At 49.5% G+C, this 86,977-nt stretch carries 65 protein-coding genes and 1 tRNA gene; 44 read left to right on the plus strand and 22 right to left on the minus strand.

Annotation, left to right across the window (positions count from 1 at the left end; translation table 11 throughout):
- On the plus strand, positions 1-343 hold a 343-nt coding region (locus tag HMPREF9442_RS16555; RefSeq protein ID WP_216593094.1), incomplete at its 5' end, for a hypothetical protein.
- Positions 344-1,212: 869 nt separating this feature from the next.
- Here HMPREF9442_RS16555 and HMPREF9442_RS13875 read toward each other — a convergent pair.
- Positions 1,213-2,334, minus strand: coding sequence for a lipid II:glycine glycyltransferase FemX (locus HMPREF9442_RS13875; RefSeq protein WP_008629797.1), 1,122 nt, complete (start codon positions 2,332-2,334; stop codon positions 1,213-1,215).
- A gap of 509 nt (positions 2,335-2,843) precedes the next feature.
- Between HMPREF9442_RS13875 and HMPREF9442_RS13880 the strand changes: the two genes are divergently transcribed.
- The 4 genes from HMPREF9442_RS13880 to HMPREF9442_RS13895 are packed head-to-tail and all read left to right on the plus strand — an operon-like array spanning position 2,844 to position 6,454.
- Positions 2,844-4,079: a quaternary amine ABC transporter ATP-binding protein gene (locus HMPREF9442_RS13880; RefSeq protein ID WP_008629800.1), complete on the plus strand. Its 1,236-nt coding sequence runs from the start codon at positions 2,844-2,846 to the stop codon at positions 4,077-4,079.
- 20 nt (positions 4,080-4,099) lie between these two features.
- Entirely contained in the window at positions 4,100-4,915 is an 816-nt protein-coding gene (locus HMPREF9442_RS13885; protein WP_008629803.1) for an ABC transporter permease, read from the plus strand.
- 25 nt (positions 4,916-4,940) lie between these two features.
- Entirely contained in the window at positions 4,941-5,813 is an 873-nt protein-coding gene (locus HMPREF9442_RS13890) for a glycine betaine ABC transporter substrate-binding protein (protein ID WP_008629806.1), read from the plus strand.
- Positions 5,804-6,454 carry an MgtC/SapB family protein gene (locus HMPREF9442_RS13895; protein WP_008629808.1) on the plus strand — a complete coding sequence of 217 codons (651 nt, stop codon included), beginning with the start codon at positions 5,804-5,806 and terminating at the stop codon, positions 6,452-6,454. The genes HMPREF9442_RS13890 and HMPREF9442_RS13895 overlap by 10 nt, the downstream gene beginning before the upstream one ends.
- A gap of 103 nt (positions 6,455-6,557) precedes the next feature.
- On the opposite strand, the gene HMPREF9442_RS13900 is transcribed toward HMPREF9442_RS13895, so the two are convergent.
- The 4 genes from HMPREF9442_RS13900 to rsmA all read right to left on the minus strand — a co-directional run bounded on the left by HMPREF9442_RS13900 (position 6,558) and on the right by rsmA (position 11,084).
- Positions 6,558-7,133 (minus strand): site-specific integrase, encoded by a 576-nt coding sequence (locus HMPREF9442_RS13900; protein ID WP_008629809.1) that lies wholly within the window; start codon positions 7,131-7,133, stop codon positions 6,558-6,560.
- A 64-nt stretch (positions 7,134-7,197) separates the two neighbouring features.
- Complete coding sequence (locus HMPREF9442_RS13905; RefSeq protein ID WP_253271121.1) at positions 7,198-9,009, minus strand: DUF349 domain-containing protein; 1,812 nt, start codon at positions 9,007-9,009, stop codon at positions 7,198-7,200.
- 112 nt (positions 9,010-9,121) lie between these two features.
- Entirely contained in the window at positions 9,122-10,048 is a 927-nt protein-coding gene (locus tag HMPREF9442_RS13910) for a magnesium transporter CorA family protein (RefSeq protein ID WP_008629813.1), read from the minus strand.
- A gap of 184 nt (positions 10,049-10,232) precedes the next feature.
- On the minus strand, positions 10,233-11,084 hold the full coding sequence (rsmA, locus tag HMPREF9442_RS13915) for a 16S rRNA (adenine(1518)-N(6)/adenine(1519)-N(6))-dimethyltransferase RsmA (protein WP_008629815.1): 852 nt from the start codon (positions 11,082-11,084) through the stop codon (positions 10,233-10,235).
- Between the two features lie 61 nt (positions 11,085-11,145).
- On the opposite strand from rsmA, the gene HMPREF9442_RS13920 reads away from it, so the two are divergent.
- From HMPREF9442_RS13920 to meaB, 7 genes are all read left to right on the plus strand, one after another.
- Entirely contained in the window at positions 11,146-12,162 is a 1,017-nt protein-coding gene (locus HMPREF9442_RS13920; protein ID WP_008629817.1) for a lysylphosphatidylglycerol synthase transmembrane domain-containing protein, read from the plus strand.
- Between the two features lie 32 nt (positions 12,163-12,194).
- Positions 12,195-13,655 (plus strand): aminoacyl-histidine dipeptidase, encoded by a 1,461-nt coding sequence (locus HMPREF9442_RS13925; RefSeq protein ID WP_008629819.1) that lies wholly within the window; start codon positions 12,195-12,197, stop codon positions 13,653-13,655.
- A 467-nt stretch (positions 13,656-14,122) separates the two neighbouring features.
- Positions 14,123-19,903, plus strand: a complete 5,781-nt coding sequence (locus tag HMPREF9442_RS13930; RefSeq protein ID WP_008629826.1) for an alpha-2-macroglobulin family protein — start codon at positions 14,123-14,125, stop codon at positions 19,901-19,903.
- The gene (locus tag HMPREF9442_RS13935) at positions 19,900-20,961 is read left to right on the plus strand and encodes an esterase-like activity of phytase family protein (RefSeq protein WP_008629828.1); all 1,062 of its coding nucleotides are present in this window, start codon (positions 19,900-19,902) and stop codon (positions 20,959-20,961) included. Before HMPREF9442_RS13930 ends, HMPREF9442_RS13935 begins: the two co-directional genes overlap by 4 nt.
- 2 nt (positions 20,962-20,963) lie before the next feature.
- A complete protein-coding gene (locus tag HMPREF9442_RS13940; protein WP_232038468.1) occupies positions 20,964-21,980 on the plus strand; it encodes a DUF4837 family protein in 1,017 nt (338 codons plus the stop codon).
- A gap of 69 nt (positions 21,981-22,049) precedes the next feature.
- Positions 22,050-23,123, plus strand: coding sequence for a DUF1573 domain-containing protein (locus HMPREF9442_RS13945; RefSeq protein ID WP_040603201.1), 1,074 nt, complete (start codon positions 22,050-22,052; stop codon positions 23,121-23,123).
- Between the two features lie 11 nt (positions 23,124-23,134).
- On the plus strand, positions 23,135-24,232 hold the full coding sequence (meaB, locus tag HMPREF9442_RS13950; RefSeq protein ID WP_172634413.1) for a methylmalonyl Co-A mutase-associated GTPase MeaB: 1,098 nt from the start codon (positions 23,135-23,137) through the stop codon (positions 24,230-24,232).
- Positions 24,233-24,323: 91 nt separating this feature from the next.
- Here the strand turns inward: meaB and HMPREF9442_RS13955 are convergent, their stop codons facing one another.
- The 3 genes from HMPREF9442_RS13955 to porQ all read right to left on the minus strand — a co-directional run bounded on the left by HMPREF9442_RS13955 (position 24,324) and on the right by porQ (position 27,123).
- On the minus strand, positions 24,324-25,190 hold the full coding sequence (locus HMPREF9442_RS13955) for a 4-hydroxy-3-methylbut-2-enyl diphosphate reductase (protein ID WP_008629836.1): 867 nt from the start codon (positions 25,188-25,190) through the stop codon (positions 24,324-24,326).
- Positions 25,191-25,402: 212 nt separating this feature from the next.
- Positions 25,403-26,095, minus strand: coding sequence for a (d)CMP kinase (gene cmk, locus HMPREF9442_RS13960; protein WP_008629837.1), 693 nt, complete (start codon positions 26,093-26,095; stop codon positions 25,403-25,405).
- Between the two features lie 53 nt (positions 26,096-26,148).
- Positions 26,149-27,123 (minus strand): type IX secretion system protein PorQ, encoded by a 975-nt coding sequence (gene porQ / locus HMPREF9442_RS13965; RefSeq protein ID WP_008629851.1) that lies wholly within the window; start codon positions 27,121-27,123, stop codon positions 26,149-26,151.
- Between the two features lie 236 nt (positions 27,124-27,359).
- Between porQ and HMPREF9442_RS13970 the strand changes: the two genes are divergently transcribed.
- The 9 genes from HMPREF9442_RS13970 to HMPREF9442_RS14010 all read left to right on the plus strand — a co-directional run bounded on the left by HMPREF9442_RS13970 (position 27,360) and on the right by HMPREF9442_RS14010 (position 33,265).
- The gene (locus HMPREF9442_RS13970; protein WP_008618667.1) at positions 27,360-28,070 is read left to right on the plus strand and encodes an energy transducer TonB; all 711 of its coding nucleotides are present in this window, start codon (positions 27,360-27,362) and stop codon (positions 28,068-28,070) included.
- A gap of 63 nt (positions 28,071-28,133) precedes the next feature.
- Positions 28,134-29,117: a polyprenyl synthetase family protein gene (locus HMPREF9442_RS13975; RefSeq protein WP_008629855.1), complete on the plus strand. Its 984-nt coding sequence runs from the start codon at positions 28,134-28,136 to the stop codon at positions 29,115-29,117.
- A 19-nt stretch (positions 29,118-29,136) separates the two neighbouring features.
- Positions 29,137-29,919 carry a TatD family hydrolase gene (locus HMPREF9442_RS13980; RefSeq protein WP_008629858.1) on the plus strand — a complete coding sequence of 261 codons (783 nt, stop codon included), beginning with the start codon at positions 29,137-29,139 and terminating at the stop codon, positions 29,917-29,919.
- A 149-nt stretch (positions 29,920-30,068) separates the two neighbouring features.
- Positions 30,069-30,156, plus strand: a tRNA-Ser gene (locus tag HMPREF9442_RS13985).
- 59 nt (positions 30,157-30,215) lie between these two features.
- Positions 30,216-31,064 carry a MotA/TolQ/ExbB proton channel family protein gene (locus HMPREF9442_RS13990; RefSeq protein WP_008629860.1) on the plus strand — a complete coding sequence of 283 codons (849 nt, stop codon included), beginning with the start codon at positions 30,216-30,218 and terminating at the stop codon, positions 31,062-31,064.
- A gap of 8 nt (positions 31,065-31,072) precedes the next feature.
- A complete protein-coding gene (locus HMPREF9442_RS13995) occupies positions 31,073-31,558 on the plus strand; it encodes a hypothetical protein (protein WP_008629862.1) in 486 nt (161 codons plus the stop codon).
- Positions 31,559-31,582: 24 nt separating this feature from the next.
- On the plus strand, positions 31,583-32,173 hold the full coding sequence (locus HMPREF9442_RS14000; protein ID WP_008629863.1) for an ExbD/TolR family protein: 591 nt from the start codon (positions 31,583-31,585) through the stop codon (positions 32,171-32,173).
- On the plus strand, positions 32,173-32,631 hold the full coding sequence (locus HMPREF9442_RS14005; RefSeq protein ID WP_008629864.1) for an ExbD/TolR family protein: 459 nt from the start codon (positions 32,173-32,175) through the stop codon (positions 32,629-32,631). The genes HMPREF9442_RS14000 and HMPREF9442_RS14005 overlap by 1 nt, the downstream gene beginning before the upstream one ends.
- Before the next feature lie 115 nt (positions 32,632-32,746).
- Entirely contained in the window at positions 32,747-33,265 is a 519-nt protein-coding gene (locus HMPREF9442_RS14010) for an Lrp/AsnC family transcriptional regulator (protein WP_008629865.1), read from the plus strand.
- 114 nt (positions 33,266-33,379) lie between these two features.
- Here the strand turns inward: HMPREF9442_RS14010 and HMPREF9442_RS14015 are convergent, their stop codons facing one another.
- From HMPREF9442_RS14015 to HMPREF9442_RS14025, 3 genes are read right to left on the minus strand one after another with little or no spacing between them, the layout of a single operon-like run.
- Positions 33,380-33,877 carry a dihydrofolate reductase gene (locus HMPREF9442_RS14015; protein WP_008629866.1) on the minus strand — a complete coding sequence of 166 codons (498 nt, stop codon included), beginning with the start codon at positions 33,875-33,877 and terminating at the stop codon, positions 33,380-33,382.
- Between the two features lie 18 nt (positions 33,878-33,895).
- Positions 33,896-34,690 (minus strand): thymidylate synthase, encoded by a 795-nt coding sequence (locus HMPREF9442_RS14020; RefSeq protein ID WP_008629867.1) that lies wholly within the window; start codon positions 34,688-34,690, stop codon positions 33,896-33,898.
- Between the two features lie 13 nt (positions 34,691-34,703).
- Positions 34,704-35,279, minus strand: coding sequence for a DUF6249 domain-containing protein (locus HMPREF9442_RS14025; RefSeq protein WP_008629868.1), 576 nt, complete (start codon positions 35,277-35,279; stop codon positions 34,704-34,706).
- Positions 35,280-35,495: 216 nt separating this feature from the next.
- Here HMPREF9442_RS14025 and HMPREF9442_RS14030 point away from each other — a divergent pair, with 216 nt between their 5' ends.
- Both HMPREF9442_RS14030 and HMPREF9442_RS14035 read left to right on the plus strand, forming a co-directional pair.
- On the plus strand, positions 35,496-37,007 hold the full coding sequence (locus HMPREF9442_RS14030; protein WP_008629869.1) for a methyltransferase RsmF C-terminal domain-like protein: 1,512 nt from the start codon (positions 35,496-35,498) through the stop codon (positions 37,005-37,007).
- A gap of 159 nt (positions 37,008-37,166) precedes the next feature.
- Positions 37,167-37,637, plus strand: coding sequence for an arsenate reductase/protein-tyrosine-phosphatase family protein (locus tag HMPREF9442_RS14035; RefSeq protein WP_008629870.1), 471 nt, complete (start codon positions 37,167-37,169; stop codon positions 37,635-37,637).
- 437 nt (positions 37,638-38,074) lie between these two features.
- Here HMPREF9442_RS14035 and porE read toward each other — a convergent pair whose 3' ends face one another.
- From porE to HMPREF9442_RS14060, 5 genes are all read right to left on the minus strand, one after another.
- Positions 38,075-40,096, minus strand: a complete 2,022-nt coding sequence (porE, locus tag HMPREF9442_RS14040; protein ID WP_008629886.1) for a PorE family type IX secretion system protein — start codon at positions 40,094-40,096, stop codon at positions 38,075-38,077.
- Between the two features lie 123 nt (positions 40,097-40,219).
- Positions 40,220-43,879, minus strand: coding sequence for a LamG-like jellyroll fold domain-containing protein (locus tag HMPREF9442_RS14045; protein WP_147639923.1), 3,660 nt, complete (start codon positions 43,877-43,879; stop codon positions 40,220-40,222).
- Between the two features lie 227 nt (positions 43,880-44,106).
- Positions 44,107-46,584, minus strand: a complete 2,478-nt coding sequence (locus HMPREF9442_RS14050; RefSeq protein WP_008629890.1) for a family 43 glycosylhydrolase — start codon at positions 46,582-46,584, stop codon at positions 44,107-44,109.
- A gap of 380 nt (positions 46,585-46,964) precedes the next feature.
- Positions 46,965-49,580 (minus strand): UvrD-helicase domain-containing protein, encoded by a 2,616-nt coding sequence (locus HMPREF9442_RS14055; RefSeq protein ID WP_008629892.1) that lies wholly within the window; start codon positions 49,578-49,580, stop codon positions 46,965-46,967.
- Positions 49,581-50,125: 545 nt separating this feature from the next.
- Positions 50,126-52,333, minus strand: a complete 2,208-nt coding sequence (locus tag HMPREF9442_RS14060) for a DNA topoisomerase 3 (protein WP_040603203.1) — start codon at positions 52,331-52,333, stop codon at positions 50,126-50,128.
- A 210-nt stretch (positions 52,334-52,543) separates the two neighbouring features.
- Between HMPREF9442_RS14060 and HMPREF9442_RS14065 the strand changes: the two genes are divergently transcribed.
- From HMPREF9442_RS14065 to HMPREF9442_RS14095, 7 genes are all read left to right on the plus strand, one after another.
- A complete protein-coding gene (locus HMPREF9442_RS14065) occupies positions 52,544-53,734 on the plus strand; it encodes a T9SS type A sorting domain-containing protein (RefSeq protein ID WP_008629896.1) in 1,191 nt (396 codons plus the stop codon).
- A gap of 153 nt (positions 53,735-53,887) precedes the next feature.
- Entirely contained in the window at positions 53,888-57,022 is a 3,135-nt protein-coding gene (locus HMPREF9442_RS14070; protein WP_253271122.1) for a SusC/RagA family TonB-linked outer membrane protein, read from the plus strand.
- A gap of 13 nt (positions 57,023-57,035) precedes the next feature.
- A complete protein-coding gene (locus HMPREF9442_RS14075) occupies positions 57,036-58,535 on the plus strand; it encodes a RagB/SusD family nutrient uptake outer membrane protein (RefSeq protein ID WP_008629898.1) in 1,500 nt (499 codons plus the stop codon).
- 7 nt (positions 58,536-58,542) lie between these two features.
- A complete protein-coding gene (locus HMPREF9442_RS14080) occupies positions 58,543-59,361 on the plus strand; it encodes a hypothetical protein (protein WP_008629899.1) in 819 nt (272 codons plus the stop codon).
- A gap of 11 nt (positions 59,362-59,372) precedes the next feature.
- Positions 59,373-60,947: a PKD-like family lipoprotein gene (locus HMPREF9442_RS14085; protein ID WP_008629900.1), complete on the plus strand. Its 1,575-nt coding sequence runs from the start codon at positions 59,373-59,375 to the stop codon at positions 60,945-60,947.
- Positions 60,948-60,962: 15 nt separating this feature from the next.
- The gene (locus tag HMPREF9442_RS14090) at positions 60,963-62,339 is read left to right on the plus strand and encodes a TlpA family protein disulfide reductase (RefSeq protein WP_253271123.1); all 1,377 of its coding nucleotides are present in this window, start codon (positions 60,963-60,965) and stop codon (positions 62,337-62,339) included.
- Positions 62,340-62,507: 168 nt separating this feature from the next.
- Positions 62,508-63,956: a potassium/proton antiporter gene (locus HMPREF9442_RS14095; protein ID WP_008629903.1), complete on the plus strand. Its 1,449-nt coding sequence runs from the start codon at positions 62,508-62,510 to the stop codon at positions 63,954-63,956.
- Between the two features lie 254 nt (positions 63,957-64,210).
- Here HMPREF9442_RS14095 and scpA read toward each other — a convergent pair whose 3' ends face one another.
- A complete protein-coding gene (scpA, locus tag HMPREF9442_RS14100; protein WP_008629905.1) occupies positions 64,211-66,376 on the minus strand; it encodes a methylmalonyl-CoA mutase in 2,166 nt (721 codons plus the stop codon).
- Positions 66,373-68,280 (minus strand): methylmalonyl-CoA mutase small subunit, encoded by a 1,908-nt coding sequence (mutA, locus tag HMPREF9442_RS14105; protein ID WP_008629906.1) that lies wholly within the window; start codon positions 68,278-68,280, stop codon positions 66,373-66,375. Before mutA ends, scpA begins: the two co-directional genes overlap by 4 nt.
- Positions 68,281-68,448: 168 nt before the next feature.
- Here mutA and HMPREF9442_RS14110 point away from each other — a divergent pair, with 168 nt between their 5' ends.
- Positions 68,449-70,143, plus strand: a complete 1,695-nt coding sequence (locus HMPREF9442_RS14110; protein ID WP_008629907.1) for a putative transporter — start codon at positions 68,449-68,451, stop codon at positions 70,141-70,143.
- Positions 70,144-70,218: 75 nt separating this feature from the next.
- On the opposite strand, the gene HMPREF9442_RS14115 is transcribed toward HMPREF9442_RS14110, so the two are convergent.
- Genes HMPREF9442_RS14115 through HMPREF9442_RS14125 form a run of 3 tightly spaced genes read right to left on the minus strand, consistent with a single transcriptional unit; the run spans position 70,219 to position 72,708 of the window.
- Positions 70,219-70,734 carry a metallophosphoesterase family protein gene (locus HMPREF9442_RS14115; RefSeq protein ID WP_008629908.1) on the minus strand — a complete coding sequence of 172 codons (516 nt, stop codon included), beginning with the start codon at positions 70,732-70,734 and terminating at the stop codon, positions 70,219-70,221.
- Positions 70,731-71,351, minus strand: coding sequence for a cytidylate kinase-like family protein (locus HMPREF9442_RS14120; protein ID WP_008629909.1), 621 nt, complete (start codon positions 71,349-71,351; stop codon positions 70,731-70,733). The genes HMPREF9442_RS14115 and HMPREF9442_RS14120 overlap by 4 nt, the downstream gene beginning before the upstream one ends.
- Positions 71,352-71,355: 4 nt before the next feature.
- Entirely contained in the window at positions 71,356-72,708 is a 1,353-nt protein-coding gene (locus tag HMPREF9442_RS14125) for an MATE family efflux transporter (protein WP_008629910.1), read from the minus strand.
- Between the two features lie 195 nt (positions 72,709-72,903).
- Between HMPREF9442_RS14125 and HMPREF9442_RS14130 the strand changes: the two genes are divergently transcribed.
- From HMPREF9442_RS14130 to HMPREF9442_RS14190, 13 genes are all read left to right on the plus strand, one after another.
- The gene (locus HMPREF9442_RS14130; protein WP_008629911.1) at positions 72,904-74,457 is read left to right on the plus strand and encodes an acyl-CoA carboxylase subunit beta; all 1,554 of its coding nucleotides are present in this window, start codon (positions 72,904-72,906) and stop codon (positions 74,455-74,457) included.
- Positions 74,458-74,469: 12 nt separating this feature from the next.
- Positions 74,470-75,432, plus strand: coding sequence for an OadG family protein (locus HMPREF9442_RS14135; protein ID WP_008629912.1), 963 nt, complete (start codon positions 74,470-74,472; stop codon positions 75,430-75,432).
- 37 nt (positions 75,433-75,469) lie between these two features.
- Entirely contained in the window at positions 75,470-75,913 is a 444-nt protein-coding gene (locus tag HMPREF9442_RS14140; protein WP_008629913.1) for an acyl-CoA carboxylase biotin carboxyl carrier protein subunit, read from the plus strand.
- Positions 75,914-75,917: 4 nt separating this feature from the next.
- A complete protein-coding gene (locus HMPREF9442_RS14145; protein WP_008629914.1) occupies positions 75,918-77,072 on the plus strand; it encodes a sodium ion-translocating decarboxylase subunit beta in 1,155 nt (384 codons plus the stop codon).
- A 382-nt stretch (positions 77,073-77,454) separates the two neighbouring features.
- Complete coding sequence (gene mnmA, locus HMPREF9442_RS14150) at positions 77,455-78,591, plus strand: tRNA 2-thiouridine(34) synthase MnmA (protein WP_008629915.1); 1,137 nt, start codon at positions 77,455-77,457, stop codon at positions 78,589-78,591.
- Position 78,592: 1 nt separating this feature from the next.
- Entirely contained in the window at positions 78,593-79,888 is a 1,296-nt protein-coding gene (gene xseA, locus HMPREF9442_RS14155) for an exodeoxyribonuclease VII large subunit (RefSeq protein WP_008629916.1), read from the plus strand.
- 10 nt (positions 79,889-79,898) lie between these two features.
- Positions 79,899-80,105: an exodeoxyribonuclease VII small subunit gene (xseB, locus tag HMPREF9442_RS14160; protein ID WP_008629917.1), complete on the plus strand. Its 207-nt coding sequence runs from the start codon at positions 79,899-79,901 to the stop codon at positions 80,103-80,105.
- A 129-nt stretch (positions 80,106-80,234) separates the two neighbouring features.
- On the plus strand, positions 80,235-81,257 hold the full coding sequence (locus HMPREF9442_RS14165) for a branched-chain amino acid aminotransferase (RefSeq protein WP_008629918.1): 1,023 nt from the start codon (positions 80,235-80,237) through the stop codon (positions 81,255-81,257).
- Positions 81,258-81,282: 25 nt separating this feature from the next.
- Positions 81,283-81,906 (plus strand): DUF975 family protein, encoded by a 624-nt coding sequence (locus HMPREF9442_RS14170; protein WP_008629919.1) that lies wholly within the window; start codon positions 81,283-81,285, stop codon positions 81,904-81,906.
- A 119-nt stretch (positions 81,907-82,025) separates the two neighbouring features.
- Positions 82,026-82,805, plus strand: a complete 780-nt coding sequence (gene trmB / locus HMPREF9442_RS14175) for a tRNA (guanosine(46)-N7)-methyltransferase TrmB (RefSeq protein ID WP_008629921.1) — start codon at positions 82,026-82,028, stop codon at positions 82,803-82,805.
- A 25-nt stretch (positions 82,806-82,830) separates the two neighbouring features.
- Positions 82,831-83,931 carry an Mrp/NBP35 family ATP-binding protein gene (locus HMPREF9442_RS14180; RefSeq protein ID WP_008629922.1) on the plus strand — a complete coding sequence of 367 codons (1,101 nt, stop codon included), beginning with the start codon at positions 82,831-82,833 and terminating at the stop codon, positions 83,929-83,931.
- A 14-nt stretch (positions 83,932-83,945) separates the two neighbouring features.
- Positions 83,946-85,406: an MFS transporter gene (locus HMPREF9442_RS14185; protein WP_008629923.1), complete on the plus strand. Its 1,461-nt coding sequence runs from the start codon at positions 83,946-83,948 to the stop codon at positions 85,404-85,406.
- Between the two features lie 566 nt (positions 85,407-85,972).
- Positions 85,973-86,350 carry a LytTR family DNA-binding domain-containing protein gene (locus HMPREF9442_RS14190; protein ID WP_008629925.1) on the plus strand — a complete coding sequence of 126 codons (378 nt, stop codon included), beginning with the start codon at positions 85,973-85,975 and terminating at the stop codon, positions 86,348-86,350.
- A gap of 68 nt (positions 86,351-86,418) precedes the next feature.
- Here HMPREF9442_RS14190 and HMPREF9442_RS14195 read toward each other — a convergent pair.
- Positions 86,419-86,977 (minus strand): hypothetical protein (locus tag HMPREF9442_RS14195; RefSeq protein ID WP_040603187.1); only part of this gene is annotated, 559 nt, incomplete at its 5' end.

Below are 86,977 nucleotides of genomic sequence, written 5' to 3' on the forward strand. Positions count from 1 at the left end.
TCCTGTTTTTCCAGGTTCGAATCCTGGTAGTCCAACACGAGGCTTTCCTCATTTCGGGGAAAGCCTTTTTTGTGCGCGGTGGTTGGTTCCGGGGCGATGTGAAAATGGTATTCTTTTCCCTCACAGGGATTTTTCAAAAAAGCTCCTTCATCTTTCAGGTCTTATCGTAAGTCTCTTAAAAACAAGTTTGTTGTGCCCTGAAGGATGTACCGGCCATCTTTCAGCCGAAGGTGTCTGCATACCTTACGGAAGACGGGAAAGGCTCTTCCTTAAAAGGGCTTTTTTTCTGCGCCAAACGATTTTTCAATCTCAGCCAAGCGATTTTTCGTTCTGCGCCAAATGATTTTCCGCTTTCAGCCGACCGGTTTCCTGTTTTCATCCTGAAGGAAGGCTGAAAGATGGATGTTCTATCCTTCAGTTATTGTACGTGTTGGAACACAGTGTGTTATCGTTCGGGCTGAAAGATGAAGCCATTTTTCTGAAAACTCTTGGGAGAGGGGGATACAGGGGGCACGTCAAGGTGTGGGGGGGGATAGGATTTTATGGTGTGGCTATGTTCTTTTAACACTTGTTAGGTAGAAACGCCGTTTCATGTTTCGGGCTGACGGAATATGCCTGAAGGAAGCTGTTTGGGAAAAAGAAGCCTGACGCGTGGAGGCGGCAGGCTTTGAAATCAGAAGGCTTCGGTGATGGCTTTGAGGATTGTAATCAATGGGCACCAGGCTTTCTGCCCGATTTCAATCTTTATCCTTTTGGCCTTTATTCTCATGTGGCATACGGAGTAAATATTAGTTTAAGACGGGGCTTCCCCTGCCGGCCAATCTGTAAGAAGACGCTTAGTCGGCCTCGGCATCTAATATGTGGAGTAGGGTGAATCCTTTTCTTTGTTATGGAATTCACACTTTCCGTGTTTTCCCGTTGGTGCCTTGTATGACATTAAATCCTTATGTACGGGTGGGGAAGAATACAGTCATCAATGGAGAAAGTTACCTTTCTGCTGCTGAAAAAGAAAATGAACTTTATTCGTTTTTCAATCTATCGCAAACCGTATTTTTCCATCTTTTTATAAGGGTGATATTTCAGCAATGCTAAAATTCTGGTATCCATCGCTGATCTTATACCATACAAAGAACAACATATTAACGAATAATTAAATGAGGATGAACTGTAAAACATAAACCGTGACTTCTTTACCGATTATAATGAATACTTTTAAGGTTGGTAATATCCCTGCATGCTCATTTCCTTTGCCGTAAAATATTGATACTTATCCTCTTCTAGAGGATAGTCCCAACATCCCAATTGATGATAGATTTCTCCACCAAAACCATGTTTGAACTTATAAAGCCCGTACATGGGATGTGAGGCATCGGCATACGGAGCGATACCGAACATATCATACTCCAAGCAGTTGTGCTCACGCGCCAACTGTATTGCTCTCCATTGCAAGGCATAAGTGGGCATTAGGTTGCGGTGAGATGACGAAGAGGCTCCATAGAGGTAAGTAGCCCGATGGGATGAGAACACCAAGAACATCGCAGCCAACGGAGTGTTGTCATGATAGGCTATGAGTAACTTTACATTCACTTTGGGGTCGTCACATTCCATCTTTGAAGCAAATATGGAATGGAAATACTGAATATCGTTCAGGTGAAGCCCGTTACGGAAAGCAGTTTCTTGATAGAGGCTATGCCAAATCTGTAATCCTTCGATTCCTGCCGAACGCACCTCTACTCCGTGTTTCAGTGCCAAGCGGATGTTATAACGTGTCTTGGGTTTCATCCGTGCAAGTATTTTCTCTTCATCGGTGGATAAATCAAGTACAATGGTATTGGCCGGCAGAATGTTGGTGTTGGCTTTACGCAGGTTATGGCAGCAAGTGCCATAGTTGAGTTTTATTTCTTGAAACTCTTTTTGGGGAAGTCCTACCCATCGGCCTGCTTCGTCAAAATCATCAGCTTTGCACCAATGGCTTTTCCAATTGAGGTCATAACGCAGGGCTATGCAATGCTTGGGCAGGAAAGAGCGAAGTGATTCGGAAAGTTCTTCCAGAAAAGTACCTTGATTTTCTTCTGATGGTTCTATCTCGGGGCCATAGGGCAGATAAGCGATATAATCCTCACGGTTGAGATGTTGAAAGAACATAATGAAATCGGCTTGAGTGTACGCATAACCTCCCACGTGGGTGTAAAGGTCACTGTTGCGCACGCTGTAATCGAAAGCGCAGGAACTCATGCCAAGCTGTTCTTTTACTTTCGACCAAAAGGAAGTTTGCTGAACAATGGGCGTACTATAAGCATCTGTAATCTCTTTGGGTTCCAGTCGGATATTCATTTGTGAAATAGTTTTTTGTGCTCTTTCAGATGATGAAACAAACAGAGCGAATTAACAAAAATGCAAAATTAGCCTTTAAAAGTTTGACAAGCAAGGAAAAAACGACAAATACGGGTTATTTGCCATCTTTTGCCATTTGTTGAAAAATATTAAGAATTTATCCATACTACGTATGGGGCTGTAAAAGTCCCGGATGCTAGCCAATAACGTTTGTTTAACCGTATGTTTTTAGTATCTTTGCAAATACATCGTGCAACAAAAGCCTTTAGAGGGCAGAATCATCGGGACAATTCTTAGTTGAAAACAGGTCCGTTTATCTCACATGATTCAGACTTATTAGTATCGCCCCTATTGTAGTTGTTTTCTGAAACAATAAAAAAGAAATGATTGTTATTCCGTATGGAATGACAATCGAATTCCAGTGTGTCTATTTGCTTATCAAATAGACATTCAACTTGTTTTGTGTTTAAGCCGAAGAAAAGATTAACGAATGAAAGAAAGGTTTGTTTATGAATGAAAAAAAGAAAATAGAAGTGATGAAACTCTACCTTATTTTCGGTCGTGAACGGAACAAAGCGTTCAAAATGCTGATGAAAGGAAAGAGTAAACAGGAAATCAAAAAAGAAACAGGATGCACTGTCGCTGTAAATGGAGCCAACTTTACCATCAACGAAGGTGAGATATTCGTCATTATGGGGTTAAGTGGAAGCGGAAAATCCAGTTTGTTACGTTGTATCAACCGGCTTAATAAACCCACCTTTGGGGCAATTGCGGTCGATGGCAAGAACATCGTCACCATGTCCGATGAGGAACTGCGTGCCGTCCGACGCAAGGAACTGGCTATGGTATTTCAGCATTTCGGCCTGTTGCCTCACCGTACCGTGTTGCAGAATATTGCTTTTGGACTTGAGCTGCAAGGCATAGGTAAGGAAGGGCGCGAACAAAAAGCACTGGAATGCATGAAACTTGTAGGGCTTGACGGCTATGAAAATCAGATGATAAACGAGCTTTCAGGCGGTATGCAACAACGTGTCGGATTGGCACGTGCTTTGGCGAATGACCCTGAGGTGTTGTTGATGGACGAGGCTTTCTCGGCCCTGGACCCGTTGATCCGGGTGCAGATGCAGGACGAGCTGCTGGCCTTACAATCAAAAATGAAAAAGACCATCGTGTTCATTACCCACGACTTGGAAGAAGCCATCAAGTTGGGTGACCGTATCGCTATCATGCGCGACGGTGAGATTCAACAGATTGGCACCTCGGAGGAAATCCTCACGGAACCCGCCAATGGCTATGTACAGAGTTTTGTGGAGAATGTGGATCGCAGCCGTATCGTCACAGCCGCTTCGATTATGGTGGACAAGCCTCTGGTGGCACGTTTGGGTAAGGAAGGACCGGAAGTGCTCATACGCAAAATGAAGGAGCGTAAACTTACCGTACTTCCCGTAGTGGATGCGGGCGGTATTTTGCAAGGCGAGGTTCGGTTGGGAGATCTTGTGAAATTGCGTGAAGCGAAGGTGAAAGACATCGCTTCGGTCATAAAAAGCGAGGTTCATTCCATTACCGCAGACACGGTGGTGGAAGACATCCTTCCGCTGATGACCAAGACCAATTCGCCGATCTGGGTGGTGAATGAAGAACGCGAATTTGAAGGAGTGGTTCCACTTTCATCGCTCATTGTGGAAGTGACCGGCAAGGATAAGGAAGAGATAAACGACATTATCCAACAAGCAATTGATTTATAATACAAAAAACGATATATACAATGATAGATATAGGATGTTATATAGAAGCAGCCATCGAATGGCTGGCCGAGGAAGGCGCGTTTTTTTTTGATGCGTTGAATGTAGGCGTAGAAAGTTTTATTGATAGTTTCCAACTGGCATTGTACGCTATCCCGTTTTATGTTTTTATTCCACTGACCGTTTCACTGGCTTGGTGGAAAGTAGGTAAAGGCATGGGGGTTTTTACTCTTCTGGGACTGTTGTTGATATGGGGTATGGGATTTTGGGAGGAAACCATGCAAACGCTCGCCTTAGTGCTTTCCTCCACTTGCATGGCTTTGCTGATAGGAATCCCACTCGGCATTTGGGCGGGAAAAAGTGAACGCTGTAACCGGATGCTCCGTCCCGTTCTGGACTGTATGCAGACCATGCCCGCTTTCGTCTATCTGATTCCTGCGGTATTGTTTTTCGGATTGGGTACGGTTCCCGGTGCTTTCGCCACCATCATCTTTGCCATGCCTCCGGTGGTGCGGCTTACGGGATTGGGCATACGGCAAGTACCTAAAAACGTAATAGAAGCTGCCCGATCGTTCGGAGCCACTCCCCGCCAATTACTTTTCAAGGTACAGTTGCCCTTGGCTTTACCCACCATACAAACCGGCATCAACCAGACCATCATGATGGCACTTTCCATGGTAGTGGTGTCTGCCATGATTTCAGCCGGAGGCTTGGGAGAAGTGGTACTGAAAGGCATCACACAAATGAAAATCGGACTCGGCTTTGAAGGCGGCATTGCCGTTGTGATACTGGCTATTATTTTAGACCGTATTACCCAAGGTATCGCCCAAAAGAAATAATCATCATATTTAGCACAATGAATTTATGAGAATATTCAGATTTATCACAACCATTATCAGCAGTACCTTGATGACATCGTGTGTCATCAACCCCAATAAAATAAGCATCGCTTATCCTAACTGGGCGGAAGGTATCGCAGTGACCCATTTAGCCCGTGAAATTCTTGTGGAACAAGGTTTTCAAGTAGAACTGCTCAATGCGGATATCGCCCCGATATTCACCTCGCTTGCACGTGGAAAGACGGATGTGTTTCTTGACAGTTGGCTTCCCGTTACGCATAAACCCTATTTTGAAAAATATCAGGGAAAATTTGAAATATTGGGGCAGGTGTTCGACAGTGCCCGTATCGGTCTTGTGGTACCGGCTTATGTCCCCATTAACAGCATAGAGGAGCTGCCGGAGTTCACAGAACGTTTCAATGGGGAAATAGTAGGCATTGATGCAGGCACGGGTATCATGAAATGTACGGAAACGGCCATACCAACTTACGGACTGGATTACAAACTGATGATTTCAAGCGGTCCGGCCATGACTGCGCTTCTTGACAAGGCGATTAAAAAGAAAGAATGGATTGTAGTAACCGGATGGCCCCCCCATTGGATGTTCGACCGTTACGAACTTAAAGTATTGGACGACCCGAAAAATATCTATGGAGCCTCGGAATATATCCGGGCGATTGCCCGTACCGGATTCAGCAAGGAACATCCATTCGCCGCAGAACTGTTGGGGAATATTCATCTTACGGACCGGCAAATCAGTTCACTGATGAGTGCCATTGAGCAGACAAGGGGAACGGAACGCGAGGCTGTAAGGGAATGGATAAAACAAAACAGAGCTTTGGTGGACAGTTGGATACCCAAAGACAAGGAAACGAAAATATATAAACGATGGATATGATTTTAGAAATAACACTTAGATTATTTGTAGCTCTTCTTTTAGGCGGAGTCATAGGAATAGAGCGTGAATATCGTTCAAAAGAAGCCGGATTCCGTACGCATTTCTTGGTGGCATTGGGTAGTGCTCTTTTTTGTATTGTATCACAATATGGTTTTGGCTTTGGTTTAAAAGACTCATCGAGAGTAGCGGCACAAGTGGTTTCCGGTATTGGTTTCCTTGGAGCGGGAACAATTATTTTTCAAAAGAATGCAGTGCGCGGTCTGACTACAGCCACCGGATTATGGGTAACGGCAGCTATCGGGTTGGCCTGTGGAACTGGCATGTATATAGCAGCCGGCATAGCTACAGCCATGGTGCTTTTCGGACTGGAAGTTATGAATTCCTTTATTCCGACTGTCGGAACTACTACGGTGCAACTTACCTTTACAGCTACTAAGAAAGAGAGCGTGAAACGTGTGGTCAACCAGATAAAGGATGACTGCATTGAACTTTATTCTTATGAACTGCGTGACCGTCGTACCTCACAAGGTGAAATCTTCGAGGCCAACATTGAGATGAAGGTTAAACGCGGTAATCACAATGAACGACTTATCGATTATATGGATGAATTTGATGATGTTACTATTTCAAGTATAGAATAAAAGCTGATTATCACTTCCAATTGGATCATGCTTGTATTTATGTAACAAACAAGTGCCGGATATATCTATACAATATGTAAAACAGGAATAATAAACGATTTAACTATTTGTTTTTCAATAAGAAATGAGAATTTGAATGTCTTGCGCAATGCGTGGTCAGCGGTATGGACAGGCCGAGCTGTTGCCCGATTTTCTTCAAATCCGCTACGTCCGACTTTTTCAGGTAGGCCATGTCCACGAACGGCATCTCACGGGTGAAGAAACTGAACATGAAGATGTCGCGGGCGAAAGCTGCCTGCGGCAAGCCGGACAAATCCATGCGGTAGATTCGTGATATGTCCTCTTGCCGGAGTGCCCGTTTCACGGTCTTGTCCACTCCGGTGTAGACGTGCCGGAACGGATGCCGGTCGGTGGTCAGCCCTTGTTCCACAGCCAGATTGTAACAGGTGCGGAACTGCCGGACGTAGAATGATGACGTGTTGCGGCAGAGACCTTGTTCCTTCAGATGGCTTTCATAACGTTGCACGAGGTCGGAGGTAACCTCGTCGTAACCCAAATCGGCATGATTCCGGAAACGCTTGAAGCTGTTCAGGGCGGTGAGGCAAGTCTCTGCGCCGCGCGTCCGTCCTGCGCTCCGCAACATTAGGCTGTGGCGGAGCATGAATTCAAAAACTTGCATAAAAAAAGCCGCGTCCGAAGTAAAATTCCGGATGCGGCAAATTGTTTTTAAATGGTTTGTCCTTTTATTCAGCCTGGGCTGCTTTGATTTCCTTGTCGATGGCGGCAATCTTTTCGCTAATCAGGTTCAATTCGTCTTTCAACTTCTCCATCTTCTTGTTCATTTCGTTGAGGAGGCTGCTGCCCTTCTTCGAACTGCAAGTCAGGAAGCCCAGGTTGTTCTCGTACGTCTTGATTTCGCTGCGTTTGCTCTCGTAAGCCCGTACCAGGCGTTCCCGTTCGCGGGACAAGCCTTGTCCGCCTTCTTTGGCATCGTTCTTCAAGTTGTTCTTGAAGTTGTCCAGACGGCGGCGTGCGGCTGACATGTTCAGGGCCTTGAACAGTTGGTCTACCGTTTCGTGGTAAGCCTTATAGATTTTGTCTTTCTCCTTGAAAGGCACGAAACCGATTTCGTTCCATTCCTTCATCAGCTCTCTTACGGCATCCTGTTTGTTTTCTTCCTCGTTGGACTCCAACAAGGCTTTCAGCTTATCGATGACCTGTTCCTTCTTTTGCAAGTTCTCTTTTTCCTCCCCGCGTTGGGATGCCGTGTTCTTGCCCTTCTGTTCGAAAAAATAGTCGCAGGCACCGATGAAACGTTGCCAAAGAGATTCGGAATGCCTTTTAGGAACGGCACCGATGGTCTTCCATTCCTTCTGTATCTGCATGAGCTTGTTGGCCGTGGCTTTCCAGTCCGTGCTGTCTTTCAGTGCCTCGGCCTTTTCGCAGAGTTCCGTTTTCTTGGCCAAGTTTTGAGCCTGTTCCTCTTTCAGGCGTTTGAAGAATGAAGCCTTTTCCGTGAAGAAACGGTCGCATGCGCCACGGAAACGCTCGAAAATCTTCACGTTCATCTTTTGAGGGGCGAAACCAATGGTACGCCATTCCTTTTGCATCTCGATGATTTGCTGCGTCTGTGACTCCCATGCAGCCGCCGTCTTGATGGCGGTCAGGTCGATGGCTTCTATTTTCTCGCAGAGTGCGGTCTTGTGTGCCAGGTTTTCTTCTTCTTTCTGCTTCAGCTCCTCGAAATATTGTTGGTGGCGTTTGTTCACGGCGGTGGAAGCGGCTTTGAAGCGTGCCCAGATTTCTTCGCGCAATTCTTTCGCCACGGGTCCCGTTTCCTTGAATTCCTGATGCAAGGCTTGCAACTGTTGGAAAGCTGATATGACATCGGCTTCTTCGTTCAGCTTTTCCGCAGCTTCGCAAAGGCGTGTTTTGATTTCCAAGTTCTTCTTGAAATCGTATTCACGGAATTCGTTGTTGAGTTTCAGCTGGTCGTAATATTGCTCTACGTACAACTGGTAGGTTTTCCACAGCTCGTTGGCTTTTTCTGCCGGGACGAGTGTCAGTTCCTTCCATTGGTTCTGGAGTTCCTTAAACTCCTTGTAGGCTTGGTTGGCTTCCTCCGGTGTGGCGCTCAGGGTCTTGATGCGTTCCAAGATTTCCTGCTTTTTCTGCAGGTTCTCTTCTTTCTGCCGGTCCAGTTCGGCCTGCAATTCAGCTCTTTTTTGCTTGATGACGTTCATGGCCGCCTTGAATTCGTCCTCGAGCACATTCGGTGCCGGAAGGAAAGCTTCTGGCTCGCCTCCGTTTTCGATGAATTGCGCACGGGCTGCTGCCACGTTTGCCTTATGTATTTTGTAGAAGGCCTGCTTCAGGGCATCCAATTCCTGTTTCTCGGCCGGAGCGTCGGCTTCGGCCAGTTCCTTCACTCGTGCAACGACTTCTTCCTGTGTTTGCGGCACTTCTATCGTTTGATTTTCCGTTTCGTTCACTTCTGGTGTTACGTTTTCTGTTACGTTCTCTTCCGTCTGGAGAGTTTCTTGAGAGTCCATCATGTTACTTGTTTTAGTATCTGATTCGGTTTTACTATTCATTTAATCGGCACAAATTAAGTATAAAAAACGGTGGAAACCTAAAAAATCTCCTGTTTTTTTACTTTGCCCGGCTTTAAATCCATGTTTTTCGCTTGAAATACCATACGAATGCCACTGTAATGCCCACGGTAAGCATCAAAGCCACCGGGAATCCCCATGCCCAATTCTCCATGCCGTTGACCAGGTTCATGCCGAGTAAACTGGCGATGAGCGTGGGAAACATGAGGATGATGGAAATGGACGTCAGCATTTTCATCACGCCGCTCGTGTTATTGTTGATGATGTTGGCGTAAGTGTCCATCGTCGAGTCGAGGATGTTGGCATAGATGGATGTCGTCTCGCGTGCCTGGCTCATCTCGATATTGACATCCTCGATAAGGTCGGCATCCAGTTCGTCCACCGGAAGTTTGAACTTCAGCTTGGAGAGCAACGTCTCATTGCCTCGGATGGAAGTGATGAAATAAGTCAGGCTGTCTTGCAGGCGCGACAAGTTGATGAGGTCCACGTTGTCCACGTTACGATCCAAGTGTTGCTTGGCTTTCTCGATGAGCAGGTTGATTTGCTTCAGCCGTTTCAGGTACCACACGGCAGACGAAAGGAACAGGCGGAACACCATGTCTACGGAGTCGGTGAATCCCAATCCGCGTTTTTGCTGGTAGCTCACGAAGTCAATCATCATGTTCGTCTCGAAATTGCACACGGTGATGCACACCTCTTTGTTCAGGATGATACCGAGGGGTATGGTCGTATAAGGCGTGCGCGAGCGTACTTCTTTCACGTAAGGGATACGCAGGATGATGAGTATCCAACCGTCGTCGAACTCATAGCGGGCACGCTCGTCGGTATCGGCGATGTCCATTAAAAAGTAATCGGGGATGTGGAGCGTATTCTCCAGATAATCTATATCGTCCTGAGTCGGACAAGTAACTTGCACCCAACAGTTGGGTTCCCACTTTTCGAGCGTGCGCAGGCCGCGGTTTGTATTCCAGTATGTTCGCATGAATAAAAATCCTCCATAATTATAACGGAACGGAGGCAGCTCCTTGCAAACCTCTGTCCTACTTAGTTCATATTTTCCGCGTGATAATCGTCCATTTTAAATAAATACTCTGATAAATTGCGGTGCAAAGATACGATAAACCGCTTGAAGTTACAAATAAAAAAACGGCTTTGAGGCCGTTTTTTTATATCTTTTCTCCGGAGTATGCCGTTTCGGAAGTTTCCCGCGTTATGGCATTGGTCAGATTGATGAAATCGGCCACGGATAATTGTTCCGGGCGGCGGCCGAATATCTCGGCGGAGAGGAATTCGGCGTGGTCTTTAGGCAGCCGCCCTTCCTGCCGTGCCTTGTGGTCGGCATCGGCCAGCACGGGGCGGATGGAGTTGCGAAGCACTTTGCGCCGTTGGTTGAATGTGGTTTTCACTACCTGTTTGAAGAGCCGCTCGTTGCAACCTAAGTCCGTCGTGGAGTTGCGTGTCATACGGATGACCGCGCTCTTCACCTTGGGGGGAGGATTGAATACGTGTTCATGCACCGTGAACAAGTATTCCACGCTGTACCATGCCTGGATGAGTACGCTCAGGATACCGTAGGTCTTGCTGCCCGGACCGGCGGCAATGCGTTCCGCCACCTCTTTCTGTATCATGCCCGTACAGCAAGGGATGAGGTCTTTGTAGTCGAGCATCTTGAAGAATATCTGGCTAGAAATGTTATAAGGGTAGTTGCCCGTAAGCACGAACGGTTGCCCGCCGAACGTCCGTTCCAGGTGCATTTTCAGGAAATCGTCTTCTATGATGTTTTCTTCCAACTGGGGGTAATTGGCACGTAGGTAGGCCACGGATTCGAAATCAATCTCGACCACTTTGACGGGGCGGCCCTTGCCGACGAGGAACTGGGTCATGACACCCATGCCCGGCCCTACCTCGAGCACCGGGATTCCGGGGCAGGCATCTACTGTATCGGCGATGTCCTGTGCGATTTTCAGGTCTTTTAAAAAATGCTGTCCGAGAAACTTTTTGGGCTTGACTGTCTTCATTGTTGTTTTTTTGTTTTATTTTTGTGGATACAAAGGTAATCAAAAATAGACAGAGACGGCATTGGAAACTTCTAAGATCATTCGTCATGCGTTAAAAATAGCCTTCCCCTTGGCGTTGGGAGGCTTGATTTTGTGGTGGATGTACCGTGATTTCGACTGGAACGGGCTGTGGGAGGCTTTGAACGACGGGATGGATTGGACGTGGATGTGGCTTTCCATGCCTTTCGGTGTGTTGGCGCAGGTGTTGCGTGCCGTGCGTTGGAGGCAGGCATTGGCTCCGTTGGGAGAACGTCCGCGTTTGTCTTCGTGCGTGCATGCCGTGTTTCTTTCATACGCTTCCAGTCTTGTGGTGCCCCGGGTGGGGGAGGTCTTGCGTTGCGGTGTATTGAAGAAGTACGACGGCACTTCTTTTACGAAATCCTTGGGGACGGTGGTGACGGAGCGCATGGTGGATTCCCTGTTGATTTTGTTATTGGCTGCTTTGGCAGTCTTGCTGCAGGTCAAGGTGTTCATGGTGTTCTTTGCCGAGACGGGAGTAAGTTTTGAAGAACTGGCCGGACGCTTTTCTGCAGCCGGTTATTGGGTCACGGCAGCTTGTTTGTTGGTCGTGTTGGTGTTTCTTGCCGTTTTGGCCAGGCGGTTGGCGTGGTTCAACCATACCCGCAATTTGCTTCGCAATATTGTGGACGGAGTGTTTTCTTTGCGCAATGTCCGCCATATACCTATATATATAATGTATTCCTTGGGGATATGGCTTGCCTATTTCCTGCATTTCTATTTGACTTTTTATTGTTTTTCCTATACTTCGGGGTTGGGGGCTATGGCCGCCTTGATTGCTTTCGTGGTCGGCACGTTTGCCGTCTTGGTACCCACGCCGAATGGTGCCGGGCCGTGGCATTTTGCGGTGAAGACCATTTTGGTGCTCTACGGCGTATGTGAGCCGGATGCTGTCGTGTTCGTGCTCATCGTGCATACGTTGCAGACCTTGCTTGTCATGTTGTTGGGCTTCTATGCTGCCGGGGCATTGGCTTTTACCCGTCGGATAGGCCAGGAGGAAGCAGGGGGTGGAAGAAATTAAATCAGATTGTCAAACCATAATAATAGGTTGTTATGAACGAGATTAAGAACTTGGAACCGCAGGTGGTATGGAAGAATTTCCATGCATTGACACAGGTTCCGCGTCCGTCAGGACATTTGGAAAAAGTACAGCAATTCCTGTTGGATTGGGCGGCAGCCCATGGTATCGAGGCTTTCAAAGACGGTGGCGAAAACATCGTCATGCGCAAACCTGCCACACCGGGCATGGAGAACCGTAAGAAAGCCGTCATGCAGGCCCACATGGACATGGTGCCGCAGAAAACGGCAGAGAGCCGGCATAATTTTGAGACCGACCCCATTGAAACCTATATCGACGGCGAGTGGGTGAAAGCCAAGGGGACGACCTTGGGCTCGGACGACGGAATGGGCGTGGCGGCCATCATGGCCGTGATGGAAGACGAGAGCCTGGAGCACGGCCCGTTGGAGGCATTGATTACAGCCGACGAGGAAACTTGCATGTACGGGGTCAACCATCTTGCGTCCGACACGTTGACGGGCGACATCCTGCTGAACTTCGACAATGAGACGATGGGCGAATTTGTGGTAGGAAGTGCCGGAGGAGTGAACGTGACGGCATCGATTGCTTATAAAGCCGTGGAGGCAGACCCGGCAGACGTGGCGGTCAAGGTGACGGTCAAAGGGTTGCGCGGCGGACATTCCGGCTTGGAGATTTGCGAGAACCGTGCCAATGCCAACAAACTGATGGCGAGGTTCCTGAACATGGCCATCCGCGAGAACGAAGCACGGTTGGCTTCGTGGAAAGGCGGCAACATGCGTAACGCCATACCTCGTGAGAGCGAAGCTGTAGTGACGGTACCGGCGGATGATGTGGATGAGTTGCAAGGACTGGTGGATTATTGTGCGGACATGTTTGCCGAAGAATACCGTGGCGTGGAAGAGCACATCGTGATGACGATGGAGCGCGTGGATATGCCTGCGGTTCAGGTGCCGGAAGAGATTCAGGACAATGTGCTGGATGCCATTGTGGCCTGTCACGACGGTGTGCTCCGTTACATCCCGTCCATCCCGCACATCGTGGAGACTTCGTCCAACCTGGCGATTGTCAACGTGACACCGGAACGTGCGGAAGTGCTGATTTTGGCACGCAGTTCGAGCGAGAGCATGATGGACTATGTCGGGACCATGTTGGAAAGCTGCTTCAACATGGCGGGCATGAAGGTGGAATTCAGCGGTCGTTACGGGGCATGGCAGCCTAACTTCGATTCGCAGATTACGGCGCAGATGGTGGAAATCTATAAGGAGATGTTTGGCGAAGAGGCGTTGGTACAGGTCGTGCATGCCGGTTTGGAGTGCAGTCTTATCGGGGAAGTATATCCCGATATGGACTTGGTAAGTTTCGGTCCTACGCTCCGTTCGCCGCATACGCCGGATGAGCGTTGCCACATCCCGTCGGTGGCCAAGTTCTGGGATTTCCTGAAGGAGTTGCTCCGCCGGATACCGGAGAAGGCGTAAATAAGCGGAATTTTGCATAGGGAAAGGGGATGTGTCGTGCGGGCATGTTCCCTTTTTCCATGCGGCCATGATGGGCTTTGGAGATTACGGGGGCATGTTGCGGAGCGGATGTCTGCATCGCTTTGTCCGGATTTCTTGTTATTCTTACGTGTATCTGTAAACAGCTGTTTTTTAGTTGGTTGAATGCATTAAAAAGTTCTCCTTAGATTCGATAATCAATCTGCGCCAAACGAAAAATCAATCAAAGGAGACTGATTTTTCGTTTGGCGCAGAACGATTTTACCACTTCCTCACTTCTCGTTTTGTCGTGGATTTTCAGGTTTTTGGGCTTTGGGTATGGGTGAATTGGAGAACCAGTTGGTCTGTGATGTATGGTTTTTAGAATATTATAACGTTGAATAGTTTCATTTTTCAAGAAGAATGCCGTTATTTGCATGAATCAGAACTAAAAACCAAAAGAAATAACTATGAAGCAAAAAATCTTATGGAGTATATGCGTGATGTTCCTTTGTTTCGGAACGGGGTGCCCGGCTGCGGGTTTCGATGATTTATGGAAACAAGTGGAAAAATATGAAAGACAAGATTTGCCGAAATCTGCTTATAAGGTTGTGGAACAGATAGCCGCCAAGGCAGACAAAGAGAGGCAAAAAGGTCAGCAGATGGCAGCTTTGCTCTACGGTTGCAAGCTCCGTCAGGACATCGTGCCCGATAGCTTTTATTCCGACATCATGAAACTGGAGCGGCTCAAACGGCAGACCACCGACGAGGTTCAACGGGCGGTGCTGGCTTCCGTGTTGGGAGATTTGTATGAAGACAATGCAGGCCGTAACCGGAATTACAGCGACCGTACGGATGCCCATCCCGACAGCATCCGCGAGTGGTCGCGGGAGCAGTTTATGAAGGTTGCATCGGAGAATTACCAACTGTCCATGGCTCGTCCGGACTTGTTGGCAGCGGCCAAAGCCGCCGACTACATGCCTTTTGTGGAGAAAGGGAAGGATGCCGGTTACTTCGGCGGGGATTTGCTGAATGTCATCGGGAGGCGGGCAGTGGCTATGAAACGGTACAGGACCGTTGCGATAGAAGATGTGGACAAGGACGTGTATGGACAAATGCTCGCTGTCTATCGTAAGAATGGAAACCGTGAGGCGGAATTGTTGGTGATGTTAGACTCTATCGGACATGTGGCACGTGTGTCGAATGGAGGTGTGGCGGAGCATGACCCTGACGGTGTGGCAAGGCGCGAACGGGAAGTGCTGCAAACCGGAACGTATAAGGCGTACGAGCGGATGCTCGCCCATTTCGGTGATTTGCCGTTGGCGGCAGAAATTTATCTGTGCATGCTCGATTTGGAGGTCAGTCCGCGCCTGAAAGTGCAATGGATAGAAGAAGGCTATGAAAGATATAAGGCTTATCCACGTTCGAAGGAACTACTGAATCACCGGAAAAGACTGGAAGCACCGGAAATGCGTTTCCGGATGTCTGAAAGCGTGAACCCCGACATGGGTTACGAAGCACGAGTGGAACACCGCAATGTGTCCGGAGTGGAGTTAAGTTGGTACCTGTTGCCAGAGGGAGAACCTGATTGGGATAAGGTGGAAAAGAAGTATAGGAGCGACCGCTTGGCTTACTTGAAACGGTATGGACGATTGCGGAAGACAGAACGCCTGGCATGGAAGGCGTATGCTCCATACGAGGCCGTGACAGATACTTTCGATTTGCGTGTTCCCGGTGTGGGCTACTATATGATAGTCGCAAAAGCGGATGGACAAGAAACATTGCAACCCTCCCAAATCCACGGGGTGAAGTCATCACGTTTGTTATTGGTGGGCGGTTTCTTGCCGGACAGCACTAGCCTTTGCACGGTAGTGGAGGGATGTACGGGGCGGCCCGTGCCATCGGCCACGGTGGAATGGTACTATCGTGACACGCTGTTGCATACCGCTTTGACGGATGCCGAGGGAAAAGCCCGTTGGCGCGATGCCGCTTATATCCGGAACCATATAGGGCATTACGGCCTGACGATAAAGGCTCGTAAAGGGGATGACCGTTATGCCCAACCTTGGCAGGAGCGTTTCCGGATGCCTTTCCACAAAGAAGAACGGGAACAGGTGCGGGAGCGTTTGTACACAGACAGGGCGGTGTACCGCCCCGGACAGACGGTGTATGTGGGTGGACTGTGTTACAATGAGCGACAGGCTGAAAGCCATACCGTGCAAGGGCGTAAGGTGGTGTTGGAATTGCACGACCCGAATGGGAAGGCCGTGGCGGAACAAAAAGTGGAGAGCGATGCTTTCGGTACGTTTTCGGGCACTTTCACTTTGCCAACGACCGGACTTTCCGGGCGTTATTTCATACGTACAGAATGGGGACATACGGATTTCAGGGTAGAGGAATACAAGCGTCCCACCTTTGAGGTGCATTTGGACGAGGTGGGCGAACACTTCGTCCCGGGCGACACGGTAAGCCTGATGGGTATGGCCATGAACTACAATGGGGTTCCCTTGCGGCATGCACGGGTGTCGGCCACATCTTTCGTCGTTCGTGCCCTCTATCGGGTGGTCGACGGGGAAAAGGAGCTTCCGCTCGATACGGTTTATACCGGTGAAGACGGGCAGTTCATGTTGCGTGTTCCGGTGCGTGAGACTGAAGAGTCATGGGGTAGTTGGGGGCTGCGCCAGATGGTGGAAGTGTCGGTCACGTCTGCATCTGGCGAGACGCAGTCGGCCAAAATTGGATTCCCTTTGACCAAGGAGGGATTGGAACTTGCGTTGGAGGGGGCATTACCGTGCGTGAAAGACAGCCTGCCTGCTTTTACGGCAAGGGTGCGTACGGCTGCGGGTGCCCTTTATACGGGACCAGTGGAAGTGACCGCCGACCTCTTCTTGTCGGAGAAACACCGACTGACGAAGAAAGTGTTGTCGGGTATCTGTCTGCCTGCCAACCGCGAGGTGCGGATTGCGGAGTTGTCAGCTCTTCCTTCTGCGGATTACGGATGGGTGGTACGGGCCGTGGCAGAAGGTGACACGGTGGAAACCTCCTACACGTTCAAACTTTTCAGCCTGTCGGACCGTCGTCCGGGCAACGATGATAACCTTTGGTTCTATTGCGTGAACGACACCGTCCGTCCGGATAAACCTGCCCGTCTGATGGTGGGTACGGCGGCCGACAGTGTCACGCTATATTACATGTTGTTCTGTGAAGACCGTATTTTGGAGGAAAAGGTTTATTCTGTGTCCGATACCATCATGGACTTCACTTATCCGTCCGTGCCAGATGGGGCAGACGGGATGCAGGCTGTGTTTTATTTGGTGCGGGACGGACGTTGTTCGACAAGGGAAGTGCGGCTTGTCCGTCCGTGTCCTGAACGGAAGTTGCGTCTTGCGTGGACATCGTTCCGCGACCGTCTGCAGCCGGGTACGGAAGAAACATGGCGGCTCCGGGTCACATTGCCCGATGGGCGGCCTGCTCCGGCACAGCTGATGGCTACACTGTATGATACCTCCTTGGATGCCATCAAGCCGCATGGCTGGAATTTTTACCAACATTTCTTTCCCTCGTTGCCTTCTGTCAGGATGGGTATGACGAATTGGTTCGGCAGCAATTATATTGCGTATGCTGCACGTGTCCCTTACACGGTTTCTAAACCTTTGCGGTTCGACTATTTTAATCCGGCGATGTTGGCGTGGGGCGGTCTCCGTACGGTTGAAGAAGTGCTCAATATTACGGATAATACTGTAGTGGTGGGCATGTCTCCGGGTAGCGGTAGGATTGCCGGGTTGGATATGGCGTACGGGGCGCAGGCAGCCGAGGCAGAAGTTGCACTTGCGGAACCTCCTGTGCTGCACGCACCCGTGGCGATGTCAGCCATGAAAAAAACAGCGGACGGTGTTGCGGCAGACGGAGTGTCGCAAGACGTGGTAATTCGTGAGAACCTGAATGAAACAGCCTTTTTCTATCCCCGTTTGATGACAGACACGAGCGGCGTGGTGACCTTGCGCTTCACTTTGCCCGAAAGCCTGACGACGTGGAAATTCATGGCTTTGGCCCATACGAAAGACATGATGGCGGGCTTGTTGACGGACGAGGTGGTAGCCGCCAAAGAGGTGATGGCCCAACTCAGCTTGCCGCGCTTCGTGCGGATGGGCGATCGTGCCACGCTTTCGGCCACGTTGTTCAACTTGACCGGGAAAACGTTGGAAGGCAAGGCCACGATGGAAGTGTTCGACCCGGCTACGGGAGAGGGCCTTTGGAAAGAGACGGTGAAGGTGGAGATGGAGGCGGAATCGGATACGGTGGTGTCTTTTGCCTACACGCCTTCAGGCAGTGTGTCCTTGCCGGCTTGTCGCATAATCTTCGAAGCCGGGGAGCATGCAGACGGGGAACAGCGTTATCTTCCTATTTTGGAGGACAAGGAATGGCTGACGCAGACCCTGCCTTTCGTGGTGTCGCACGAGGGGGATACGGTGATACGGCTCGGCGGTTTGTTCCAAGGCAACCATCCTGAGGCGGAGCACCGCTGTCTGACGGTGGAATATACGGCCAATCCCTTGTGGTATGCCGTGCAGGCCCTGCCTTCCGTGTTGGAGCCACGGACGGATGATGTGCTCTCATTGGGTGCGGCCTATTATGCTTCCACGCTTTCCTCTACATTGGCCGCACGGTATCCACAAGTGAAAACGGCGGTGGAACTTTGGCAACGCGAGGCGGGTGAAGAGCTCAAAAGTCCTTTGTCTGGCGGGGAAGACCTGACCGGCATCGTGTTGGAAGAAACACCTTGGGTGGCTGATGCCGAGATGGAGACGCAGCGGTTGCCGGCTTTGCAACAGTTGTTTGATGCCAACCGTCAGGCTGACCTGCGTCGCCGGTTTGCCGAGGCTTTGGGCAAGTTGCAGCGCGGTGATGGTTCGTTCGGTTGGTTCAAGGGGATGTCCGGCAACGCATGGCTGACAGAGCGTGTGGCTTGTCTGTTGCTCCGGAGCGGGGCGGGCGTAAAGACAGACAGCCTCTTGGCGCAGTATGTGGACGTGAAGAAGATGATGGTTTATTTGATGGGCAAGGCACACGAAGAAATTATCAGGGACAAGGAAAGCCTGCGCGAGCATAAAATCCATGCGTACGGAGGTTCCTATTGGTTGGATTACCTCTATTTGGCAAGCCTGAGCGACGTGACTTGGTTTGATGCATCTGTCCGTAAAGATTTGGGATATATGCAAAGCCGTATACTGGATTGTGTGGAACAAAGAGAGGCTGACGGAAAACGACGGATGGCGGGGGATAGTGACAGGCTTTCTCTTACCGAAACCGCCCAGGCCGTCATCGTATTGCGCTATATGGGCAAGGCTGATGCCGCCGCCGGACTGGTACGTTCTTTGCGTGAACATTTGGTGGACGGGGCAGAAGGGTTGCACCTTGAATACCCTTCCAACGGCTTTGTGGGTTCCGACCGGAAGATTGCGGTGCATACATTGTTGATGGAAGCATTATCAGCGCCGGGAGACGCGGATGAAAAGGAACAAGAGGGAATGTGCCGCTGGTTGTTATCGCAGAAGCGTTTGCAGGCCTGGGGGACTACTACGAGCAGCATGGACGCCGTGTATGCCTTGATGCAAGGGCAAAAACGGGATTTGGTCTTGCGCTCGAATGATGTGGTCCGGTTGGAAAGCCCGAAGGGTGAAGAGCTGGCCGTATTGAAATCTTCGGAAAGCAAGTTGGCCGGTTTGGGTACGGTGACGGCTACGGTGGAAGGCCGTGAACTGTCGAAAGGTGCCGGTTTGTTGAAAGTGGAAAAGGCGGGAGACCGTCCGTCCGCTTGGGGTGCGGTGTATGCGCAATACCGTTTGCCGTTGTCCGAGGTCGGCAGTTCCGCTTCGGGTCTTCGCATCCGCCAGGAAGTGGACAATGACCGTCCCCGGGTGGGCGACCGCGTGACGCTCCGTTACGTGCTCACGTCCGACCGCGACTATGAGTACGTCCGCCTGAAAGCGGGCCGCGCGGCTTGTCTGGAACCTGTGGACTCCCGTTCGGGCTATGAATACCGCAATGGTTTGGGATATTATAAGGAGGTGAAGGACGCTTCGACGAACTATTTCTTCGAGCGTTTGCCCAAGGGGACTTACGTGATAGAGGCGGAATGCTACGTGGAGCGTGCCGGACGTTATGCCCTCGGTGCGGTGAAGCTGAACGGGGTGTATGCACCCGAGTTCAGTGCATACGGGGCAGGAACGGTATTGGAGGTAAGCGAATGAAATATGTATTGAATGTCATATTCGGTATGGTGATGCTGTGGCTCTCCGCAGGATATGCGGTGGCTCAGCAAGTGGAACTCTTGAAACCGAAAGATTTGGGACAGTGGAACATTCGGCCGGGGAATTACAGCGGGATTACGCCGATAGGAGACGGGCACTATGCCGTGGTGAGCGACAAGGAGACACGGGACGGGTTCTTTGTGTTCCGTATCGTACAGGATGAACGGACGGGACAAGTGACCGAGGTGGTGAATGAAGGATTCCGTGGAACGGATTCCGCTTTGAAAGGTGGAAGGGATGCGGAGGGTGTGGCTTTCGTGCCGGAAGATTCTTTGGTGTGGGTAAGCGGAGAAGCCGACCAACGTATTGTGGCCTATCGGACGGACGGCGCACCGGCACATCGGGAATTGGCTGTCCCTCCGGCATTGGGGCGGTCGGCCATTACGCCGAATTATGGTTTCGAAGCTTTGGGTTACGACCGTGAGTCCGAAACTTTCTGGGCCGTGACCGAGAATGCCTTGAAGGTCGATGGCAGGGTGGCTGAACCCGGTGCGGGGCATGGCGTTTACCTTCGTTTGCAGAGTTTCGGGCGTGACGGGCTGCCGCGTGCATCGTATGCTTATCCGTTGGACATGCCCGTGTCGGAGGCCAAAGGAGAACAATATGCTTTCGGGGTGGTCGCGATCTGGCCGCAGGAAGGCGGACGCTTATGGGTGATGGAGCGGGAATTCAATGTACCGGAGAGGCGGTTGAAAGCCCGTACCCTGATGAAGATTTATGAGGTCGTACCCGGTTCAGGAACGGCACTTCCGGAAAAGCCCCCGTCGGAACGGTTATCCGGTTACGCTTTGAAAAAGGAACCGGTTGCGGCTTTTTCCACCCGCATGCGCTTGGTCAGGCCGAAATTGGCCAATTACGAAGGTCTGTGCGAAGGAAGCCGTCTGGCCGACGGACGGCGTACGTGGCTGCTCGTGAGCGATTCGCAGGGTGGTTATGGAAACAGATTGTGTCATTTGCGGGATTGGATTCGCGTCTGTGTCTCGCCTAAAGTAAAATGAATATGAAGAAGAAAAGTTTTTGGAGGCAAGGGATTTTAGCACTTTGCGTGGCGTGTATGTGTTTCGCCTGTGGCGGTGGAGAAAAGAAAGCCCCGTTGGGGCCATCCAAGGGACTGCCCGGGGAGTTGTTGCTGATTGTAGATGCTTCGCTTTGGAAAACGAGTGCCCGTGATTCGTTGGAAGATGTGCTGAAAGGCAGTGTGCCCGGCTTGTCGCAGTACGAACCCATGTTCCGGATGATGCGGATATTCCCGGAAAATTATTCGGGGCAATACTCCACGATGCGTAATATCATCGAGGTGCGTGAGGACCCTCAAGCCGATGGGGTGGAAATGGGAGTGGCGTATAATGTGAAAGCCGTACCGCAGACTTATGTGAACATCAAGGCGCGGGATGCGGCTTCGCTCAACCGTTTTCTGATGACCCATCGGGAGCAGATAACCGATTTGTTCCTTGCTTCGGAAATGCAGTGGGAAGTAGCGCGTTTGAAGAAAAAGTACAGCAAGGTTGTGGATGACGCGTCGCGGGAACTTTTCGGCTATACGGTGAAGGTGCCGGCAGATATCGCCAAGGTCAAAAAAGGGGAACAGTTTATCTGGGCTTCGTCAGACCGTCAGACACAAGACATGAACTATGTGTGCTACAGTCTTCCGTTGGCAGACAGCAGCATGTTGTTGACCAAACGGTGGGTAGATCTGCGTGATTCGGTCATGAAACGGAATATTCCCGGTTCGACACCCGAGAACTGGATGACCACCACACGTGAAAACGGCGAACCGTTGGTGGTACAACGGTCTGTTCAGTTGGCCGACGGGCGTCAGGTATATGAGATGCGCGGTCTGTGGGAGATGCGCAAAGGGGCGCTCGGCGGTCCTTTCGTGTCGTTGGCATATCCCGACTCTGCGCAGGGGCGTTTGTTGGTGACGGAAGGGTTTATTTATTCGCCCGATACGAACAAACGCGACCTGGTGCGCCGTATGGAAGCCGCCTTGCGTACGTTAGCTCCGGTGAAACCTTGAAAAAAACGGTTCCTTCCTTGTGGGATGGGGCCGTTTTTCTTATCTTTGTCTCAAAATGAAAGTACGAATATGTCTGTGAAAAGAACCTTCCTGAGCGTTTGGGGAATGATACTGGCGGGAGCCGTGTGGGCACAACCCCGGCTTGCCATAGACCGCGATGTGGCCAACATGGGTGAGATTATGTTTCAACTGCCTTCTAAAGTAAACTTTACGTTGCGCAACACGGGGACTGACCCGTTGAGTATCACGGAAGTCATCCCTTCATGCGGCTGTACGGCCGTGGACTGGACGCGCGAGCTGATAGCTCCCGGAGCGGAAGGTACGATTACGGCGGTATATGACGCCAAGATGCTAGGCGTTTTCCAGAAAGACCTTGAGGTGTACACCAATGCTTCGGACGAGCCGGTTTATCTGCATATACAAGGGCGCGTGGTGTCTAAACTGTCCGACTATTCAGGCTCTTTTCCCATCGATTTGGGTAATGTGCGATTGAATATCAATAATATAGAATTTGACAACGTGAACCGAGGAGACCATCCGATGGTGGAACTGCAAATCGTCAATTTAGGCCGCAAGAGCTACAAGCCTTATCTGATGCACTTGCCGTCTTATCTCTCGGCGCAGTATTTCCCGGAGACGTTGAGCGGCGGGCGTATCGGCAAGATTATGCTTACGTTGGACAGTGAGAAGTTGCATCAGATGGGGTTGACGCAGACTTCCATCTACTTGGCCCGTAAGGTGGGTGACAAGGTGTCGGAAGACAATGAGATTACGGTTTCTTCCGTGTTGTTGCCCGACTTTTCGTCCTTGTCGGCGAAAGACAGGGAACAGGCACCTCACATGGAGCTTTCCGCCGACACATTGGACATGGGCGAACTGGGACGGAAGCGCAAGAAGTCTATGACAGTCCTTGTGAGCAATAAGGGCAAGCGTACGCTCGAAATCCGGACTTTGCAAGTCTTCAATAAGGCTTTGGCTGTGGGGTTGAGCGACCGGAATATCGAGCCGGGCGAGACGGCGAAGCTGAAAGTCACGGTGTTGGCTAAATATCTGAATAAAGTGAAGAGCAGCCCGCGCGTGTTGTTGATTACGAACGACCCGGCCCGCTCGAAAGAGATTATTACCGTAAACGTGAAGCAATAAAGATGACGGCTATGGAACATCCTGAGAACAGTGCGGAATATAAGGGGCTGACCGTGAACAGCGGCGTAGCCCAACCTTCGATTGTGAACCCCTACCTGAAGCGTGGCCGGTACCGGCATCAGCAGATGTCGGCAGGGGATTATGTGGAAGGCATCCTGAAAGGGGACGTGACGGTGCTCGGCCGGGCCGTGACGTTGGTAGAAAGTACGAACCCCGCCCATCAGGCCGTGGCGCAGGAAGTGATAGAAAAGTGCCTGCCCCATGCCGGGCATTCCATTCGCGTGGGCATCAGCGGGGTGCCCGGTGCCGGGAAAAGTACGAGTATCGACGCTTTCGGTATCCATGTGTTGCAGGAGTACGGAGGCAAATTGGCCGTGTTGGCCATCGATCCGAGCAGCGAGCGAAGCAAAGGGAGCATTTTGGGCGACAAGACCCGTATGGAGAAACTGGCCGTGCATCCTGACTCTTTTATCCGTCCCAGTCCCTCGGCCGGTTCGTTAGGTGGCGTGGCCCGCAAGACGCGTGAGACGATCATCCTGTGCGAGGCCGCCGGTTTCGACAAGATTTTCGTGGAGACGGTGGGCGTGGGACAGAGCGAAACGGCCTGTCATTCCATGGTAGACTTCTTCCTGCTCATCCAGTTGGCCGGTACGGGAGATGAGTTGCAAGGCATCAAACGCGGGATCATGGAGATGGCCGACGGCATCGTCATCAACAAATGCGACGGGAACAACGTGGACAAGTGCCAGTTGGCCGCTACGCAGTTCCGCAATGCGTTGCACCTGTTCCCGGCTCCTGAAAGCGGGTGGACACCACAAGTGCTGACCTATTCCGGCTTTTACAATTTGGGCGTGAAGGAGATTTGGGACATGGTGTACCGCTATATGGATTTTGTGAAAGGGAACGGATATTTTGAACACCGGCGCAACGAGCAGTCCAAATACTGGATGTATGAGACCATCAACGAGCAGTTGCGCAACAGTTTTTTCCAGAACGGACAAATTGTATCCCGTCTGGCCGAAGCCGAAGCCATGGTGTTGTCGGGACGGCAAACCTCTTTCGTGGCAGCCAAACAGTTGCTCGATGAATATTTCGCCTCGCTCCGGTGAGCGGAGATGGCGCGTAGAAAACAGCCGGGACAGATGTGTGGCATCCGTCCCGGCTGTTTTTATTATGGACAGGAAGCCCCGTCCTGTGTGTTTACGGTTGCATCCGCTTCCGGATGGCTTCGGCGCATTCCTCCATCAGCCACTTCGGAGTGGACGTGGCCCCGCAAATGCCTACCGAACGGCAGTCCTCCAACCAGACGAAATCAATCTCCGACGCGGCATCTACCAAATACGAGCGCGGGTTCACGCTCCGGCATTCGTCATACAAGACCTTCCCGTTGGAACTCTTTTTGCCGCACACGAAGAGAATCACATCGTGGCGTGTGGCGAAATCGCGGATGTGCGGCATGCGGTTGGCCACTTGGCGGCAGATGGTGTCGTAGTAACGGAAGGTGGCTGTGGGAGAGATGTGCGCGCCGATGTATTCCACGATTTTCCGGAAACCCTCCAACGGTTTGGTGGTTTGCGAATACAGGCAAATGTCCCGGTTGAAATCCAGTTTGTCCACTTCTTCCGGCGATTCGATGACGATGGCCTTGCCATCGGTCTGTCCCACGAGACCGAGCACTTCGGCATGGCCGTTCTTTCCGTAGATGACGATTTGTTTGCTTTCCGTGCCCCCCGCCTGGTATTCCTTTTTGATGCGTTCCTGTAAGTGAAGTACCACAGGGCAGGTCGCATCTATGATTTCAATCCCGTTGGTTTCGGCTTGCCCGTACGTGGCCGGAGGCTCGCCGTGGGCACGCAAGAGCACTTTGGCGTGGTGCAAGGTCGAGAACGTGGCGTGGTCGATGGTGATGAGGCCGAGTTTTTTCAGGCGGTCGCATTCCTTGCCGTTGTGCACGATGTCGCCCAGACAGTAGAGCGTGGCTCCCCGTGCCAACTCTTCTTCCGCCTTGTTGATGGCGCGGGTCACGCCGAAGCAGAAACCCGACCCTTGGTCTATCTCTATCTTCATTTGTAAAAATCCTTTAAGCTTTAAGCACTGTACCGTACAGTCCCTTTTCCCGTTTTGCTGAAGTTATCGTTTCGTTCTGCTCCGAATGGAAAATCAATCGAAGCAGAATGATTTTTCAATCTCAGGAGATTGATTTTTCATTCTCAGTAGATTTTTTAGCCAGATTTATCTTGTTGGTATGCAACGGTTTGCATATTTTTATAGAATACTCTTTATTCCGCTTCGGTAGCTTTTCGGAACTGGGCTGCAAGCCATTCCTTTTGTTCGGAAATCGTCATGTGGCTGTTGTCCAGTTCTATGGCGTCGTCGGCCTTACGGAGCGGACTTACGGTGCGGCTTGTGTCTATCCGGTCGCGTTCTTTCACGTTTTCCAGGATTTCCTCGTAACTGCCTTCTTCCCCTTTGGCCTGTAATTCGTCATAGCGGCGTCGGGCACGGATTTCGGGAGAGGCGGTCACGAATATTTTGAGTTCGGCATCGGGGAACACCGTCGTGCCGATGTCCCGTCCGTCCATGACGATACCTTTTTCCCGTCCCATCTGTTGTTGGAGGCTGACCATGGCCTCGCGCACGAAATCGAGTGCAGCCACGATGCTGACTTTGGACGATACGGCCAGCGTACGGATGTCGTCTTCCACCAACGCCCCGTCTAGATAGGTTTGCGGCCTTCCTGTCTCGGGATTGAGCTTAAAAGAGATGTTCAGGTGCGGAAGGGCGGTTTTCAGGTGGTCGGTGTCTACCTCGTCTCCGTGGAATAGCCCATGCCGGAGGCAGTAGAGCGTGACGGCACGGTACATGGCACCGCTGTCAATGTAAATATAGCCTATTTCGCGAGCTAAATCTTTGGCCATCGTGCTTTTCCCGCAAGAGGAAAAACCGTCTATGGCAATCGTGATTTTTTTCATGTCGTTCTGTATATTATAATAATGTATAAGCTGAAATGGGGACTTGGCTGTCCTTACAGGCGGTAGGACGCGTTGAAGACGAAAGACGGGGCGGACAGGTGGTACTGGGCGTATGCCAGTCCGAAACCGAAACGGGAAAGCAGGATGCCCGCACCGGCACAAAGACCGGCGGCGTGGGAAGAGCCTGCCGCCTTCATTTCATTGGCTTTCCGGAAGTTGTAACCTAAGGACAGGTACATGTAGTCGGTAGGCAGGAAATCCACGCCCGCTGCCAGATGGTTCATAAGCATCTTGCCTGTAGACAACTCTTCGCCCGATGCGAAATAGTAATCCTTGTCCCATCGTGTCAGGTCTACGAGGGTGACGGACACGCGGAATGGGGCGTGGTCGAATCCTTTCGTAAAACCGATTTGCATGGAAAAGGGCAGTTTTTCGTGGATTTCACCGAATGCTTTTACCTGTCCGCCCAGGTTGCGCGCTACGGCCGACAACGAGAAATCCGTATTCTCGTTGTAGTAATTTACGCCCAAGTCTACGGCCAGTGCCACGGATGAGTAGTCGCCGTATTTCGAATAGATGAACTTGCCCGTGGCACCACCGGCCCACCGGTCGTTCAGGTTGTAGGCATACATTCCGCTCAAAGCCATGTCCATGGCCGAGAAAGAGCCCACGGTGACGTTGTCGGCCGTGATTTCGTCCATGGTGCCGTAGTGGGCATATTGTGCCGTGACGCCCATTGTGGAACGTTCTCCCAATATCTTGACAAACGCCGCGCTCCCCACGTTACACCCTTGCAGGTAAGTCATGAAGTTGAGATTCAGCGTCTTGTCGCTCACGGAACTGAGCAGTGCGGGGTTGCTGAAGACGAGCGACGCGTCATCCTCTATCAGGGAGATGTTGCGCCCGCCCAAAGCCGTGGAATGTGCGGACACGGGCATTTCCAAAAAGTTGAACACGGAGTTGCTTTCTTGGGCATGTGACGCGGCGGCAAGCAGGATATATAATGCTAAAATAAGCTTTTTCGTCATCTGGAATGAATTTTGTGGCCAAAGATACGGATTTTCTGAAATATCTGATTATATTTGCGCAATAATTCCGTATGGGGATACCGTTATGCAGATATAACGTGGAAAAGTCCGATTTAGGGTGTAGAACGAAAAAAAATGTGAGATTGGAAAAAAAATGGGGTGAAGCGCATGAGTATATAAAAAAAATGTGCTACTTTTGCCCTTGCATGAAGAATACGTAAAAAGCTAAATATAATATGGAAATTAAAAAATCATTGAGCGCGGATCTCGAAGGCAAGAAAGGCACCGGATTACTGATGGGCTTTGTCTTGGCTCTTTCGGCCATGTTTGTCGCATTCGAGTGGACACAGCATGACAAGAAGGTTATTGAAACGGAACCTGTATTCACGGCGGCGATTGAGGAGGACATGATTCCCATCACGCAGCAGCCCGAAGTGGTGGCGCCCCCCCCGGCTGCGGCCCCGAAAATTGCTGAAATCATCAATATCGTGGACAACGAAACGGAATTGGTGGAGGAGGAAGTGGAAACTTCCGAGGAAGTGAACCAAGCCATTGTGACGACTCCGGGTACGGGTACAACGGCCGTGGCTACGGGACCGGTAGGCCCTGTGGTGGAAGAAGTGGACGAAAACCAGATTTATGACATCGTGGAGGAGAATCCTCGTTTCCCCGGTGGTGAAGAAGCTTGTATGAAGTGGTTGTCCGACAACATCAAGTATCCCCCTATTTGTGTGGAGCAAGGTATTCAGGGACGTGTATACGCTCAGTTCGTGGTGAACAAGGACGGTTCCATTGTGGATATCAAGATTGTGCGCAGTCCGGATCCTTATCTGTCAAAGGAAGCAGAACGCGTGTTGAAGATGATGCCGAAGTGGAGTCCTGGTAAGCAGAGAGGTAAACCGGTGCGTGTGAAATTCTCATTGCCGGTGATGTTCAGATTGCAATAATATAAGATGTATAATATTAAGGAGGCTGCTCACGGCAGCCTCCTTTTGTGAGAAACATAGCCTATGTATAATTGGAAAGAAGTTTTAGACTACATTAACGGCGAGATAGCCGGAATGTCTTTCGAGCGTCAGCCTGCAGAACTCTACGAACCGATTCGTTACGTCCTTTCGATGGGAGGAAAACGCATCCGGCCGGTATTGATGCTGATGGCTTATAACCTGTATAAGGAAAAGGTTGAGGAAATCGGTTTCCAAGCCGTGGCCATCGAAATTTATCATAATTATACGTTGCTGCACGATGATTTGATGGATAGGGCCGATATGCGGCGGGGCATGGCTACCGTGCATAAGAAATGGGATGACAATGCCGCGATATTGAGCGGGGACTCCATGTTGGTCATGGCTTACCGCTACATGCAGCAGGGGTGTCCGGCTGAACATCTGGGAGACGTTATGAGTTTGTTTACGGAAACTGCCCTCGAAATCGGAGAAGGGCAGCAATACGATATGGAATTTGAGGCTCGTGCGGATGTCAGCGAAGAGGAATATATAGAAATGATTCGCTTGAAAACGTCCGTGTTGTTGGCTTGTGCGCTGAAAATCGGTGCATGGTTGGGGGGCGCTCCCCGGCAGGATGCGGAACTCCTTTATCGTTTCGGCGAGAACCTCGGCCTGGCTTTCCAGTTGCAGGACGATTATTTGGACGTATATGGTGACCCGGCGGTTTTCGGTAAGAAAATAGGAGGGGATATCCTGTGTAACAAGAAGACCTATATGCTGATTAACGCGTTGGGACGTGCTTTGCCTGCCGACCGGGAACGGTTGGAACAGTGGCTGAAGAAAGAGGAAGGAACTTATGTCCCGGAAGAAAAGATAGCCGCAGTGACAGCATTGTATAACAAGATGGGTATCCGTGCCTTGTGTGACGAGAAAATCCGTTTTTATTATGAACGGGCCCGTGAAATTCTGGACAAGGTAAATTTACCCGAGGAGCGGAAGGAACCTTTGTGGGAGATGGCGCAAAGTTTGTTGAATCGGAAGTCTTGAAGGAGCGGGGAAGTCGGTGATGAGAATAATTGATACGCATGCCCATTTGTTTGACGAGGTTTTTGCCGGAGATTTGGAGGAGGTGGTTTCCCGTGCCTTGCAGAACGATGTGGAAAAGGTGTTTCTCCCCAACATAGACGAGTCGACGATTCCTGCCATGTTGGACTTGTGCACGGGGCATCCGGGCTTTTTTTATCCGATGTTGGGGCTTCACCCCACGGAAGTGAGGGCAGATTATCGCGAGGTGCTCGGGCGTATGGAGGCACTGCTGCAAGCCGGCCATCCTTTTATAGGTATCGGCGAAGTGGGATTGGACTATTATTGGGATAGTACTTATTATAAGGAACAACAAGAAGCATTCCGTTGTCAAGTGGAGTGGTCGTTAGCCTACGGGCTACCTTTGATGATTCATTCCCGTTCGGCACAAAAAGAACTGGTGGACGTGCTCGCTCCTTTTCGTACGAGAGGGGTTGGGGGAGTTTTCCATAGCTTTGGCGGCACGGCGGAAGAGGCGCGGGAGTTGCTTTCATTCGAAGGATTCATGATAGGTATCAATGGTGTGCTGACTTTTAAAAAATCCGCCTTGCCGGAAGTGTTGCGGCAGATACCAATAGAACGGGTGGTGTTGGAAACCGATGCTCCTTATCTGTCGCCGGTTCCTCGCCGGGGCAAAAGGAACGAAAGCGCATATATCCGGCACACGTTGGTGAAAGTGGCGGAAGTTTACGGTTTGCCGGTGGAAACGGTTGCCGGACAAACGTACGAAAATGCGTTGAAAATTTATTCAGGCGCCCGTAAATGAAGCCGTCGAAAGGTTAAAATTAAACTTTTTGTAGGATGAGACGAACTTTTTGGGCTGAGTATGGTGGTAGTCCGGAAAAAAAAGAATATTTTTGTACTCGAAAACGGAGGCATATCGTTTTTTTTTGTAACTTGCGCCCGTTTTGAGAAGGAGAGATGCTCGAGTGGCTGAAGAGGCACGCCTGGAAAGCGTGTATACGCCTAAAGCGTATCGGGGGTTCGAATCCCCCTCTCTCCGCTAAACATAAACGAGGAAATAATAATAATTAATATTAATCTTAAAAAATTAGACACACAATGAAAAAGTTATTTGCAATTATTGCGATGTTTGGAGTTTTTGCATTCGGTGCGACTCAGGCCATGATGGCACAGACTGACGAGGCCGCTGCTGCGGAATCGGATTCGGCTGCCACTATGGTAGACAGTGCGGCTGTAGACTCGGCTGCTGTAGATACGGCGGCTGTTGAGGCAATGGATGCTACGGAAGAAACCGTTGCACCGGTAGAAGAAGAAAGCTTCCACAAGGAATTGAAGACGAAGTTTATCGAAGGTGATGCTGGCTTCATGTCATTGGTTGCTATAGCCTTGGTGTTCGGTTTGGCTTTCTGCATCGAACGTATTATTTACTTGAGCTTGGCTGAAATCGATTCTAAGAAATTGATGGCTCAGATTGAGGAAAGACTGAATGCAGGTGATGTTGAAGGTGCAAAGACGATTTGCCGTAACACTCGCGGTCCTATTGCTTCTATCTGCTACCAGGGCTTAATGCGTTTCGATGACGGTGTGGAGGATGTAGAGCGTTCTATTACGGCATACGGTGCCGTGCAGGCCGGTTATTTGGAAAAAGGATGTTCTTGGATTACCTTGTTTATTGCAATGGCACCGTCACTCGGGTTCTTGGGTACTGTGATTGGTATGGTGATGGCCTTCGACCAGATTCAGGCTGCAGGTGATATTTCCCCGACAGTCGTTGCAGGTGGTATGAAAGTGGCCTTGATCACAACTATCTTCGGTATTATTGTTGCATTGGTATTGCAGGTATTCTATAACTATATCCTTTCCAAAATTGAGGAAATCACTTCTAACATGGAAGAAGCTACTATTTCTTTGCTTGACATGTGCATGAAGTATAACTTGAAAAAATAATTAGCAATATGGCAGCAAAGAAATATATGACGTCATATTATGTCCTGTATGCTTGCTTTGCAATCATCGTATTGTTTTTTGCGGCATTCTTCGGATATGGATATGATAATCCCGTAGGAGATTATAACGCTCCTGTTTGTACGGAAGGATTGATGTGGTTGATGTACGGCATGTTCGCTGTGACGTGTTTGTTAGCTCTTTGGAGTGTCATCCGCGGTGTTAAAATTTCCATGGGCTCTAAGGGTGGAGATATTAGCGGTGTGCCGGGTGCTAAAATCAGTGCTGTGTCTTTTGCGATTTTGGTACTTTCTTTGGTTATCGGTTGGGTGCTCGGAATGGGCGAAACTGAATTTACAGCGGCTGATGGAACCGTGACTTCAGCGACAATGGTAACAGTAACCGATATGTTTATGGTTTCCATTTATATCATGTTGTTATTGACTACTGTAGCTGTGGTTTTCAACATGTCCGGTATAATGAAGAGAAAGAAATAAGAAAAACGTCTAAAACGATAAGGAATGGCAAGAAAAAAAAGAAAAGTACCCGGACTGAACGCCAGTTCAACAGCGGATATTTCTTTCATATTGCTGATCTTCTTCCTCGTAACGACTTCAATGGATACGGATTCGGGATTGGCAAGACGTTTGCCGCCCCCTCCTGAAGATGAACAAGACGAGGCGCAGATAGACGTGAAAGAGAGAAATGTGTTGATGGTCAAGGTCAATGCTGCCGGGCAGTTAATGTGCGGGGGTGATTTCATTGAGATTACACAGCTGTGTGATAAAGTGAAAGAATTCGTCAAGAATGAAAACAACAGTGCGACGATGCCAGAGAAGCACGCCAAGAATATTCCTTTGTTGGGGGTATGCGCTGTGACAGACAAGCATGTGATTTCAGTGCAGACAGACCGTGGTACGAGCTATAATGTGTATTTCCAAGTGCAGAATGAATTGGTACGAGCTTATAATGAGTTGCGTGATGAGTTGAGCAAAGCTAAGTTCGGAAGAGTTTACAGTGCTTTGGATGATGAGCATCAAGCTGCAATTCGTGAGTATTATCCGCAGAAGATTTCTGAGGCAGAACCTAAAAATTATGGAGGAAATGACTGATGGGAAGATTTAGCAGAGGTGGAAGCCGTGAGATGCCAGAATTGAATACTTCATCGCTTCCAGACTTGATTTTTACAATCTTGTTCTTCTTCATGATTGTTACCACCATGCGCGAAGTGACTTTGAAAGTGAAGTTTACGGTGCCTACTGGTACGGAACTGGAGAAATTGGAAAAGAAGTCTGCTGTGTCCTTTATTTATGTAGGACCACCAACCGACCAGTTGCGCGCAGCTATGGGTTCAGGTACGCGTATCCAATTGAATGATCGTTTTGCAGAACCTGCAGAAGTCATGGATTTTATTGCGGAGGAACGTACAAGAATGACAGACCAAGCAGCCCAAGTGGTCTCCATGAAAGTGGATCAGCGTACACAGATGGGTATTATAACAGACATCAAGCAGGTGCTGAGAAAATCGTGGGCCTTAAAAATCAATTATTCTGCAGCAAAGCGAAATTGATAGAAGGATATTATTAAAAAACGGTATTTTCATTATGAAAATACCGTTTTTTTTATGGATTTATACCAAGGTCTTTGTTTTTTCTTTATTTTTGCAATAAATAAACGAATAGATTATGGGGATTGCTAATTTGGATGCTCTTGACGAGCAGATTCTAAAGTTAATTGCTGACAACGCACGTATTCCTTTTTTGGAAGTGGCCCGTGCTTGTCACGTGTCTGGTGCAGCGATTCATCAGCGCATACAGAAGTTGACTCGCTTAGGAGTCTTGAAAGGTTCACAATACGTGTTGGATCCGGAAAGGATCGGTTACGAGACTTGTGCCTATGTGGGGCTTTTTCTGAAAGATCCTTCGGATTTCGACCGGGTGGTTGCGGAATTGTGGAATATTCCGGAAGTGGTTGAATGCCATTATACGACAGGCGATTATGACATGTTTATCAAAATCTATGCCCGGAACAACCATCACATGTTGAGTATCATCCATGATAAGTTACAGCCTTTAGGCTTGCAACGTTCTGAAACCATTATTTCTTTTCATGAGGCAATTAACCGGCAGATGCCGATTCCTGAAATAAAGCACAAGAAGGGCGGCACGGAGAATATGGATGTGGAAGTAGAGGAAGAAGAATAATTGGGAGAAAAGAAAAAGAGGTGGTCTCGTCAGGAAGGCGGACAACCTCTTTTTTTCTTTTTAAGTCTTGTATTCTATACGGTTCTTCGTTTGAGACGGAATTTCTTCTGGGTATCAATGGCGGCTCTTTCTCTGATAATCTTTGAAGGAGAAAGGATATTGATGTTTCTCGTCCCTATTATGTCGAGAACTTTGTATGAGTTCCCATGGCCGGATGTCGAAAGGGGGGAAGAAAGCATCCGCTTCTTGGGGCGTGTCTTCTATTTCCGTGAGATATATTTTCTGGGCGAGTGGCAGGGCCTCTTGATACACGCTTTCACCGCCGATGATGAATATCTCTTCTTCTTCCTTACAATGTGACAGGGCCTCTTGTAAGCTACTGAATGTTTCCGCACCGGGGAAGACGGCAGCTTTGTTTCTGCTCAGCACGATATTACGCCGGTTGGGCAACGCTCCTTTGGGAAAGGATTCAAACGTCTTGCGCCCCATGATGATGGTATGTCCGGTGGTGAGTGCCTTGAATCGCTTCAGGTCGTCGGGAAGCCGGTACAGCAAGTGGTTTTCAAAACCGATGGCACGGTTGCGTGCAATAGCTACGATAATGGATATCATGTCGGGATGGTTAGAGGGTTATACGGAAACCGCACCGGCAATGTGCGGCCAAGGGTTATAGTTTTCCAATGTGAAGTCTTCAAACTTGAAGTCGAAGATGCTTTTCACGTCCGGATTGAGTCTCATGCGAGGCAGGGGACGAGGTTCCCGGGTGAGTTGCAGTTTCACTTGTTCCAGATGGTTCTTATAGATATGTGTGTCTCCTAACGTGTGTACGAAGTCGCCTGCTTTCAGTCCCGTCACCTGTGCCATCATCATCAACAACAGGGCGTATGATGCGATATTGAAGGGAACACCGAGAAACGTATCCGCACTACGTTGGTAAAGCTGAAGGCTCAATTTCCCTTTAGCTACGTAAAACTGAAAAAAAGCATGGCAGGGAGGCAGGTTCATGTTCCCGAGGTCGCCGACGTTCCATGCACTGACGATGATACGGCGTGAATCGGGATTGTGTCTGATGGTATCCACAGCCTCTTGTATCTGGTCTATGAATCCACCTTTATAGTCCGGCCACGAACGCCACTGATACCCGTAAATATGTCCCAGATCGCCGTTTTCATCTGCCCATTCATTCCATATCCTTACGCCGTGTTCCTGCAAATATTTCACGTTGGTATCGCCTTGCAGGAACCAGAGCAGTTCATGGATGATGGACTTCAGGTGTAACTTCTTTGTGGTAAGCAGCGGAAATCCTTCTTCGAGGTTGAACCGCATCTGATGGCCGAATACGCTGAGGGTGCCCGTACCTGTACGGTCGCTCTTCTCCACGCCTTCTTCCATTATCCTATGTAACAGGTCGAGATATTGTTTCATTCTTAATATTGTTTTATTTTTTTTTCTTATTGATAAGGGTGGTCAGCCAATCGTTGGCGGCTATGCAGAGCATGACTACGCCCACGACGAACAACAAGTCTGTGAAGTCGATGATCCATTCAACGACGATAAGCCCTACCCCCCAACAGGCGTTCTTTATGGCAGATTGTTTGAGCATTTGGTTTCTCGTATCTTCGTCTATCGTCCGTCTTTCAGGGTCATACGCGGCTCTTTCTATCCTCCTGTTCTTCTCGCGGTGGGAACGGTATATCAGGTAGACGGCCAAAAGCACGAGGAGGGCAGGAATGAGGAACAGGATTACGGTAAGTATTGTAAAGAGCACACCGCCAATTCCGAGAAGTCCGGATAAAAAGTCCAAAACTCCTTCGTTTCCCAAATCGTCCATGAGAGAAAATGTGTGGGAGTAAACCGATGGGGGAGAACTCCACGTGCTATCGTCGGCCACGTCTTCCAAAGCCGACACCGTATCGGAGTAGACAGTGATGCCATTTTGTGCCAAGACAATATTTTGTGCGAGACAAGCCCATAAAAGGCAAAGCCATATGACGGGAAATATAGGGCGTTTCATGTGGTAAGCGGTTTGATTTAATGTACAAAGATAGCGAAAGGCGAGTGCAGAGACAAATGAAAACAAAGTTTTCTGGTTTGGCTATGCCAAGCCGCATCCTATCTTCGTGGGAACAAAGATAGCGAAAGGCGAGCGCAGAAGCAAATTAAAATCCGTCCGATTTTGTTGTTCGCCACGTTTTTTTTGCGTACTTTTATCCTCATAAAATGATACGACATGACACGACCGGATATATCTCAGGAGTTTAAAGACTACGCCCTACGTTTGCTTGGTACGGAGCGTTATGCACGTTTTGCCCAAGCTTTGGATGAAGAACCTTCCGTGAGTGTGAGGCTGAATCCGTTCAAGTCCTTATGGGCCGGTCTTTCGACGGAATATTTGAATGGGGGAGATGGCCCGGTGCCTTGGGCTTCCGGTGAAGGAGGTTACCTAAGCGAACGTCCTCCGTTCACATTCGACCCATTATTCCATGCCGGTGCCTATTATGTACAAGAGGCTGCTTCCATGTTTCTCGGGCAGGTCTTATGCCGTTATGTAACCCGTCCGGTGATAGCGCTCGACCTTTGTGCTGCACCCGGCGGCAAGTCTACCCATATTCGTTCGTGTCTGCCGGAGGGTAGTCTGTTGGTGGCCAACGAACCCGTAAAGGCACGTGCTCAGGTTTTACTGGAGAATCTGACGAAGTGGGGACATCCTGACGTGGTAGTGACCAACAGTTATCCAAGGGATTTTGCCCGTTTGCCAGCCTTTTTCGACTTGTTGGTGACCGATGTGCCGTGCTCCGGCGAGGGGATGTTCCGAAAAGAAGAAGATGCCGTGACAGGTTGGAGTATGGAGGCTGTCCGGATGTGCCGTGACCGTCAGCGTGAGATTTTGCGTGACGTATGGCCTTCGTTGAAGCCTGGTGGGTTGTTGGTGTACAGTACTTGTACGCTGAATGCTTTAGAGGATGAGGAAAATGTGGCTTGGATAGCCGAAGAACTCGGTGCGGAAATACTTCCTCTTGATGTGGAACCGGGTTGGGGAGTCGTGGGGAACCTGCTTCCGCTCTCCTCTGTAAAAGATACGGTGAAGGCGGAAAGGCTTTTTCCCGTCGCCCATTTCATTCCCGGTTTTACTCGTGGAGAAGGCTTCTTTTTGGCCGTTTTACGAAAAAATGGTGAGGAAGGGGCTTCAGATTGTGGGATGTCCTCTGACTGGTATAAAAGTGAGCGTGTGAAGTCTAAAAAGAAACGTACTGTACAAGCTTCCGTTCCGGCTTTGCCTGCTTCCTGCCGGTCATGGTTGCTTCATGCCGATACCTTTGATTTCGTTTCCGACGGACCGGTGTGGACGGCTATACGTGCTTCATTCTCCCGTCAGATAGGCTTGTTGAGAGAATCGGTTAAAGTATGGCAGGTTGGTGTTCCGTTGGCTACGGTAAAGGGGAAGGACTATATTCCGCTTCACGCTTTAGCGATGTCCGTCGACTTGAATCGTGCGGCTTTCCCGGTTGTCCCCGTTTCCTACGACATGGCGGTGCCCTATTTACGTAAAGAAGTGCTTGTCTTGCCTCCCGACACTCCTAAAGGTTACGTGTTGCTGACGTTTCAGGACACTCCGATCGGTTTCGTGAAAAATATAGGCGGACGGGCCAATAACCTTTATCCACAGGAGTGGAAAATACGGACAAGCTATCTTTCGACTTATAGTTTAAAAGGAGATTTATGGCGTAAATCAATAGAATAAAGTGAAAAATGCTAAAAAATAATATATTTCTCTCTTGTTACTTGCTTTCTTATTCTGTAAATGCTATATTTAAAGCCTGAGAGTGTGAATGGATTGAAGCGATGAGAGTTCTACTCACACCGTAGATGTCTAATTGTCTAACTTAATCTATACAGCGCTATGAAAATTTTATTTATCGGTTCAGGGTGCGCCTGTAGGTTACCTTTTGTAGAATATCTTTTTAAGAAGAAAATACAAGAGGCAGAGGTGCCGGATATTGAAGTAGAGTCCGCCGATATGGCCATGTGGGGAGTCACTTCTCATGAAAGTGTGGTTCCGGAAAGCAGTGGTCCTGATAAAGTAGGCAACTTACTGAATCAGGCCGATTTTATCGTGGTTATGGAAGGACGGCAGCGCAACTTTCTGACACGTTTTATGGATTACAGTAGTTGGAATAAAATTCACTTATTCTTGGATTATTGTACATCTGAGAAGGAACATCTGGTAGGTTCCGTGTGTGGCGATCTCGATTATCAGACGCAGGATGAAGAGATGAGTAATGGTTGTATGAATCTGATAGCTCGCATAAAGGCTTTTTTGAAGGAGCATTTAAGCGAGAAAACGGAAATCTCCACATTGATGCCGGCTTAAACGATAAAGCATATCGGGCAGGGACATTCCATGTCGGGTATGCTTTATGATTAGAAATGAAGGAATATGTGTTTGGTGAAAACTATTGTGAGTCTCCTTGTGATGCTTATGGCGGGGTTGCAAAGTGTGCAATCGCAAAATTGGGTTATTGTGAAAGAACGGTCTGTAGGAGTGGATTCTGAAAGTTTGAGGGTTGGAGGCGTTTTGGGGAAAGCGAAAAAAGGTGTGGTATTATGCCAACGGGACGGTGTGGAAACAAGGCATGTATGGCCTTCTTATCGAAAAATATAAAGTATCCGCCAGTTTGTGTATCTGAAGAAGCGAGTGGAAGAGTATATATGCAATTTGTGGTGGAAAAAGATGGGGAAATCTGCCAAATCAGGGTGTTGTTTTCTTTACCGGTAAAGTTCGGGTTGAAATAGGCATGAGGAAAAAGATTACTGCTCTTTTGCCTCCGTGTTGTTTTTCGGGGTTTCCGGAGTATCGAACAAACCGTAAGTGGTACGGAGGACGCGGAATTCCGTCCGGCGGTTCAGGGCGTTGCAGATTTCCTGCTGTTCTTCTGGCAGTTTTTTGATGAAAGCCTCCGTCAATGTGTCGTTCTCATGCAGGAACGGGTACCGTTCCGTCAATCGTTTGCGGATGACTTTCGGGCGTGTCTCGCCATATCCGATGGGAGTCAGGCGGTCGGTAGCGACGCCGTGTGCTATCAGGTACTTCACCACTGATTCTGCCCGGCGTTGGGAGAGGCGGATATTGTATTCATCCCTTCCCCGGTAGTCGCAATGCGAGCTGAGTTCAATCGTGATGTTCGGGTTGTCTTCCATGAGCGTGACGAGGGAGTCCAGTGCAAGAGTAGAAGAGTCCGTGAGTTCCGCACTGTCGAAGGCGTAAAATACATTGTCTACCAGTACGGGAGCTGTGATGGAAGCCAGTTCGAACTGAAGTACGTATTCTTTGCTTATGCTGCTAGTGTCCACTCGCAGTTGTTCTTTATGGTTCAGGAATCCCTTGCACGTACCTAAGAATACATAGTCTACATTGGGTTGGATTTCTTGGGTAAAAGAACCGTCTCCTTTCACGCTCAGTTTCAAGTTTGTCCCGTCGTTGCCCACCATGTAAACCAGGCCTTCCGGCAGTTCATAGCCGTCTTTTTCGTAGACCCATCCTTTGACCGTAAGCAATACTTCCGGGCATTCGAAACTCATGATGTGGTCCCACCCTCGGGCATCTCCCCGGTTGGTGCTGAAAAATCCCCGGTTGTGCAGTCCGTCAAAAGTCATGGCAAAATCATCTCCTTGCGAATTCATCGGATATTTCAGGTTTTCTACGGTCCATGTACCCGCACTGTCCTGTTCGGCCTTGAATAAGTCTAATCCGCCCATGCCAACGTGTCCGTCGGAGGAAAAATACAAATCTCCGTTCGGACGGAATGAAGGGAACATTTCATTCCCCGGAGTATTGATGGGTTCGCCGAGATTATCCACTCCGCCTAATCCATGTTCTCCTATTTCTATTCGCCAGATGTCCAAGCCTCCTAATCCTCCCGGCATGTCGGATACGAAATACAGCCATCTGCCATCCGGCGATACGGTAGGATGGGCAAAGGAGGATAAAGTGTCTTTTGTGATTTCCAATAATTTGGGTGCACTCCAACTGGCATCCGTGCGTTCCGAGGTATAAATTTGTGCATATCGTGGATATTCGGGGTCATGCGTGCAACGGGTGAAATACATTGTTTTGCCGTCCGGCGAAAAGGCGCAGGCTCCTTCATCGTATTCGCTGTTTACTTCGGATTCTACCAGTTCCGGTGCCTGCCATTTCCCTTTATCGTCTTTTCTGGAGATAAAGATATCACCGGACTTGATACCCGTAATGCCGCTCAGTTCGTTGCCTGTTGCCTGTGGGCGTGTGGAAGTCAGATACAGCATGTCCATGTCATCACCTGCCAACATCGGGCAATAGTCCGAGCGTCGGGCATTGAGTAGCGGTTCTTTCCTTATCGAATACAGTGTCGGTTTCTGTTTCCAGATGGGTGCCATGGTACAGCCCTGTAGTCCGTGACGTGCCAATACGTCGTTTGGTTTGTACTGAAGGTAAATCTCATAATTCTGCAACGCCTTTTTATAATCGCCGTTTTTGCGTTGCATTTCAGCCAAATAAAAATAAACGATGCTGTCCGGGTAGTTGTATCGTGCTGCATTTTGGTATGATCCGATGGCCCGTGAAGTATAATTGATGCGCCGGTAGCAGTCCGCAGCTTTGTAGGCCCGTTCGCCCCTCTTGGCGCGTTCCTTGGGTTTGGTGCGCATATAGGCTTTACGGTATTCGGCTGCCGCTTCGAAGTATTCTCCTATGGCATAGAATTTATCTCCCTTTTTCACATTGCTTTCCGCGCTACAGCTTGCGAGCCATAACGTCACAAAAATACCCCCAAAAAGAGAAATCCATTTTTTCATATTCCATTCGGTATGCAAATATAATTTTTTTATTTCATTTACCGTTGGAACTAACGGATTTTTTTGAACCGAAATGGATTCAGGAGTATCTTTTTGAGGGTGTCTTGTTAGATAGACGGAACGCTAACGAATGACAACCTTTTCTTGTTTCATGGTGCCGTCGTTGAACAGTGTCTGTCGGATATAAATGCCTTTCTGCAAATTGGTAGTTCGTATGCCGTCTAATGTATAGTAGAGTTTACGTATGACGGTATGGTTTCCCGTTTGGGTCTCAGGTATGCTGCTGCCTTCTATGGGAATAAATTCAAAAGGATAATCGTTAGGTTCTTCTGTTGCAGCGAAATTTATGTTCCCGTTTTCGTCCACATTCCAGAATATTTTACCCGATCGTGCGGATTTCTGTATGGCCAGAGGTGTTATGCCTTTGGCTCCGCTGAGGCGGAACATCCTTGTGGATGTTGTTTTCCATGTCCCGTCATCTTTCAGATAGGCTTGGTCCAATAAAGACATGAAACCGCATGCTGTGGAAGGCGGTCTGTTGTCCACATACCATTGTTGGGCTTTGTTCTCTTCTCTTCCTTTCGGTTCAAAGGATGGAACCGTGCCGTTCCCATGGTTGGTCAGGTAAGTGTCATATCCTCTGTGTCGGATATAATAATAGCCGACCGGGATAGTTCGGTAATTGTTGTCTTTTACATAAATTTGATAGTTGAGGGTGGTGGAGTGGTTTCCTGCCGTATAAGAAAGGCTATACGTCCCGGAAGTCTGTATGTCGTTGATTACAAGTTCGTCTCCTGTCGAATCGTCGTTCCATAGGTAACTTCCGTTCACCATGAAGTCGGATGGGGTGACAGAAAGGGTCACGTTGTCCCCTTGTTCCACTATGGCCATGGAGGAGTCCGTGTAGCGTCCTCCGTTGACAGTGATGTCCGGACGGGCAATTTGCACGTTGATATGGAATGTCACCTTTTGTTTCCGTCCACCTTGTCCGATGAATAATACGGATACGTTCCGGCTAGTTGTCACGTTCGGCAAAGTGATGGACGGACCGGTGGCTCCGTTTTCCCATGTGTAATATCCCCAACCCATCTTTGCTTGGACTTCGAGGGTTACGGGGTTGCCGTATAGGATGTTGACCGTGCGGGTTTGCAATTTGTTTCCATTGGCAGTAATAAAAGGTATAATGTCGCTTTCTTCGCAATCTCCTGCTACGGCAATGGTGAACGCCTGTTCGCTTTCCACGCCTTTTTCATTGGTGTAAGTCACGCGCCATACACCGCTCTTGTTCGCCACAATCGTAATGTCCTTGGATGTCTCTCCGTTGTTCCATTTCCATTTCCCGGTGTCTGCCGTGCCAACCGGAAGTTGGGGCTTCAGCGTGACGATAGTGCCAACCGGGAGGGCGTTGGTCGGTGCTATGGCATAGGTGTTGGTAAGCCCGCCAAGTTCGTTGCGGGGTACTGTTGTTCCATTATATTCCATGACAGGGGTGAGTGGTGTGGGCACTTGGTCAGGTTGTGCGAAGTCTCGGGTGTTCATCAGCACGGAATAGCCCATGTGGTCGTATCCTCCGCTGACACTGCCCTGTCCGCCTCCGTCAATACCCATTTTTTCGTAAGCCATTTCAGAGAAAGGCATTTTCACGCCTTTGATGCCCTCGTAATGTCCGATGACGGTGCCCCAGTACGGACGAATTTGTTCTCCCAGTGCCGGTGATTTTTGTAGCCACGACCGGTTGTCCCACCAAGCTAATCCCCGGTCGGCATAATGATAGTCGGTCCAAGGCAGGTTAGGCACGCTTTGCGTCTGTGCCGCCAAATATTCGATGCCGGCGGCCAGACGGTTGTCCATGTAGGAAAACAGGTCGTCTCCTTGGTTCCATCCGATGTGTGCCACATCCACAGCCAATCCTGCAGCCATGGCAGCGTGACCGATGTCGCGACCGCTTTCCTGCATCTGTCCCAATTTTCCGTACGCACCTGTTTCCAACTCCGAATTTTGTGTCGTGACCACCAGATTGCCTATGAATTCTGTCAGTCCGTCATTCAAAATCGGGTTGGCTGTACGTGGGTCTACGAAAGTACCTACTTGGTCGTATTTGTAGAAAGAAAGGCCTTGGTTATAAAGGAACACGTCATCACAAAGGATGCCGATGCTCATTACGGCCAATACGTTGCACAATCCCCAGTTCGACCAATAATGCCCAGGGCACTTCCCCCATCCTCCGGAGTTTTCCCACGTGCCGTTTCGGCCATGTAGGAATCCTATACAAGAAGGATACCACACATTGAGCATCCATCGTTTGAACTCTGCAAAGTCTTCTGCATTCCAACCCTCGTAGTCGCGTACCAGTTCGGCTGCGTTGGCAAAAGCATAACCGTATAGTCCGGCTGCCAACGCATAATTGGAGTCTCCGCCGATGGCTTTCGTCGTGCGTGCCCAAGCCATAAGGACGTCTACGGCGTGGCGGGCGTGTTCTTCCGACCTGTCTATTTTCCAACGAAGCGCATTCTGGTAAGCGATGGTGGCACCGCGTGCGGCGTTGATATAGTTTTCCCCTACTCCTCCGCCACGGACAATGGTTTCAACGGGATAGGTGGCGGCATTGGATTGTGAATAAGCCGCGTTTTTCAGTACATTGTATGCGGCTATGACTTTTGCGTTGCCGTCCTTCAACTGTTGCCGTATGCGTTCAAAGTCCTCATCGGTGTGGAGCGCACCGGGATGTCGGAATCCTTTGTCCGTATCATAGCCTTCCACGACATCCTCGTCATCGAATTCAAATCCGTCAGTGGCTTTCAACGTGTTCTGTGCTGCGGCCAAGGCTTTGATTTGTTTGTCAATGACGTTTTGGTTCACTTTTCCTTCCTCAGCGAGGGTTTTGGCCATGTTGATTTCATCCAGGTAAATCGCCACGGCAGCTTCCGGATAAATTGCAGCATGCCCGGCCAAGAAATCTTCTGCTTCCCGGATGGCGGTTCGCAGGGCTGTGAAATCGCCGGGGGTACCATAGCGGAATTCATGCTCCAAATCTTCGGTGATTTGTGAGAGGGCGTTGATTTCCGCCGTGCCCAATACTTTGCCGTAAAGTCTGATGTCGCTCACGAGGGTTTGTTTCAAGTAATTGTCTGCGGAAAAAGGAGCACGTCCAATCCATACGTAAGGAATGGAGGCATTGAAGTTTTCCGAGTTGGCAGGCATCGAACTGTTTGACCCTTTGCGTACACCGTTAAGATAAAGCGTGCCGTTCTTTCCGTTTTGTGTATAAAGGACGTGCATCCACCGGCCTTTTTCCGATTCTCCTCCGATTTCAATACCCGTTTCGTGTTGATAACCACCTGTGGAGTTGGCAAACCGTTGTGCGTTCAAGCGGTAGGCCGAATATTTCCCCTCAGAAGCGGTGCAAGCCATGGATGTGGAGAAGGACCAAAGGAAGAATCCCGCGCCGGAAAGCGAGGCGTTTTCGTCTACCCGGTAGTACATGGAGACTGTATAGGAGTCCATTTCTTTGAATAGGGCGCCCGTTTTTTCGGTCAAATCAAGATAACCAGACTGGTTGCCCAAATTGAGCACATGGTATTTTCCCATTTCTTCCACCTTGGCACCGTTTTTCAACGAAGCTATGATGCCGGACGTAGAAGCGTCCGTGACGGAAGTACCGTTTACTTGTTCGAAGTCGAAGTGCAGCCGCAATCCGTCTTCCTGTGCATAAAGTCCGGTGCCGGTACATGCCACGAAGCAAGAAGCTAACAGCATGCAGAGTTTTTTCCTTTTGCTTTTCATGTCATTGTTCATAAGTGTAAATTAAGTAATGATAATAAATCTCTTTATGTATATACGAATAAGGACGGCGAATTACTTATTTTTTTAATATTAAAGATGGTTAAGACAATAAAAAGCCACGAATACGGACGAATGAGAAAAACCGTATTCCATGGCTTGGGTTGCGCAGGCGGTTCCGTTATGGTTTTACCTATGGAGATAGAGCCTGTGCAGGGAGGAGGATTTTTTCAGTGTTTCTGATTATTCCAGTAATCTTCGAGCCGGTCCGCCTCTTCTTTTGTCAGGTGGATGACGGCACCGTGCTTGGGCGACCGGAAGTTGGTGGTTTTCATTATGCCTTCGTTGAAGCGTCCCAAGTTCTTGAAGTGTACGAAGTCACAGGTTTCCACAAAGCCGAAGTTGTGCGGGTTGATGCCGAAGATGTCGTACATGAGTACCCATTTGTTTTCACCGATGCGTTTCCAAACGTTAGGTGCCTCACAGGCCACCGGTTCAAAGTCTATCCAACGCGGGTCGAACCGGTAGCTTCCGTCGATACGGTCGGAAACCGCCTGTTTGATGCCCGAACCGGATTCATGCGCCACGTAGAACAGGTGATATTCCATTTTTTGCCGCTCCTCGTTCCATATCGGGGTGATGTCGCCGTCGATGGCAGACGCTCCAGAGGGGTATTCAAACAAGATTTGCGGAATACTCTCGATACGGTTGAAATCTTGGTTTACGTAGACATAATAAAGCCTGTTTTGCTCGTTGCCGAACCGCATGGTGAAATAAATCATCATCCGTCCTGTGGCGGGGTCATAGACTGTTTCCGGTGCCCAAGCACAACCTATCTGTGCAAATTCCTTGGACATCTGGTCGAAACGTATGTTGGTGCGTGTCCAATGGATGAGGTCGAACGATTTCATCAGCACCAAGCCACGGTTGTTTCCCCAACCATAAGCTTTCCCGTCGCGCTCCCATTCCGTATCGCGGTAACCCTCGCGTTGTGCATAAATATGCAAGTCGGTCATGGCCAAGTAGAAGCCGCCGTCCGGGCCACGGTAGATATGCGGGTCGCGGATACCTTTCTGGTCGGCGATTGTATCGCCTGCAATAATGGGCTTGCCATCGTTCAGGGCGGTAAACGTATAACCGTCGCGGCTGATGGCTGCATGCAGGCAGTGGTCTTCGTCCTGATGGAATACCATAAGGTAGGCCGCCATGTCTTTTTCTTGCGGTGTGGCGTCACGGTAGGTGAAGTTGCGGAAAGTCGTACGTCCTTTTCCTGCGGACAGGAGTGCAGGACGGAGGGCATAGAACCCACCGTAGTTGTTGTGATGAAGTCCCGACACGTCGATATCCGTGGCCAGTTCCTTCCATGACTTTCCGTCCTTGCTGGCAGAGAGGGTCACGCGGTTGGCACGGTTGAGCAGGCGGAGGTAGAAATGCTTGTGGTAATCGGACGGCATGGTTTCGGCTTTTTCCCCGTTGCGGTATATCGTGAGCGTCTTTCCGTCCGAAGCGACACCGGCGTATGCCTTCTCGTCATAGAAAAGGAGCAAACCGCCCGTGTTCCCTTTTCCGAGGGTGATTTCCGTCGTGAGCTCATAGTTCTTGTCTGTGGCTGTGGTCAAAAGCAAACGTCCATCCGTAGGAGTCTTGCCTTTGGCTTTGACGCTCATGCCGTCCTTGCCGAATGAGAGGCTTTCGGGGGCGTATTCCTTCCAAAAGGTCCATTGCAGGCCGAGTTGCTTGCCCGTGAAGTCATCGGAGAGTTCCAGTCCGTGTTTTTCAGGGTCTTGTGCCGGGAGCGGACGGGCATCATGCCGCAGCTTGACCCATCCGTCGGCTGTCCATTCCACCGGGTCTATCAGCGTCTGGCGACCCAACGTGTGGTAACCTTGTGCGTAAGCATGGTACACCACCCACCAGTTCCCTTCGGCATCGTCGATGAGCGTACCGTGTCCTTTCGACCACCAAGGGTCGCTTGCATTGTAGGTATGCACCAAAGGGTTGTAGGGGGAGTTCTCCCACGGGCCGAACACGCTTTTGGAACGTGCCACGACTACCATGTGACTCGTGGCCGGTCCGGCGGTGCCGCCTTCTGCCGATACCATATAATAATAACCGTCCTTGTGCAGCAGTTTCGGGCCTTCGAGGAACATGTCGCCATTGCCTTCGGTTTTCCAATCCTTGGGGAACCGCCAACCTTCGTAGACGGTCTTTTTCGGTCCCGTCACTTTCAGCCCGTCGTCGCTTAGCGGGGCTATGGCACCTTTGTCCACATATAAATACCGTTTGCCGTCTTCGCCCACTACATGTCCAGGGTCGATGCCCGTCAGGTCGAGTTTCACCGGTTGGCTCCACGGGCCTCGGATATCATCGGCATAGACCACATAGTTGGCTCCGGCAGCAGGATAGTAGATATAGTAACGTCCTTTGTACTTCACCAAGTCTGGAGCGTAGACCGAACCGTCGAGTGCATGGAGTGCACGGGCTATGGGGGTCCAGTTCACCAAATCGGTAGAGTGCCAAATGAGCAGTCCCGGTGCGTAATTGAAAGATGAGTTTGTCATGTAGAAGTCTTTTCCTTCCCTGATGATGGACGGGTCGGGATAATCCCCACTCAAAAGCAGGCGAGGGAAGGTTTGTGCACGGCCTGTGGTTGCCAGGCATAAAAATAGTAAACTAAGAATCAGTTTGCTGATACGAGTACTGTTCATGGTTTAAGTGATTAAAAGTTATTGGGTTGAATTTCTCTCCAAAGTTATATAAATAGGGAGTGAAGAGTGTGCTGTTTACACGCAAATGCCTGTGTTTTTAATACAGTTTAACTATTATTTATTGTTCTTCTGCGATAACCAGGATGGGGTTGGACATGTCGTCCAATGGATAATCATTTACCGCTGTTTTCTAAAAAAACGATAGCGAAATAAAATAGATTAGAAATAAACTGCTTGTGAGTCCTTTTTCAAATAACGGGGTAATGACTTGGCAACAGTCTCAAATTTCGTGAAATGCGTTGCTTTTCTTTCTGTCAAACAACTCTTATTATGCAAAAGTAGTGCAATTTGTCTAATGAAAAGCATTATGAGCGTTTTTATTATTGCTTGCCTTCTAGTTTTCCTATTCGCATAACGATAGAGGTTTGACTTCTTCCCATTTTCTCTGCGATGTACTTTATGCTTTTTCCTTCATGGTAAAGGGTAAGTAGGAATTTGTCAGCACTGCGTGTCCATTTCTTGTTGGCATTGGGGTGTTTGGTGTAACTTTCTTCCGTGACTTTACCGGGGTGTAAGAACTCGTCAACAAAAACGGATGGGAAGTGTCTGTCGTAAAGTACGTATGTCTTTATTTTGGCTCTGGTGATAGCCACATAAAACAACCTACGTTCTTCCCCATACGGATATTGGTCGCTTTTAGTCAGAACATAATCAAGAACAGGGTCATCACTTACCATTGAAGGGAATCCATAGGTATCTTTGTTGCATTGAAGTATTATTACATAATCTGCTTCAAGTCCTTTGGATTTATGGACTGTAAGGAATTCAATCTTTCTGTTTCCAATGAAGTAGTAAAAGCGATTGCCCTCTTTTACCGATTTGTACAGAAACGACAAATAGTAGTCATCAAAGGAATACCGCCCTAACAAAAAGATGGATTTATCCGCAGGGATAGACGCAACCAATAGTCCGATAGCGTTACAATAGTCACGTCGTTCATAAGCGCAGAATTGTAATTCGGTTTTGATTTGCGGATTGAATGGGTGTATATCCTTTTTTAGCTGTGTCTTATTCCGTTGGATGAATTGCGATGACAGGCTTACCAAAGGCTCTCCAAAACGGTATGTCGTTTCGATTCTATTGATTTCTGTGGAGCCGAAATAATCAGAGAATTGATTGAAAAGAGCCATGTCACTTCCTGAAAAACGGTATATGGATTGCCAATCATCGCCCACGCAATACAATTTTGCAGGAGGATTGCCTTCTCGGAGTACTTTAAGGAAATTGTAGCGGTCAACTGATATATCCTGGAACTCGTCAACGATGATATATTCATACTTTACAGGATGGGAGGAACGGCATATTTCCGTGGCTTGCAGAATAGCATCGGTAAAGTCTATCTGATTACTGCTTTTCAATTCTTCAATATACAGTTCATAAACAGGCTGAAATATTCTCTTGATAATAAATGTGCTGCGTTCGTCCCCAACACTTTTAGCCTGTTTCAAAACCTCTTTTATAGACTTGCAACTGGACTTAATTAATGTCGCAAAAGTTACAACAAGCCGAATGAAAGCCTTTTCTTGCTTGCTGTTTGGAGGAAGAACCATATCGTATAATTCGGCATCTGTTTTTTCTTGAACAGGAACGCCTATCTTTTCCAATGAAGCTTTTAATGTATGCCGAATATCTGAATAATGGAAATCAGCACTTGAAGTTGTCAATAATATAGTCCCAAACTTCTCATGGGCTGCTTTTTTCCATGTTATTCCGTCATTGTATTTTTGGTTTGCTTCTTCATAAGTAATGCCTTTGTCTTTTGCAAACCATGTGGGAACAAGTCCATGCTCGTTCACGCCAAAATGCTCTAAATAAATACGTTTTGTATTGCCATCTTGCTCAAAGTAAATGGAAAAATCGGGTCTGTATTGTGAATGCATTTCATCAGCCAATGGATGTTCGTAAGGCTCTTCATACCTGAATTTCACACCCAAAGAAGATAATACAAAACAGATTTTCTGCTCCTGCTCACTACGAACATAAATAGTTTTCCCGTCCATGTCAGGGAATTGCGCTTTCAAGCGTGCTTCTTTTAATTCGGAGAGTTTTTGTCTACGCTCATTTTTGTGATGCTCCCAATCCTCTTCTTGCACTTGATAGTCAACAAAGTATTCTATAATACCTTTTTTGAACCACTTATCTTCTAATAGTTTATGATATATTTTCACAAACAATGCGTCTGTGTTATCGCAGATGGAGGGCTTTTGTCCTGTCGCTTTCCCGATGATGTCAATAGCAAGTTTATGAAAGGTGTATCCCCTTAGTCCTTCTATATCCATCCTTTCCGTCAACTCGGCAGCAGCTTTGTTTGTATAGCTGATAAGAAGAATCTTTTGAGGATTGATGTGCTTGATGTCTACCAGGAACCTTCCCTTTCCTACAATGGACGATGTTTTTCCACTTCCTGCACTACTAACCACCAAACAATTATCTTCCTCAGACACGATTGAACGCCTTTGCTGTGTGTCTAACGGGTATTTAAGACAATGGTCGAAAAAAACTTTGTGGGTGTCAAGAGTGTCTTGGATAACCTGCTCATTATGTCTTTTGACAATTGAGTGGATGTTTCCGAAATCATGTGTAAATTTTGAGATTGTCTCGGACGGTTTTATATGGAATGCTTCAAGACTTCTCTGCAAAGAATTGACTTTATGGAAGAACTCAGTATAATATTTTGTGAATTGTTTCTCTTCCGAAGAGGATATTATGTGTTCATTAAAACTATTCCTTAAATCGGTTTCAATATCAATGAAAAAACTTTCATTACTTTGCTTTAGTTCCTTTTCTCTGCTTTTTTGTATATCCTTATAAGGAGTTATGGTTGTAATTCGTTCCGACAGTTCATTTAATCTCTTTTTTAGCAATAACCGTATCGTTACTATGACGATACCTATTATAGTAGCGATACTTAGTCCTAAAACAAAAGATGAAAGCATAACGCTCCTTTTTTATTTCACGTGTATTGAAAAGAGTTGCCTCAATCCGAATACAAAGATAGTGGATTTTTACGATAATCTCTTATTTTCTAATGATTTTCTTTATTTCTTCAAAGAACTTAGGATAGTTGGAGATTGTTGGGATAGAAAAGGTATTTTGCCGGAGTCCATCATTTTCTGTATGTTTCCCCAAGGTTTTTTGCAAAAACATCCTTCATCTTTCAGATTGTTCGATAATCGGTTGTTATAGAATGAATTGTAGGATGAAGGATGTTTCAGTCATCTTTCAGTTCCCCTTCATGGCAGAAAGCAATGAAAAGTTCTGCGCCAAATGATTTTTCAATCTCAGCCGAACGATTTTTCGTTCTGCGCCAAGCGATTTTCCTGTCTCAGCCGAACGAAATGAAGCATGGCTGAAAGATGCCTGAAATATCCTTCAGCTTATAACATCAATGTTATGAGGATGTTAAAGTGCATCCTGAAAGATGAAGGATGTTTTCACGAAAAACTTGTGTAGGAGGCGGTATGGCATGCAAGGACGCGGCTTACGAAGAGATTTCCAACGGTGCGCGGAAAGTACATCCGTTTTTCCATTCCGAACAGCCGAAAGCGGTCTTGCCTTTGATGATGTGCCCCTTTCCGCAGAGCGGGCAGAGGTTACCCTCTTTGGGGGCAGGAGGCGTGGCCGGGATTACGGCTGTTTGGGGAGCGGCCGACTTTTTAGATAAATCGCTCTCGCCCGGCATAGTCAGGCGGGCTTGGTTCTGCTCTCGCTTGCTCGCGATTTTGCGTGCCGTTTTTGGTGCTTTAGCTGACTTTTCTTTTACGTTTCCCTTTTTCCCTTTTGGTACAGGTTTATCTTCCTGTGTTTCCGCGACGCGACGGTTGGTGTTGTCTGCCAGGACGGTATGCACGATTTCGGCTACCATTTGCTTGAGTTCTTCCAAAAAAGTTTTGGCATCGTAGGTTTTCTTTTCAATCAACCGAAGGCGGCGTTCCCAAATGCCGGTCAACTCGGCACTTTTGAGCAGTTCCTCATGGATGAGGCTGATGAGTTCCACTCCCGTGGGAGTGGCTATAAGGTTCTTTCGTTCCAACCGAATATAATGCCGCTTGAAGAGGGTCTGGATGATGGCGGCCCGGGTGGACGGACGGCCGATACCGTTCTCTTTCAAGGCATCACGCAATTCGTCGTCGTCCACCAGGCGACCCGCAGTCTCCATGGCGCGCAAGAGCGTAGCTTCTGTGTAAGGTTTGGGTGGCTGTGTCCATTTTTCGGCCAAGTCCGGAACGTGGGGGCCGCTTTCACCTTTCGTGAAAACAGGGAGCGTACGTTCTTCCTCGGCGTTTTTTCCCAAGGTTTCCACCGTCTTGGCCTCCTGTGCATACACCTCTCGCCAACCCGGCAAGAGAATCTGTTTGCCGGTGGCTTTGAACGGGATGTTGGCCGTTTCGCCGAGGATGGTGGTGGTGGCGAATTTGCAGTCGGGGTAGAACGCTGCAATGAAACGCCGCGCCACGAGGTCGAATACCCGTTGTTCGTCCGGTGTCAAGCCGTGCGGTGCTACTCCTGTGGGGATAATGGCATGGTGGTCGGTGACTTTGGAAGAGTCGAACACCTTTTTACTCTTTTTCAACGCCGCGCCACGTAAGGGTTGGAGCAAGGCGGCATATTCGCCGGCTATACCGTTGAGGATGGCGTTGCATTTCGGATAAATGTCGTCGCTCAGGAAAGTGGTGTCCACACGTGGATAAGTCGTGACTTTCTTCTCGTAGAGCGACTGGATGAGTTGCAGGGTCAGGTCGGACGAGAAAGAAAACTTGCGGTTGCATTCCACCTGTAGCGAGGTCAGGTCGTACAAACGGGGAGGGGCTTCCGTTCCGTTTTTCTTGGTGACGGACGTAATCGTGAACGGTGCGTCTTTGATTTGTTCAAGGGCTTTCCGTCCTTCTTCTTCCGAGGTGAATCCCCGGCGTGCCACATCGTTTGCCTTGCCGCTTCCGTTGCCGTTCGCACCTTTTTCCTGAGAAACCGTCGCGGTTTCCTCTTCGTCTTGTTCCAACACAGCGGTAAAGACTGTATCACGGTAGTTGGTGGTCAGTACCCAATAAGGTTCCGGCTTGAAGTTCTCGATTTCCTGTTGACGGTTGACGATGAGAGCCAGTGTGGGGGTTTGAACCCGTCCGATGCTCAGCACCTGGCGGCCCTGTGCGTACTTCAATGTATAGAGCCGCGTGGCGTTCATGCCCAAAGTCCAGTCGCCGATGGCGCGGCTCAGTCCGGCTTCGTAGAGCGACTGGTATTCGCTCTGGTCTTTCAGGTTGCTGAATCCCTCACGGATGGCTTCTTCCGTGAGTGACGAAATCCAGAGGCGTTTCACCGGGCATCGGGCACCGGCCTTCTGCATGACCCAACGTTGTATCAACTCTCCCTCCTGTCCGGCATCACCGCAGTTGATGATCATGTCAGCAGCCTGCATCAGCCGTTCAATCACCCGGAATTGTTCTTCGATGCCCTTGTCATTTTTCAGCTTGATGCCGAAGCGGGGCGGAATCATGGGTAATGAAGAAAGGCTCCACGCTTTCCAGAGCGGAGTATATTCGTGCGGTTCCTTCAGTTCGCAAAGATGACCGAAAGTCCAAGTGACCTGGTAGCCGTTGCCTTCCCAATAATTACGGTGGTCTTGCGTGGCGCCCAGTACTTTGGCAATGTCTTTACCCACACTGGGTTTCTCGGCGATACATACAATCATGCGTTTCTCTTCTTCATTATAGCGGGACAAAGATAGTGCTTTTTGCCGGAAAAATGCAGGGAAAGCCTTTCGATTTGCAAGTGGATGCAAGGATGCCATGGGAGGATTGTATTTTTTCGGTTGTTTTATAGTTAAAAAACGCCCAAAGTCTCTTCTTTTCTTTCTTTTTTATTATTTTTGCATTGTTTTAATGCAAAAAAAAGTGTGTCTATGAGAAAATCTACTTCTATTAATTTTAAGGCTGTTTTGATTGCCTTGTTTGTTGTTTCATTGGGTATAGAAATGGTTTCGGCAGCCGGTTTCCCTTCGGTTAAGGAATTGTATGGCCGCTATAAATTTAGTGGAGAATGCTCTTATGTTGACATGGTTTCTGGAGCGGCGGGCGAGGCTCCGGTTCCTGCGACAACGGGTTATAATATGGCCGTGTTGCCGGGCGAGTCAGAGAATGAATTGAAGGTGCTCGGTTTCTTCGGTTATGGCGGTGGTGTGACGCTGACCTACAATCAGGAAGATGGTACATTGAAGGGAGAAACGCCAACGGCCGTGTTTATGATGGGAATGAATTTGATGCTTGTAGCAGATGCAGCATCCACAGGAGGAACTGTCGTTTTTAACTATCAGGTGACGGAGAAGGATGGCAAAATAGAGATTACGGCGCAGAATGCATTGGAAAATGTCACCATTATGGATATGGAGGACGGTATTATGGGGATGCTTTCTTACGCTTCTGCATATACCATGACCAAGGAAGACATATCCTATAATCTTAGTGATGTGATTGGGGAGTATGATTTCGCGTCGACGAGGGTAGATAATAATTTGTTGGCTGATGCGTCTGAAAATTTTAAGCTGAAAATTACGGGAAATACCTCAGAAACGGTTCCTTCCGGTGTGAGCGTAGGGAATTGGTTCGGGATGGAAAATACGGAAGTGGCCGCAGAGTTCTATGCCGATGGTGGCATATTGGTATTGCCGCATGATGTGAAATTGGCCAATGGCATGTGCTTCGGGGCGCAACCGGAAGAGGAAGGCGGTTATAATCCCAACGAAGCTTCGTTCTTTTTTGTGGAAAAAGACAAGTTGGTGACACCGGGTTATTTGGTCTTAGACAACGGATTCGACGAGGTGATGGAAATGCCATTGCAAATGGCAGTCATAGGCGGTGAGGCCGTGAAGACAGGAAGTGGCATTAGCAGCCGTTGTATCAAGGATGTCAAAATTTATGGTTCAGACGGCTCGATTCGCGTAGAAGGGTTGGAAAGTGCCGAAATCAGTGTGTTTGACGCACAGGGTATGTTGGTGTCGTCTGTGCACGGAGCTACGGCTGCATTCGGCAGTCTGAAGTCTGGGCTGTATTTGGTAAAAGTCGGCAGTCAGACAGCGAAAGTTGTAGTGAAATAACCTGAAGATATATATGTAAAACGAGGGAACCGGGTCTTGTGGGACTTCTTTCTCTTCGTTTTATTTTTCTTTTTCCAAAGTGTTGGAGAAAGGGAATATAAAATGGTTGGCAGGAGTAATAATGTCCTGCTTTTTATATATAACGAAAGAAGTATGAAAATAAACTTGAGAATCGTATTTTTCCATTTAAAGGCTTGCGGTGCCGGGTTTGCCCTTTTCGTTTTTGTTATGGTGCTTTCATCAGTCTCTGCGCTTTATGCACAGAACGGTACAGGTGTCGGAGGGGCGGTTCGTGCTGAAACAGTCGGAAGTCCGGAGAAAATGACGGTAAAAGGAGTTGTGGTGGACAAGGAGACTGGAGAGACCATGATTGGAGTTTCCATTCGTGTGTTGGGTACGGACGTGATTACGGTGACGGATATAGACGGTGCTTATTCATTAACTTTGCCCAAAGGACGTTATAAAGTGGTTTTCACTTATATCGGCTACGAAAAGTTAGAGCGGGAATTGGACGCGTCCCATACGGAAAGTTTTAAGAAGGTAGTGATGGCCCCGGCATCGAAAACCATGAATGAAGTGGTGGTGACGGGAATATACCAACGTAAGAAGGAAAGCTTTACGGGGTCGGCTGCTACTTTCGAGGGACCGGAATTGAAAAAAATCGGGGTGCAGAATGTATTGCAGAGTTTGAAAACCCTCGATCCATCTTTCAAAATCGCGGACAACATCCAATTTGGTTCAGATCCCAACCGCATGCCGGACATCGAAATCCGCGGCAAGAGCAGCATCATGGGGTTGAAAGAGGAATATGGTACGGATCCGAATCTGCCCTTGTTCATACTGGACGGATTTGAAACCGATTTGCAGACGGTCTCGGATTTGAACATGAACCGAGTGGCTTCCGTTACGATATTGAAGGATGCGGCCTCTACGGCTATTTATGGTTCGAAAGCGGCCAATGGTGTTGTGGTCATCGAGACGGTGAAGCCGGAGAAGGGACGGTTGCGCTTGAGTTATAAAGGCGACTTCTCCCTGACAATGGCCGATTTGACGGATTATAACCTGATGAATGCCAGCGAAAAGATAAAGTTCGAAGAATTGGCCGGGTTATATACTGATTTGACGAACGACCCGTTAAACCAACTGAGGTTGGACAACCTGAGGAACGAACGCTTGAAAGAAGTGGCACGTGGAGTGGATACTTATTGGTTGAGTGAGCCATTGCGTACCGGTTTCGTGCAAAAACATAACGTTTATGCCGAGGGTGGAGAAGAGAAAATCAGGTATGGCTTAGGGCTGACTTACGGGAATACGGAAGGCGTGATGAAGGAGTCGAGCCGCCAGACCCTATCCGGTAATCTGGATTTGATTTATCGTACCGGGAAGTTTCAGTTCAGTAATAAACTGACGATTGATTATCTGGAAACGTCCGACCCTGTGGTCTCGTTCTCCGAATATGCTTTGGCTAATCCCTATTACCGCAAGTACAATGCCGATGGCGGAGTAGACAAGTATTTGTATGTTCCGGAGAATGACGACGAGGCTCCTGTTCCGAATCCGCTTTGGAATGCCCGTCTGAACAATTATGACCGTGGGGATGAATTTGGCTTTACGAATAACTTCATTGCGGAATGGTTTGCCACGACGGATTTGCGTGCCCGTGCCAAATTCGGAGTGACGAAAACTACGGCCACAGCCGAAACGCGTTTGTCTCCGTTGCATACGGATTTCGACAGTATGAGCGATACGGAGAAGGGCTCATACGAACATTCCACTACTGCTGTCACGAAGTATGAAGGGGACCTGTCCGTGACTTACGGCAAGCTGTTCCGGGAAGTCCACATGCTCAATCTTGTCGGCGGGTTTAATTTTTCCAACACGGAGTCTACCCGTAACGGTTATAAGGCAATAGGCTTCACCGAAGACCAGTTCGGTGCACCTTCTTTTGCCAATGGCTATCCGGATGGTGGAAAACCTTCATATTCAGAAAGCACCACGCGTGCGGCCAGTTTCTATTTGAATGGTGGATACGCGTATGACAACCGTTATTTGCTCGACGTTAACTATCGGCGCGACGGGGCTTCCATGTTCGGGTCGAGCCACCGTTTCCGCGATACGTGGTCGGTGGGTATAGGTTGGAACATTCACAAGGAAAAGTTTATGAGCGGCACGGACCTGTTCCAACTGCTCAAGTTGCGTGCGTCTGTCGGCAATCCCGGTAATCAGAACTTTTCCGCTTATCAGGCTTTCACGACTTATCAATTCAATGGATGGATGACCAATGTGTTCGGTGCGGGTGTTTTGATATCGGCTTTGGGAAATCCCGACCTTCAGTGGCAGAACACTTTGAATTATACGGTAGGGACGGATATAGCCATGTTCGACAATCGTTTGAATGTAACTGTGGATGTTTTCCGCAAAATTACAGACCCGCTGTTGGCTGTCATTACGACACCGGGTTCGGTAGGCGTAAAGAGCGTAGCGATGAATGCCGGCCAGCAAAATACGAACGGACTGGAGGCTACGTTGCGTGTGTCTCCTATTCATAACGTGGAAAAGGGGATACAATGGACCGTCAGCTTGAATGCGCGGACGTACAAATCGGAGTACGCTCATATAGGCAATTCTTTGAGTGCTTTGAACAAAGCCGGACAGGCTTCGGTGACGGGGACGACGCGTTATTACGATGGAGGAAGCCCGACGGCTATTTGGGCTGTCCGTTCGGCAGGTATTGACCCGGCTACGGGTAAAGAGCTTTTTATTAAGAAAGACGGTAGTTATTCGTTCGATTATGATGTGAATGACGAAGTGGTCGTCGGTGACACGCAGCCTAAATTGGAAGGGGTCTTGGGAACGACCTTTTATTACAAGGGCTTTTCGTTCGGAGCTTATTTCCGTTACCAACTCGGGGGGCAGATATTCAATTCAGATTTATATAATAAGGTGGAGAATATCGATTTGAGTGACATAAACTACAATCAGGACCGACGTGCGCTGTATGACCGTTGGTCCGTTCCAGGTCAGGAAGCGCAGTTTAAGGGTATCTCCTTAGTGCAGAAAACGGACAAGTCTTCCCGTTTCGTAATGGATGAGAATACGTTTGCCGGAGAGTCCTTCAATGTAGGATATGAATTCACGCAACCTTTCATTAAAAAGGTCGGTCTGTCGTCGTTGACCCTTCAGGCTAACATGAACGACATCTTCCGGGTGTCTACCGTAAAAGCGGAACGGGGTATTGATTATCCTTTTGCGCGAACTGTGTCATTTTCTGTTTCAGCCGTATTCTAAAGCTATAGAAATTATGAAAATATTAAAATATATCATATTGTCTTTTTCCGGCTTGTTTTTCACGGCCGGATGTAGTGACTGGCTTGAAGTGAAGCCCTACGACACCATGGCCGAAGGTGATTTGTTAAGTACCGAAGAAGGTTTCAAGAAATTGCTTAACGGAGTGTATATTGATTTGAACAAGGACGAGCTGTACGGCCAGACGCTTACCGTGGAAATGGTGGAGATTATGGGAGGGTCTTATCTGATTGGTACCGATCCATTGACTTGGGGCGATTATATTGATTTGAACAACCGGAACTTCACTACCGAGTATTGGCGTACGAGACTCGACAATACGTGGGACAAGGCGTATGCATTGATTCGTAATTGCAATACGATATTGGAACAGATGGAGAGTCGTAAGCCGGTCTTTACAGGCAACAATTATAATTTGATTCGGGGAGAAGCGTTGGCGTTAAGGGCTTTGCTGCATTTCGACATGTTCCGTCTGTTCGGTCCCGTGTATAAGCTGAACCCGACGAAGACCAGTATTCCCTATGAGACATCCACTACCTTGCAGGTGCAGGAACTGTTACCGGGGAATGAAGTGATGCGCCATGTCATAGAGGATTTGTCTGAAGCGGAAAAACTGTTGGCCGATGACCCGATTATCACGACGACGGACCATTTGGTCAATCATGCGACGACGGGGGGAAGCAATTTCTTGGAGTACCGTACGTTGAGGCTTAATTATTATGCCGTACAGGCGTTGTTGGCGCGGGCATATCACTATATATCCAGTTACAAGGATGAGCATCAGGAGGACTATAAAGCCAAGGCTAAAAGCTATGCCGAAGGGATTATTAATATTGCCCCGCAGCATTTCCCGTTTGTGAATAAAGCGGACGTGTTAGGGACACCGGAGAATGTGGATCGCATTTTTGCTACGGAAGTGATTTTCGGTCTGACGAATGTGAACCGTAATCTGATGTTCAAGAACAACAACGATCCGGATCGAAGCCCGAAGCCGGTGCTCAGGATGGATCCGGCTCTTCTGGAGATGCCTTATTTCGGCGGCGGAGCGGACTACGGCGGGTCTACTGACGACTATCGTTACATTGCCAACTGGAAAAAGAGCGGAAATGATTACTATTTCTATAAGTATGCGGACATTACCGACGTGGGGAAGATAGAGAACACCATCGTTCCGATGATACGGTTGGGAGAAATGTATCTGATTATTGCAGACCTTTACGACGAGGTGAGCGAACGCCCTCTTATGGGCAGTTGGGTGAATAAGTTACGGGAACACCGTGGAGTAGAGAAAATGGATGAATCTAAATATGCTCCGCGTTTCTTGGGATACGAGGTCGTGAGAGAGCTGTATGGGGAGGGACAAATCTTTTTCTATCATAAGCGGAACTATTCACCGGTATTGATTACTTTTGATCCTATTACGGAATTCATCCCGGCTTCGGAGAAATTTTTTGTAGTTCCTTTACCGGATACGGAATCAGACAACAGACAATAAACAGGTTATGATGAAGAATTTAAAAATATGGTTTCCGATGTGCCTTGCGCTTTGCTTGTGGAGTGCATGCGATGAACGTACGCCGGATTTGTATAGTGCTCCCGACGGAATTTACTTTAATAACCGGACTTCGGGGAGTGTGTTGGTAGATACGACGACTTTGACTTTCGTTTATGAGCCGGACGAAACGATGTATCTCGACGTACCGGTAGTCATACAGACCATTGGAAGGCAGGCTGATATCGATCGTCCGGTCAATCTCAAGGTTTGGTCGGACAATGCCGAGGAAGGAGTGGATTATGAGTTGCTGACACCGGCGGTGGTACCGGCTCATGCTTCCATGTTTTCCTATGTGGTTCGTTTGAAACGTACGGAAGCCATTAAAACGGGATTGAAGTCCATTTATCTGGAACTGTCGGCTAACGAGTATTTCACTACGTTTCTGGAGAGGGATTCTACGGGAAGCGAGGAACGTCCTTACACCGAGATGTTGAAGTTCCGGATAGATTTTTCCGACTTCTATTCTACTCCTCCGGTCGGATGGCTTCCCGAGTATGTCGGCGAGTTTTCAGAACGTAAGTTACGTCTGATGTGGAAGCTGTTCGATGATGTGGTGGATCGTGCCGACTATAATGTGAAGGGGGCTATTCCTTTCAATAAATGGGTGTACATGCAAAGGGAAATAGATACTTATATGACGAAGCAATTATATATATTGTTGGGATATGAACAAGGAACGGTGGATGTAGACGCATTGGTGGACCCGGCAGCCGAAGGGGATGATCGCCAACTGTTGGATTTTACTCCCATAACCTCTGATAACTAAAATGGAATGATATGGAAAGAATGAAATATATCCGTTTGCTATGGTTGGTGTTGCCGTTCTTATGGCAAAGCTGTGCGGAAGATAAGGGGAATTACGATTACAGGGATTTGAACGATTTGAACATTTCGTTCGATGACGCTTATTCTGCCATTTCCCGTGAACCTTTCGTCATAAAGCCGGAGGTGGCAGCAAAAGAGTTCGTACCGGATGCTTATACTTATGAATGGAAGGCGTACGACCAGGCCGGGAGCCAGGAACCGGTTGTGTTGGGTACGGCTTTGAATCTGGATGTGGAATTGACTCTTGCACAGGGCAACTATCAGTTGGTACTGACCATTAGGGAGAAGGCGTCGGGGCTGTATTATCAAAAGTCGGCCACGTTGAACGTGGATACGCCGCTTTCGTTGGGGTGGTTGGTATTGTGCTCCGACAACGGGCGTGTGCGTCTGGACATGGTGTCGCACATCAAGGAAACGGATAATGTGAATTATGATTTGTTGAAAGGGACGGAGTTGGAGGATTGGCTACAACCTTACCAGCTGGTTTGCGACCCCGGGATGCAAGAGCCTTTCTATTTGGTGGCCGGTAGTGGGACTACGCGTTTGAGCAATAACGATTTTCAGTGGAACGACTCCTATATGATAGGTTATGAGTTCGGTAACGGAATGTATACCGGTACGGTACGTTGCTTGGCTTCTCACAGGCCAGGCAAGTTGTTTGTCGATATTGCGGGACGTGTGTATTATTGTAATACTTTGTCCGGCGACGGGTTGTTCGGTTCCGTCCGAGCCAATGGTTTTTATGTAGAGCCGGCAGTCGGTTATAATGCCAAAGGGACTCCTTTTATTCCGGCTTTTATGATGTGGGACAAGAATAACCGCCGTTTTGTGGTCTGTGCTTCGGAGTTCGCGTCTATCGGATTGGATAATGTGAGAGACGTGCCGATGGATGAATTGGCCGCCGACGGTTTCCCTACAGTGAATGAAGAGCTTTTCGCATGGCCGAAAAGAGCAGACCGAATGGACTTTATCTGTATGGAGAATACCCGCTACGACCGTAATCAGGACGGTAACGGGATGACATATGCCGTTTTGGGTAAAGACAACCAACGTTTCTTGTATGGCATCATTCTCAATGAACTTTACTCTTTTGCCGAAGCCAAATACGGTTATGCCTATGAGAAAGCTTATTATGTGGATTTGTCTGCTTGTACCGACATTGCCGGGGCCACACACTTTGCGTTCAGTTCCCTGAAGACATTTATGTATTATGCCGTGGGTAGAAAGGTCTATCGCGTGAATTTTTCCAATGCGGCTCCGGCGGCAGAATTACAGTTCGAATTGCCAGAAGGAGAAGAAATCACCTGTTTGAAATTCTATCTGTGGGAACAAGAAGACACAGACAACCGTTCTTACGACCTGATTGTAGGCAGCAAGAAAAATGATACGGGCGAGGGTACATTGCGTATTTATGACGGATTCACGAATGAAGGCAATTTCCAGAATGCCGTTCCGGTGGAACGATACTCCGGTTTTGCAGATATTGTGGACGTGATTTACCGCGAGAAAGTAATTTATCAACAATAATTAATAATGAATGAGATGATGAAAAATAATATGTGGTTTAAGACAGCCTTTTTAACGTTTGTCTTTTGTGTTTTGGGGTTCGTACAGAGTCGGGCCGATATTCAGTTGACAGTCGATGTGGCAAATAAGACGGCTTCGACAGTTGTTGTGGTGTATCAGACTACGATCGTAGAGATTCCGTTAGACGACAACGGGCACGGTAGTCATACCTTTCAGCATATAGGTGCCGTACATGCCAGTCTGTTTTATGGAATGGACAGCAAAAATATTTTTTTGGAAGACGGAGATCGTATCCATATCTCCTTCGACGGGGCTGATTTCAAGGGAACCGTAAAATTTGAAGCGGATGGAGGCAAAGAGAAAATCTTTAAGTATCTGAATCAGGTGACCCTGTTGGATGTCCCGCAAGAGAAGATGGCCCTGCCATTTGATGAGTACGCCGCGTTGGTGGACAAGAAAGAAGAGTCCATGATGCGTATATTGAAGGCATGGAAGTTGGACGAAGTCAGTCCGCGTTTCGTTGCCGTCGAAACCGGCCGCATCCGTTATGCCTATGCTTCTTCGCTGATGATGTACGCTGTGGGGCATCCTTTTGTGGCTCAGGATACCACTTACCGCCCGGACGAAGCCTATTACGATACGCTTAAAAAGTATGCTGTGGCAGACGAAAACCTGGTAGAACTGAAAGAGTATCGTGAGTATATGAAGGAGATAGCCCGAATGTTCGGCTGCAAGAAAGAAGAAGCAAAGACACCATACGACCGTACTATTTGCATGATGAACTACATTGCCGACCATATCGAGGACGACAAAGTGAAACAGACGCTGCTGAACGTGTTGGCTATCGAGCAAGTAGAACAGTATGGCATCAGCAATATAGATGAATTGCTGAATCTGCACGGCACTTACGTGACCGATCCCGTACTGCAGACTGCCTTCAAAGAAAAATATGATGCTTGGGATTTGGCTCGTCCGGGTAACCCTTCTCCCGATTTCCGGGCATGGGACGTGGACGGGAAAGCTTATACCGTAGCCGATTTCAAGGGGAAATATGTGTATATCGATCTTTGGGCGACGTGGTGCGGTCCGTGCCGCCGTGAGATGCCTTTTCTCAAGCAGTTGGAGGAAGAATACAAAGGGCGCAATATCACCTTCCTGAGCCTTTCTACGGATGCACGTAAGGCCGATTGGCTGAAGATGGTGAAAAGTCAGCCGATGACGGGAATACAGTTGCATTTAGGTACCGGCAGCCGTTTCCAGACGGCATACAAGGCCGACGGTATTCCCCATTTCATCCTGCTCGATCCCGAGGGGAAGATTGTGAATGCCAATATGTTGCGTCCTTCTTCGCCCGACATTCGCAGTTACTTGGACCGTCAACCCGGTCTGTAAAGGAAGTGATATGAGGATAAAAGGAGCTTTCGGGCTCCTTTTTTTGTGGGGACAAGCCTTGTACGGTTACACTCGGAAATATCTTTTTTGTTTTTTTACGGCACGGACGGTTGACGAAGAATGTTATTTTTTTCATCTTTGTACAATTAAATTCCAAGAGCCGTAACTATGAATGTTTCCATTGAAATAGGATTGCTTGTATCCGCCTTTCTGATTTTCTGTAGTATCCTGATGAGCAAGACCGGTTACCGTTTCGGTATCCCTACCCTGTTGATGTTCTTGTTGGCCGGCATGCTGTTCGGCACAGACGGTCTGGGCATACAGTTCGACGATGTGTCGGTGGCCCAACATATCGGTATGGTGGCATTGTGTATCATTCTTTTCACGGGAGGAATGGACACGAAGATGGAGGACATCCGTCCGGTATTGTCGCCGGGGGTCATGTTGGCTACCTCCGGCGTGTTTCTGACTACGCTTTTTTGCGGATTGTTCGTCTATTGGGTTTCCGGTTGGCAACTGCATACGGGCGTCGGTTTCACCCTCATCGGTTCCTTGTTATTGGCCGCCACGATGTCGTCCACCGACTCCGCCTCCGTCTTCAACATCCTTCGTTCGCAGCAAATCAACCTGAAACATAATCTTAAACCGATGTTGGAACTCGAAAGCGGGAGCAATGACCCGATGGCCTATCTGTTGACCATCATCCTGATACAATGCCTGCAGGCCGGAGGAGTTTCAGGTTGGGAAATCCTGTGGTCTTTTCTGCTGCAGTTTGTAGTCGGCATAGCCGGGGGGTATCTGTTGGGACGTTTGTCCGTATGGCTCATCAACCGTGTGAGCCTGAAGAATGCCGAGCTTTATTCCATCATGGTGCTTTGTTTCATTTTCATCATTTATTGCTCGGTCTATTTGCTGAAAGGCAATGGGTATCTGGCGGTTTATATTGCCGGTATGGTCATCGGCAACAGCCGCCTGTTCAAGAAGAAGGAAATAGGAACTTTTCTCGATGGCATGACATGGCTGCTCCAGATTGTGATGTTCCTCATGTTGGGACTGCTGGTCAATCCCCACGAGATGCTTCCCGTCATGCTGACGGCTGTCCTGGTCAGCGTCTTTATGACCTTTGTGGCCCGTCCGCTTAGCGTATGGTTAAGCCTTCTGCCTTTTGGACGGAAAATCACGAATAAATCCAAGCTTTTTATTTCCTGGGTCGGTATCCGTGGGGCTGCTCCCATTATTTTCGCTACCTATCCGGTGATGGCGCAAGTGGACGGTGCCAGTCAGATTTTCAATATCGTGTTTTTCGTCACGTTGATATCTTTGCTTTTTCAGGGTATGTCCTTGTCATGGGTGGCACGTAAGTTGGGCCTTACGGAACCCTTGCCGGAAAAAGAGGACAACTTCGGTATCGAACTGACCGAGGATGTCGGGAGCACGTTACGCGAAGTGCTTTGTACGGAAGAGCTTCTGCAACGGGGACGTCATATTCGCGAACTGTCGCTCCCGGAAGGAACGCTGGTTATTATGATTAAGCGGGGCGACCGTTATATTGTGCCGAACGGTTCGCTGGAACTGATGTTGGGCGACCGGTTGTTATTGATGATTCATAATGTATAAATGATTGTTTATAAGTTATCTATATTTTCCTTTGAGGCTTTTTGTTCTTTTTGTGCCGGATGGTTTTCCATTTCTGCCGGACGTTTTTTGGTCTTGTATCGGGTGGTTGGCTGTTTCGTGTTTGGCTATTCATGATTTTCAGCGAGGAGTCCGACTATATGCTTTCTTCTTTTCTACCCCATGCTCCAGATATGGAAAACGGTCACCCCGACCTAAGCCGGAATGACCGCCATGAAGAAAAAATTAAGTGGTATTTATTCTTTGTCCAAAAGGATTTTCATCATTTCACAGGCTGCTTTGGCTACGGAGGTTCCGGGACCGAAGATAGCCGCTACGCCTGCTTTGTACAGGAAGTCGTAGTCCTGCGCCGGGATGACACCGCCTGCGATGACCATGATGTCCTCGCGTCCCAACCGCTTCAACTCTTCGATGACTTGCGGGATGAGGGTCTTGTGTCCGGCTGCCAGCGAACTTACGCCCATGATGTTCACGTCGTTCTCTACGGCTTGGCGTGCAGCTTCGGCCGGTGTCTGGAACAACGGTCCCATGTCGACATCGAAACCGCAGTCGGCATAACCCGTGGCACAAACCTTGGCTCCACGGTCGTGCCCGTCCTGCCCCATTTTGGCAATCATGATACGCGGCCGGCGGCCTTCCTGCCGGGCGAACTCTTCCGTCAACTCGCATGCTTCGGCGAAGTCGGCGTCTGCTTTGCTTTCTGATGAATACACTTGTGAAATAGTTCTGATTACGGCTTTATATCGGCCTACGATAGCCTCGCAAGCGTCTGAAATCTCTCCTAACGTGGCACGTACACTAGCTGCCTTTACGGCCAAGTCAAGAAGGTTGTGTTCGCTTTTCTTACCTTCGTTGAACTCGCGTACGCATTCGGTGATGGCGTCCAATGCCTTTTTCACCTCTTCCTCGTTCCGTCCGGCTTTCAGTTTCTTCAGGTTTTCTTCCTGTTGCAGGCGGACGGCAGTGTTGTCCACTTCGAGGATGTCGATAGGATCTTCGTGGTCCAAACGGTATTTGTTCACACCCACGATGGTCTGTGCGCCGGAGTCGATACGGGCCTGCGTACGGGCTGCGGCCTCTTCGATACGCATCTTGGGCAGACCGGTTTCGATGGCTTTGGCCATACCGCCCAGTTTCTCGATTTCCTGAATGTGTTCCCAAGCCTTGTGGACGAGTTCGTTCGTCAGGGTTTCCACATAGTAAGAACCGGCCCACGGGTCAATGTGCTTGCACACTTGGGTTTCGTTCTGGATGTATATCTGCGTGTTACGTGCGATACGGGCTGAGAAATCCGTCGGCAGGGCGATGGCTTCGTCCAACGAGTTGGTATGCAACGACTGGGTGTGCCCCAAAACGGCTGCCATGGCCTCGATACACGTACGTCCCACGTTGTTGAACGGGTCCTGTTCCGTAAGCGACCAACCGGAAGTCTGCGAGTGGGTACGCAACGCCATGGATTTCGGGTTTTTCGCACCAAAGCTTTTCACGATTTTTGCCCACAGCAAACGTGCCGCACGCATCTTGGCAATCTCCATGAAATGGTTCATGCCAATGGCCCAAAAGAAAGACAAACGAGGCGCGAATGCGTCGATGTCGATTCCGGCGTTCACTCCGGCGCGCAGGTAGTCCATACCGTCGGCCAATGTGTAGGCCAGCTCGATGTCCGCCGTGGCACCGGCTTCCTGCATGTGGTAACCGGAGATGGAAATGGAGTTGAACTTAGGCATCTTCTGTGAAGTGTACTCAAAGATGTCGGCAATAATCTTCATCGAGAAGGCGGGCGGATAAATATAGGTGTTGCGCACCATGAATTCTTTCAGGATGTCGTTCTGGATGGTTCCGGCCATTTCTTCCAACTGTGCGCCTTGTTCCAGTCCGGCGTTGATGTAAAAGGCCAGGATGGGGAGCACGGCACCGTTCATCGTCATGGAGACGGACATCTTGTTCAAGGGGATTCCCTCGAAAAGCACTTTCATGTTCTCCAATGAACAGATTGACACGCCGGCCTTGCCCACGTCGCCTACCACACGTTCGTTGTCTGGGTCGTAGCCACGATGTGTCGGGAGGTCGAAAGCCACGGACAAACCTTTCTGTCCGCTGGCCAAGTTGCGGCGGTAGAATGCGTTACTTTCCTCGGCGGTGGAGAATCCGGCGTACTGGCGGATGGTCCACGGGCGGAACGGGTACATCATGCTGTACGGGCCGCGCAGGAACGGAGGTATACCGGCTGCAAAGTCCAAATGCTCCATTCCTTCCAAATCCTCTTGGGTGTACACCGGCTGGATGTCGATCTGTTCGGGCGTTTTCCAGTTGGCGGTGATACCGTTTTCTTTTTGCCAGTCCTGGCCGTTCTTTTGGCCGAAACCGGAGAATATGTTTATGTCTTTAAAATTCTGTCTCATTTGATTCCCAATTTTGCGTTATACTCTTTCAGTGTCTGGAGTTGGTCTACACGGACGTGGATGAAATACTCGATACCTGCGGCTTTCAAGTCCTCCATGCAGGCCGGAGCACCGGCCACGACAAACATGGCACGGCCGTCTACGGCTTTGAAAGCCGGGATGGCATATTCGGCGTATTCGTCATCGCTGGAGCAAAGCACCACGATGTCGGCACCTGCCTTCATGGCGGCTTCCACGCCTTCTTCCACGGTTGGGAAACCTAAATTGTCTATCACCTTGTAGCCGGCGCAAGCCAGGAAGTTGCAACTGAACTGGGCGCGTGCCTGACGCATGGCCAGGTTGCCTATGGTGAGCATGAAAGCCACCGGCTGCTTTTCGGCTTGTTCTGTCTGTAGGCGCAATGTTTCGAAATCGGCAGCCAGACGGCTTGTTTCCAGTTTGGCGAACGGTTTTTCGCAACTGTCACCGTGGCTGTGGCAGCAGCATGTGGCAGCCAATGGGGCTTTTCCTTCGCTCTTTTCGTTGAAGTTGGGGAATTGGTTCGTTCCGAGCAGGAACTCCTTGCGCTTGCCTGCGTTGGCATGACGCTTGGCGTTGGTGTCGTTCACGGCCTTTTGGATGCTGCCTGCCTTGGCGGCTGCAAGGAATCCGCCCTCTTCTTCTACGGTAAGGAACAGTTTCCAAGCTTCTTCTGCCAACGAACGGGTGAGCGTTTCGATGAAATATGACCCACCGGCCACGTCTACGATTTTGTCGAAGTGGCTTTCTTCCTGCAACAACAGCTGTTGGTTGCGGGCGATACGTTCAGCAAAATCAGTCGGAGTCTCGTATGGAGTGTCGAACGGAGTCACTACGATGGCGTCTACGTTGGCCAATGCGGCACTCATCGCCTCAGTCTGCGTGCGCAGCATGTTCACGTAGCTGTCGAACACCGTCATGTTGTAAGTGGAAGTGGTGGCGTTGACATACATTTTGCAGGCACAGTTGCAGAACTTATCCTCACCCGTGTTGGTGCAGTCTTCGCGCGGACAAACCGGGTTATATTGTTTTACGATGTTGGCCCACATCATGCGTGCAGCACGGAACTTGGCGATTTCCATGAAATAGACACCGCTGATGCCGAAGTTGAATTTGATTTTCTTGGCGGCAAGGGCTGCCGGGATACCGGCCTCTACCATCAGGTTGAGGTATTCGTTCCCCCATGCCAGGGCATAGCCCAGTTCCTGATAGATATAAGCACCGGCGTTGCAGAGCGTGTCGGCATTGATACAAACGCAACGCATTTTCGGGAACGGTGCGAGGATATTGACCAGTTCCGCCAGTCTGTTCAACAGGGCGGTCGTATCCTTGCCCTTGGTCAGTATCTTCTGCATCGGGTCGAAGTCGATGCTGCCCACTAATGCGGCGCGGTCATATCCTTTTTCATCGTAGTATGCCGTCAGGAGACGGGCTAATTCTACGGTATGACCTTGACAAGTACTGAAATTCAGTTCCACCGCATCGGCCTTGATTCCTTCCAATAAAGTGGAGATGAACGTGGCGTTCAACTCTTTGGCCGGGACTTTAAACCCTAATGATGTGACTCCTTTATTCAGGAGGTCGAGTGCTTTTTCATTCGCTTCTTTTGGGGCGGTCACTCGGATGTTTTGGCGGACATACCAACGGTTGTTGTCCTTCTTGTTCCCTCTAACATAGGGGAATTCGCCGGGAAGTGCATGGGTTTGCGCCATACCTTCCAAATCTTCTTTTCGGTAAAATGGTTCTGCGCTGAACCCTTCATTGGTTCTCCAGACCATTTTTTTCTGATAATCCGCACCTTTGAGGTCGACGTTGATTTTGTCGAGCCATTCTTGTCGCGTAGGTGCAATGAAGTCAGAGAAAAGCTTTTCTTTACTATCTGCCATAGCTATACTGTTAAAAAGAATTTTATCAATCGAACAAAAGTAACAAAACTTTTGTAGAAGTACAAAAAATCAGATGGAAAAACTCAGTTGGTGTCCTTTTTTTGAGTACTTTTGCCGACGAATAGGAAGAATTAAAAAATCATTTATATATAAAATTAAAGTAAAGCGATGAATTGGTTAGAGCAATTGCTGTTTGATTCAAATTCCATTGCCCATATCGTCTTGTTGTACACGGCGGTAATTTCTTTGGGAGTCTATTTGGGAAAAATTAAATTTTTCGGCATCTCATTAGGAGTGACGTTCGTGTTGTTTGCAGGTATTTTGGCCGGACATTTCGGATTTACCGGTCCTGTCTCCACGTTGAATTTCTTGCAGGATTTCGGTTTGATACTGTTTGTGTATTGTATCGGCTTGCAGGTGGGACCGGGGTTCTTCGAGTCTTTCAAGAAAGGTGGTGTGACATTGAATCTGTTGGCTTGTGGCATCGTGGCGTTGAACATCCTGGTGATGTTGGTTTTGTATTTTTGTGTGTTTGATACGAACGACCCGCGTAACTTGCCGATGATGGTGGGGGTACTTTGCGGTGCGGTGACAAACACGCCGGGATTGGGGGCGGCCACGGAGGCGTTGACCCAGGTCTTTGCGAACGGGCAGGCCATTCCGCAGATAGCTTCAGGTTATGCTTGTGCCTATCCCCTCGGGGTGGTGGGTATTATCGCTGCTACTATTTCCATTCGTTATATTTGCGGTATCGTGTTGAAAGACGAGGAAGACCGTATATTGGCGCAACAGGCAGAAAACCCGCACGCCAAGCCTCACAAGATGACTTTGAAGGTCACGAACACGGCCCTGCATGAAAAGACGTTGCTGCAGGTGCGCGATTTCTTGGGACGCAATTATGTTTGTTCGCGTGCCTTGCATGACGGCCATGTAAGTATACCGACCAAGGATACGAAGTTTTATTTGGGCGACCACTTGTTCATTACTTGTGCCGAAGACGATGCGGAAGCTGTCCGTGCCTTTATCGGACCGGAAGAATATATCGACTGGGACATGCAGGACATGCCGATGGTGTCGAAGAGCATTGTGGTAACTCAACCGAAAATGAACGGCAAGACTTTCGGCCAGTTGCATTTCAGTTCTGTCTATGGGGTGAATGTGACGCGTATTTCCCGTTCCGGAATGAACCTTTTCGCCGACCGTAACTTGCGTATGCAGGTGGGCGACAAGATTGTCGTGGTTGGGCCGGAAGATGCAGTCGACCGTGTGGCGAGCCTGATGGGTAACTCCGTGAAGCGTTTGGATCATCCCAACTTAGTGACGATTTTTGTCGGTATTCTGGTCGGCATCATATTCGGAAGCATTCCGTTTGCTTTCCCGGGCGTGCCCACGCCTGTGAAGCTCGGTTTGGCCGGAGGGCCGCTGATTGTGGCCATTTTGATAGGCCGTTTCGGTTATAAGTTCCGTTTGGTCACGTATGTGTCTACAAGTGCCAATTTCATGTTGCGCGAGTTCGGATTAGCTTTATTCCTGGCCAGTGTGGGGATAAAAGCCGGGGAGCATTTTGTGGAGACTGTTGTTGCCGGTGACGGTCTGACGTATGTGTGGACCGGTTTCCTGATAACTGTGATACCTATATTAATAATAGGTATAATTGCCCGGATGCGTTTCAAGTTGAACTACTTCACTATCATGGGATTGATAGCCGGTAGCACGACCGACCCCCCGGCCTTGGCTTTTGCCAATCAGGCATCCAGTACGGATGCTCCTGCTGTGGGCTATTCTACTGTTTACCCGTTGACGATGTTCTTGCGCATTCTGACGGCACAGTTGATTGTACTGTTGCTTTGCGGGGCATTCTGATGCCGTGCAGGTAGATTTGTACGTATGGCGCCCGGTTTATCCAATAAACCGGGCGCCATACGTATAATGCGGATTTTATAATATGCAGGATGAACTTTCCGTTCGTGGTATTTCTATCACCTCCAAGTCTTTGAAGGTCTGCCCCTCTACGGTGAAACGTACGAGCGTACGTACTTTGTGCCAACCCATGATGCCCGCAGCTCCCGGGTTGATATGCAGCAAACCTAATTTAGGGTCGAACTGAACCTTTAGGATATGGGAATGCCCACAGATGAACAAATGAGGCGGATGACTGTACAGTTGCGTTCGTATGTCGGGAGCATATTTGCCGGGGTATCCTCCGATGTGCGTCATCAGCACCTCGGCATCTTCGCAACGCCACCGGAGCTTCTCGCCGAACATTTTACGGATGTCCTCACCGTCGCAGTTTCCATATACAGCCCTGAAAGGGCGGAATGCAGACAATTTTTGTACCACTTCCATGGAGCCGATGTCTCCAGCATGCCAAATCTCATCGCATTCTTCAAAATACTCCAGATATTTACGGTCCCAATAACGGTGGGTGTCCGAAAGCAATCCGATGCGCTTCATAGTTTCAGCTTCTGGGCTATGAAGTCTTCGACTATGTCGACAGTAGCTTCTATGCCTAAGGCAGACGAATTGATGCAAAGGTCATAGGACGCTGCGCTTCCCCAAGTCTTGGCACTGTAGTAGTTATAGTATTCGGAACGTTTCTCGTCTCCTTCTATACATTTCTTTTCTGCCTCTTTTTCCGTGATGTGGAGCATCTCGCAGACTCGTTTGATTCGGTCGGGCATGTCGGCCGTGATAAAGACATTCACGGTGTTGGGATAGTCGCGCAGGATATAGTCGGCACATCTTCCTACGAACACGCAAGAATCCTGTTCGGCCGCCTTGCGGATGGCGTCGCTTTGAAATTTGAAAAGCGATTCGTCACTGAGTTGGTTGGCGTATGGGTCGCTACTACCGAAGATGGGGGCAAAAGAGCTGAAAAGTATTTTGAGGAAACCTTTATGCTCATCATTGCGCTCGAAGAACTTTTTATTGAAGCCGCTTTCTTTTGCAGCCAGGTCCAAAAGTTCCTTGTCATAAAACTTGATGTTGAAATCTTCCGCAATGCGGTTCCCGATGATGCGTCCGCCGCTGCCTAACTGGCGTCCTACATTGATAATGATATGTTTTCTCATGACGTTATACGGCTAATTTTTTAAATTTTCTATATGCTGTGATTAACATGATTCCGGCTACTATACATGCGATGGCATCGGATATGGGCATGGCCGACCATACTCCTTTTACGCCCCAGAACTGAGGCAATGTCAGAAGCAGCGGGATGAGGAACAAAAGTTGCCGTGTCAGGGACAGGAAAATACTTTTGCTCGCCTGCCCGATGCTTTGGAAGAAGTTGGTCGTGACCATTTGCATGCCGATTAAAGGATAGAATATGACTACGATACGCATACCCTTCACGGCTATGTCGGTCAGTTCTTCGTCTGTTGTAAAGGCACGGACACACAATTCCGGAAGCAACTCCCCGATGAGGAAACCGGTTGTGGTAATCAACGTTCCCCAAAGCAGGGTGTAACGCAATACCTTGAGTACGCGATGGTAGTCCTGAGAACCGTAATTGTATCCGGCGATGGGCTGCATGCCTTGGTTTAATCCTATGACAATCATGATGAAGATGAACAAGACGCGGTTGACGATACCATACGCACCGATAGCCAAGTCACCCCCGTATTGTCCAAGTCCGCGGTTGATGAGGATTACGACGAGGCAAGCGCAACTGTTCATCAGGAAGGGAGACATGCCGATGGCGAAAGTATCCTTGACGATTTTCTTTTTCAGGCGGTAAATGCCACGTTTGAACTGGATAAGCTCCTTGGGGCGGCGGAAGACGCTCACCTGCCACAGCAACGAGACGATTTGTGCCAGAATCGTGGCCGTGGCAGCGCCGCGTATGCCCATGTTCATCCCGTAAATGAAAATAGGATTGAGGATGGTGTTTCCCACCACAGCCATGATGGTAGCGTTCATGGCCAGTTGAGGATGGCCCGTAGAACGTAGGATGGCGTTGAAAGTGAAGAAACTGTGCGTGATGACGTTACCCAACAATATAATTTCCATGTACTCTCTGGCATAAGGTAATGTGGCGGGGCTGGCACCGAAAAAGTTCAGAATCGGGTCGAGGAACACCAATGACACGATGCTGAACAAGACACCCAGAATCAGGGTCAGTGTGACGACGTTGCCGAAAATATCTTGGGCGGCTTTGTAGTCTTGTTGTCCCAATCTCACGGATATCAAGGTCGACGCTCCGATTCCGACCATGGCTCCGAACGCTGCGGACAGGTTCATGAAAGGGAACGTGAGTGCCAACCCGGAGATAGCCAAAGGCCCCACGCCGTGACCGATGAAGATACTGTCCACCATGTTATAGAGTGAAGAAGCCGTCATGGCGACGATGGCCGGGAAAGCATATTGTTTAAGTAGCTTGCTGACGGGAAGAGTTCCTAAATCTAATGGTGAAGCGTGATTCGACATATTAAGTTAATTTAAGTAAGGCAAAGGTACGAAAAAAGCCCGTAAGGCCGGTTTTCTTTTTTCGACTAATTTTTTCCGCATAAAAGGCTTGATGGAAATTCTTTTTTAGTACCTTTGTTGCAGCATGGCAATACTCAACCGCCAGAGTGAGGCGGACAGGTAGCAGATAGTGTTTCTTAAATCATATTAAGTATCATGAGTAATCAGTTAGAGAGAATCAAGGAATTAGTGGAACTCCGTGCCAAAGCGCGCATGGGAGGAGGCGAGAAGGCCATAGAAAAACAACATGCGAGAGGGAAATATACGGCTCGCGAACGCATTGACATGTTGCTGGATGAAGGCAGTTTCGAGGAAATGGACATGTTCAAGCTCCATCGTTGCACCAACTTCGGCATGGAGAAGAAACAATATTTGGGGGACGGGGTCGTGACCGGAAGCGGTACTATCGACGGGCGTTTGGTTTATGTGTTTGCACAGGACTTCACGGTGAACGGAGGCTCTTTGTCTGAGACCATGGCCGAGAAAATCTGTAAGGTGATGGACCAGGCCATGAAAATGGGGGCACCTTGTATCGGTATCAATGATTCGGGCGGAGCACGTATCCAAGAAGGTATCAACGCCTTGGGTGGTTATGCCAATATCTTCCAGCGTAACATTGAGGCATCCGGTGTGATTCCCCAGATTTCCGGTATTTTCGGGCCTTGTGCGGGCGGTGCCGTATATTCTCCGGCCCTGACGGATTTTATTTTGATGATGGAGAACACCTCTTATATGTTCCTGACCGGTCCGAAAGTCGTGAAGACGGTGACTGGCGAGGATGTGTCGCAAGAAGACTTGGGAGGCGCGAGCGTGCATGCCACGAAGTCTGGTGTGACGCACTTCACGGCCGAAACGGAAGAAGAGGCCATGCAGATGATTCGTACCCTTATCAGTTATATTCCTCAAAACAACATGGAGGAAGCACCACGGGTGGAATGTACCGACCCGATTGACCGTTTGGAGGATTTCCTCAATGAAATCATTCCGGACAATCCGAATCAGGCGTATGACATGTACGAAGTTATCGGAGCGATAGTGGACAATGGTGAGTTTTTTGAAGTGCAGCCCGATTATGCCAAGAATATCATTGTGGGCTTCGCCCGCTTCAACGGGCAGAGCGTGGGCGTGGTGGCCAACCAACCGAAGTGCTATGCAGGCGTGCTCGACTGCAATGCCAGCCGCAAGGGGGCGCGTTTCGTGCGTTTTTGCGATGCGTTCAACATTCCGTTGGTGACCTTGGTGGATGTGCCGGGCTTCCTGCCGGGTACGGGGCAAGAGTACAACGCCGTGATATTGCACGGGGCGAAGTTGCTGTATGCCTACGGGGAAGCCACCGTGCCTAAGGTGACGGTGACCTTGCGCAAGAGCTATGGCGGATCCCATATCGTGATGAGCTGTAAGCAGCTGCGTGGAGACATCAATTATGCTTGGCCGTCGGCGGAAATTGCGGTGATGGGCGCTTCCGGGGCCGTGGCCGTATTGTACGCCAAGGATGCCAAGGAAGCCGAAGACCCGAAAGCCTTCCTGGAAGAGAAGGAAGCCGAGTATAACAAACTCTTTACCAATCCTTACCAGGCTGCCAAGTACGGTTACATCGACGATGTGATAGAGCCGCGCAACACGCGCTTCCGTGTCATTCGTGCGTTGGCCCAGTTGCAGACCAAGAAATTATTGAACCCTGTGAAGAAGCATGGGAATATTCCATTGTAATCCAATATAAAGATGATGTTACACAAAAGATTTTTAGGAATCCTTGTTGGTTTGACGGTTGTGGCCGCTGCTTTCGGGCAGGGGGCCTTCAGCTTCAAAATCAATGAAGTGGTTGTAACCAACACGCACGGTCTCATTGACGAATACGGGGAGCGTTCGGGTTGGATTGAGATTGCCAACACTTCGTGGGGAACCAACAACATCCGTAGTTGTTATCTGACTACGAATCGTGAGGCTTTGAACAAAGACCTTTCCGTGCCGGAACGTGTCAAGTTGATGTCGCTCGTACCGAAAGGGGATGAACGCACGAACTTGACCGCCCAACAGCGCATCGTGTTTTTTGCCGACGGGCATACGAATCTCGGTACTTTGCACACCAACTTTACGTTAAAGGAAGGCGAGGAAAACTTCATCGCCTTGTTTGACGGAAACGGCAAGACGTTGCTCGATTCCATCACTGTACCGCCCTTGGCCGAAAACCAGTCATACGCCCGGGTGTATGATTCTGATAGTGAGGCTTACGTCTGGATGGTGCTTGATGCGGAAGAGGTGACTCCCGGGGCACCGAATGCCGGACAGGGCAAAGTGCAGGACAAAGTTGCGGAATTCAAAGAGAAAGACCCGTATGGCATTGCCATGTCCATCATGGCGATGGGGGTCGTGTTCGGGTGCCTGTTGGCCCTTTATGTCTTTTTCCGCCTGTTCGGCTATGCCGTGACACTGGTATCGAAGATGGCCCGTGTGCGGGCTATCCGTGCGGTGCGCGACCAAGCTGACAAAGCTGCCGTCATGGCCAAACAGGGTATGGAGACCAAAGGGGTGGACATGAAAGTCTATATGGCTGTCATTGCCATGGCACTCCGCGATTATGAGGAAGACGTGCATGACGTGGAGAGCAACGTCCTGACTTACCATACCGAAGAGCACTCCGAATGGAATGCGAAGGGCTACACCATGCGTGAGTGGCCGGAATAAAATCAAACGTTAAAGTCTAATCAAAAAAAGAATCATCATGAAAGAATATAAATATAAGGTAAAGGGTGCCGAATATACGGTGAAGATTAACGATGTGGAGGGGAACATGGCTCAAGTGGAAGTCAACGGGATTCCTTTCGAAGTGGAGATGGAACGTCCGATGCATTTGACCCACAAGCCGGTCATCCGTCCGGTAGCCCATGTGCATCATGGCCCTGTCACTCCGGCTGCCGCACCGGCAGCGCAGCCCGAAGTCCCGGTCGGGAACGGTACGGCCGTCCGTGCCCCGCTGCCCGGCACGGTGAATGCCGTGGCTGTCAACGTGGGACAAGCCGTGAAGAAAGGACAGACCGTGGTGGTGCTCGAAGCCATGAAGATGGAAAACAATATCAATGCCGAGTGCGACGGTACGGTAATGGCCGTGCATGTAAACAAGGGCGACTCGGTGCGTGAAGGTGCAATTCTGGTAACAATCGGTTAGGGCTATGGAAGTATTTGATTTCATCGGAACAAAATTATCCGACTTCCTCACCTATACGGGCTTTGCAAATGCCGAGTTGGGGAATTGGATCATGATACTGGTGGGTGCGTTCTTCTTGTGGTTGGCCATCAAGAAGGATTTCGAGCCTTTGCTTTTGATTCCTATCGGTTTGGGTATTATCTTGGGAAATATTCCTTTTAAAGCCGTCGGGCTTGAAGTCGGGCTGTATGAGGATAATTCCGTGTTGAACATTTTTTATCAGGGGGTGAAGACCGGATGGTATCCGCCTTTGGTATTCCTCGGTATCGGTGCCATGACGGATTTCTCGGCGTTGATAGCCAACCCGAAGCTTTTGTTGGTCGGTGCTGCCGCCCAATTCGGTATCTTCGGGGCCTACATGATAGCCTTGGCCTTGGGTTTCGAGCCTAACCAGGCGGCGGGCATCGCCATCATCGGCGGAGCCGACGGGCCGACGGCCATCTTCCTGTCTTCCAAGCTCTCGCCGAACCTGATGGGGGCCATAGCCGTGTGCGCCTATTCCTACATGGCTTTGGTGCCGGTCATCCAACCGCCTTTGATGCGCTTGCTCACCACGAAGAAGGAGCGTGTGATACGCATGAAGCCCGCACGTCAGGTTTCGCAGACCGAGAAGATCATATTTCCTATCGTGGGATTGTTGATGACGACTTTCATCGTGCCTTCCGGCCTCCCGCTTTTGGGTATGTTGTTTTTCGGTAACCTGTTGAAAGAAAGTACGAAGACGACTCGCTTGGCCAAGACGGCCGGTAGTGCGTTGAACGATGTCATCGTCATGTTGCTCGGCCTTACGGTGGGATGCTCCACGCAGGCTAGCGAGTTCTTGACGATGGACACGATAAAGATTTTTGCTTTGGGGGCCTTGGCTTTTATCATCGCTACAGCTTCGGGCGTGTTGTTCGTCAAGTTCTTCAACCTGTTCTTGCCGAAACACAAGAAAATCAATCCGCTTATCGGTAATGCGGGCGTGTCCGCCGTGCCGATGGCTGCCCGTATCTCGCAGAATCTGGGGTTGGAATACGATTCCAAGAACTACCTGTTGATGCATGCCATGGGGCCGAATGTGGCCGGTGTGATAGGCTCGGCTGTGGCTGCCGGTGTGTTGTTGGGCTTCTTGAGCTAACTTGGGCACGAGCCGTCAGACGATACTAAAGGCCGTTTTCCTCCAAGGGAAAGCGGCCTTTTCTTTGAAATAGAACAATCTTGACACCATGTCGGTATGGAATCCCGAATAGATGTTTTAGTAAGTAGTTGTTATACAGTATAATAAATTTTGATGCAGAATCGAATTTTAATCTCAGTAGATTTGAAAATCAATCTCAGGAGATTGATTTTTCGTTTGGCTGAGATTGATTTTCCGTTCTCCGCAGAATGATTCGGCTTCCTCCGGAGGCGTAAGAAATATTTATAGACGTGTCGGAAGACGCAGAAATAATTCTTGGTTTTCCCCTTACTTTATTTTTTTCTTCGTACTTTTGTGTAAAAGGACTTTCACGCTAACGGATATGGAACATGAAAGAAAGAAGGTATTGGTCGGCATGTCGGGAGGCATCGACAGTTCGGCGGTGTGCCTGATGTTGCAGGACGAAGGTTACGAGGTGGTGGGCGTGACGATGCGCGTGTGGGACTTGGCGCGCCAGTTTACCGATGCGGGGCAAGAATATCCCGATTTCATACAAGATGCCCGGGCCTTGGCCGCTCGTTTGGGCATCGTCCATTATGTGGCCGACGAGCGGACGGCCTTTAAAGATATCGTAGTCCGTGATTTCGTGGATGAATATCTTGCCGGGCGTACGCCGAATCCCTGTGTGATGTGCAATCCCGCGTTCAAGTTCCGCGTGTTGGTGGAGTGGGCGGACAAGTTGGGTTGCGATTATATTGCCACGGGGCATTATGTGAGAGTGAAAGAAGAGGACGGGCACTACGCATTATATTGCGGTGTGGACGGGAAAAAAGACCAGTCCTATTTCCTTTGGCGGTTGGGGCAAGACGTGCTGTCGCGCTGTATTTTCCCATTGGGCGCGATGAGAAAGGAAGACGTGCGGGGCTATCTGGCACGGAAGGGATTTGAGATGAAAGCCCGCAGCGGAGAATCGATGGAAATTTGTTTCATAGACAAGGACTATCGGGATTTCCTGCGTGAGCAGGTGCCGGACTTGGACCGGTGCGTGGGCGAAGGCAAGTTTGTCGACGTACAGGGGCGCGTCATCGGTACGCATTGCGGTTTCCCGTATTTCACGGTGGGGCAACGTAAGGGGTTGGGCATTGCCTTGGGCAAGCCGGCCTACGTGTTGAGGTTGAATGCCCGGAAGAACACGGTGATGCTGGGTGATGCGGACGATTTGGACGCGAGCCACATGTTGGTGTCCGGCATGCGCATGCCGGAGGACGGGACTTGGGACGACGGCAGCTTGTCGGTGCGCATCCGTTACCGAAGCCGCCCGATACCGTGCACCGTGCGACGGGTGAAGAACCTCTTTCCGGAAGAAGGAGGCAGCGAGGAATTGGGACTGGTGCGTTTCAAGGAGAAGGCTTCGGCTGTGACACCCGGCCAGTCTGCCGTGTTCTACGTCGGCGACAAGATGGTGGGCGGTGCCTACATCGGTTCGCAACGGGGGCTGCAAGCTTATTTGGAAGACTGAGATGGAGGCATTGACACTATATGAACTGAATGGGTTGGTGCGCGGCACGTTGGAACGTACGTTGCAGGCCGAATATTGGTTGCAGGCCGAACTGAGCGAGGTACGCGAGGCTTACAACGGCCATTGTTATCTGGAGTTCGTACAGAAGTCCGTGAACGGCCGTGACTTGGTGGCCAAAGCTCGCGGTGTGGTTTGGGCCGGGACGTACCGTCTGCTGAAACCCATGTTCGAGCGGGAGACAGGGCGGGCTTTATCGCCGGGACTGAAGGTTTTGGTCAAGGTCGGGGTCACCTTTCATGAACTTTATGGTTATTCGTTGACCGTGGCAGACATCGATCCGGCCTATACGTTGGGTGACATGGCGCGTCTACGCCGGGAGATTCTGGCACGCTTGGAGGCAGACGGCATCCTGAACGACAATAAGGAACTGCCTTTGCCGATGTCGGCCAACCGTATAGCCGTCATTTCGTCGGCCACAGCCGCCGGTTACGGTGATTTCTGCAACCAGTTGCTCCGCAATGACTATCGCCTGCGTTTCACCGTCCGGCTTTTCCCTGCCGTGATGCAGGGCGAACATGTGGAATCATCGGTGTTGGCGGCATTGGATGCCGTCATGGCTCGGCAAGACGAGTGGGATGCCGTGGTGATTATCCGTGGTGGAGGGGCGACCAGTGACTTGTCCGGCTTCGACACCTATTTGTTGGCAGCGGCTTGTGCACAGTTCCCTTTGCCGGTGATAACCGGCATCGGGCATGAGCGCGACGACACGGTGATAGACTTCGTGGCGCACACGCGGGTAAAGACTCCCACGGCTGCCGCCGCGTTCCTCATCCATCACCAGTTGGAGGCGGCATCGCGTCTGGAGGCTGTGGCACGCGAAATCCAACAGCAGGCCAAGGGGCGCATGGAAGGTGAGCGTTTGCGCGTGGAGCGTTTGTCCGCCCGGTTGTCGGCGGCAGCCCTGCAGGTGCGTACCCGTGGGGAGCGCAGGTTGGAGCAGATGGCCGCATGTCTGTTCCATGCCGGCCGGCAACGCCTTTCCGACGAACACCATCGCCTCGACCTGTATGCCGGGCGGTTGGGGCGCGGCATCCCCGTGCGCATGGAGCGTGAGCGGTTCCGCTTGCAGCTCCTGCAGCAGAAATGCGAGGCGGCCGACCCCGTCCTGTTGCTCAAGAGGGGCTACAGCATGACGTTTTGCGGTGGAAAGTTGGTGCGGAAGGCTTCGGAACTGAAAGGAGGAGAAGAAATCACGACCCGTTTGGCGGAAGGCGAGATACGCTCGGTCGTACAATAATATAAGGTATATGAAGAAAGAAAACTTGTCATACGAGGAGGCTATGGCGCGTCTGGAAGAATTGGTGCGCCGGATTGAGTCAAACGAGACCGGCATCGACCAGTTGGCCGGGGAATTGAAGGAAGCTCAACGCTTGGTAGCGTTCTGCCGCGAGAAGCTTTACGTGACGGACGAAGAAATCAAAAAAATACTGGAAACGGGCGAGAAAGAAGCCTGAGGCGGTTCCGGTTTCGTCCGGTGTATGGCGTTTTTCTTGTTAAATGATAAATTCTTTGCGGAAAATGCCTTTAAAATAATAAAATTCTGTAATTTTGTCTTTCAGAATGAAATTTAAAAAACGGAAAAGATGAAAGAAATCGATTGGGCGAACCTGTCTTTCGGCTATATGAAGACAGACTATAACGTACGTTGCTATTATCGCGACGGGAAGTGGGGAGAGATTGAAGTTTGTTCGGAGGAGACCCTCAATATCCACATGGCGGCTACTTGCCTGCACTACGGGCAGGAAGCTTTCGAGGGGCTGAAAGCTTACCGTTGTCCGGACGGCAAGGTGCGCGTGTTCCGCATGGACGAGAATGCCAAGCGTTTGCAGAGCACGTGCCGTGGCATACTGATGCCCGAACTGACTACGGAACGTTTCGAGGAAATGGTCAAGAAGGTGGTGCGGCTCAACGAGCGTTTCATTCCGCCATACGAGAGCGGTGCCACGTTGTACATCCGTCCGCTGCTTATCGGCACGGGTGCCCAAGTGGGCGTGCATCCGGCTAACGAATACCTCTTCGTGATTTTCGTCACGCCGGTAGGACCATACTTCAAGGGAGGCTTCGCCACCAATCCATACGTGATTATCCGCGAGTTCGACCGTTCCGCACCGTTGGGAACGGGCATTTATAAAGTAGGTGGGAACTATGCGGCGAGCTTGAAAGCGAACAAGATGGCACACGATTTGGGGTACTCCTGCGAGTTTTACCTCGATGCGAAAGAAAAGAAATACATCGACGAATGCGGGGCTGCCAATTTCTTCGGCATCAAGAACAATACGTATGTCACACCGAAGTCCACGTCCATCTTGCCTTCCATCACCAACAAGAGCCTGATGCAGTTGGCTGAAGACATGGGCATGACGGTGGAACGCCGCCAGATTCCGGAAGAAGAACTGGCCACTTTCGAAGAGGCCGGGGCATGCGGTACGGCTGCGGTTATCAGTCCCATCGAGCGTATCGACGATTTGGAGAACAAGAAGAGCTATATTATCAGCAAAGACGGCAAGCCGGGACCGGTTTGTACACAGTTATATCACCACCTGCGTAATATCCAGTACGGCATCGAACCCGATGTGCACGGATGGACTACGGTGGTGATGGACTGATTTATTCATTAAAAAATCTATTATTATGATTAGAAGTGCAAGTGAAATGCGGGCTGCAGCCCGGGCGTCGCTTTCTGGAAAATGGGGTGGCGCGGTTATGGTTACGTTGGTTTATCTGGCGGTTATGGGAGTGTTACCGGCTAGTATCGACTTAAAAGTTTATGATGGAGTAGGTTCCATTATACAGTTGGTGCTGATACCTCTTGGTTGGAGCATATCTGTGCTGTTCCTCGACAATTTGCGTAGTGGAGACGAGTATAAGGTCGGGCAGTTATTCGAGGGTTTTCGCGATTACACCCGTGTGGCCGGGACGATGATACTCACCGGTATCTATACGTTTCTTTGGACCTTGTTGCTTATCGTGCCGGGCATCATCAAGTCTTTTTCTTATGCCATGACGGCTTTTGTCTTGCGGGATAATCCCGAATTGAAATTTAATGGTGCCATTGAAAAAAGCATGAAGATGATGGAGGGGCATAAGTTCGACCTGTTTTATTTGTACTTGACCTTCATTGGTTGGGGGTTACTTTGCATCTTGACGTTGGGCATCGGCCTCTTGTGGTTGGTTCCTTACATGCAATCAGCTTCGGCGCACTTCTATGAGGATGTGAAAGCCGAGTACGAAGCGGCTCAGGCGCAAGGGGAATAAAGAGTTCTCGAATTCATGATTTTGAGCTGCCGACAAGAGGAAAAGTTTGTCGGCGGCTTTTTTATTTTTCTGATATTGCCTACCTTTGTGATAGATAAACAGATTGATATAAAAATAGAATGGGAAAAGGGAAATTAGCAAAGTTTGCCGACATGGCCAGTTATCCTCATGTGTTTGAATACCCTTATTCGGTCGTGGATGAAGTGCCTTTCGATATGAAAGGGCGTTGGCATGAAGATTTTTTCCGGAACGACCATCCTATCGTGTTGGAACTCGGGTGCGGGCGGGGTGAATATACCGTGGGGTTGGCCCGTTTGTATCCCGACAAAAACTTTATCGGGGTGGACATCAAGGGCGCCCGTATGTGGACGGGAGCCACGGAGGCGTTGCGCGAAGGCTTGCCCAACGTGGCGTTCCTGCGTACGAACATAGAGGTTATCGACCGTTTCTTTGCCGAAGGCGAAGTGGCCGAGATTTGGCTGACGTTCAGCGACCCGCAGATGAAGAAAGTGACCAAACGTCTCACGTCTACTTACTTCATGGCGCGTTACCGCCGTTTCCTGCAAGACCGTGGACGGATTCACTTGAAAACCGATTCCAATTTCCTTTTCACTTATACGGAATATATGGTGGAAAAGAACGGTTTGCCCTTGGAATTTTCCACCCGCGACTTGTATCACAGTACGTTGGCCGAGCATCCGGATACCGAAGAAGCCCGTATCCTGAACATCCGGACGTATTACGAGCAGCAATGGCTCGACCGCGGACTGGATATCAAATACATGCGTTTCCTCTTGCCGCAAGCCGGAGAACTGTCGGAGCCGGAAGTGGAGATAGAATTGGATGAATACCGGAGTTACAACCGCAGCAAGCGCAGCGGATTGTCGACGGCTAAATGAAAGAACGAATTAAAATACCGAACTTATGGAAATATATCCCAAATTGATTATGGACGCACTGGCTACCGTGCGTTATCCCGGTACGGGAAAGAACATCGTAGAGGCCGGGATGGTGGAAGACGATTTGCGTATCAGCGGGCTGCATGTCAGTTTTTCGTTGATTTTCGACAAGCCGACGAATCCTTTCCTCAAGTCGCTCGTGAAAGCTTCCGAGGCTGCCATCCATGCCTACGTGGGCAAGGAGGTGGAGGTGGAGATACACACCAAAACCTTGCAGGCTCCCCGCCCGGAGGTGGGGCAACTGTTGCCCGGCGTGAAGAACATTATCGCCGTGTCGTCCGGCAAAGGCGGTGTGGGGAAATCTACGGTAGCGGCCAACTTGGCTGTGGCTTTGGCCAAGATGGGTTATAAGGTTGGACTGCTTGATACAGACATCTTCGGGCCGAGCATGCCCAAGATGTTCCATGTGGAAGATGCGCATCCTTATGCCGAACCGGTGAATGGGCGTGATTTGATTGTGCCGGTGGAGAGTTACGGCATCAAGATGCTTTCCATCGGATTCTTTGTCAATCCCGACCAGGCCACTTTGTGGCGTGGGGCGATGGCCTGCAATGCGTTGAAGCAGTTGATAGGCGATGCAAACTGGGGCGACTTGGATTACTTCATCCTCGACACGCCTCCGGGTACGAGCGATATCCATCTCACGTTGGTGCAGACCTTACCTATTACCGGTGCTGTCATTGTCAGCACGCCGCAGAAAGTGGCGTTGGCCGATGCGCGCAAAGGCATCAACATGTACCAGAACGAGAAAGTGAATGTCCCCATCCTTGGGTTGGTGGAAAACATGGCATGGTTCACTCCGGCCGAGTTGCCGCAAAACAGATACTACCTGTTCGGGAAAGAAGGGGTGAAACGCCTTGCCGAAGAGATGCACGTGCCTTTGTTGGGACAGATTCCCATCGTGCAGAGCATTTGCGAGAATGGTGACAACGGTACGCCCGAAGTATTGAACGACGGGAGCCAGACGGGACAAGCGTTCATGGCCTTTGCCCGCCGTGTGGTGGAAGAGACCGACCGGAGGAATGCGGAACAGGCACCGACGCATATCGTAGAGGTAAAGAAGTAATTGTATATATTATAATGTATAAGCCGTTTTGCCGTGGGCAGGACGGCTTTTTTAACTTGAAAAGAGCGATGGTACAAAACGAGCGGAAAACTTCCACGGTGCACGTGGTGGGGAATATGGATTGGGACGGGCTTCACCGTCCGCAAATCTATTATGCCATGGTGGCTATTTTTTCGGGGTTGTTCCTTTCGGTCATCGATGGCACGATATGCAACGTGGCCTTGCCCACGATTGCGCGTCAGTTGCAAATCTCTTCCTCCGATTCCATCTGGATAGTCAATGCTTTCCAACTGGTGGTCGTCATGACCCTGTTGCCTTGTTCCGCGTTGGGCGAGCTGTTCGGGTTCAAACGTACCTATCTGTGGGGAATGGTCTTCTTTACCGTCGGTTCGTTGTGTTGTGCCTTGTCCGGTTCGTTTGCCCTGTTGGTTCTTTCACGCATGTTGCAAGGCGTGGGGGCGGCCATGGTGATGAGTGTGAACGGCTCTTTGGTGCGTCTGATTTATCCGAAACGCCATCTGGCCAAAGGTTTCGGGCTGAATGCCACGGTCGTGGCTTTGGCTTCCGTGGCCGGACCTACATTGTCCGGTGCTATTTTGTCCGTGTCTTCCTGGCCATGGCTGTTTGCCGTGAATTTGCCGTTCGGCGTACTGACATTCTTTTTGGCCCGTAGATACTTGCCGGGGAATCCGACTTGCGTCGAGGGGCGACGGTTCGATTTCCCTTCGGCAGTGCTGAACGCTCTTACGTTCGGTCTGTTCATCGGTTGTGTGGAAGCCTTTTCCCACGGGCTCTCCTTTCGTTGGATTGTGGTCGGAGTTGTCCTTTTGGTCGGGATAGGAGCCGTTTTCGTGCGTCGTCAGTTGCGCCAACCCTATCCGATGCTGCCTTTCGATTTGCTTCGCATACCCGTGTTTTCTTTGTCCGTGCTGACCAGTATCCTTTCTTTCACTTCGCAAATGTTAGGCATGGTGGCCTTGCCTTTTATGTTCCATCTCACGTTCGGGATGAGCGCGGCAGAGACGGGGCTGCTGATGACCGCATGGCCTTTGGTGATTGTGGTGGCCGGTCCTTTGGCCGGCACGTTGGCCACGAAAATCCATCCGGGGCTGTTGGGAGGTTTCGGGTTACTGGTGATGAGTGTCGGCTGCTTCTTGTTGGCAGATGTGTCGCCGTCGGCGGGTTATGGCGGGTTGGTGGCACGTTTGATGCTCTGCGGTTTCGGTTTTGGACTGTTCCAATCTCCCAACAACCACCTGTTGCTGAGTTCCGCACCGTCATATCGGACCGGTGGGGCAAGCGGGATGCAAGCCACGGCACGTTTGGTGGGGCAGACCATGGGGGCAGCCTTGGTAGCCTTGCTCTTTTATATCAACGGGGACCGTGCGCCCCATGCTGCCATGTTGTTGGCTGGCGGTTTCACGCTTTGCGGAAGCCTTGTGTCCTGTTCGCGTTTACGGGCACGTCGTTTTTGAACGATTTTGTTTTTTAGGTCCTGAAACATCGGTTTGTTTCCGGATGTTTCGGGTTTTATTATATTTATTCCTATCTTTGCATTTACATTCCACGCCGAGAGGGGTTTTTCATGTGGAGACACGGAAAAAAGTTGTAAGGCAATTTAGCCGTAAAACAGCGGTGGGGGTGTGCATATATTGAGAAGGCGTTTGCTTAGACGCTTTGTTCTTGACGCGTTGGAATCTCGCAAATTCGTAATATCAGTCAGGACATGGCAGCGGCAGATGCCCATGGGGTGTGTACAGGAGCGCATACCTTTATTGCCGTTGGTGCGTGTGCCACGTTTTAGTGGCACACCACATACGATGCCATAAAGGTGGGTGTTGTTCATATCGGCGTGGGACTGTGCGTTGTTGTTCTACTGATATGGGCAATGCGAGAGCCTCAATGCGTGGAACAGCAACGGGCGGGTTTTCCACGCTTTTTCGTATGTGCCCGGAATTATGTCGTTTAAAAAATTAACCGGTGCCTGAGAGGAAGACACGGGCACGAAGCCGCAGGATGACAGTGCGGCGAGGTTGCGCAGATGGAAAACAAACTATGCTTCAGTGTGTATGGTGAACTCTATGTCGTGGATCTCGACAGGATGTTGTATTTTGAGGCCGACGACCATTACACTCATGTCTATTACTCTTCGGGGACACATTTCATGATTCCTTTCGGCCTTGCCAAAGTGGAAGCCGCTCTCTCGGACAAGTGGAAGGCCGGTGACGCGTTCCTGCGCTTGGGGCGTAAATATATCGTCAACACCCGGCGGGTCTTTCATGTCAACGCGGTGAAACAGGTGGCGGTATTAGTGGACGATCATGGTACCAACTATACCTTGCACCTTCCCAAACCGGTGCTTCGCATGCTTATGGAGAACATCAGTGGAAAGTTGGATACCATGGTGACGCAACGTTGAATGCGTGCGCTATCCCGGCATGTGGCATGCATTTGTGCGATCCCCCCTATTGGGACGATGCCGGGAACTCATAATTCTTGGATTTCTTCTATCGTAAGTCCTGTGGCCAGTGATATGTCTTCAGGCGGCATGCCCATGGATTTGAGCTTGCGTGCGGTGGATAAGAGGCCCTCGGCTTTTCCTTTCGCCCATCCTTCTTCCAATCCCTCAGCCCTTCCCTCAGCCCTTCCTTCAGCCCTTCCTTCGGCTCTTCCTTCGGCCAAGCCTTCCATTTTGGCGGTACTTAGCACGTCGTTTTGTATCATGATGGCATTGAGATGCTCGTCGTAGGCATGGCGTTCACCGGGCGTCATGCTGTAGTATTTCAGTTTTTCCCGTGCTTCGCTCAATCCAGGTGCTTTCGTTTCAGGTTCTATCTCGCCTGTCTTCAGGTAGTTTACCCATTCCTCCAACGGTGTTTTTGCTACTTTGTTGAACTCGTTCACGCGGATGATGTAGTATTCCGGGAAGATTTCTCTCGGGTATTTGGGTAAGAGGGCATCTTCTTGCTTGGTCGTGATTTGCAGCTCGTCATCGGCATGTACGCCGATGAAACGGTTTTGCCCATGGTAGAGGTAATCGTTACCC

It is taken from the genome of Paraprevotella xylaniphila YIT 11841, assembly GCF_000205165.1.
GTDB lineage: Bacteria > Bacteroidota > Bacteroidia > Bacteroidales > Bacteroidaceae > Paraprevotella > Paraprevotella xylaniphila.

Bases quoted from the DNA above. Each gene is read 5' to 3' on its own strand.
- HMPREF9442_RS13875 (WP_008629797.1), bottom strand. From the start codon at position 2,334: ATGAATATCCGACTGGAACCCAAAGAGATTACAGATGCTTATAGTACG.
- HMPREF9442_RS13880 (WP_008629800.1), top strand. From the start codon at position 2,844: ATGAATGAAAAAAAGAAAATAGAAGTGATGAAACTCTACCTTATTTTC.
- HMPREF9442_RS13885 (WP_008629803.1), top strand. From the start codon at position 4,100: ATGATAGATATAGGATGTTATATAGAAGCAGCCATCGAATGGCTGGCC.
- HMPREF9442_RS13890 (WP_008629806.1), top strand. From the start codon at position 4,941: ATGAGAATATTCAGATTTATCACAACCATTATCAGCAGTACCTTGATG.
- HMPREF9442_RS13895 (WP_008629808.1), top strand. From the start codon at position 5,804: ATGGATATGATTTTAGAAATAACACTTAGATTATTTGTAGCTCTTCTT.
- HMPREF9442_RS13900 (WP_008629809.1), bottom strand. From the start codon at position 7,133: ATGCAAGTTTTTGAATTCATGCTCCGCCACAGCCTAATGTTGCGGAGC.
- HMPREF9442_RS13905 (WP_253271121.1), bottom strand. From the start codon at position 9,009: ATGATGGACTCTCAAGAAACTCTCCAGACGGAAGAGAACGTAACAGAA.
- HMPREF9442_RS13910 (WP_008629813.1), bottom strand. From the start codon at position 10,048: ATGCGAACATACTGGAATACAAACCGCGGCCTGCGCACGCTCGAAAAG.
- rsmA (WP_008629815.1), bottom strand. From the start codon at position 11,084: ATGAAGACAGTCAAGCCCAAAAAGTTTCTCGGACAGCATTTTTTAAAA.
- HMPREF9442_RS13925 (WP_008629819.1), top strand. From the start codon at position 12,195: ATGAACGAGATTAAGAACTTGGAACCGCAGGTGGTATGGAAGAATTTC.
- HMPREF9442_RS13930 (WP_008629826.1), top strand. From the start codon at position 14,123: ATGAAGCAAAAAATCTTATGGAGTATATGCGTGATGTTCCTTTGTTTC.
- HMPREF9442_RS13935 (WP_008629828.1), top strand. From the start codon at position 19,900: ATGAAATATGTATTGAATGTCATATTCGGTATGGTGATGCTGTGGCTC.
- HMPREF9442_RS13940 (WP_232038468.1), top strand. From the start codon at position 20,964: ATGAAGAAGAAAAGTTTTTGGAGGCAAGGGATTTTAGCACTTTGCGTG.
- HMPREF9442_RS13945 (WP_040603201.1), top strand. From the start codon at position 22,050: ATGTCTGTGAAAAGAACCTTCCTGAGCGTTTGGGGAATGATACTGGCG.
- meaB (WP_172634413.1), top strand. From the start codon at position 23,135: ATGGAACATCCTGAGAACAGTGCGGAATATAAGGGGCTGACCGTGAAC.
- HMPREF9442_RS13955 (WP_008629836.1), bottom strand. From the start codon at position 25,190: ATGAAGATAGAGATAGACCAAGGGTCGGGTTTCTGCTTCGGCGTGACC.
- cmk (WP_008629837.1), bottom strand. From the start codon at position 26,095: ATGAAAAAAATCACGATTGCCATAGACGGTTTTTCCTCTTGCGGGAAA.
- porQ (WP_008629851.1), bottom strand. From the start codon at position 27,123: ATGACGAAAAAGCTTATTTTAGCATTATATATCCTGCTTGCCGCCGCG.
- HMPREF9442_RS13970 (WP_008618667.1), top strand. From the start codon at position 27,360: ATGGAAATTAAAAAATCATTGAGCGCGGATCTCGAAGGCAAGAAAGGC.
- HMPREF9442_RS13975 (WP_008629855.1), top strand. From the start codon at position 28,134: ATGTATAATTGGAAAGAAGTTTTAGACTACATTAACGGCGAGATAGCC.
- HMPREF9442_RS13980 (WP_008629858.1), top strand. From the start codon at position 29,137: ATGAGAATAATTGATACGCATGCCCATTTGTTTGACGAGGTTTTTGCC.
- HMPREF9442_RS13990 (WP_008629860.1), top strand. From the start codon at position 30,216: ATGAAAAAGTTATTTGCAATTATTGCGATGTTTGGAGTTTTTGCATTC.
- HMPREF9442_RS13995 (WP_008629862.1), top strand. From the start codon at position 31,073: ATGGCAGCAAAGAAATATATGACGTCATATTATGTCCTGTATGCTTGC.
- HMPREF9442_RS14000 (WP_008629863.1), top strand. From the start codon at position 31,583: ATGGCAAGAAAAAAAAGAAAAGTACCCGGACTGAACGCCAGTTCAACA.
- HMPREF9442_RS14005 (WP_008629864.1), top strand. From the start codon at position 32,173: ATGGGAAGATTTAGCAGAGGTGGAAGCCGTGAGATGCCAGAATTGAAT.
- HMPREF9442_RS14010 (WP_008629865.1), top strand. From the start codon at position 32,747: ATGGGGATTGCTAATTTGGATGCTCTTGACGAGCAGATTCTAAAGTTA.
- HMPREF9442_RS14015 (WP_008629866.1), bottom strand. From the start codon at position 33,877: ATGATATCCATTATCGTAGCTATTGCACGCAACCGTGCCATCGGTTTT.
- HMPREF9442_RS14020 (WP_008629867.1), bottom strand. From the start codon at position 34,690: ATGAAACAATATCTCGACCTGTTACATAGGATAATGGAAGAAGGCGTG.
- HMPREF9442_RS14025 (WP_008629868.1), bottom strand. From the start codon at position 35,279: ATGAAACGCCCTATATTTCCCGTCATATGGCTTTGCCTTTTATGGGCT.
- HMPREF9442_RS14030 (WP_008629869.1), top strand. From the start codon at position 35,496: ATGACACGACCGGATATATCTCAGGAGTTTAAAGACTACGCCCTACGT.
- HMPREF9442_RS14035 (WP_008629870.1), top strand. From the start codon at position 37,167: ATGAAAATTTTATTTATCGGTTCAGGGTGCGCCTGTAGGTTACCTTTT.
- porE (WP_008629886.1), bottom strand. From the start codon at position 40,096: ATGAAAAAATGGATTTCTCTTTTTGGGGGTATTTTTGTGACGTTATGG.
- HMPREF9442_RS14045 (WP_147639923.1), bottom strand. From the start codon at position 43,879: ATGAAAAGCAAAAGGAAAAAACTCTGCATGCTGTTAGCTTCTTGCTTC.
- HMPREF9442_RS14050 (WP_008629890.1), bottom strand. From the start codon at position 46,584: ATGAACAGTACTCGTATCAGCAAACTGATTCTTAGTTTACTATTTTTA.
- HMPREF9442_RS14055 (WP_008629892.1), bottom strand. From the start codon at position 49,580: ATGCTTTCATCTTTTGTTTTAGGACTAAGTATCGCTACTATAATAGGT.
- HMPREF9442_RS14060 (WP_040603203.1), bottom strand. From the start codon at position 52,333: ATGATTGTATGTATCGCCGAGAAACCCAGTGTGGGTAAAGACATTGCC.
- HMPREF9442_RS14065 (WP_008629896.1), top strand. From the start codon at position 52,544: ATGAGAAAATCTACTTCTATTAATTTTAAGGCTGTTTTGATTGCCTTG.
- HMPREF9442_RS14070 (WP_253271122.1), top strand. From the start codon at position 53,888: ATGAAAATAAACTTGAGAATCGTATTTTTCCATTTAAAGGCTTGCGGT.
- HMPREF9442_RS14075 (WP_008629898.1), top strand. From the start codon at position 57,036: ATGAAAATATTAAAATATATCATATTGTCTTTTTCCGGCTTGTTTTTC.
- HMPREF9442_RS14080 (WP_008629899.1), top strand. From the start codon at position 58,543: ATGATGAAGAATTTAAAAATATGGTTTCCGATGTGCCTTGCGCTTTGC.
- HMPREF9442_RS14085 (WP_008629900.1), top strand. From the start codon at position 59,373: ATGGAAAGAATGAAATATATCCGTTTGCTATGGTTGGTGTTGCCGTTC.
- HMPREF9442_RS14090 (WP_253271123.1), top strand. From the start codon at position 60,963: ATGATGAAAAATAATATGTGGTTTAAGACAGCCTTTTTAACGTTTGTC.
- HMPREF9442_RS14095 (WP_008629903.1), top strand. From the start codon at position 62,508: ATGAATGTTTCCATTGAAATAGGATTGCTTGTATCCGCCTTTCTGATT.
- scpA (WP_008629905.1), bottom strand. From the start codon at position 66,376: ATGAGACAGAATTTTAAAGACATAAACATATTCTCCGGTTTCGGCCAA.
- mutA (WP_008629906.1), bottom strand. From the start codon at position 68,280: ATGGCAGATAGTAAAGAAAAGCTTTTCTCTGACTTCATTGCACCTACG.
- HMPREF9442_RS14110 (WP_008629907.1), top strand. From the start codon at position 68,449: ATGAATTGGTTAGAGCAATTGCTGTTTGATTCAAATTCCATTGCCCAT.
- HMPREF9442_RS14115 (WP_008629908.1), bottom strand. From the start codon at position 70,734: ATGAAGCGCATCGGATTGCTTTCGGACACCCACCGTTATTGGGACCGT.
- HMPREF9442_RS14120 (WP_008629909.1), bottom strand. From the start codon at position 71,351: ATGAGAAAACATATCATTATCAATGTAGGACGCCAGTTAGGCAGCGGC.
- HMPREF9442_RS14125 (WP_008629910.1), bottom strand. From the start codon at position 72,708: ATGTCGAATCACGCTTCACCATTAGATTTAGGAACTCTTCCCGTCAGC.
- HMPREF9442_RS14130 (WP_008629911.1), top strand. From the start codon at position 72,904: ATGAGTAATCAGTTAGAGAGAATCAAGGAATTAGTGGAACTCCGTGCC.
- HMPREF9442_RS14135 (WP_008629912.1), top strand. From the start codon at position 74,470: ATGATGTTACACAAAAGATTTTTAGGAATCCTTGTTGGTTTGACGGTT.
- HMPREF9442_RS14140 (WP_008629913.1), top strand. From the start codon at position 75,470: ATGAAAGAATATAAATATAAGGTAAAGGGTGCCGAATATACGGTGAAG.
- HMPREF9442_RS14145 (WP_008629914.1), top strand. From the start codon at position 75,918: ATGGAAGTATTTGATTTCATCGGAACAAAATTATCCGACTTCCTCACC.
- mnmA (WP_008629915.1), top strand. From the start codon at position 77,455: ATGGAACATGAAAGAAAGAAGGTATTGGTCGGCATGTCGGGAGGCATC.
- xseA (WP_008629916.1), top strand. From the start codon at position 78,593: ATGGAGGCATTGACACTATATGAACTGAATGGGTTGGTGCGCGGCACG.
- xseB (WP_008629917.1), top strand. From the start codon at position 79,899: ATGAAGAAAGAAAACTTGTCATACGAGGAGGCTATGGCGCGTCTGGAA.
- HMPREF9442_RS14165 (WP_008629918.1), top strand. From the start codon at position 80,235: ATGAAAGAAATCGATTGGGCGAACCTGTCTTTCGGCTATATGAAGACA.
- HMPREF9442_RS14170 (WP_008629919.1), top strand. From the start codon at position 81,283: ATGATTAGAAGTGCAAGTGAAATGCGGGCTGCAGCCCGGGCGTCGCTT.
- trmB (WP_008629921.1), top strand. From the start codon at position 82,026: ATGGGAAAAGGGAAATTAGCAAAGTTTGCCGACATGGCCAGTTATCCT.
- HMPREF9442_RS14180 (WP_008629922.1), top strand. From the start codon at position 82,831: ATGGAAATATATCCCAAATTGATTATGGACGCACTGGCTACCGTGCGT.
- HMPREF9442_RS14185 (WP_008629923.1), top strand. From the start codon at position 83,946: ATGTATAAGCCGTTTTGCCGTGGGCAGGACGGCTTTTTTAACTTGAAA.
- HMPREF9442_RS14190 (WP_008629925.1), top strand. From the start codon at position 85,973: ATGGAAAACAAACTATGCTTCAGTGTGTATGGTGAACTCTATGTCGTG.